The sequence below is a fragment of the Pseudomonas sp. Tn43 genome (assembly GCF_014192635.1).
Taxonomy (GTDB): domain Bacteria; phylum Pseudomonadota; class Gammaproteobacteria; order Pseudomonadales; family Pseudomonadaceae; genus Aquipseudomonas.
In genome coordinates this window covers 78393-193735 of sequence record NZ_JACHYG010000006.1, presented here as the reverse complement: position 1 = coordinate 193735, position 115343 = coordinate 78393, and the positions used below count along the sequence as shown (strand labels likewise).

The 115343-nt window shown below is 58.0% G+C and carries 93 protein-coding genes, 1 tRNA gene and 3 pseudogenes; 39 read left to right on the top strand and 58 right to left on the bottom strand.

Annotated elements, in window-relative coordinates; translation table 11 throughout:
- Window positions 1–259 precede the first annotated feature (259 nt).
- A complete protein-coding gene (locus FHW68_RS17420; RefSeq protein WP_183681742.1) occupies window positions 260–1471 on the top strand; it encodes a hypothetical protein in 1212 nt (403 codons plus the stop codon).
- Between the two features lie 416 nt (window positions 1472–1887).
- Here FHW68_RS17420 and FHW68_RS17415 read toward each other — a convergent pair whose 3' ends face one another.
- Window positions 1888–2391, bottom strand: a complete 504-nt coding sequence (locus FHW68_RS17415) for a hypothetical protein (protein ID WP_183681739.1) — start codon at window positions 2389–2391, stop codon at window positions 1888–1890.
- 224 nt (window positions 2392–2615) lie between these two features.
- On the opposite strand from FHW68_RS17415, the gene FHW68_RS17410 reads away from it, so the two are divergent.
- Together FHW68_RS17410 and FHW68_RS17405 are read left to right on the top strand one after the other, a co-directional pair.
- A complete protein-coding gene (locus FHW68_RS17410; protein WP_183681736.1) occupies window positions 2616–3008 on the top strand; it encodes a PilZ domain-containing protein in 393 nt (130 codons plus the stop codon).
- A 212-nt stretch (window positions 3009–3220) separates the two neighbouring features.
- Entirely contained in the window at window positions 3221–3631 is a 411-nt protein-coding gene (locus FHW68_RS17405; RefSeq protein WP_183681733.1) for a response regulator, read from the top strand.
- 20 nt (window positions 3632–3651) lie between these two features.
- Here the strand turns inward: FHW68_RS17405 and FHW68_RS17400 are convergent, their stop codons facing one another.
- Window positions 3652–3924: a DUF1652 domain-containing protein gene (locus tag FHW68_RS17400; protein ID WP_183681730.1), complete on the bottom strand. Its 273-nt coding sequence runs from the start codon at window positions 3922–3924 to the stop codon at window positions 3652–3654.
- Between the two features lie 1102 nt (window positions 3925–5026).
- Window positions 5027–5389 carry a hypothetical protein gene (locus FHW68_RS17395; protein ID WP_183681727.1) on the bottom strand — a complete coding sequence of 121 codons (363 nt, stop codon included), beginning with the start codon at window positions 5387–5389 and terminating at the stop codon, window positions 5027–5029.
- A 182-nt stretch (window positions 5390–5571) separates the two neighbouring features.
- Between FHW68_RS17395 and FHW68_RS17390 the strand changes: the two are divergent.
- From FHW68_RS17390 to FHW68_RS17375, 4 genes and pseudogenes are all read left to right on the top strand, one after another.
- A pseudogene (locus FHW68_RS17390) lies at window positions 5572–6814 on the top strand (recombinase family protein); the annotation flags it as partial.
- A complete protein-coding gene (locus FHW68_RS17385) occupies window positions 6814–7539 on the top strand; it encodes a plasmid partitioning protein RepB C-terminal domain-containing protein (protein WP_183681725.1) in 726 nt (241 codons plus the stop codon). The pseudogene FHW68_RS17390 and the gene FHW68_RS17385, both read left to right, overlap by 1 nt.
- On the top strand, window positions 7539–8441 hold the full coding sequence (locus tag FHW68_RS17380) for a plasmid partitioning protein RepB C-terminal domain-containing protein (RefSeq protein WP_183681722.1): 903 nt from the start codon (window positions 7539–7541) through the stop codon (window positions 8439–8441). The genes FHW68_RS17385 and FHW68_RS17380 overlap by 1 nt, the downstream gene beginning before the upstream one ends.
- A 41-nt stretch (window positions 8442–8482) precedes the next feature.
- Window positions 8483–8692, top strand: coding sequence for a hypothetical protein (locus tag FHW68_RS17375; protein WP_183681718.1), 210 nt, complete (start codon window positions 8483–8485; stop codon window positions 8690–8692).
- A gap of 267 nt (window positions 8693–8959) precedes the next feature.
- On the opposite strand, the gene FHW68_RS17370 is transcribed toward FHW68_RS17375, so the two are convergent.
- Window positions 8960–9835 carry a LysR family transcriptional regulator gene (locus FHW68_RS17370; RefSeq protein WP_183681715.1) on the bottom strand — a complete coding sequence of 292 codons (876 nt, stop codon included), beginning with the start codon at window positions 9833–9835 and terminating at the stop codon, window positions 8960–8962.
- Window positions 9836–9958: 123 nt separating this feature from the next.
- On the opposite strand from FHW68_RS17370, the gene FHW68_RS17365 reads away from it, so the two are divergent.
- A complete protein-coding gene (locus tag FHW68_RS17365) occupies window positions 9959–11065 on the top strand; it encodes an NADH:flavin oxidoreductase (RefSeq protein WP_183681712.1) in 1107 nt (368 codons plus the stop codon).
- 94 nt (window positions 11066–11159) lie between these two features.
- On the opposite strand, the gene FHW68_RS17360 is transcribed toward FHW68_RS17365, so the two are convergent.
- Window positions 11160–12392 (bottom strand): OprD family porin, encoded by a 1233-nt coding sequence (locus FHW68_RS17360; RefSeq protein ID WP_260296661.1) that lies wholly within the window; start codon window positions 12390–12392, stop codon window positions 11160–11162.
- 752 nt (window positions 12393–13144) lie between these two features.
- Between FHW68_RS17360 and FHW68_RS17355 the strand changes: the two genes are divergently transcribed.
- Window positions 13145–14128 carry an LLM class oxidoreductase gene (locus tag FHW68_RS17355; protein WP_150636612.1) on the top strand — a complete coding sequence of 328 codons (984 nt, stop codon included), beginning with the start codon at window positions 13145–13147 and terminating at the stop codon, window positions 14126–14128.
- 109 nt (window positions 14129–14237) lie between these two features.
- On the opposite strand, the gene FHW68_RS17350 is transcribed toward FHW68_RS17355, so the two are convergent.
- A complete protein-coding gene (locus FHW68_RS17350) occupies window positions 14238–15245 on the bottom strand; it encodes a zinc-binding alcohol dehydrogenase family protein (protein WP_183681708.1) in 1008 nt (335 codons plus the stop codon).
- A gap of 109 nt (window positions 15246–15354) precedes the next feature.
- On the opposite strand from FHW68_RS17350, the gene FHW68_RS17345 reads away from it, so the two are divergent.
- Complete coding sequence (locus tag FHW68_RS17345; protein WP_183681704.1) at window positions 15355–16263, top strand: LysR family transcriptional regulator; 909 nt, start codon at window positions 15355–15357, stop codon at window positions 16261–16263.
- Between the two features lie 3 nt (window positions 16264–16266).
- On the opposite strand, the gene FHW68_RS17340 is transcribed toward FHW68_RS17345, so the two are convergent.
- On the bottom strand, window positions 16267–18048 hold the full coding sequence (locus FHW68_RS17340; protein ID WP_183681702.1) for a monovalent cation:proton antiporter-2 (CPA2) family protein: 1782 nt from the start codon (window positions 18046–18048) through the stop codon (window positions 16267–16269).
- 586 nt (window positions 18049–18634) lie between these two features.
- Between FHW68_RS17340 and FHW68_RS17335 the strand changes: the two genes are divergently transcribed.
- On the top strand, window positions 18635–19378 hold the full coding sequence (locus FHW68_RS17335; RefSeq protein ID WP_183681698.1) for an SPOR domain-containing protein: 744 nt from the start codon (window positions 18635–18637) through the stop codon (window positions 19376–19378).
- A 69-nt stretch (window positions 19379–19447) separates the two neighbouring features.
- Entirely contained in the window at window positions 19448–19738 is a 291-nt protein-coding gene (locus FHW68_RS17330; protein WP_183681695.1) for a DUF6388 family protein, read from the top strand.
- Between the two features lie 103 nt (window positions 19739–19841).
- Here the strand turns inward: FHW68_RS17330 and FHW68_RS17325 are convergent, their stop codons facing one another.
- Entirely contained in the window at window positions 19842–20696 is an 855-nt protein-coding gene (locus FHW68_RS17325) for an AraC family transcriptional regulator (RefSeq protein ID WP_150636601.1), read from the bottom strand.
- Window positions 20697–20884: 188 nt separating this feature from the next.
- The gene (locus FHW68_RS17320; RefSeq protein WP_183681692.1) at window positions 20885–21856 is read right to left on the bottom strand and encodes an XdhC family protein; all 972 of its coding nucleotides are present in this window, start codon (window positions 21854–21856) and stop codon (window positions 20885–20887) included.
- Between the two features lie 90 nt (window positions 21857–21946).
- Here FHW68_RS17320 and FHW68_RS17315 point away from each other — a divergent pair, with 90 nt between their 5' ends.
- Entirely contained in the window at window positions 21947–22732 is a 786-nt protein-coding gene (locus FHW68_RS17315; protein ID WP_183681689.1) for an alpha/beta fold hydrolase, read from the top strand.
- Here FHW68_RS17315 and FHW68_RS17310 read toward each other — a convergent pair.
- The 7 genes from FHW68_RS17310 to FHW68_RS17280 all read right to left on the bottom strand — a co-directional run bounded on the left by FHW68_RS17310 (window position 22725) and on the right by FHW68_RS17280 (window position 33305).
- A complete protein-coding gene (locus FHW68_RS17310) occupies window positions 22725–24077 on the bottom strand; it encodes an MFS transporter (RefSeq protein WP_102615845.1) in 1353 nt (450 codons plus the stop codon). The two genes, FHW68_RS17315 and FHW68_RS17310, sit on opposite strands and share 8 nt — an antisense overlap.
- 181 nt (window positions 24078–24258) lie before the next feature.
- Window positions 24259–25062, bottom strand: coding sequence for an enoyl-CoA hydratase/isomerase family protein (locus tag FHW68_RS17305; protein ID WP_102615846.1), 804 nt, complete (start codon window positions 25060–25062; stop codon window positions 24259–24261).
- A 19-nt stretch (window positions 25063–25081) separates the two neighbouring features.
- Entirely contained in the window at window positions 25082–26620 is a 1539-nt protein-coding gene (locus FHW68_RS17300; protein WP_183681686.1) for an AMP-binding protein, read from the bottom strand.
- A 5-nt stretch (window positions 26621–26625) separates the two neighbouring features.
- Window positions 26626–27126, bottom strand: coding sequence for a (2Fe-2S)-binding protein (locus tag FHW68_RS17295; RefSeq protein ID WP_064596717.1), 501 nt, complete (start codon window positions 27124–27126; stop codon window positions 26626–26628).
- Between the two features lie 2 nt (window positions 27127–27128).
- Window positions 27129–27935, bottom strand: a complete 807-nt coding sequence (locus tag FHW68_RS17290) for a xanthine dehydrogenase family protein subunit M (protein WP_102615848.1) — start codon at window positions 27933–27935, stop codon at window positions 27129–27131.
- Window positions 27932–30931, bottom strand: coding sequence for a molybdopterin cofactor-binding domain-containing protein (locus FHW68_RS17285; protein WP_183681682.1), 3000 nt, complete (start codon window positions 30929–30931; stop codon window positions 27932–27934). The genes FHW68_RS17290 and FHW68_RS17285 overlap by 4 nt, the downstream gene beginning before the upstream one ends.
- Before the next feature lie 163 nt (window positions 30932–31094).
- Window positions 31095–33305: a bifunctional diguanylate cyclase/phosphodiesterase gene (locus tag FHW68_RS17280; protein ID WP_183681679.1), complete on the bottom strand. Its 2211-nt coding sequence runs from the start codon at window positions 33303–33305 to the stop codon at window positions 31095–31097.
- A 710-nt stretch (window positions 33306–34015) separates the two neighbouring features.
- On the opposite strand from FHW68_RS17280, the gene FHW68_RS17275 reads away from it, so the two are divergent.
- From FHW68_RS17275 to FHW68_RS17235, 9 genes are all read left to right on the top strand, one after another.
- Complete coding sequence (locus FHW68_RS17275; RefSeq protein WP_183681677.1) at window positions 34016–34696, top strand: DUF3313 domain-containing protein; 681 nt, start codon at window positions 34016–34018, stop codon at window positions 34694–34696.
- A 162-nt stretch (window positions 34697–34858) separates the two neighbouring features.
- On the top strand, window positions 34859–35320 hold the full coding sequence (locus FHW68_RS17270; protein ID WP_095630491.1) for a hypothetical protein: 462 nt from the start codon (window positions 34859–34861) through the stop codon (window positions 35318–35320).
- Between the two features lie 20 nt (window positions 35321–35340).
- Window positions 35341–35682: a hypothetical protein gene (locus FHW68_RS17265; protein WP_183681675.1), complete on the top strand. Its 342-nt coding sequence runs from the start codon at window positions 35341–35343 to the stop codon at window positions 35680–35682.
- A 377-nt stretch (window positions 35683–36059) separates the two neighbouring features.
- Window positions 36060–36884, top strand: coding sequence for a winged helix-turn-helix domain-containing protein (locus FHW68_RS17260; RefSeq protein ID WP_183681672.1), 825 nt, complete (start codon window positions 36060–36062; stop codon window positions 36882–36884).
- Window positions 36881–37363: a hypothetical protein gene (locus FHW68_RS17255; protein ID WP_095630488.1), complete on the top strand. Its 483-nt coding sequence runs from the start codon at window positions 36881–36883 to the stop codon at window positions 37361–37363. Before FHW68_RS17260 ends, FHW68_RS17255 begins: the two co-directional genes overlap by 4 nt.
- 281 nt (window positions 37364–37644) lie before the next feature.
- Window positions 37645–37971, top strand: coding sequence for a hypothetical protein (locus FHW68_RS17250; RefSeq protein WP_095630487.1), 327 nt, complete (start codon window positions 37645–37647; stop codon window positions 37969–37971).
- Window positions 37972–38028: 57 nt separating this feature from the next.
- Complete coding sequence (locus FHW68_RS17245) at window positions 38029–38991, top strand: helix-turn-helix domain-containing protein (protein ID WP_095630486.1); 963 nt, start codon at window positions 38029–38031, stop codon at window positions 38989–38991.
- 241 nt (window positions 38992–39232) lie between these two features.
- The gene (locus FHW68_RS17240; RefSeq protein ID WP_260296656.1) at window positions 39233–40033 is read left to right on the top strand and encodes an EAL domain-containing protein; all 801 of its coding nucleotides are present in this window, start codon (window positions 39233–39235) and stop codon (window positions 40031–40033) included.
- A 108-nt stretch (window positions 40034–40141) separates the two neighbouring features.
- Window positions 40142–40642 carry an outer membrane beta-barrel protein gene (locus FHW68_RS17235; RefSeq protein ID WP_095630484.1) on the top strand — a complete coding sequence of 167 codons (501 nt, stop codon included), beginning with the start codon at window positions 40142–40144 and terminating at the stop codon, window positions 40640–40642.
- A gap of 79 nt (window positions 40643–40721) precedes the next feature.
- Here FHW68_RS17235 and FHW68_RS17230 read toward each other — a convergent pair whose 3' ends face one another.
- Window positions 40722–41363, bottom strand: a complete 642-nt coding sequence (locus tag FHW68_RS17230; protein WP_183681666.1) for a dTMP kinase — start codon at window positions 41361–41363, stop codon at window positions 40722–40724.
- A gap of 459 nt (window positions 41364–41822) precedes the next feature.
- On the opposite strand from FHW68_RS17230, the gene FHW68_RS17225 reads away from it, so the two are divergent.
- The gene (locus FHW68_RS17225) at window positions 41823–45875 is read left to right on the top strand and encodes a glycosyl hydrolase family 28-related protein (protein ID WP_183681662.1); all 4053 of its coding nucleotides are present in this window, start codon (window positions 41823–41825) and stop codon (window positions 45873–45875) included.
- Window positions 45876–45936: 61 nt separating this feature from the next.
- Here the strand turns inward: FHW68_RS17225 and FHW68_RS17220 are convergent, their stop codons facing one another.
- From FHW68_RS17220 to FHW68_RS17200, 5 genes and pseudogenes are all read right to left on the bottom strand, one after another.
- A complete protein-coding gene (locus FHW68_RS17220; RefSeq protein ID WP_095630481.1) occupies window positions 45937–46836 on the bottom strand; it encodes a DUF2950 domain-containing protein in 900 nt (299 codons plus the stop codon).
- A gap of 14 nt (window positions 46837–46850) precedes the next feature.
- Window positions 46851–48320, bottom strand: coding sequence for a DUF3300 domain-containing protein (locus FHW68_RS17215; RefSeq protein ID WP_183681659.1), 1470 nt, complete (start codon window positions 48318–48320; stop codon window positions 46851–46853).
- A 28-nt stretch (window positions 48321–48348) separates the two neighbouring features.
- Window positions 48349–48423 (bottom strand): annotated as a pseudogene (locus tag FHW68_RS17210) (hypothetical protein); the annotation flags it as partial.
- A gap of 18 nt (window positions 48424–48441) precedes the next feature.
- Window positions 48442–48897 carry a YMGG-like glycine zipper-containing protein gene (locus FHW68_RS17205; protein WP_183681657.1) on the bottom strand — a complete coding sequence of 152 codons (456 nt, stop codon included), beginning with the start codon at window positions 48895–48897 and terminating at the stop codon, window positions 48442–48444.
- Between the two features lie 166 nt (window positions 48898–49063).
- The gene (locus FHW68_RS17200) at window positions 49064–50827 is read right to left on the bottom strand and encodes an alpha/beta fold hydrolase (RefSeq protein WP_183681654.1); all 1764 of its coding nucleotides are present in this window, start codon (window positions 50825–50827) and stop codon (window positions 49064–49066) included.
- 178 nt (window positions 50828–51005) lie between these two features.
- On the opposite strand from FHW68_RS17200, the gene FHW68_RS17195 reads away from it, so the two are divergent.
- Window positions 51006–52010, top strand: a complete 1005-nt coding sequence (locus tag FHW68_RS17195) for an AraC family transcriptional regulator (protein WP_095630477.1) — start codon at window positions 51006–51008, stop codon at window positions 52008–52010.
- Between the two features lie 86 nt (window positions 52011–52096).
- The gene (locus tag FHW68_RS17190; RefSeq protein ID WP_260296652.1) at window positions 52097–52774 is read left to right on the top strand and encodes an MliC family protein; all 678 of its coding nucleotides are present in this window, start codon (window positions 52097–52099) and stop codon (window positions 52772–52774) included.
- Here FHW68_RS17190 and FHW68_RS27305 read toward each other — a convergent pair.
- From FHW68_RS27305 to FHW68_RS17180, 3 genes and pseudogenes are all read right to left on the bottom strand, one after another.
- Window positions 52710–52934 (bottom strand): annotated as a pseudogene (locus FHW68_RS27305) (patatin family protein); the annotation flags it as partial. The gene FHW68_RS17190 and the pseudogene FHW68_RS27305 overlap by 65 nt on opposite strands.
- Window positions 52935–53112: 178 nt before the next feature.
- A complete protein-coding gene (locus tag FHW68_RS17185) occupies window positions 53113–53748 on the bottom strand; it encodes a response regulator transcription factor (protein ID WP_095630475.1) in 636 nt (211 codons plus the stop codon).
- 4 nt (window positions 53749–53752) lie between these two features.
- Window positions 53753–56029: a PAS domain S-box protein gene (locus FHW68_RS17180; RefSeq protein WP_183681651.1), complete on the bottom strand. Its 2277-nt coding sequence runs from the start codon at window positions 56027–56029 to the stop codon at window positions 53753–53755.
- 231 nt (window positions 56030–56260) lie between these two features.
- Between FHW68_RS17180 and FHW68_RS17175 the strand changes: the two genes are divergently transcribed.
- The 5 genes from FHW68_RS17175 (at window position 56261) to FHW68_RS17155 (ending at window position 63236) form a co-directional block, all read left to right on the top strand.
- Window positions 56261–57883 carry an acyl-CoA synthetase gene (locus FHW68_RS17175; protein ID WP_095630473.1) on the top strand — a complete coding sequence of 541 codons (1623 nt, stop codon included), beginning with the start codon at window positions 56261–56263 and terminating at the stop codon, window positions 57881–57883.
- Window positions 57884–58005: 122 nt separating this feature from the next.
- Window positions 58006–58332, top strand: a complete 327-nt coding sequence (locus FHW68_RS17170; protein WP_183681648.1) for a DUF485 domain-containing protein — start codon at window positions 58006–58008, stop codon at window positions 58330–58332.
- Entirely contained in the window at window positions 58332–60002 is a 1671-nt protein-coding gene (locus tag FHW68_RS17165; RefSeq protein ID WP_183681645.1) for a cation acetate symporter, read from the top strand. The genes FHW68_RS17170 and FHW68_RS17165 overlap by 1 nt, the downstream gene beginning before the upstream one ends.
- A gap of 64 nt (window positions 60003–60066) precedes the next feature.
- Entirely contained in the window at window positions 60067–61839 is a 1773-nt protein-coding gene (locus tag FHW68_RS17160) for an acyl-CoA dehydrogenase C-terminal domain-containing protein (protein ID WP_183681642.1), read from the top strand.
- Window positions 61840–61967: 128 nt separating this feature from the next.
- Complete coding sequence (locus tag FHW68_RS17155; RefSeq protein ID WP_183681639.1) at window positions 61968–63236, top strand: OprD family porin; 1269 nt, start codon at window positions 61968–61970, stop codon at window positions 63234–63236.
- 374 nt (window positions 63237–63610) lie between these two features.
- Here FHW68_RS17155 and FHW68_RS17150 read toward each other — a convergent pair whose 3' ends face one another.
- Together FHW68_RS17150 and FHW68_RS17145 are read right to left on the bottom strand one after the other, a co-directional pair.
- A complete protein-coding gene (locus FHW68_RS17150; RefSeq protein ID WP_183681636.1) occupies window positions 63611–63952 on the bottom strand; it encodes a hypothetical protein in 342 nt (113 codons plus the stop codon).
- Between the two features lie 216 nt (window positions 63953–64168).
- Window positions 64169–64483 carry a KGG domain-containing protein gene (locus tag FHW68_RS17145; RefSeq protein ID WP_095632551.1) on the bottom strand — a complete coding sequence of 105 codons (315 nt, stop codon included), beginning with the start codon at window positions 64481–64483 and terminating at the stop codon, window positions 64169–64171.
- Between the two features lie 271 nt (window positions 64484–64754).
- Here FHW68_RS17145 and FHW68_RS17140 point away from each other — a divergent pair, with 271 nt between their 5' ends.
- On the top strand, window positions 64755–65312 hold the full coding sequence (locus FHW68_RS17140) for an ATP-dependent Clp protease proteolytic subunit (RefSeq protein WP_007900348.1): 558 nt from the start codon (window positions 64755–64757) through the stop codon (window positions 65310–65312).
- A 27-nt stretch (window positions 65313–65339) separates the two neighbouring features.
- On the opposite strand, the gene FHW68_RS17135 is transcribed toward FHW68_RS17140, so the two are convergent.
- The 4 genes from FHW68_RS17135 to FHW68_RS17120 form a co-directional block, all read right to left on the bottom strand.
- Entirely contained in the window at window positions 65340–65624 is a 285-nt protein-coding gene (locus FHW68_RS17135; protein ID WP_183681633.1) for a hypothetical protein, read from the bottom strand.
- 111 nt (window positions 65625–65735) lie between these two features.
- On the bottom strand, window positions 65736–66566 hold the full coding sequence (locus FHW68_RS17130; protein WP_183681630.1) for a DUF3618 domain-containing protein: 831 nt from the start codon (window positions 66564–66566) through the stop codon (window positions 65736–65738).
- Window positions 66563–67006 carry a phage holin family protein gene (locus tag FHW68_RS17125; protein WP_095632554.1) on the bottom strand — a complete coding sequence of 148 codons (444 nt, stop codon included), beginning with the start codon at window positions 67004–67006 and terminating at the stop codon, window positions 66563–66565. Before FHW68_RS17125 ends, FHW68_RS17130 begins: the two co-directional genes overlap by 4 nt.
- Entirely contained in the window at window positions 67006–67644 is a 639-nt protein-coding gene (locus tag FHW68_RS17120; RefSeq protein WP_095632555.1) for a hypothetical protein, read from the bottom strand. Before FHW68_RS17120 ends, FHW68_RS17125 begins: the two co-directional genes overlap by 1 nt.
- 263 nt (window positions 67645–67907) lie before the next feature.
- Here FHW68_RS17120 and FHW68_RS17115 point away from each other — a divergent pair, with 263 nt between their 5' ends.
- Window positions 67908–68306, top strand: a complete 399-nt coding sequence (locus FHW68_RS17115; protein ID WP_183681627.1) for a nuclear transport factor 2 family protein — start codon at window positions 67908–67910, stop codon at window positions 68304–68306.
- A 181-nt stretch (window positions 68307–68487) separates the two neighbouring features.
- Here FHW68_RS17115 and FHW68_RS17110 read toward each other — a convergent pair whose 3' ends face one another.
- The 6 genes from FHW68_RS17110 to selA all read right to left on the bottom strand — a co-directional run bounded on the left by FHW68_RS17110 (window position 68488) and on the right by selA (window position 75290).
- A complete protein-coding gene (locus tag FHW68_RS17110) occupies window positions 68488–69996 on the bottom strand; it encodes a tripartite tricarboxylate transporter permease (RefSeq protein WP_095632557.1) in 1509 nt (502 codons plus the stop codon).
- A gap of 25 nt (window positions 69997–70021) precedes the next feature.
- Entirely contained in the window at window positions 70022–70513 is a 492-nt protein-coding gene (locus tag FHW68_RS17105; protein WP_095632558.1) for a tripartite tricarboxylate transporter TctB family protein, read from the bottom strand.
- A 1-nt stretch (window position 70514) separates the two neighbouring features.
- Window positions 70515–71480, bottom strand: a complete 966-nt coding sequence (locus FHW68_RS17100; protein ID WP_095632559.1) for a tripartite tricarboxylate transporter substrate binding protein — start codon at window positions 71478–71480, stop codon at window positions 70515–70517.
- A 343-nt stretch (window positions 71481–71823) separates the two neighbouring features.
- A tRNA-Sec gene (locus FHW68_RS17095) sits at window positions 71824–71919 on the bottom strand.
- A gap of 6 nt (window positions 71920–71925) precedes the next feature.
- Window positions 71926–73845, bottom strand: coding sequence for a selenocysteine-specific translation elongation factor (gene selB / locus FHW68_RS17090; RefSeq protein ID WP_183681623.1), 1920 nt, complete (start codon window positions 73843–73845; stop codon window positions 71926–71928).
- Window positions 73842–75290 carry an L-seryl-tRNA(Sec) selenium transferase gene (gene selA / locus FHW68_RS17085; RefSeq protein ID WP_183681621.1) on the bottom strand — a complete coding sequence of 483 codons (1449 nt, stop codon included), beginning with the start codon at window positions 75288–75290 and terminating at the stop codon, window positions 73842–73844. The genes selB and selA overlap by 4 nt, the downstream gene beginning before the upstream one ends.
- 572 nt (window positions 75291–75862) lie before the next feature.
- Here selA and FHW68_RS17080 point away from each other — a divergent pair.
- A complete protein-coding gene (locus tag FHW68_RS17080) occupies window positions 75863–76225 on the top strand; it encodes a DUF6124 family protein (RefSeq protein ID WP_183681618.1) in 363 nt (120 codons plus the stop codon).
- A 116-nt stretch (window positions 76226–76341) separates the two neighbouring features.
- Here the strand turns inward: FHW68_RS17080 and fdhE are convergent, their stop codons facing one another.
- Genes fdhE through fdnG form a run of 4 tightly spaced genes read right to left on the bottom strand, consistent with a single transcriptional unit; the run spans window position 76342 to window position 81933 of the window.
- Window positions 76342–77268 (bottom strand): formate dehydrogenase accessory protein FdhE, encoded by a 927-nt coding sequence (gene fdhE / locus FHW68_RS17075; protein ID WP_183681615.1) that lies wholly within the window; start codon window positions 77266–77268, stop codon window positions 76342–76344.
- A 4-nt stretch (window positions 77269–77272) separates the two neighbouring features.
- Window positions 77273–77926 carry a formate dehydrogenase subunit gamma gene (locus tag FHW68_RS17070; RefSeq protein ID WP_095632565.1) on the bottom strand — a complete coding sequence of 218 codons (654 nt, stop codon included), beginning with the start codon at window positions 77924–77926 and terminating at the stop codon, window positions 77273–77275.
- Window positions 77923–78867 (bottom strand): formate dehydrogenase subunit beta, encoded by a 945-nt coding sequence (gene fdxH / locus FHW68_RS17065; RefSeq protein ID WP_095632566.1) that lies wholly within the window; start codon window positions 78865–78867, stop codon window positions 77923–77925. The genes FHW68_RS17070 and fdxH overlap by 4 nt, the downstream gene beginning before the upstream one ends.
- The gene (fdnG, locus tag FHW68_RS17060; protein WP_183681612.1) at window positions 78868–81933 is read right to left on the bottom strand and encodes a formate dehydrogenase-N subunit alpha; all 3066 of its coding nucleotides are present in this window, start codon (window positions 81931–81933) and stop codon (window positions 78868–78870) included.
- A gap of 223 nt (window positions 81934–82156) precedes the next feature.
- Between fdnG and FHW68_RS17055 the strand changes: the two genes are divergently transcribed.
- Together FHW68_RS17055 and FHW68_RS17050 are read left to right on the top strand one after the other, a co-directional pair.
- The gene (locus FHW68_RS17055; RefSeq protein WP_183681609.1) at window positions 82157–83305 is read left to right on the top strand and encodes a MalY/PatB family protein; all 1149 of its coding nucleotides are present in this window, start codon (window positions 82157–82159) and stop codon (window positions 83303–83305) included.
- A gap of 284 nt (window positions 83306–83589) precedes the next feature.
- Window positions 83590–84447, top strand: coding sequence for an SDR family oxidoreductase (locus FHW68_RS17050; RefSeq protein ID WP_095632571.1), 858 nt, complete (start codon window positions 83590–83592; stop codon window positions 84445–84447).
- Between the two features lie 129 nt (window positions 84448–84576).
- Here FHW68_RS17050 and FHW68_RS17045 read toward each other — a convergent pair whose 3' ends face one another.
- From FHW68_RS17045 to FHW68_RS17035, 3 genes are read right to left on the bottom strand one after another with little or no spacing between them, the layout of a single operon-like run.
- Window positions 84577–85023 (bottom strand): DUF421 domain-containing protein, encoded by a 447-nt coding sequence (locus tag FHW68_RS17045; protein ID WP_183681605.1) that lies wholly within the window; start codon window positions 85021–85023, stop codon window positions 84577–84579.
- Between the two features lie 7 nt (window positions 85024–85030).
- Window positions 85031–85549 (bottom strand): hypothetical protein, encoded by a 519-nt coding sequence (locus FHW68_RS17040; RefSeq protein ID WP_183681602.1) that lies wholly within the window; start codon window positions 85547–85549, stop codon window positions 85031–85033.
- The gene (locus FHW68_RS17035; protein WP_183681600.1) at window positions 85546–86070 is read right to left on the bottom strand and encodes a CinA family protein; all 525 of its coding nucleotides are present in this window, start codon (window positions 86068–86070) and stop codon (window positions 85546–85548) included. Before FHW68_RS17035 ends, FHW68_RS17040 begins: the two co-directional genes overlap by 4 nt.
- A 170-nt stretch (window positions 86071–86240) precedes the next feature.
- Here FHW68_RS17035 and FHW68_RS17030 point away from each other — a divergent pair, with 170 nt between their 5' ends.
- The 3 genes from FHW68_RS17030 to FHW68_RS17020 all read left to right on the top strand — a co-directional run bounded on the left by FHW68_RS17030 (window position 86241) and on the right by FHW68_RS17020 (window position 88953).
- Window positions 86241–86852, top strand: coding sequence for a Yip1 family protein (locus tag FHW68_RS17030; protein WP_095632575.1), 612 nt, complete (start codon window positions 86241–86243; stop codon window positions 86850–86852).
- A gap of 55 nt (window positions 86853–86907) precedes the next feature.
- Entirely contained in the window at window positions 86908–88254 is a 1347-nt protein-coding gene (locus FHW68_RS17025) for a sodium:proton antiporter (protein WP_183681597.1), read from the top strand.
- 222 nt (window positions 88255–88476) lie between these two features.
- Window positions 88477–88953 carry a hemerythrin domain-containing protein gene (locus tag FHW68_RS17020; RefSeq protein WP_095632577.1) on the top strand — a complete coding sequence of 159 codons (477 nt, stop codon included), beginning with the start codon at window positions 88477–88479 and terminating at the stop codon, window positions 88951–88953.
- A gap of 292 nt (window positions 88954–89245) precedes the next feature.
- Here the strand turns inward: FHW68_RS17020 and FHW68_RS17015 are convergent, their stop codons facing one another.
- From FHW68_RS17015 to FHW68_RS17005, 3 genes are all read right to left on the bottom strand, one after another.
- Window positions 89246–91168 carry a PAS domain-containing sensor histidine kinase gene (locus tag FHW68_RS17015; RefSeq protein WP_095632578.1) on the bottom strand — a complete coding sequence of 641 codons (1923 nt, stop codon included), beginning with the start codon at window positions 91166–91168 and terminating at the stop codon, window positions 89246–89248.
- Window positions 91169–91312: 144 nt separating this feature from the next.
- Window positions 91313–93589 carry an ATP-dependent DNA helicase gene (locus FHW68_RS17010; RefSeq protein ID WP_183681594.1) on the bottom strand — a complete coding sequence of 759 codons (2277 nt, stop codon included), beginning with the start codon at window positions 93587–93589 and terminating at the stop codon, window positions 91313–91315.
- Window positions 93586–95253 (bottom strand): VRR-NUC domain-containing protein, encoded by a 1668-nt coding sequence (locus FHW68_RS17005; RefSeq protein ID WP_183681590.1) that lies wholly within the window; start codon window positions 95251–95253, stop codon window positions 93586–93588. The genes FHW68_RS17010 and FHW68_RS17005 overlap by 4 nt, the downstream gene beginning before the upstream one ends.
- Window positions 95254–95459: 206 nt before the next feature.
- Between FHW68_RS17005 and FHW68_RS17000 the strand changes: the two genes are divergently transcribed.
- Window positions 95460–95684, top strand: coding sequence for a YgdI/YgdR family lipoprotein (locus FHW68_RS17000; protein ID WP_095632581.1), 225 nt, complete (start codon window positions 95460–95462; stop codon window positions 95682–95684).
- A gap of 126 nt (window positions 95685–95810) precedes the next feature.
- Here the strand turns inward: FHW68_RS17000 and FHW68_RS16995 are convergent, their stop codons facing one another.
- The 11 genes from FHW68_RS16995 to FHW68_RS16945 all read right to left on the bottom strand — a co-directional run bounded on the left by FHW68_RS16995 (window position 95811) and on the right by FHW68_RS16945 (window position 114600).
- A complete protein-coding gene (locus tag FHW68_RS16995) occupies window positions 95811–97016 on the bottom strand; it encodes a DUF1624 domain-containing protein (protein WP_095632582.1) in 1206 nt (401 codons plus the stop codon).
- A 73-nt stretch (window positions 97017–97089) separates the two neighbouring features.
- On the bottom strand, window positions 97090–97464 hold the full coding sequence (locus FHW68_RS16990) for a hypothetical protein (RefSeq protein ID WP_095632583.1): 375 nt from the start codon (window positions 97462–97464) through the stop codon (window positions 97090–97092).
- 278 nt (window positions 97465–97742) lie between these two features.
- Window positions 97743–99596, bottom strand: a complete 1854-nt coding sequence (locus FHW68_RS16985; RefSeq protein WP_183681587.1) for a polyurethanase — start codon at window positions 99594–99596, stop codon at window positions 97743–97745.
- A 97-nt stretch (window positions 99597–99693) separates the two neighbouring features.
- Complete coding sequence (locus FHW68_RS16980) at window positions 99694–101394, bottom strand: polyurethanase (protein ID WP_183681582.1); 1701 nt, start codon at window positions 101392–101394, stop codon at window positions 99694–99696.
- Between the two features lie 23 nt (window positions 101395–101417).
- Complete coding sequence (locus tag FHW68_RS16975; protein ID WP_183681579.1) at window positions 101418–104465, bottom strand: autotransporter domain-containing protein; 3048 nt, start codon at window positions 104463–104465, stop codon at window positions 101418–101420.
- Between the two features lie 265 nt (window positions 104466–104730).
- Entirely contained in the window at window positions 104731–107688 is a 2958-nt protein-coding gene (locus tag FHW68_RS16970; protein WP_183682094.1) for an autotransporter serine protease, read from the bottom strand.
- A 225-nt stretch (window positions 107689–107913) separates the two neighbouring features.
- Entirely contained in the window at window positions 107914–109284 is a 1371-nt protein-coding gene (locus FHW68_RS16965; RefSeq protein WP_183681576.1) for a TolC family outer membrane protein, read from the bottom strand.
- Window positions 109285–109286: 2 nt separating this feature from the next.
- The gene (locus FHW68_RS16960) at window positions 109287–110636 is read right to left on the bottom strand and encodes an HlyD family type I secretion periplasmic adaptor subunit (protein WP_183681573.1); all 1350 of its coding nucleotides are present in this window, start codon (window positions 110634–110636) and stop codon (window positions 109287–109289) included.
- A complete protein-coding gene (locus tag FHW68_RS16955; RefSeq protein ID WP_183681569.1) occupies window positions 110633–112420 on the bottom strand; it encodes a type I secretion system permease/ATPase in 1788 nt (595 codons plus the stop codon). Before FHW68_RS16955 ends, FHW68_RS16960 begins: the two co-directional genes overlap by 4 nt.
- Window positions 112421–112631: 211 nt before the next feature.
- Window positions 112632–113054, bottom strand: a complete 423-nt coding sequence (locus FHW68_RS16950) for an AprI/Inh family metalloprotease inhibitor (protein WP_095632590.1) — start codon at window positions 113052–113054, stop codon at window positions 112632–112634.
- Window positions 113055–113142: 88 nt separating this feature from the next.
- Window positions 113143–114600 (bottom strand): serralysin family metalloprotease, encoded by a 1458-nt coding sequence (locus tag FHW68_RS16945; RefSeq protein WP_183681566.1) that lies wholly within the window; start codon window positions 114598–114600, stop codon window positions 113143–113145.
- Between the last annotated feature and the right edge of the window lie 743 nt (window positions 114601–115343).

Here is a 115343-nt window from a genome sequence, read left to right as displayed (position 1 = left end):
GATTCAGATCTAAAAACCGTTTCGTGATAAATCAATGCGTTGCGAGGTAAGGTTTCGCTGCTCCTTCAGAATGTCCCCGTACGAAGCTTGCTTCCTTCAGACCTAAAAACCGGACTGCTAGCTACCCTGACTTGGTGCGCTCGCATCGATATAGCAACGACCTCGTAACTGATGTTGCCCTGCGTTGATAATCACGCCTGTTCCGCTCAACCTAGGCCATAATTTCTCCCATACAGTCTAGTACGTTCTGGAACAGCCAATGTCTATTTTGCATCAGCCTGTCCCAATGTTGGCCCCGACCGGCTGGGGAGCCAGCATTAACACCGGATTACCTACCAATGCGCATCTTAGGGCGAAACTAGAATCCCTCGATAATTCCTGCAACGCCCTGGAATGCTACGACGCGGCCTCGATGTTTCTACTTCACAAAGTGGTTTCCTTCGACGGCGCGTCTGAAAGGCATCTTCGGAAATACTCGGTATCTCTGGAACGGGCTTTAAATTGGAGTTTCATTGTCGCCAGAAAATCGGTATTTGACTGGGATCAGGTGGATATACAAAGATACCTGGACTTCGTTGAAATCCCAGACTCTTCATGGGTGTGCTCCAGCAGTTTTAGTCGGTTTGTAAGCAATAAGAATGAGCCTTATGAGAAATGGGCGATAAATGAACATTGGAGGCCTTTCAAGCGTAAATTTTCAGATGGTGCGGTGATGCCGCCATATTGGGGGGAGCTTGATAAAGAGCGGACGTTGATCCTGGATTTTTTTCTTTACTTATCCCAAAAGGCTTCATATCCCCTCACCTACCTCGATGCGAATATTGTGGAAAAGCTTCGTCGTGAAATTCCTACCAAACGGCCTCCTCGCAGTTTACGAAGGGAGCACAGAAAACTACTCTTTAAGATGAGTTCGTTTGAATTAGACTGGGTATTTGAAAAGGCCACTGAATTCAGTAAGGGTAAATGGCAATATGAGCTTGTTCTATTCGCAATGGCGATTGCGCGGTACTCCAATTTGCCAATCAAGCCGTTATGTCGCGCGTCTAACTCCACAGGACTTTTGAGCCAGTTTTACCGTCAAAGTGGCGAGTGGTATTTCGTAACTGATTCAGGCGCGCCCACGGAGCGTATTTATAAGCTTGACGCACAAATAGATCCATATATTCAGCGTTATCTCAGATATCTTGGTCTCGCATGGGATCAGCCTTTGTCAGATACGCATATATTTAGGCGTCCAGAAAAAGAGCAAGGGTTCGGATATGACTATCTTGCAGAAATGATGGAAAGCTTGCGTCATGAACTCTATCAATTAGTTGAAAATCACAGCAGTGATGATCTCAACATATCTCAGGAAATACCGCAAAAATTCTCTTTGTGGGTAATTCGGAGATCACGTCCTATGCCTAAGCGAGAACCGAAGAGGCGTGGTAGTCCGCATAAGACTCAGCTTCCGAGAGCTTCGCTCGATTAATGGGATGCAGAAGGAATCGAAGGCGTTGAAGGCCGAATTTCTGTAACAGCAGGCACAGTGACAGGATCTTTTATAAACTATACGGAGTTTTTTAAATGCGGACGGTTCAGATTCAATGGTTTAAGTGACTATCGACAAACTCCATCCCTCACCAACGTTTTCTGATTCTGGACTTTGAATCTCGAGACTATCTCCGCGACGATGGATTACTTTACATCTCTCGTTGTTACGCACTTCAACGCTACCTAGGTAGGCCCCACCCCAAGTATGTCTCCCCTTCATCTACACCGGATTGTGGTTATACGGTGCAGCAAGTAGCTGACGACAAGGCGCCAACTACCCTTTGGGGAAAATTTAACTTGCTCAGCCCTACTGCTTTGAATGCTGAGCGCATGAGCACCTTCAACACTATCTAACTAACTCCGCGGGAACCGGTGACCGCGCTGACGCCACAGTTCACCAAACGGAGGATTTTTAGGCAATGGTCGGGAATATCGGTGGGGGGACTGTGACTGGGTCACAAATATGTCTGCCACTGTGTGATCAATTTCAATCGTTCCAACTACTTTGTTATACCCGGCTTGCTTTGGTTGCAAAGCAAGCTCTTTCATTGCTTTAACATAGCTGGCATTACTTAACTCGGGCGAACTGTCAACGCGGAAGTAGCCTGGGTTGCCAGCAAAGTGGCGTGCCATTGCATTCCGAATGTAGTTGACAAGCATGGTTTTCAGTTGACAATTATAAATCTGAATGTTTTGTGTGATCGGTGTTTCCAGAATTGAGAAGCCGATAATACTTTGAGTTAATTTATCGACCGCGAGTGTGATAGTGGGCTTGTACGGGAGCTGATTGAGCTTGTACGGGATTTTATTTAGATGTATGCCACCGTTTAGTGAGCTGGGTTGTTTTTTCTCATTCATTTGTGAATTCCTCTAGTGCTCGAATTAAATTTTTTAATCCAGATCACTAGCCTAGGATTTTTTCCTGAAGAGTCAAGGTGCAGATCTTCACTTCATGAGCTTAGTGGAAGTGCGAAAAAATTAAATCACGTTTCCAGCGCGTAACATGGGGAGATTTCGCCCGTCCGTAGTTTTTTCCAATCGGCGCGCTGTCAATTTATATAAATTATTTGCCCCACGTAGTAATGTATTTTCAGCGCCGCGACGCTTTCCGAGCGACGCTCAGATCGGCACAACGGATCGAAGTCTTCCTGGACGGCGATAAGCTACGGCGCAGCGGCGCTCTGCGCGGGCGACTACTCGAAATTTCGGCCACGGGTTGCAGTGTAAGCTTCGATGGAAATCTTGAAGACCAGCTTCGAATCGGATGTATTTACGAACGTATGTCTGCCAGCGCTCCGCTGGACGTGAAGCTGACGATGCTTGAGATACGCCACCTTCGCTACGAAGCGCGTATCGACAGAACCTTCGCAGGTATGCGCTTCCATAACCTCAGTGGCCTGATGCAACGCAAAGTCCAGAGCTTCGTGAACCAGCTTCAACGTGAAGCGCGGCGAGCGGACAAGGATGAGGTTTGAGGGAGTAGCAACACGATGACCCTGACTCTAGGCGCACTGACGTCGGAGCCATCGAAGGCCTCTACATTTGTCTCTGATCAAGCCTCGCAGGCCCGCCAGATGGTGCTGGAAGAATGAAATTATTTCAGTGCCATGTAAATCGAAATCGAGATTAGACTCAGAACTCAACTTTAGAGATTTCGGCGCGGTCTGCCCGGTTAAGGAATCGATGAGTGAACGTAAATTGGAAAGGGCTATTGCCGATACACGGCGAGATTATCGTCATCGAGGACGACCCTACATTGCGTTCGCTGATGGAAGATATCGTGGCGGAGATCGGCGCAAAAGTAGTAGCGTTCGACACTGCTGATGACGCATTAACCTATCTGCTTGAAGCGCATGATCAATGCCGATTGGTGATCGCAGACCACGGTGTTCCGGGGCAGATACAAGGTACCGAGTTCATTGAAATGGTCAGGGGTCGATGGCCGTCTATCGCTGCAATCCTGACGTCCGGATACCAGATAGATCCTGTAACGGTGCCACCAGCAGCCATTTATCTGCACAAGCCGTGGTCACTGGACGATCTGGTAATCGCGGTGGCGTCGCTCTTACAACCTAATCACCCTATCCGAAAAATTTGAGTCGGCGTGACCTGTTGACTCTAAGCTTCGAGTCCAGCCTTAGCCGATGCACTCACCGCACAGATCGTTTTGCGCGCCGACATTTCAATTCTCAGGTCGCTGATCAAATTCGAGATCGCCCGACTGGACGTGAGATCCGCTGCCAGCACCCCGGGGACAAAGAGTTCCACAGCGCCCGAAGATGGTTCAACCATCTTGATCAAAAGCGCTCCTTTCGGGTTCACTGAGCAGGTGCAGGAGCGAGGTAATAAACCGCTTTCAATAATGTGTCTGAGCTCCAAAGCGGAAATCATCGGCCTACGTCTTAATGAGAAATTTCATCTGAGTCTTGTGCATGAAACCTAGGAGTCAAGGAACGCGCCGATGCAAAATTCACGACGAAATGTTTCGCCTGCTGTGGGAATGAACAACGCAAACCAGGCGAAGCACCAATCCGACTGAGTTTGGATTCAATATTGGTTGCTTGGAAGGCTTCAATCCCTATGACTTGGAAAACGTTTCAGTAGCCGATGGAGGTCAATGGGCGAGCCTGCAGACCAGCACGCGTAACGGAAGTTTGCGCGGGTAGCCGGGCCCATTGGCCCGAAATAGCGACTTCCCCATTTACATCGCACCACAGCTTAGCTTGGTGCAATCGATGACTCGCACATAATGATTTGGACACAACCTCCCTCCCGCGAAGCCTCTGTCCTCACGCAGAGAATCATTGCGCTCTCTGTCATAAATTGTCTCAGCTCAGTTCTGCATAATGGTTGAAATCATGGAGTCATACCGGTACTCCTAAAGCACCAGTTTCAGCAGGGAACGCACCATGCATTCAAGATTCAGGGTCATCGAAACAACCAGAATGGATAATGGCATCAAGCAGTATCGGGTTGTGGATCTCGTCGAGGGAGGATCTGCTAGCAAGCACGGTGTGTTCAAGGCCAGGGTCGAAGCGGAGGCTGTTTGCTCGCTCCTGAATGCCCTGCATCCACGTCAGAGTGGTGCAGCTCGCATGCCCTTGAGTATCTGATCCACTCGATGCGGAAGGCCAGGCACTGGATACCTTTTTGAGGGTGATGAATGCCGAGAGCGCAGTCGTGGATTCTCATTTGCAAAGTGCGTTTTAAAGGCGCGCCAGGTTCAATCGCTGACACTCCTGCTCCGCTACTTCTCGGGCTTGATAGGTAGTCGCTAGACGTTGTTTCTCTTCGTTGTCATAGATGTCGAAACCTATGGGCGCATTCTTGCAGAAGCTCATCCCGAGGCGCATTGATCCCGTTTCTTTCGGGATTGCTGGGACAACAACAAATCTCGAAATCATCTTCACACCCTCTCCTCGAACCTCATAACTATTAGCGGCTATATGCCACCACAGCAAATGGACGGCGCCAGTTTCCGACGACAAGCACATCATCGATCAGAACCTGCCCCTTCCCCTTCACAAAGGTATGAATCAATTCCCTCAATCAGCACTTGAAGCTTCTGCCTGAGCGTCGGTAGTTCGGAAGCAGTCAGTGCATGCGGCCTGTCGGCCATGCCAAGAAACGCTGCCAGCGCCAGATCTGAGTGTTTGATCAATGCCACCAGATGCTCACCTCGCGGGCCGCTACTTCCCGCCATCCAGTTCTTGACTGTCCTCTCATTTGCGTTCGTCCAGCGCATCAGCGTTTTGGTGGCTTGGTGTGTGTCTCCAAGTTCTAAATGCAGTGCTCGTGAGATGCCGGCTGCGTACTGTTTTTGAGCCAGAAAAGAATTGCCCGTTTTCGTGAACATTTTTCCCTCCCCGATCTTCTACCTTCTTTAGAGCTATATCGAAAAACGCGGTATCCGATGACGGCTCTGACGACCCCTTGGTGGGCGCGAGAAAGTTGAGGATGTTGTCGATGCAAAATCTCATTGGTGTGGGTAATACACTCAACGAACCGAGTGCGGCCTTGGCAGCGGCGTACGTTCGGATGTCCACTGAGCATCAGCAATATTCGACTGAGAATCAGCTCGATACCATTCGCCTCTACGCTGTTACCCACGATCTTGAGATCAACAAGGTGTATACCGACGCGGGTAAAAGCGGCCTGCGCCTGGAGGGTCGTGATGCCCTAAAGCAGCTGTTCTTCGATGTGGAAAACGGACGAGCTGACTACACCACCGTCCTGGTCTATGACGTTAGCCGCTGGGGGCGCTTCCAGGATCCGGACGTCAGCGCTAGCTACGAGGTTCGCTGCCGGCAAGCGGGGGGTTTCCGTTCAATACTGTGCAGAGCAATTTACCAACGACGGGTCGCCGGTCTCCAACATCGTCAAAAGCGTGAAGCGGATGATGGCAGGCGAGTACAGCCGCGAATTGTCAGTGAAAGTCTTTGCGGGGCAGTCTCGACTTATCGAGTTGGGGTACCGCCAAGGTGGCCCAGCAGGGTTTGGGCTTCGACGGCAGTTGGTAGATAGTCACGGCTCACCCAAAAATGAGCTGCAGATGGGCGAACACAAAAGCATCCAGACAGACCGAGTGATACTGGTGCCGGGCCCACCGGGCGAAGTCGAAATGGTGCAGTACATCTATCGTTTGTTCGTCGAGGAAGGCAGAAGTGAACGTGAGATTGCCGACTGGTTGAATGCCCGGGGAGTACTCAACGATCGCGCAAGATCGTGGTCTCGAGGCACTGTGCACCAGGTGTTGATCAATGAAAAATACGTCGGCAACAACGTCTGGAACCACAACTCCTTCAAGCTAAAACAGACGCATGTAGTGAACCCACCTGAGGAGTGGATTCGGGCGAATGGCGCCTTCCGCCCTATCGTGAATTCGATCTTGTTCAAGGCCGCTCAATCGATCATTGAAACGCGCTCCTATCGGATGCCCGATGAGGAAATGTTGCAAGTACTCAAGACCATCTACCAACGCAGCGGATACCTATCGGGCCTGGTGATTGACGAAGCTGAAGGTTGTCCCTCTAGCAGTGCCTATCAGCATCGGTTTGGAAGCCTGCTTCGCTGTTACTCCCTTATTGGGTACACGCCTGCTCGCGACTACCAATACATCGAAGCCAACAAGCGCCTGCGGCAGATGCACCCGCTGCTCCTTCAGCAAACCACGTCGAAAATTGCCGAGGTCGGTGGAAAGGTTTCGATCGACCCTCGCACTGATCTGATGCTAGTCAACGAAGAGGTCACCATCTCACTCGTACTCAGCCGGTGCCAAATATGGGCGGTACCGAGCCCTATGAAATCGTCTGTGGCCAAGGCCGCTTCGAAGCTTTGCAGGCGCTGGGAGAGAAAAAAATTCCCTGCATCGTGGTGAGCGCCAGCGAGGCGGATCGATACCTGATCGGTTTAGTTGAAAATCTTGCACGACGAAAACATTCAAACCGCGAGCTTTTGACATCAATCCAGATCCTTTCAGATCGTGGTTACACCTGCCACCAGATAGCCGAAAAAACCTGTTTGGATTCAGGTTACGTACACGGAATTCTGGTGCTACTGCGTCAGGGTGAAGAACGACTGATCGCAGCCGTGGAGAAGGGCTGGTTATCTATAAAGTTGGCGATGGAAATTGCTCGTTCGAAGGATGTCGATCTCCAGCAAGCCATGATCGAAGCCTACGAAAGTGGTGTACTCAAGGGCGATCAACTGATGAGGGTGCGCCGCCTCGTTGATAAACGCAAAACCTTTGGCAAACGTTATGGCCAACAACCACCTCGTACTGAGAAACATACGCCCCAAAAGCTTCTTCACGCTTATCAAATAGAGGTTCGGCGCCAGAAGGTCATGATCAAAAAGTCAGACATCAGTGAACAGCGGCTACTGATCATCGTCACGGCGATGCGTAAATTGCTGGCTGATGACTACTTCAAGACGCTGCTTCGGAACGAAGATATTCCGGACATGCCCAAGCCGCTGGCCGACCGGATCTTTGGAGAGACGCCGTAATGTCAGAGGTCAAGCAGGCATTCGAGAGTCGTGTTATTTCCGTTCCATTAGAGCGCATCCTTCCCTCGCGGAAGGTCGATCAACTGATAACTGGCAGCAAAAAGTACGCAAGTATTTTGAGCTCAATTCGAGAACTGGGAGTCGTTGAGCCGTTGGTGGTTCATCCCAAGCCCCTGATCGCAGGTGGAGTAGCTTCGTTCATGCTTTTGGATGGGCACTTTCGCTTAGAGGCACTCAAGGCGTTGGGCGCGGTTGAGGCGCTGTGCCTGATTTCCACCGATGATGAGGGCTTTACCTACAACCGACAAATCAACCGACTGACACCGATTCAAGAACATAAAATGGTCGTTACCGCCCTGAAGAAAGGTATTGAAGCATCGCGGATTGCATCCGTACTGGGGATCAACGTGGATCGAGTCCACGAAAGAGAAAACCTGTTGAAAGGTATAGCGCCTGAGGTAGCGGAGATGCTGAAGGTTCGCATGGTATCGCAGGATGTGTTTCGTGCCCTTCGACTCATGAAACCCATCCGCCAAATCGAAACTGTTGAAATGATGATTTCAGCCAACTGTTTCACGCGAAACTATGCGCGAATGGTCTTGGCGGCATCACGCCCGGAGATGCTGGTTGAGACGAAGAAAAAACAGAGTGACGTCAGTGCAGTCGACATTGCGCGCATGGAACGGGAGATGGAAAATCTTCAGCATGACTACAAGCTGGTAGAGGATACCCTGGGTGAAACAATGCTCGTTTTGGTTGTGGCCAAAGGTTATCTCGTGCGCCTTCTGCGCAATGAAGCTATTGCAGGCTATCTCACTCGCTACTATGCGGAGCTGCTCGAGGAGCTGGTGTCCATCATGGAAGCAGTAACCTCCGATGCGAGGCAGCTTGAACGGGAATAGCGATCACCTGCTAGGCTGTCCTCTTCCACGGAGGAAACATTATGTCCAATGCAGACCTGCTCCCTTCCCTGCTGTTCAAGATTAATCAGAATCAATTGGCTCTCGAAGCCGCGATCATGGAGCTTACGCTTTGGGTCGAGCAGCGCGGCTCGGGTGAGGTTGGAGGCAATGTACGCAGTGCGCTGGCAACGGTCACCAAGAACGAAGAGTTCATCAATATGACGTTGGCGGTGCTCATGACGCCTGAGTGAGAAACTCTCAAGCTTGTAGATCAGCCGGGCCCACCGGGCCGAAGGATTGAGCTCCTCGTTGACGCCACTTCATATCGCAGCTTAGCTATGGGCTCGCGATGACTCACACACGATGATTTGAACACAACCTCCCCTATCACCGCCCACGAGGTCTGCCTAATACTGACGGAAGTCGCGCTCGGCAAACGCATCATGATTCGAAGCTCCAACAGTCATGGAATAAGATCTATCACGGCCTCATGTCAGTGGAGACCGGTGGATGGCAACTCACGCTTTGAGCAACGCCTCCAAGCGCTGAAGGAACACTCCTACTCTATGCGGCACGTGCTGACGAGTGGGCAATAACGCGGTGATGAAGAGTTGTTCCGGGTCAACATCCTCCAATTCAATTAAACAAAGGCTTCCAGCAGCCAGATCATCACGGATGTCCCAGTACGTGAGCATCGCCATCCCCAAGCCTTGCCTGCTCGCCGTGCGCACCGCCTCGACACTGTTGGCCGAAAAAACGCCCTCTGCCCGCATGGAAACCGCTTCACCGTCACGCATGAACGGCCAGAAAGGCATCCCATGCAACGCAATGCGGCGGTGGCTTAATAGTGCGTCCATCGTAGCGGGTATGCCGTGACGCTCCAGATACATCGGACTGGCGCACAGCACTCTAGGGTTCGGTGCGAGGGGGCGCGCGATTAAAGCCGAGTCTCGCGGGGTTGCGATGCGAACCGCGACATCGATCCCAAGACCGACAATATCCACAATGCTGTCTGATAATGTCAGATCAACCCGCAGCGCCGGGTGCTCTGCCAAGAGGGCGGGAATCAGCGGCATGATCACTGCCTGTCCGAACACTGTGGGGGCAGTTACTTTCAAGACTCCACTGGCAGCTCCGGCATTGGATTTCAAACTGACCCTCGCTCCCTCACTGGCTTCCAACAGCGTCGTTGCAAAGGGGAGAAATGTTTCGCCTTCGGCTGTCAGTGATACGGAGCGAGTTGTCCGATGAAACAGCCGAACACCTAGTTCACCCTCAAGCGATGCAAGCCTGCGAGATACTGTCATTGGTGCCACGCCGAGTCGTCGAGCGGCTGCCGAAAGACTGCCGCTTTCGGCAATGGTGCTGAACACTTCTACATCTGGAATCTGCATCATTACATCCAATTTTGATAAAGCGGCTTATCGTTTTTGCTGGCTTCTCAGCGGTTCAAGCCAAGTTTATTGTCCTCTAAATCGCTATCCAACAGCATCATTGAAAAAATGAGGGCAGACCCCATGATTGATTACAATCAACAGATTTTAACTGAGTATGATATTGGCCGCCTCAGATTGAGAAATCGTCTTGCAGTAGCCCCCATGACGCGTGTCAGTGCTACGGAGGCAGGCCTGGCTACCGCTGAGATGGCGCGTTACTACGCGCGATTCGCCAAAGGCGGATTCGGTCTGGTCATTACCGAAGGGCTATACACCGATCAGAGGTATGCTCAGGGTTACCCCTTTCAACCGGGGCTCAGCGATGTCGAGCAGGCCCAGGCCTGGCGTAGTGTGACCGATCTTGTTCATGCCCACCATGGCACGGTATTCGCTCAACTCATGCACGCTGGAGCGCTGACCCAGGGCAACCGCTTTAAAACTGCTACCGCTGCACCCTCGTCCGTTCGACCGAAAGGAACGCAGATGAAGTTCTATTACGGTGAGGGGCAGTATCCGCTACCTCAAGCGATGAGTGATGAGGACATCGCCGATGCCATCGCCGGATTCGCACAAGCGGCCGTGCTGGCAACTCGTGCCGCTGACTTCGACGGTGTTGAAATCCATGGGGCGAACGGCTATCTGCTTGATCAATTCCTGACCGATTACACCAATCAAAGAGACGACCGCTGGGGCGGTAATGTCGCAGGACGGATCGCTCTGATACTTGAGATCATCAAGGCAGTCAGAGCCGCTATCGGCACGCTTGCTCCCATCGGTGTACGCATTTCCCAGAGCAAGGTGAATGACTACGAACACAAATGGCCTGAAGGCGAAGCAGCAGCGGAGGTCATCTTTGGCTCGCTCAACGACGCTGGCGTAGACTTCATCCATGTGACGGAGCTTGAGGCTTGGAAACCGGCGTTCGTAAATGGAAATGCAAGTCTGGTTGAGCTGGCCCGCCGGTATGCGCCGCAGGTGGCGATCATCGCCAATGGTGGTCTGGATGTATCGCAACGCGCTGAGCAGGTGTTACGAGATGGCGCCGATATGATCGCGCTGGGCAAGGCAGCTCTGGCCAACCCCGATCTTCCCCGCCGCCTGGCAACCCACGCCACGCTAGACGAATTCGACGCTTCGATCCTGGGGCCGATTGCGAATATCAAAGACAGTGAATTGACGTTGGCGTGACACCAACAGGAAAGGGTCGAGCGAACACTATAGATTTGCGTTTACGCTCACAGCTGCCTAGGCCATCGACCGCTTCACGCCCTGAAGAAGTCAGTCAACCTAGATCGAGGTTCTTGAGGAGCGGTGAACCACCCTTCCTCAAGGCATCCAAGTAGGTGGTTTCATCATAGGGCGTCCTTGTCTGCGAGCACTGGTACAGAATCCGAATCCACTTATACGCGAGTGCGCGTACGGCAGCTTGGTAGGTACTCCCTTTGGCGGCGAAGTCGTAAGCATACTGACCGAAAGCTGTGCGCTCGCCTGCACGGGTGAAAGTTTGGATCAGGCGGTCTGTATACAGATACAGGCTTGCTCCACCGGCGCCCTTGTCTGTCAGGCTACCCTGACTGAGTTGAGTGAAGTTGCTGCCATCTGACACACTTTGGTACCCCGCAGTAATCGCGTGACCACCCAGTGTGTAAATCAACGCGGCACTCCAGGTACGGTTGTCGATCTCTCCACTACCGTTTTTGGTGTAGCCACTCATTCTGTAGCCTGACGTCCCGGAGCTATTTGCCCCTGACGAGTCAGTTTTGAAATAGCGCAGGTCGGTTTTAAGGGACTGATTGTCCGAGAGGGCAAGGGTGTGAATTAATCCCATAAAATGCTGCATATAGTAGTTGTCGAGGCTGGCGTAGTAGTACTGAGCTGTCAGATCCTTGGTGACGTTCCAATCGCCCCCGGCGAAGTCAAACTGATTGCTTTCCCGCGTACCACCAGCAACGGCCAACCCCGTCTGATCGCTCGAACCACGTCCTGTTGCATGTTCGATCCGACCTCCAGTCAAGGTCAGCCCCTTGAACTCGCTCGAGGTGATTTGACCGCCCTCGAAGGTTTGTGGAAGCACGCGCCCATCGTTGGCGACCAGAATTGGGAGTTTCGGAATCAAAGTGCCGTAGCGAAGTTCAGTTTTCGACATTTTGACTTTTACGGTCAGCCCGAGCCGGCTCCACTCGTCGACGGCACGGTTGTCACTGTCAGAAGGCATCATGCTGCTACCGACATGCCGTCCTTTGCCACTGTCCAAGGTAACTCCCAGCAACCCCAGGCCATCGACACCAAAGCCAACCATTCCATCGGTATAGCCCGATTTGAAGTCCAGCATGAAACCCTGCGCCCATTCTTCGGTTTTGGAAGGTGCGGCAACGCCATCGCGGTTGTCGTTATTGAAGTAGAAGTTTCTCATTCCCAAGGTGGCTTTGCTATCACTCAGGAAGTCAGCATGCACCTGGGCACTCAGGGTGATACTAAGAAACACCGAACTTGCAGTTATTGTTTTTCCACTCATTTATATAGCGCTCCATTTGTTATTTTAAAGTGATAGAAGCAACGCAAAATTTTCAGGTGTGCGTTTTTTATTATTCTTAATACCCTGCTGAAAACGAGAAATCGACGATACCTCGCCCCTCCTGCATCAAGTTAATATTGTTAATGCAAGTTCCAAAGTCGCTCATCGCACCTGTTTCTGTTATGCAGCGCGATAGCGTTAGAGCGGATTGTGTGAGAAAGGCGCAGGGAGTGCCTTGCCTGGGGAAATGGAGTTCTGCGTTGCGGTCTGAAAATTTATCTTATCGTCTGAATTTCAGGACTGGGGCCGGACACAATTGTCGGTCGAGTACCCAAAGGCTCAGCGGGCTGACCTGACGACTGTCCTCTATAGCAACCCGCGGCGCGCCGATCACGACGCCCAAGGCCTAGACTGCGGTGTAACCAATCTGCGTCAGGTACCGGGACGGACGACGAACATGGCGGTTCCCCGCAACGCCGCCTATTCTTGCTGGATGGTCTCCCTGCTTTTGCTCAGGCGATGTATCGGGCCGGAACGATCTAATTTATTTTGACCGTCCGTTCATCGCCAATCCGGGCCTGCCCACGCGTTTTGCCAGCAGCTGTCCCCTCACCCGGTCGACCCGACCAGCATGTATGGCGCAACGGATAAAGGCTGCACGCACTACCCACCTGTCGTTCCCAAGCGACCGATGCCGCAGCACTTCTTAAACAGGGGCGCTGTTCACGTTTCTCCCATTGAGGAAGATGAGTATGTATCGGCCGAGCACGATTCCTTATCAGCAGCATCGAGGGTTCAGCCGAACCTTCACTCAGGGTCATTTGAGCCTTGGATTGTTCTTTCCTTTGGAGGCCTTCGATGGGGACACTCCGAGCATGCTCAACCAAGTCGCATTGGCCAAACGAGCAGAGGCGCTGGGCTTCTGCGCGCTCTGGTTTCGCGACGTGCCTCTTCGCGACCCTGGTTTCGGCGATGTCGGCCAAGTCTTCGACCCCTGGGTTTACCTGGGATATATAGCCGCTCATACGTCAGAGATAGCGCTTGGCACCGCATCCATTGCCATCCCGTTACACCATCCGCTGCACACGGCCAAGGCATCGGCCAGCGTCGATCAGTTGAGCGCAGGTCGCTTGATTCTGGGGGTAGCTTCCGGCGATCGCCCTGTGGAGTTTTCGGCTTTTGGCGTCGATGCCGAAAGGCGCGGAGACATTTTTCGAGAGTACTACGAGGTGATTCGCAGAGCCCACAGCACCAGCTTTGAACCCATCCGCTGGAGCGGTGGTGAGATGCAGGGCGCAGACCTCATTCCGAAACCTACGACCCAAGTTATTCCAATGCTCGTGACCGGGAATAGTCGCCAGTCACTGGATTGGATCGCGCGCGAAAGCACCGGATGGATCAACTATCCACGCCAACCGAAAATGCAGCGACTGATCGTGGAAGATTGGCGGCTGGAGGTCATGAAGCAATGTGGTTCCGTCTATAAGCCCTTCGCTCAGTCGCTATACATCGACCTCGCTGAGAACCCGTCAACGCCGCCCACTCGTATTCATTTGGGGTTCAGGCTTGGACGCGACCACCTCCGGGGTTTGCTGGAGGTGCTTCAGGAAATCGGGGTGGACCACGTTATCCTGAATCTCAAATACGGTAAGCGCCCTGCTGCGCAAGTTATTGAGGAGCTGGGCACTCACATCGTTCCGCAATTCGGAGTACAGCCTCGTTCCGAAGCGAACTGAAACCAATACGTTACTGGACGGATTCATCGTCAACTCTGCGACATAAAGAATGGCAGTGATGCCGCAGGCGGTTCAGAGGCCCGCAAGCGAGCCCGCCCGAGGAGTGAAGTCAGAAACCTTCTAGAACGATCTTGCCCCGGGCCTTGCCGCTCTCGACCAGCGCATGGGCACGACGCATGTTTGCCGCATTGATCGCACCGAAGTGCTCGCCCACAGTGGTTTGCAGAACACCTTGGTCAATCAGAGCGCTGACCCGATTGAGCAGATGATGCTGGTTGATCATGTCCGGGGTTTCATACAGCGAGCGGGTGAACATCAGCTCCCAATGCAACGACAGCGACTTGCGCTTGAGCGGCATCACATCGAGGCTGTCGGGGTCGTCAATCACACCCAGACGCCCTTGCGGCTTGAGCACGTCGATCAGTTGTGCAAAGTGCTGTTCGGTGTGAGTCAGGCTGGCGACATAGTCGATCTCCGGCACGCCGAGCGCTTGCAACTGTGCGAGCAGTGGCTGGCTGTGATCGATCACGTGATGCGCGCCCAACTGCCGCACCCAATCAGCGGTTTCCTGGCGTGAGGCAGTTCCGATGACGGTAAGGCGGGTCAACTGTCGGGCCAGTTGCACCAGCATCGAACCGACGCCCCCAGCCGCTCCGGTGATCAACAGGTACTTGCCCTCCCCCGAACCCTCGACGACACCAAGCCGGTCAAACAACAATTCCCAGGCAGTGATCGAGGTCAACGGCAACGCTGCCGCATCGGCGGCACTCAATGACCGAGGCTTGTGCCCGACGATCCGCTCATCGACCAGATGGAATTCGCTGTAGCTGCCGGTGCGGGCAATCGAGCCGGCATAGAACACTTCATCGCCCGGCTGAAACAGCGTCACTTCAGAGCCGATCTCGCGGACAATGCCTGTGGCATCCCAGCCGAGGATTTTCGGTTCTTTTGTGAAAGTTCCGGCGCGCACCTTGGTATCGACCGGATTTACTGACACCGCGCGAACTTCGACCAGCAGATCCCGTGGACCAGGCGTGGGCACCGGGAGGTTGATGTCGATCAATGCGTGTGGATTGTCGATGGGCAAAGCGTGTTCGGTAAAGGTGATGGCTTTCATGGACACTCGCTGTCTGAAGGGTGATGCACTCGTTTGCAGCCATCTTCGACTTCCCAAGTACAAAGAAAAACAAGCAGAATGCGCCAACACTTTCACTGCAGGAGTGAAAATGATCCGCATCGATGATCTTGGTTTATTCATCCGCAGCGCCGCGCTGGGCAGTTTCACCGCAGCGGCGCTGGAGGCTGATCTATTGCCTGGTCAGGTCGCCGCCGCCATCAAACGTCTGGAGCGCGAGCTGGACGTACGCCTGTTCGCCCGCACCACTCGCAGCCTGCGATTGACTGCCGAGGGCGAGCAATATCTGCCCACCGCCCACTCAGTGCTTGAGACCCTGAAGCAAGGCAAGGAAAACCTGCGTGGTGAGAACGCCACGCTGCGGGGCGTACTGCAAGTGACTGCGCCGTCCGATCTGGGGCGCAACATACTGCTGCCGTGGCTGACGCTGTTCCGCCGTCAGCATCCAGAATTGACGTTGCGTTTTTTCCTGTCGGACCAGATGGCCAATCTGTTTCGCGACCCGGTGGACGTGGCGATTCGATACGGCCCGAATGAAGACGCCAACTACGTGGCACTGCCGCTTGCACCGTGGAACCAGCGGGTGCTTGTTGCCTCGCCGGAGTATGTGCAACGCTGCGGTTCTCCCCAAACGCCGGATGACTTGAGCAAGCATCACTGCCTGCTCTATCTGCAAAATGGCCGGGTCTACGACAAGTGGAACCTGGGCGGGCAAACCGTGCAGGTTTCGGGGCCACTGTTCAGCGATGACGCCGATGTCGTGCGACGCTGGTCGTTGGACGGTGAAGGTATCGCCTACAAATCTTGGCTGGATGTCAGTGCCGATATCGCCGCTGAGCGCCTGCTTGTGCAGCTGCCAGATTATCCTGGCGAAGCTTCGCCGTTGAGTCTGGTGTGCCCGCATCGCAAGCAGATCAGCCCTGCCGTTTCCCAGCTTTATACGTGGCTGAGTGATCAGTTTTCTGCGCTGGAGCGCCGTGAACCGAATGACTGCGATTGATGCTCACTGAGCATCCCGCGCTTCATTGTTCGGCGGATCAATGCGCTCAATATTCCCCAACACCAACGCTCGTCCGGCAAACAGGCCGCCCGCTGTTTCCAAGGCAAAACGTTCGGCATCGCGTTTGCGCACTTCGTCGATCACCGCGTCGGCTTCGTGCTCAGACGCACCCAGCGTCACCACGGCCTGACGGCCGAGCAGCAGTGCGGCCTCAAAGGTCTCCCGCACTATGTAGTCGGCGTCGTGTTCGACCAGTTCCAGCGCGTGTTCGCGGTCAAAAGCGCGCACCAGCACTTTCACCTGCGGGCAGTAGTGCCGCGTACTTTCGACAATGCGTGTCGCGGCTTTTTTATCATCCACACAAATAATGATGGCGCGGGCGTGATGGGCACCGGCAGCGTGCAATATTTCATGGCGGGCGCCGTCGCCGTAATAGACCTTGAAACCGTAGGGTGTCACGGCGCGGATGACCTCCGGATTTATATCAATGATTGAAATTTTTGCTCCCTGAGCGAGCGGCACCTGGCAGGCAATCTGCCCCACACGGCCAAAACCGATGATGAGTACATTGCATTGCAGATTGTGTGCGGCTTCCACACCGTCCATGGACACGGGCTGTGGGCGAGTAAACCGTTTGCACAGCAATAAGGTCACCGGTGTAAACGCCATGGAGAGCACCACGATAGCCGTCATGTTGGCGTTGACGTCAGGACCGATGACCCTGAGTTTGAGCGCTTCGGCAAACAGCACAAAAGCAAATTCGCCACCCTGCGCCATCAGCACGGCGCGATCCAGCGCGTCGCGATGACCGCTTTTCGCCAGACGCGCAACTGCATAAATACACAGGGCCTTGACCAGCATCAGCGCCAGCACACCAGAGATGATGAGCCTCCACGCGTTGACCATCATTTGCAGATCCAGCGACATGCCGACGCCGAGGAAAAACAGCCCCAGCAGCAGGCCACGAAACGGTTCTATGTCGGCCTCCAACTGGTGGCGAAATGTGGATTCCGACAGCAGCACACCGGCAACGAAAGCACCCATCGCCATTGAAAGACCGCCGATTTCCATCAGCAGCGCTGCTCCCAACACAACCAGCAGCGCAGCGGCAGTCATTACCTCGCGCGCTTTGGCATGGGCCAATACTCGAAACAGGGGATCGAGCAGCCACAATCCGATGGCCACCAATGCACCCAGGGACAGCGCTGCGGTACCTATGCGTTGCCAAAGGGGAGACGTGGGTCCATTCGCCAACTCAGTGGGCGCCAGAAATGCCACCACCGCCAGCAAAGGGGCTATCAACAGGTCTTCAAACAGCAAAATGGACACGACGTGCTGCCCTCTCGGCTCGGTAATGTCACCGCGTTCCGAGAGAACTTGCATAACCAGGGCCGTGGAGGTGAGTACAAAACCCGCTGCGCAGACAAATGACACCTGCCAAGGGAATCCAAAAGACATGCCGACAAAAGTGAGCAGAACAGCACAGACCACCACCTGCAGGCTGCCCAGCCCAAAGATCTGCCGACGCAGATCCCATAGGTGCGAGGGTTTCATCTCCAGTCCAATCACAAAAAGAAACATCGCCACACCCAGCTCGGCCACCTCAATGATGGTGTGGGGGTTATTGATCAGTTGCAGTCCGAAGGGGCCAATGATCAGCCCCGCCGCCAGGTAACCGACCACTGAGCCGAGCCCGATGCGTTTGAGCAGCGGCACTGCCACCACGGCGGCGGCAAGCAAAGTGACGACAGCAAATAATTGACCTGCATTGCCTTCAACAGCCATGGCATTGACCCTCATCCCACATCAGGACCGGTAATGCGTCCACGGCCAGGCGTGTCGAGTAGAGCTTTAAAGCTCAGCGCTCAGTCCCGCAATTTTTTCAGGACCAAGCACAATATCTGGAGGGTTCACCAGGATCTCTCCAGGGTAGGAATGACACCTGAAGTGTAGTGCAGACACTGGCATCGTTTGAAAGGGAGACAAAAAATTCAGTAGCTTCTCCCTGTCCGTACCGGAAAGGGCTGGCTAACAATCCTTTCATTTATACCAAGCGAGTAGGCATGGCTTGAATCTTGAACAAGGCAACTTTGGCCACGATATTCACCTTGAATACAAGTAATTAATGGATCGCTCTGCAATCCATCTGATACGGTTTTTTTTCGATCACCTGAGCCTTTTTCGTCTACCAACAGTCTATAAAGTGCAAGCCCGATGTTCTTTCAACAACAATAAAGCAGCCAACTAGTTTTGGCGCTTGAGCACACTGACGCGCTCAAGAATTTAGACAATCCCAGGATCAACAAAAGAACCATGTTTATCAGAAATAAACGGGGCAAATAACTATTCACTTGCTTTGGAGACGGCCGCTGTGCGAAAGCTTGGCTTGGGCTTCCTGTTAACTGGCGTTTTTGGGCAACTATCAGCACTTCTATGGACCTACTCGTCCACAGGACCCATTTGTCAAAATAACGTCGACAATTCATACATCCAGCAAAAAGTGACAAAGTTCGAACAACTACTCGATGACACCGCTAATAAAGTTGCGACAGAGCTCGGTACGATACATTCTGACGAGCTCGCACACCTTACGAAAAACGAATCCCGCATACCCGACTCAACGGAGGCTGACGCCGTACAGTTTTTGCTCGAAAAGCCAGGCGAAACACCCGTACTTACGCTGACTTCATTGCCCACACAGGCACACAAATGGACAATTATTCTCAGCGGTCTGATTACTTTTATCGGCCTGCTCCTGGCACTCTTCGCCCGCAAAAAAACCATTGATCCGCAATGGCATGCCTTTCGCACAGTACCAGGCTCGCTGATCACGCTGGAACGCCCGTGCTTGACATGTGGCGGCTACATTTTCCACACTAAAAAAGAAGCTTCAATCACGCCTTCATCCGGCCTATGGGTGGTCGAAATTGCATTGAATACACCTAGCCGCCATCGCGCAGTAAAAGCCATTCAGCAGTTGGAGTTGCCGGTAGCGCGTAAAGAAAACAACTTTGTCGTCATTGGCCCGTATAAACAAAAGCAGGACGCGGCTCGAGTCGTGAAAGAGTTGAGTGAAAGTCATGGTGTTAGAGGATGGATGATGGCGGGAAATTGACATAATCCTGTGTAGCGCTACTGATCTCGAAAAAAATATCTACCTGTTTTATGACACGAGAGTGTATTCATGATCGCAAAAGAACTTAGAGCCGAACTCGCCCTGAAGAAATTCCTGGACGCCAACTTATGGATCCAGCTTGAACTCAGCGAGCTGAACTACAACCTCGCTGAAAACTGCGGGCTTTCGCCAGAAGAATATCGCCTGAAATTTCTACAAGAAGCATTTGAAGCAGAAGCGGATGCTCACGACTGCGATTGCTGGGACTTCATTCTGCAGTGGGTGGCTGAAACTAAGGAAGAGCTTGAGTTGATGCGTGAAGAACGCATGAAAGAGATTTATGATTTTCTGGACGATTAGTAGACCCTACAACTTTCGTAGCCTATACAAGCCGCCAGTTTCAAGATAAAAGACTAACTTCATCGGCGGGAGTATTGCCCAATACCCCCGCCCTCCTCTCGATTCAAACCGCCGCGTAACTATCCACTACACGCCGATACTGGCTGGGCGAAGCTCCGATGTGCTGACGGAAAAACCGTGTGAAATGACCTTGCTCGGAGAACCCGAGGTTCTCCGACAAAAGACCCAGCGTTCCACTGCGCTCACGCTCAAGCCAGGCAAAAGCGCGGCGCATGCGCGCGTCGTTCAGCAAAAGGGTCGGCGTCATGCCGGTGTCTTTCTTGAACAGCGCAAAGAAGTGTGCCCGAGACAGACCACAAGCCCGCGCGGCGTTGTCGATCGGGTTCGGATCATCGAGGTGCTCAAGCAACCAGGCGGTGCCACGGCGCACGCGCGCGTCCCGAAACTCATTTGAGTTCGGCGCACCCAGCAGCGACAAATGCCGCCAGCTGGAAAAGTCCTCGATCAGTTCGATCAGGAAGTCGAACAGCATGAACTCCAAGCGCTCTTTCGGCACGATCCCACAACCATGCGCTTCGGCGACCAGGATGTCGGCCAGGGTGCGATTTCGACTCGACAGCTCGATGCATGATTGGGCAAAAAAGTCCGGCCGACCGCTGAGCGCCAGCGACTGCTGGGCAGTGGCCAGCCAGGCGGGCTCGATGTAGAGCGCCAGGATGACGGTGGCACCCGCACCCGGCTGCGGATCGTAGAAATGCGGCTCCCAGGCGTTGACCAGCACCGCCGTGCGATCACTGAGCGGAACCCGCCGACCGTTAACGTTGAAGTAAGTGTCCTCGCCGGACACTTTGACCAGCACATGGCATTCGGAATGGGTATGGGTGACCAGCGAATGATCCATATTCAGCAAGGCGACCCGGCCAAACCTGCCGTGGAAAACCCGTTGGGCAATCGACATCAGATTCCTCCGCTCGCTTGAAGCGATATCGTTATCGGCCTCAATGCATATCATCGGGGCGCTTATCTATTTCACAAGCCCGTCGATCGGTCCATGGTTCAGCAACACTTGGCTGGCCACTATCGCGCGCGAATGACCGAGCGTCTACCTCGACTTTCGCAGCCCCCACGTTCGTCGGAAAAACCGCCTTACAAGGCATGGCGTTCTTTGCCGTGATAAACGCGCAGGATATCGGCCACCACCGCCAGAGCGATTTCCGCCGGGGCCTTGCTGCCCAGATCGAGGCCGATGGGCATGTGTAAACGGGCGATCTGTTCATCCGTCAGACCACCGATGCGTTTCAGCCGCTCAGCGCGCTTGGCCGACGTTGCCTGAGATCCCATGGCGCCGATGTAAAACGCCGGAGTGTGCACCGCTTCCATCAGCGCCAGGTCATCGATTCGCGGATCGTGAGTCAGCGCCACCACCGCGGTCGCCGCGTGGCAACCTCCGGCGGCAATGAACATCGAGGGCAGCACGCGTTGCATCTCCACACCTTCGAGTTGTACTTGCAGCATCTCTTCCCGGGGATCGCAGGCGATGACTTCGCAGCCGATAGCGCGGGCAAAACTGGCGCAGAATTCGGCGACCGGCGAGAGCCCCGCCAGAATCAGTCGTAACGCCGGGCCGACGCTGATGCGCACGCTTTCGTCGACGACTTGCACCCGCTCGCAGCCGTGTCCGGTGTCCGGGTCCAGGCGCAAGGCACCACTGCTCAGTTCGACGTGACGCAGCAGACGACGCTGACCCAGCAACGCTGCTTGCAGACTCTCCAGGTGGGCGATCCATTCGAGACTGGCAGCGCGGTGCTCGACCAGCACGATCAGCACACCACCACAGGGCAATCGTAGACGGTGGCGTTGCTCGACGCTGTCGCCATAACTGACGATCTGCGCCGGTTCGCGTAATTCACCGCGCGTCAGGCTTTCGAGAAACTCCTCCTCGACGCAGCCACCCGACAGCGAGCCGACGTGTTCGCCCGTGCCATTGGTCACCAGCATCGCACCCGGCGCACGCGGTGCCGAGCCATAGGTGGAGAGCACCGTGCACAGCCACTGGGCCTGCCCGGCGCGAGCCCATTGCAGTGCCTGGTCGATCACCTGAACATCGAGATGGCGCATGTTTTCTATACCTCAAGCAAAGCGTGGTACTGCATGCTGGGTTACGTTTACGGTAACCTGCGAGCAATCCTGTTCAATCGTTGATTCAACATGTCGCCACAACAGTTTTTGCAACTCGGGGCGCTGCGCCTGGAACATCGCCAACTGCCTCCGGCTGACCCATCGCGACCGACACTGGTGCTGTTGCACGAAGGCCTCGGCAGCGCCGACCAATGGAAAGACTTCCCCCTGCGCCTGGCCCAGGCCAGCGGTTACGGTGTGGTCACTTACAGCCGTCAGGGTTATGGGCAATCGAGCCCGGTAACCCTGCCGCGTCCGCTGAACTACCTGAGCAGCGACGGCCCTCGGGAACTGCGGCAATTGCTCGATGCCTTGCAACTGCCGCAAGTGGTCTTGCTCGGTCACAGTGACGGCGCATCCATCGTCCTTGCCTATGCCGCCACCAACGATCCACGCGTGTTGGGCAGCATCGCACTGGCGCCTCACGTGATTGTCGAGGCCGAGAGCCTCGATGGCATTCGCCACACCACCGAGGCCTGGCATCAGGGCGAGTTGCGCGAGCGCCTGGCACGCCACCATGGGACAAATGTCGATGGCGCTTTTCACGGTTGGAGCGACAGTTGGTTGCACCCGGACTTTTCCTTGGATGATCTCGAAGCGCAGTTGGCTTATATCGAAAAGCCGTTGCTGGTCATTCAGGGTCGCGAAGACCACTACGCCACGCCCGAGCAACTGGTGGTCATCCAGCGACAGGTCGCTGGACCGTGCCGCTGTGTGTTGCTGGATAACTGTCGGCACTTTCCCCAGACCGAAGCGACCGAGCAGACCTTGCAGCTGATCTGCGAATTCCTGAAGCGCCTCCCCGCCTTTACTTGAAATTGCCTTGGGTTTCTGGAATCACCACGCTGCCGATCAGGTAGATCACCGACAGACCGACGGCGAACATCGCCAACACCATGGGGATCTGCGCCGGGCTGCCGCTGACCAGGGACACAAAGGTCGGCATGGTTCCGCCGAGGGCGAAACCGATGTTCCAGGACAATCCGGTGCCGCTGGCTCGCAGCTCGGTGGCAAAGCGTTCGTTGAGGAAGATCAGAATCGGCGCGATGATCGCCCCACCTATGAAGCCTATACCCACGCAATACAGCGCAGTACGGGTCAGCGAACCCGATTCGGCGACACCCAGAAACATCATCGGCAGGCTCACCAGGTTGATCACACCCAGCAGCATGAAGGTCTTCTTGCGACCGATCAGGTCGCTCAGGTAACCGAAGGCCAGTGCTCCGACAATGGTTGCCACCGACCCGTACATGAGCATCTGCGAAGTCTGCGCATGAGGCACTTTGGCGACCACGTTGAGCAACGTCGGCAGATAACCGCAGGCCAGGTAATACGTGGCACCGCCTCCGAACGTAATCAGCAGGTTGACCAGCATCACGCCGCGGTACTCGCGACCGAACAGACGCTTGAGCGGCGACACGACAACTACCGCCGGTCCCTTGGTTTTGCGCGCTTGTTGCAGTTGCTGCCAGACCGGGGTCTCTTCCAGGTAACGGAACATCACCAGACCGAAAAACGTGCTTAGCAGGCCGCAGAAGAACATGAAGCGCCAGCCCCAGACGTCAAATTCTTCCCCGGGAAAGATCTCCGACAACACCAGATAAGTGAATGACGCCAACAGCGCGCCCATACCGGCGCCGGCACCACCGATCAACCCGGACATCAAGCCGCGATAGCGCGGCGAGATGGATTCGGTGCCGATGGTGTGAGTGGAGGCAACGATGCCGCCCACGAAAATGCCCTGTATCACCCGCAAGACCAAAAACAGTATCGGGGCCAATATGCCGACCTGATGAATGGTCGGCAACGCGCCAAACAGTGCCGTGGAAATACCGACGCCGACCATCGACACCATCAACGCACGCTTGCGGCCGTGTTTATCGGCATACGCGCCGAAGATCGCCGAGCCCAGCGGACGCACCAGCAAGGCCACGGCGAACGAGGCATATACCGCGGCCAGCGACAGGGTCGGGGTGTCCGAGGGGAAGAACAGGCGGCCGATGATGGGCGCCACGTAGAGCAGAATGAACAGGTCGAACAAATCCAGCGCCCAGCCGAATGTCGAGGCAAATGCCGCGAGCAAGGCCTTGCCCGGTGGAATCTGTGGTGTATCGCAAGCGGCGCTGGAGGGTGATGCAGTTATTGTTGTTGTCGTAGTCATGGTTGCCTCACACAAACGGTGATCGAACGTTCTGCATCCCGGTGCACGGGTTGCGAGTAATCAGCAGGTCAGCGGTGAAACCTTGATGTGCCCTTTCAGTTGCATTGAAGGGGCGGCAGGCCCTGCTCCGTAAGGCGTACGCTGTTACCAACATACTCCCGGGCCCGCTCGCCAGTACGATTTACTCGCCGATAAACACGGCCGTACGCTTGCTGTGAAACGCTTCAACGCCTTCCTTGAAGTCCTTGGAGCTACGCAGACGGCTATAGCAGTGACCTTCCATTTCGATCGCGACGGTCAGCGGCGCATCTTCGTTATCGTTGATCAGTTTTTTCGCCGTGCGCTGAGCCAACGGCGAGAAGCGCCGCAGTTCATCGACCAACGCGTCGACGGTGCTTTCCAGTTCGGTATCCGGCACGACCTCGGTCGCGATACCCCAGGCGTAGGCCTGGTCGCCGGTAATGCGTTTGGCGCGCATCACCATGTGCTTGGTGCGGGTGATGCCGATGATTTTCTGCAGGCGTGCGGAGCCACCCGAGCCCGGGATCTGACCCAGGTTCTGCTCAGGCAAGGCGTAGCGAGTGGTTTGTGAAGCAATGCGGAAATCGCAGGCCAGGGACAGTTCGAAACCGACGCCGAAGGTGTAGCCACGGTTGGCAACGATCACCGGTTTTTCGCAACGTGCCGGTGCCGCGACATTCCAGGCCAGCTTCGAAACGTGCTCCGGCGATGCTTCGAGAAAGCCCTTGATGTCGCCGCCGCTGGAGAAGTGTTCACCCACCGAGCGCAGCACGATGACGCGCACGTCTTTGTGTGCATCGAGGGCTTCGAAGACCAGGCGCAATTGATCGCGCTGCCCCATGGAAATGACGTTCAACGGTGCCCTGTTGAGGATGATGTCGGCGCGCTCGCGGGACACATCGACTTCAACCTGGAAGCCATCGAACTGAGTGTCGAGAAATTGCTGGATCGCTTGTTGTTGCATGAGAGTGTCCTCTGGATGATTAGCTGATGGCCTTCAAGGCCTGTTCCTGGAATTGGGCCAGCAGCACGCGCCGCAGAACCTTGCCGACTGGAGATTTTGGAATCTGATCGATGAACTGGTAACGCCGTGGCCGCTTGAATTTGGCCAGGCCCGAAGCGATGCAATGGGCATCGAGGTCGTCTTCCGAGACCTCGGCGCGCAGCTTGATAAACGCGGCAATGATCTTGCCCCACTGCTCGTCGGGCAGACCGACCACCACCACTTCTTCCACTGCCGGGTGCAGAGAGAGCATGTTTTCGATTTCCGCCGGGCTGACGTTTTCGCCGCCGGTGATGATCAAGTCATCGACACGCCCCGTGACGAACAGATCACCCTCCAGATCGAAGTAGCCGATGTCACCGGTGAAATACCATCCATCACGCAAGGCCTTGGCGGTCGCTTCGGGGCGGTTCAGGTAGCCTTCGAACGCCTCGTCACTCGCCAGGTCGGCGATGATCTGGCCCTCCTCCATTGGGTTGACCTGCACGTCCGGCGTTTCAGCATCGATCGGCACCACGCGCACGCGCTGGTTCATTGCACTGCGCCCTGACGAACCGGGTTTGCGGCTGGCTTGCTGGTCGATGGTGAAGGTGTAGATCTCCGAGCTGCCGTAATGATTGACGAATAACTGCGGCTGGAACGCCTGCTCGACGCGACGCATCAAGCCGTCGCTCATCGGCGCACCCGCAAAGCCGATTTTCTCCACACTGGCGACTCGCTCGCGGGCAAAGGCCGGGTGCTCGATAAGCATGTGGTAGAGCGTCGGCACCAGGTACAGGTTGCTGACCTTTTCCCGTTCGATGGCCTGCAGCGTGGCTTCCACGTCGAACTTCGGCACACAGACGAAATGTCCGTCGATCAGCGCCATGGAGAGCAACGAACGCACGCCCATGGTGTGGTAAAGCGGCATGACCCCCAGCGTACATTCGCTCTGGCGGTAGAGGTTTTGCGCGACGTGGGCCACCGCCGCGGCACGTTCGCAACGGTGCCGACGGGGCACGCCCTTGGGCTTGCTGGTGGTTCCGGAGGTGTACAGCAGCAGTGAAAAATCTTCGGCGTCGGCCTGCAAAATGATGCCGGAGGGGGTCTGCGAACACAGTTCCTCGAAACTCAGGTCGGTGTTGGCAGCACGCAGACCGGTGGCGATCCGTGGCAGCCTTGTGGCGGCACTGCAACCGGCCACGGCGGTCACGGTAGCATCGTCGTAAGCCACTGCACGGATTTGCGCATCTTCGATGCAGTAGCCCAGTTCATCGGCGGTCGAACGCCAGTTCAACGGGGTCATGACGATGCCCGCAAACTGACAGGCCCAATGCAGGGTTGCCATCTGCCAGCGGTTTTGCATCGCTACCAGCAGTCGATCACCGCGTTGCAGCCCAAGGCATTGCAAGCCACAAGCGGCACTCTGGATATCGACGAACCAGTCTTCATAGGTTTTCTTCAACGCACCGTCACTGACCGCCACGGCGTGCGGCCGGCGTTCAACGGCAGCGAGGAAACTGCGTCCGAGATCGAACATTGTTGTTATACCCCTTCGTTCGTTTGGCGCTGGGCAGCGACTTCGAGCACGGCTTGGACGATGCCGGTGTAGCCCGTGCAGCGACATAGATGCCCCGAAAGCATGTCGCGTACCTGGGTCTCGTCCGGGTTGGGTACCCGTTCCAGGAAATCCACGCAGGACATGAGAATGCCCGCAGTGCAAAAGCCGCACTGCAAGGCGTGATGACGGCGAAAGGCTTGTTGCAGGTCGCTCAGTGTGTCGTCGTCGGCCAAGGACTCGACGGTCTCGATACGCCGCTCGTGCCCCTGTACCGCGAGCATCAGGCAGGAACGCATCGCGACTCCGTCCACCAGCACCGTGCAGGCACCGCAGACACCGTGTTCGCATCCGACATGGACACCGGTGGCACCGAGGTCGTGGCGCAGGAAGTCGCAGAGTTGGGTTCGCGGTTCAGCCAGGGCTTCGCGGGAGCGGCCATTGAGTTCCAGGCGAATCGGAAAGGTTTGGTCGGCAGTTACACGCATGTTCAGACTCCTTCGATCAGCTGATGACCCAGCTCGCGAATTAGTTGGCGGCGATAGGCAGCGCTGGCCTGCACATCGTCTTGTGCGTCGAGCGACCAGGCGGTTTGATTGAGCGCGTCTGGCAGCGCGGCACCACGAGGCAGGCTACGACGTTGTGGACGGTCGGCGACCCCGCCGATGCCAAGCTCGACCTGATCCGCGCCGATGGCCGCGGCCAGGGAGACAATGGCAAAGTCGCCGTGGCGCATGGCGATTTCGCGGAAGCGATAGGTGATGCCTTCGCGCTTGAGCGGAAAACGCACCTCGACGACCAGTTCATCCGCACGCTTGTCGGTGGTGAGAATGCCTTGGAAGAAGTCGGCAGCCTTGACGATGCGCTTGCCTTTTTTCGACTCGAGAACGATCTCGCCGCCCAGCGTCACCAGGCACAGTGGCAACTCGGCGCTGGGGTCGGCGTGAGCCACCGAACCGCAGACGGTGCCGCGATTACGCGTCTGGAAGTGACCGATCCAGGGCATCGCCAGTGCCAATAAAGGCACCTCGTCCATCAGGGTCGAACGCGCCAGCAACTGCGCCTGTCGTACCCCGGCACCTACCGCCAGGCAATCCTTGCGCAGTTCGATATAGGCCAGTTCAGCCACATGATTGATATCGATCAGTAACTTGGGTTGAGCCAGGCGCATGTTCAGCACCGCCATCAGCGATTGGCCACCGGCGATGATGCGAGCTTCCTGGCCGTACTCGGCGAGCAACTCAACCACCTGACGACGGGTGTCAGCCCGAACGTAATCGAAAGCAGCCGGTTTCATTGCGCACCTCCCTTGCCAAACAGCGCGCCAAGCGAGGCCCGCAGTCGCGCCCACCAGCCGGTGGAGATGGCTTGGCCGCTGACCCGTTGCGACAGGCGAGTAAAGATTTGTCCGATGATCACTTTCGAGGCCCCTTGCAACATTCGGCCGCCGACCGCGGCGACTTTGCCGCTGACCGCCACTTGGTATTGGTATTCCAGACGTGTGTGGCCATTTTCCAGTTGGACGAAACGCACCTTGGCCTGACCCTGGGCCGAACCCATCGAGCTGCTGCCGGAACCGGACAGACGCAATGAATGCGGCGGGTCCAGATCACTCAGGGCAACCTTGGCCTCGAAGCGCGCACGGATCATGCCGACGCCGACGGTGACGTCTGCGCGGTAACGGTTTTCGCCTTCAAGCACGAGGTCGTGGCAACCGGGAATGATCGCCGCTAGCGTCTGCGGGTCGAGCAAGGTATCGAAGACCTGTTGCGGCGAAGCAGGAATCACCACCGAGTCGTTGGCCCGCAGTGCCGGTCCACCGGCAGGTGCTGCGTCCAGGTTTTCATCGGACTCCATACCGGCGGGCCGTGGCGGCTCGTCGATCCCGATGAGCGTGCGTACTTTCGATGGCGTCAGTGGCAGACGGATGTCCGAGCGACCGAGGGCGTCGGCCACCGCGTTGGCGATGCACACCGGCGTGCTCATATTGTTGCCCTCGCCCACACCCTTGGCGCCCAGCGGGGTGAAGGGCGATGGCGTTTCCATGTGCAGGATCACCGGTTCGATCACTTCCGGTGCGGTCGGCACCAGATAATCGGCGAAGGTCCCGGAGAGGAAACTGCCGTCCTCGCCATAGGCGAATTCTTCCATCAGCGCCGCGCCGAGGCCTTGGGTGAAGCCACCACGAATCTGGCCATCGACCAGCGCCGGGTTGAGCAGGCGGCCGGCGTCATGGCAGGTGACGTAGCGATCGATGTGGATCTCGCCGGTCATGCGGTCGATTTCCAGACCACAGATGTCGAAGACAAAGCCGTAGCACAGCGAGCTGTTGACCTGATCCTGGTCGTCCGGAGCCACCAATTGCGGCGGGCTCCAGAACGCGGTTTCGCGCAGACCGCCACTTTCACCTTCCGGCAGCAGGCCTGGCGACCAGTGGGTCGCACCAGCAATCCGATGGAATGGCGCCACCGCCCCGCCATTGACCACAAAAATCTTGCCGCCCGCGAAACGAATATCTTCGGGGCTGGCCTGCAGTTGCTCGGCGGCAATCGCGGCGAGTCGATCGCGGATCTTTAGCGCCGCCTTGTAGACGGCACCGGCCACAGCACCGGCGAAGCGGCTGGAATAGTTGCCCGAGGCAATCGACCAAGCGTCCTTCTGGGTATCCAGTTCGACGTTGACCACGATGGACTCCAGCGCAACTCCAAGCACTTCGGCGACGACCTGAGCCACAGTGGTTTGATGGCCCTGCCCTTGCGGTGCCGAGGACACATGCACACTGACGTCACCCAACGGGCCGACGTTGATGGTTGCGGTTGCGACAGCACCGTTTTTCGGACCGGCCTTGCGCCGCTCTTCGGGTGTCATCGCGGTGGTGATGTAGCCCATGTTGGAAATCGAAGGCTCGATGACGGCGGCATAACCGATGCCGTAGATCCGGCCTTCGGCACGCGCCTGATCACGACGTTGGAGCAACTCGTCGAGTCCACCGTCAGCCGCCGCCAGGGCAATGCCTGCCTGGTAATTGCCGGAATCGAGCAACGCACCGGCGGCCGCGCGATAAGGAAAGGCATCGGCCGGCACCAGGTTACGGCGGATCACGTCCAACGGATCAAGCTTCAACTGCACGGCGATGTGTTGCAACAGCCGCTCAAGGGCGAAATACACCTGCGGGCCACCAAAACCACGGTTCAGGCCGGAAGGGGTTTTGTTGGTCAGCACCACTCGGTTGCGCACTTGCAAATTGCGGATCGCGTAGGCCCCCGTCAGGTTGCCGTGCATGCGGTAGAACGTCGCCGGTTCAGGCGCTCTCAGGTAGGCACCACAATCGTCGATCTGGTCATAACGCAAAGCGGTGATGCGGCCATCCGCTTCTACCGCCGCTTCAATTTCGGTCACCCGATTGGTCGCCGAAGAAGCCCCCTGAAGATGTTCCAGACGGTCCTCGACCCACTTCACTGGGGCACCGACCTTGCGTGACGCCAGGCCCATCATCACCACGTAAGGGAAAACCCCTTGCTTGATGCCAAAGCTGCCGCCGGAATCTTTCGGTGTGCGCAAACGCAAGCGGTTGCCGGGCACATTCAGTGCCCGGGCCATGACCGTGTGCAACGCGTAGGGGCCCTGAAAATTGGCCAGCACGTCATAAATGCCGGTGGCGCGCTCGTACTGAGCCAGCACCACATAGCATTCGATGGGTGTGCAGGAACTGCGCGGAAACTTCACTTTGAGCGAGACCTTGTGCGGCGCCTGCTCGAACGCCTGCTCCGGCTCGCCATAACGAAAGTGCCGTTCGTTGACCACGTTGCTGCCGACTGCTTCGTGCAGGATCGGCGCCTGTTCGGCGGTGGCCAGTTCGGGATCGATGATCGGGGGCAGCGGCTCGTAATCAACGCGCACACCTTCGATGGCGTCCTCGGCCAGATAGCGGCTCTCAGCGATCACCACGGCCACCGGCTCTCCGACATAGCGCACCTTGTCCACAGCGACGCACCAGTGCTCCATCGGCTGCCGCACACCCACCGGAAACGGCAGCGCCCAGCGTTTGACGTCTTCGCCAACCAGCACGCCGTGCACGCCTTTCATCAGCAGCGCTTTGGAAAAATCCACCGAGGTGATCCGCGCATGAGCGTGGGGTGAACGGATGATCGCCGCGTGTAGCGTACCCGGAGGGATCGCAGCGTCATCGGCATAGCAGCCGAGGCCGCGCAACAATGCGGCGTCCTCGACACGGGTCTGACGGGCGCCGATGTGGCCGGTCTGGCTTTCGGTAGCAGGTTGGAAACTAGTCATTTTTTTCGCGGCTCTTGTTGTTTTGCAGCGCGATAGCGTTAGAGCCGAGTGTGTGAGAAAGGCGCAGGGAGCGCCTTGCCTGGGGAGAGGGAGTTCTGCGCTGGGGTCTGAAAATTTGCCTTAGCGTCTGATTTTCAGGTCTGGGACCAGACAGAATTGCCGGTCAGGGATGGGACGCGGGAAGCCTCAGGAAAGCTTCGACTTCTGCATAGGGCATCGGTTTGGCAAAGAAATACCCCTGAAAAATATCGCAGCAACTGCCCTTCAGGAAATCCACCTGAAACGCTGTTTCCACGCCTTCGGCGACCACCGTAAGGCTGAGGTGATGGGCCATGGAAATAATGCCTTGGGTGATCGCTGCATCGTGATGGTCGGTGGCGATTTCCTGGATGAACGAGCGGTCGATCTTGATCTTGTCGATGGGCAAACGCTTGAGGTAGCTGAGGCTGGAAAAACCGGTGCCGAAATCATCGAGCGCAATGCGCACACCCAACGCCTTGAGCCGGCACAACGTGTCGATCGCCTGTTCAGCGTTATGCAACAGAAGCGACTCGGTGATCTCCAGATCCAGCTGCTCACCACGCAGACCGTGTTTCTCCAGGGTGGCCTGGACACACTGGACGAAATGGCCACGCTGAAAATGCATTGGCGAAATATTCACCGCCATCGAGATGCCGGTTACGCCCTGCTCGCCTAGCTGGCGCAAGTGCGCGCAGGCCGTATCGAGAACCCAAAGGCTCAGCGGGATGATCTGACCACTGTCCTCTGCCACTGGCACAAACACCGCTGGTGAGATGAATCCTTTTTCCGGATGCTCCCAGCGCAGCAACGCTTCGATCCCGACCACCCGACCCGTGCGCGCGTCTATCTGCGGTTGATAATGCAGCTTGAACGACTGAGTTTCGATAGCCTTTTGCAGGTCATTGCGCAGGCTCGCGTGCTCGCAAACGCGCTGATTAAGATCGCTGGTGTACCACTGAAAATTGTTGCGCCCTTGCTGCTTGGCTTTGTACATGGCCATGTCAGCCTGCTGGATCAGTTGCATCGGCTGCTCGATGTGACCATCGCTCAGGGTGATGCCGATACTTGCACTCACGTGCAGGTCAATGCCCTGGATGCAGTAGGCTCTGGCAATGCTGGCCATCAAGCGCTCGACCACCGGTACAACGTCCTCATCACGAAGCAGGTCCGGCAGCAGCACGATAAATTCGTCACCGCCCATGCGCACGATGGTATCGCCGGGACGAACCTGCCGGATCATACGCTGCGCCACCTCAATCAGCACCTGATCGCCGAAGTAGTGCCCGATCGAATCGTTGATGGATTTGAATCCATCCAGATCAATGCACATCACCGCCAGACGACGCTTACGCCGACGACTGATGTGACAATCCAGAACAAGCCGGTCTTCAAGCGAAACACGGTTAAGCAAACCGGTCAGCCGGTCATGGCTGGCATTGAAGCTCAATTGGCGCTCGAAATGCTTCTGCTCGCTGATGTCTCGGGCTATGCCAAATACCCCGACGATCTCTCCGTTGACCATGATCGGCAGGTTGGAAATGTCCATGGTCAGCAATTTATCACTCTCGTCGAGAAGCCGTGCCTCGAAGCGTTGAGGCTCTCCAGCGCGGGCTGCGGAAAAATGCTGACTGACCCGTTCCAGGTCTTCTTCGAGCAACAGGCGGGAAAAGTGATGACCGAGGAAATCGGTTGCGGTGTGCGGTTTCAGCTTCAGGCCTGCCGGATTCACACTCTGGATGTTGCCGGCCAGATCGAGGGCGAACACCGGGTTGGGGTTGTAGGTGAACAATGATCGAAAACGTTGTTCGCTTTCCTCCAGACGTTGGCCGTCACGTTCGCGGCGGATCGCAATGACTGCCAGTTGGGCTGCAAAGGCCAATCGTTGAATCTGCGCCTCGTCCGGCGCATGGGCGCGGTTCTGGTACAGGGCAAATGTACCCAACACGTTTCCTTGATGGGAGAGCAACGGCACCGACCAGCAGGAACGCAGGTTATGCCCCAGCGCCAGGCTGCGGAAACGCTCCCAGTTTGGGTCCTGGGCGATGTCTTCGGTGACCACAAGCTCGCGCCGGAATGCTGCGGTGCCGCAGGTTCCTTCCTGTGGACCAATGGCCATTCCATGAATCGCCTCGCTGTACTCGGCCGGCAGCCCGGGCGCCGCCCCGCTTAGCAAGTGTTTGCCCTCGGCATCAGTGAGCAGGATAGAGCAGAAGGTTTCGGGGGTCTGTGCGTCGTGCATCTGACAGATGGCGCAGAGTATGTCGCCCAGATGATGGTCGGTCGCGATCATGCCGAGAATGTCACGTTGCGACTCGGGGAAGGTCTTGCTGTGAAAGCTCGGACGAGTATTCATGGTGGTTCCTGAAGACTCTCGAGGTCGTCCGGTCTTCAGAGAGCCTGAAACAGTGGGCGGCCGATCACTGTCCACTAGTGCGTCGGACGCGCACTCTATAGAGCACCGACCCGCAAAAAAAAGGCTCAGATCCAACATAAAAAACGGTATCAGATTGCCGCCGTTTGGCTGGAATGGTCGGGGTGCTCCGTTCTGCTGGGCCGGACAGTTCGGAAGCTGCAGCCCGGTTTCCATGAACTTGGACCCATGAACATTTCCATGCCATTAGCCTTCGGACGTGCCGCAGAACATAGTAACGGCCTGCCTATGAACATATGACATGGCCCACTTGTTAAATGATGTGTCAGAGCGGAACTTCTACCAAAGGTTCTTTCTTGCGACTCCAGAAAAATGCTCTGTCAACGGGCCATCCGTGTTCATGGCGAGTCATTGAATGAAGTGGCTGCTGCCAGCTGGTAATGCGGCGCCGTTGCCCCTACTCATTCCATTCATCTACGTTCAACTCAAACTCAGGCTCCGCGCTTACAACACTGCTGCGGCACCCACAGTGACGCTTTTAATAGTTTTTGAGGGTTATTGATTCGGATTATCCGGCCCTTACCGGGCAGTATCCGCCCCGTATCGACCGACGTGCAGGCGCCAGCCATGCGTCGCTCAGTACTGGGGGCAGAAATCTGAACAGCAACTTTCATTACTTGAGAACAGAACACATGAGCATGTCGAATAAATGGATTGTGGGGATTGCCTTGAGCTGCGTGTTTCAAGTCGGGTGTGTCTCGAAGGTGGCGCAACAAGAACAATATTCGGGCTTTCTGCCCAATTATCAGGGACTGGAAGAACACACGACGCAGAGTGAACAGAAGGTGATGCGCTGGGTCGCGCCAGGGTTTGATCCCCATGCCTATTCCACTGTCGTGTTCACGGAGGTTGAGTTGTATCCAGCGCCCATACCCACTGCGCGCGTCAACCTGAAAACCCTGGAAGATGTACAGATCATGGCCAGCGACAGTGTCCGAAACGCCTTGGTCCCCGCCTATACGATTGTCTCGAATGTGCAGCAAGCACCGGCCGACTCACGGACATTGATCCTGCAGGCGGCGATCACTCACGTCAGCGCCAACAACGAGGGCATGCATTGGTATGAGGCCGTACCGATCGCAGCTGTCGTCGGGGCCACGCAAGCAGCCACCGGCCATCGTGATCAAACTGCCGAGTTGTATCTCGAAATGGACCTGATCGATGCCAAAACCGGTTTGCCGGTCGTCAAGGTGGTTCGCAAGGTGTTCGGCGAGACATTGAAAAATGCCAGTCAGCCAATAGGCGCCAATGACTTCAAAGTCGCACTCAAAACCGTGACGACCGACATGCAGGCCATGCTTTCCAAACAGTAGCTGACACGGGATACCCCATGGCAACGTTGACTTGCCTGCCATCCATTGTCTTGGTTTCGCACTGCGAGCAAACGGGCATGGGGTTTCGGAACGGCGGTCACGCTGCGTATCTCTGAACAATCTGTCAGGCCCCATGATGTCGCCTGGCGAGAGTCCGACTTGATGAAAATATCGACCCTTACCTTATCGGCCTGCCTGTTGCTCGCCAGTTCTGGTGCCTTGGCGGTAACGCTGGTTCCACTCAAAAACCAGACCTCCCAGAGCATTCAGCAAGACACCAGTGCCTGCCAGGCACAAGCCAATGCTCAATTTCCGACACAGAACACAGTGCCGTCCGGAGGTCGGATAAAAGGCGCTACCACAGCCGCGATCGCCGGCGCCACTGCCGCGCAGGTTCGCGGCCGGCAACATGACGACGTTTATGACCAGATCGACGACGATATCAAGCAGGACTATCGCCAGAACCGTGCGCGCAGTGCCGCTGCGGCCGGCGTGGTGGTCGGCGCCTCAAGACAACGTCAGGAGCGCAGACAGAATCTTGCCGCCACCGAGCAAAACATCACCGCCAACAACTCCGTGTACAGCAGTTGCCTGCAACAGCGCGGCTACAACGTTTTGCCTTGATCCACTTGAGGTCTCTACCGATGCATGTCTTTTTTGTACCCGTGGTTACCTTTGCTTCCTTGCTATTGACCGGTTGTTCTTTCTCCCCGAACACCCCGACTTCAACCCTGCAAACAGACAAGTCACCGGAACAATATGTCGATTGCGTCGAACCGAAATTGAAAGACAACAAACTCAATCCGACCGTATCTCGCAACAATCGCAGCTACACGATCGTGATGTCGAGCCAAGTAGCAGTCGACAACGTGCTGGCGGCTTACAAGGCAGAAAATGGTACCAAGGTGTATCTATACGAGCGCCCACTGACAGCCTCGACCTTTCTAGTATCCAGTCTTGAGCGTGCGGCGCTGGAATGCCTGTAGACTCGCCCTCCCCTGAAGTCATTTCACTCCCCTTCCTTTCCATCCTGCCCTGACCTTGTCGTGAGAACATGTTCAGGGACGCCCTGCCTCTTGATATTTGCAAGGCATGCATGGCTCTGCCTTGCAGTTTTCGGATAGCGCGAGATACTCATACCAAGCATCATGACCGCCCCCGATTGAAACCCCGTGGATTACCCTTGCTTGACGCCAGTGACATTTCCGAGAGCTATTCCAGCATTGTCTGCAAGACCTGATTGCCCCTTCCGCGCTTGTCCGCAAATAGTCGTTCATCTCCCCCGACAAGCACGTATTGCGTCTAACTCAGCCTCTCAATCCGTCTCTATACTCAGCCAGAACCAACTGAACGGAGGATTCCCATGCGCTACGCCTTCAAGTTGAAAAATGGTGCCATGGCCCTTTTCGACCCAGATACCGCCTTGCTTTCCATCACGACACTCTATGGCGATGTTCAAACCTCCACGATAGGTAGAGCTGAATCACGTCTACTGGATCTGCTGCTTATGGAGCCCGGTCAGACCAAAAGCCGTGAGGAGATTACCGACTACGCCTGGAATGACCGCGTCGTTGCCTCCGGCAGTTTGAACCAGGCCGTTTTTTCACTTAGAAACATTCTTAACGACAGTCGAGATCACGAAATCCTGATGACGGTTCCTCGAAGAGGATATTGCTTCAATCGTCAATATGTAGTCGATGCCCAGGCAGCGTTGCCGATGCCAGCAGATGAAGCGGTGCAGCCGTGCGCGCCCGTCATTGAAGAACTACCGCCAAGCGGGCGTGATGATGATCTTCCGCGACTTTCAGAAAAGACCAAAAAATCAAATTACATAACAAAAGCCCATTTGATCGGTTATTTCCTGACCTTGGGAGTTTGCGTTTACACAGGGTTCCATTCTGGCTTCGACACACCAAAAATAGAAGTTTCCAGCCTGAAACAGAACGACCTGTTCATCCATGCTGTAGGCCACTCGGTCGCTGAGGCTCAATCACTGAGGGATCTTTCGGCCAAACAGATCCAACAGTCCTCGCCCCATTTAAAAGGTCAGGTCTGGCTGAATCTCTATAAAACAAATTATTCCGTTTCGTGCGTCCGCCCGGATTCAAGCACAGCAAACTTACAATTAAATAGCGCTCAAAAAGACCTCGCACTGATGATCCGGCAATGTCTTGAGGCAACCCTATGAAACTGACAACACCTTCAATGACTCACTGGATAGTGCTTGGAATCATCAACGCCGCTTGCATTTTCTCTTTGCTTTATTCGCCATCTTATTACATGGAAAACATCAGTTATCAGACCATAACCCGACAATGGCTCGAAGACTTGAATCAGCTCAACACTGAGGAGTATCTGACTATCGGGCACGGCCGACTAACACAAACCTCTCTGGAAAACCTGAACGGAAAAATTCGTAACGCCACCATCACTGCAAATGTTATCCGGGAAAGCAATCATCACGTCCAGATAAAAATCAACAACGTTAAGCTGAGCCAGGACAACGAGTTATTCGCCATTGAAAAGACCCCCGATCTATTTTTCAGGCGCCAGTATGTCTTGCAGGAAGGCGCCGTTCTAAACTATGAGCTCATACCTGTCACCGATGACAACGCCGTATGTTTTTATGTACACGAAACCGGCCGCTTGCGTTGCATGAGTCACTAAACCATCATTCAGACAATAAAAATAATAATTACTGATTTGAATCAAATCCCCCTCCCCCTTAAAAATCCTCCCGTTTTGGTGATTTTCCTGGCTGCTTTGCCTTCACGACCAGTAAAGGCGCTTCTCGCGCCTTAAGCAAATCAAGCCGATTGATGATTGAAAATATGAGTTTTTGACTTTGACAAGCCCCTCGGGGGCGAGACTATTCACAGGCCGAGCCGTGACAGTCATGCGGCGGGCACTTTGCTCTTATTGAAAAATCATCAACAAGGAAGCTCGTCATGCGGCTAAAAAACTTTGCCACCGTATCATTTGGTGTATTGCTTTCACTTAAGGCCATGGCTGGATACAAGGAGCTTTACAGCGTCGACCTGGCGTCTATTGAAAGCAACAAAAAGAAGCTTGACGATGAAAGTTCCAGTTACAGGATTTGCACAAGCTATCGTATCAATGATTATTTTGCCTTTGATGCAGCGGCCATCGGCGCTCAACAAACGGCAATCTTTGGTTCGAAAATAGCGCCGTGCAAACTTCAAAGCCTGTTGGATCTACCATTGAGCGATGCCTATGTTTTTTCAGCGGCGCTGGAACTCACGCCGACTCATTGACATAGAAGTCTGAACAATGGCTTGGCACTACTTATTAGCTGAAGAGCGTTAAACTCCATGAGCACAATAATTCCTGACGAAGTTTTTCATGTAAAGCCCATTGCCGCAAATGAACCCGATAGAATTATCGGCCAGTGGACAGTCAGCCTGATTTCGGCAGAGCATGAGGCAAGTATTCGACAGTTTAAGCTCGTTGAGAGTCTGACTCTCCAGTGCAGCCGGCTGGACTTCGATTCAGTTGTCACCCTGGACAGCTCTGTTCCTTCAGGCTTTATAACCATTGCCATTTCGCAGGCGCCCATTGGCCGACCCTCTGTCAATAATCATGAACTGCGGCCTAATGAAGTCGTCGTGCTGTATAGCGGCGAGCCCGTACAGTACACCTGCGAACCGAATGAAACTCTTTATACGCTGACCACGACACTGGAGCACTATGCACAATGCATCGATAAGCACTCAATTATCGATGTGCTCGCCCATCGAAAGAACCAGCGCTTCCAGGTTACAAACTTCAAATTAATGCAGTCTGCCATTCAGGTCGTCAACGCTTGTTTTACAGACATCAATGGCACCACCGAAAAACAGCGCAGGCGCTCGGAAGTATCAGACTTTGAAAGCGTGTTATTGATTTCACTCCTGCACGCGTTGACACCCGTTGGTCGCGCCAGACTTAAAACCCCGTCAAGAAGAATAGTTGCGACGGAAGCGATAGATTACATCCATGAAAACATTAACAAAGCGCTGAGCATGAAGTCATTGGTAAAACAGCTTGAAACCACAGCTCGCAGCTTACATCTTGGTTTCGTCGAAACGTTCGGAACCTCACCCATTGCTTACATTAGAAATCTCAGACTCGCCAACGCACGCCGAGATTTGATCCGTCACACTTGGCCTACGGTTACCGAAACTGCCATGTATTGGAATTTTCACCATTTAGGCCGGTTTTCCAAGGCCTATCAGAGTGCCTATGGAGAAATACCTTCGGAAACCGCAAAACGCAACGCAGAAAAACCGGTTTAAAAATCAAACTTAAAAAATAACAATTAATGTTTCTAATTTTCCACGTTAATGGCCTACATTGCTTGCTAAATAGCCAGGAGAACAAACATGCGCTATCGATTAAATTCATTGCCACTCAAGCATAAAATCTTCTTTTGCATTGTCGCCTATTTGGGCGGTGTCGCATTGGCCTGGCTGATGAACAGTTAAAAATTCGCCTCTCTCCAGCCCGCCTAATCAAATCATGTTTTCCGGAGTTTTTATGATTGCCGCGTATAGAGCCTTACTTAAAACTTACCCATCAGCTTTATGCGCAACGGCTACAGTGGCTTTAATTGCATGGTTTCTTGCCGATCATTACGCAGACAGACTTTTTGGGCAGAGTTTGAGTAAAACCCATGAGTTGAATGACTTGAAATGGACGCTATTCATTGCCCTGGCTTTCCTGTTGGAAGCACTGCTTTACCTTTCATGGAGGATACTCAGGTATTACACCTCGACCGTCGTTCAGCTTCGCAAGGCCATTAGGGCGGACAAACTGGACGTGCACTACCAACCTATCGTTGATTCGAGGAAGGGATATCTGGTCGGTGCCGAATCACATTCTCGCTGGCACCCTAAAGGCGCTGCCATTGCGGCAGATGCGTTCATCTCAACGGCAGAGAAGTCCGAACTGATCTGCGAACTCACGCGCTCGGTCATGCGCCGTGTTGCGGAGGATTACAGCACCTATCTCTGGGCATGCAAGGATTTCTTCATCACCATCAATCTTACCGCCCACGACCTGCTCGACCAGACCTTTCCCGATTTTGTGGCCGGCATCATGACGACATACAACATACCGCCGTCCGCCATCGTTTTTGAAATCAACGATAGTGCCTTGTTAAATCACAAGGATGCAGCGACTCAATTGCACAGGCTTAGAGTGTATGGACATCGTATTGCTATGGGTCACGTTGGCACCGGTTCTTTCAGACACGCTTTCACCGAACCGGCACTCCCTGTACATGCCTTGGCCAGGCGGTATTTTCAATGTCCGGCGAACATCAGATGCTTACAGTGACTGAATACTACTCATCAATATCAATCAATGACTTCTATTAATCCTCGCAACTACGCACATTCGGCAAACATCTCACAATCGACAACCTGTAGAAGGACAACACTTCTTATGCTACTTCGAAACCTAGGCTTCGTTTCCCTACTTTCATTGCTATCCTTTCAGGCACTTGCGGATGACAAAGGTTTGTATCTTGGTGCTGGCGTCAGCAATATTGAAACCGACGAATCAAATCTGAGCGATGAAGACTCCAGTTATAAGGTTTTTGCAGGCTATCGTCTTAACGGCTATCTGGCCTTCGAGGGCGCCTTCGTTGATCTTGGCCAATTCGAGGACAAGAATCTTGATTTCGATGGAAAATCGGTGCAAGCCAGTGCGCATGTCGGCTTCCCACTGGGAGAGCGGGTGCGCATTTTCGGTAGTGTCGGTGCTCATGCCTGGGATGCTGACGGCAACGCCAGCGATGATGACACCGGCGTGGACTTGACCTATGGGGCGGGTGTTGAAGTGGATGTGTTTCGCAATATCGGCGTCCGCGCTGAATATGAAATATTGGAGGTCGGCAACATCAACCTGAATCAAACAACGGCCTCTGCATTCATTCTTTGGTAACGCTTGCTTCAATTGAGCGGCCTTAAAGGTCGCTCAACGCGCCCCTTGAAGCATCACCGGTTCAGCCACCCGTGCACCTTCAATCAACGCCAGACAACGGCGCAGCCAACTTCGCCTGGACGCTATAAATCTCAGAAACCACCTGCATCGTTGCCTCTTCGATCGTTCCTTCATTGCGGCATAAAACCCAGCCGTGATCTTCGATCGCTCGCTCGAACGCCTTGGTACAAGCGACCTGTTCTTCCAGCTTATGGATCACCGTACTGCTCAGCCCACGCCCTCGTGCCGCTGCCCTCGCCCATGAAATTTCAGCTGTGGTGACAACCCCGACATGCAGGTCTGGTACTTGCACGTTTCGATCCATGTTCAACTTTAGAATCTCTGCAAACGGGACTATCCGGCGAAACGCGGCGTCAGACGGGTACCAGCGATCGATCAAGATGATGCTGCCTGGTGGCTGTTCAGCCAGTACGTGCCGGGAAATCCAGGTGCGGCTATCAGCAAAACGCGCACAAACTTCCAGCTCCAAATCCCGGGTGGGATTTCTGACGAGTCTGTTCACCAGGGCCATTGTTTCACCCCTATAGGGATCGCTTTTTTTCTCGCAAAGTCGGATCACCTTTTTGTTGTCTGCCCTCAGTACTTTCGTAACGGCCTCCAACAGCGTGGTTTTGCCGGCGCCCTTGGGCCCATCCAGAGAAACAAACAGCGAACGATTCATTCTTCACATAACAGTTGGTATACGGTTTTTGTTGCCCTGTTCACTCGCTGCAATCGCTTGGCGCGACTATGCCGAATCGAGTGGAGGGTCCTTATGAACAGACATTGCTGAACACTCTAACCTTGTTTGGCTGACGGGTCTCAAAATCCAGGGTTACCGCTGCTTACATTGGATCAGTTGGCCCCTCGCAAGCGCCCTCTCCGCCATCTCAACGTGCCTGAGCCACCCTCTCCGCGTACCAGCTGCCACAGGCAGATCACTCGCCAGGCACGCGTCAACAGAACGTTATTTTTTCTAAACACCTAAAAACCATTCGCAACCGCTAATCAGTTAGTCCGGTTTTTTGACGCCCCTCCGATGCGCGGTCACAACTTTTGCTCTCCGCTGGGTCATAACACGGTGGCTGTCGATGGAATATTGGCATTCAACGAGGTTCTCGCCTGATACGGAGATAAGCTCATGATTTTCAATGTACAAAATTTTGGCGCCAAAGGAGATGGCATCACTGACGACACAGCGGCGATACAAAGTGCGATTGATGCAGCGGCCGCCGCAGGCGGTGGGCAGGTGTATCTGCCGACTGGAACTTATATCGTTTCGGGAGGTGAAGAACCCTCCGACGGCTGCCTGATGCTCAAGAGCAACGTCTACCTGTACGGCGACGGCATGGGCGCAACCACCGTCAAGGTGGCTGACGGTTCCGACACCAAGATCACGGGGGTCATCCGCTCTGCCTATGGCGAGGAAACCCATGACTTCGGCGTGAGTAATCTCACCATTGATGGCAACCGCGACAGCACCACGGGCAAGATCGACGGTTGGTTCAATGGCTACATTCCCGGCGAAGCAGGCTACGACTCCAACGTCACCCTCGACAGCGTCGAGATCAAGGATTGCTCCGGATACGGTTTCGACCCCCATGAGCAGACCGTCAACATGGTCATCAAGAACAGCGTGTCCCATGGCAATGGCCTGGACGGCTTCGTGGCTGACTTCCTCAGCGACAGCACCTTCGAAAACAACATCGCCTACGACAACGACCGCCACGGTTTCAACATCGTTACCAGCACCCACGACTTCACGCTCACCAATAACATTGCCTACAACAATGGCGGCAATGGCATCGTGGTGCAGCGCGGCAGCGAGGACATCCCCTCCCCCAACAACATCACCATCACCGGTGGCGAGGTGTATGGCAACGGCGCCGAAGGGGTGCTGATCAAAATGTCCAGCGAGGTGACGGTCAGCGGCGTCGATATTCACGACAACGCCAGCGCCGGGATACGCATTTATGGCAGTAACCACGTCCAAATCATCGACAACACACTGACTAATAATTCCCTGGGCGGTCCCGTACCGGAAATCATCATCCAGTCCTACAACGACACCTTGGGCGTGTCCGGCAAATACTTCAACGGCAGCGACAACACCATCCAGGGCAACATCATCATCGGCAGCGACCTGTCGACTTACGGCGTCGCCGAACGCAACGAAGACGGAACCGATCGCAATGCCATGATCGGCAACACCATCAGTCACACCAGCAAGGGGACCACGCTGGTCTATGGTGACGGCAGTTACGTCAGCGCCACGGTGCCGATGACGATCGTACAAGGCACGGCTGGTAACGACACCTTGCTGGGCAGCACCGCCAGCGAAATCTTCTATGGTGGTGCCGGCAACGACACCCTCAATGGCGGGGCCGGTGGCGACATTCTGGTGGGTGGTGCCGGTATCGACAAACTCACCGGAGGCACCGGCGCCGATACGTTCCGTTTCGCCGCTCAGTCCGACAGTTACCGCAATGCAACCACAAGTTTCGATGACACCATCACCGACTTCGACGTCACCCAGGACAAAATCGATCTCGCCGGCCTCGGTTTCACCGGCCTGGGCGATGGCCGTGGCGGCACCTTGCAGGTCAGCTACAGCGCCACCAGCAACCGCACCTACATCAAGGATTACGATGCCGACGCCAGCGGTAATCGCTTCGAGCTGATTCTCTCGGGTAACCTGACCAGTACGCTGACGGCGAATCACTTCATCTTCAACCGGGTCATCACCGGCACCAGCGGCAGCGACTCACTGTCGGGCAGCGATTCGGCCGATACACTGCTCGGCCTCGCGGGTAACGACAACCTCAGTGGTGGCGCGGGCGATGACAAGCTCGAGGGCGGTGCCGGACGCGATTCGCTGTACGGCGGCGACGGTGCCGACATCTTCCGCTATACCAACGTGCTCGACAGCTACCGCGACTATGACACTGGTGGTGTGACGGCCACCGACACGATTTATGACTTCACCACTGGCGTGGACAAGATCGATGTTTCGAGCCTGAGCTTTGCAGGCCTCGGCAATGGCAGCAACGGCACGTTGTACATCACTCTCAACGCGGCCGGCGACAAAACCTACATCAAGTCCACCGAAGCGGATGCCGATGGCAACCGTTTTGAAATCGCCCTCAACGGCAATTACCTCAACACCCTGACCGCCAACGACTTCGTATTCGCCAAGAGCACTCAGCAGGACATCCTCTACCTGCCCACCCTCGGCCAATCCAATGCGCGTCTGCTGCGCATGACGGAGGACGACAATCAGTCCGGTACCTCGATGCTGGTCAGCGACCTGGACCGCTATACCCCCTATGACGTGCGCAGCCAATTCACCGATGCCAATGGAAACAACATCGACATTGCAGTGGGCGGTAGCACGGTTACCGGCCTGTCGACCCTCAGCGCCGAGGAACTCAAGTTGTGCTGGTGGCTGACCGATACCAACCAACCTGGCGCTGCGCTGTTGCGCGCCGTGACGCTGCTGCGCGACCAGCTCACCGAACTGCAATCCATCGGTAACGTCACCATGGGCATCATTTGGGGTCAGGGCGAGGAAGCCGCCCAGGAGATCGGCCGCGCCACGGACAAAGCAGCGGCAGCAGCGGCCTACAAGGCCGCGACCCTGAAGGTGTTCGATTACCTGCATGCCCAGTTCGGCAACTTCAGCGTTTACTTGATGGAAACCGGTCACTACGAACAGGACGCGGCGCGTGCCCGTGGTTATTCAGAAGAAAAAATTGCCTCCATCGTCGAGGGGGTTGGCTATGTCCGCGCTGCCCAGGAAGCCATCGCCGCCGAGCGCGCCGACGTCAAGCTGGCGGTGGATTACACCGACCTGCCCTTGCGCCACGAAGTCGATCCGCTGGCGTATCCCGACGACGTCTGGCACCTGCACGAGGAGTCGGCCGAGATCGTCGGCCAGCGCCTGGCCGACTACATTGCCAATGACCTTGGCTCGCAAGGCAACCCCAATGACAACAACAGCGTGCAGGCTATTTTCGACAACGCTCAGAACATGATTTCCGGTACCGACCAGGCGGATACCCTGACGGGCACCTCGGGCAACGACCTGCTGAATGGTGGCCTGGGCGCCGACACCCTGACCGGTGGCAATGGCAATGACGTTTATGTGGTCGATAACGCATTCGATCGCGTGGTGGAAACCAACACCTCGACTTCGCAGATCGATACGGTGCAGGCCTCGCTCAGCTGGACCCTGGGAGCCAATCTGGAGAACCTGATGCTCACCGGCGTGTCGGCCATCAACGGCACCGGCAATGAGCGGCCCAACTTCATCACCGGCAATGCCGCCAATAACGTGCTCGATGGTGCCGCAGGGGCCGACAGCATGAGCGGCGGCGATGGCAATGACACCTACCATCTCGACAACGCCAACGACACCGTGATCGAGATCAACAGCAATGCGGTGTCGGGAGGTATCGACCGTGTGCACAGCAACCTCGCGGCCTATACCCTCGGCAACAACGTCGAGCATCTGTATGTCGATAGCACTGGCGCCGCCAATGGCACGGGCAACGCGCTGGACAATACGCTGTTCGCCGGTGCCGGCAACAACGTGCTGGACGGGCGCGATGGCAATGACACGGTGTCTTATGAACGCGCCCTGTCCGGCGTCACCGTCAATCTCTCCACGTCAGCGCAACAAAATACCGTGAGTTCGGGGCTCGACACCTTGAAGTCCTTCGAAAACCTGACGGGAAGTGCCTACGCCGACACGCTGTCGGGCAACAGCGCCGCGAACATTCTGAACGGTGGTGCGGGCAACGATGCGCTGGTGGGCGGCTCGGGCAATGACCGGCTGATCGGCGGTGCAGGCACCGACAACCTCACCGCTGGCACTGGCGCGGATAGCTACGCGTTTGGTGCGCTGTCAGACATGGGTATCGGGGCTTTGCGTGATGTGCTCAACGGCTTCAAGAGCACCGAGGGCGATCTTCTGGATTTCACCGGCCTGGACGCCAATCCGCTGACCACCGCTGTCGACGCTTTTACCTTTGTCGGCAGCAACGCCTTCGACCCTGCCAATGCCACCGGCCAACTGCGCTTTGCCGATGGCATTCTTTACGGCAGTGTCGATGCCGACGCCACGCCGGAGTTCGAAATCCAGCTGGTGGGTGTCCAGGCGTTGCACGCCAGCGATTTCACCGCCTTGGGTTAGGCTCACATCTTTGGGAGCGGGGCTTGCCCGCTCCCGGAGGGATTTGCGCTCCCAGGCTGATCTACTCTTGACCCACCGTCACCTCCTTCCAGCTGTCATCGGGATCAAAGCGCTTCATCGACTGCGCCAACTGGTCCCCACCGGGGCCCAAGTCTTTTTCGAACACCTGCCCTTCATGACTGATCATGAAACTCATCACCCCGGTGTCCGCGTATTTCGCCGGCCAGGCGATCAGTGCAAAACCACGGCTCATCTTGTCACCGATGAGGTAGCTATAGGCGCCGCCCGGTGCCGAAGGACCTTGGCCATCAAGGATGCGAAAGTGATAACCCTGCCAGTCTTCACCGGCAATGGTTTTACCGAACAACGGACCCAACGGGCTGATCTGACCGCTATCATCGTCTTCCCAATAAAGTCCGTCATGTTTGCCGGCGGTGCTGAAGATTTTTTGCGCGTAGGCGAGTGCGCCATCACCGTCACGATCCACGGATGCATACTCCATCTGGACATCGTGATAAGTCAGCACTGATTGCAACGCGGCGAGTTCGTTGCGGCCAATTCGACGTGCACGGACTTCGGCGCTACCGGCGTCGATGTCGAACCGCCAACCGTCCGCGCCTTTGACCATGGGTATAGGCAACGTCCAGTGGTCACGGCCAACCGACAGGACCGCCTTGCGATCGCTGGGTTTTTCAATGGCATGTTGTTCGCGGTATTGCTTCAAAAACGCATCCACATCACTGCGCTGCACGCCTTCGCGCGGGATGAAACTGCGCCATTCATTACCCAGCAACTCGGTCAGGCGTGCCTGATCGGCGTATTTCGTCCCCAGTGCCTCGACGAACGCCTGGGCGGCCATTTCCGGCGTCGGAAATGCCTGCTGGGCCGTCGCCATGCACGACCACATCAAACCGGCAGCGATCGCCAGGACATGAAAGCGCAAGCCCGTGAGAGCCTTCATTCGAGCATTGTTTTTCAACGACGGCTCCCCCTTTGACGCGCGGGTGGACTGGACGGCCGACTGACCTGATGGCCGGCTGGGCGCGAAGCACTGGGGCGCCGGGCGGATGCCTGGCTGGCTTGGCCACGACTGGCTTGTGCGTTGGCCTGGGACGGTGAACGCACGCCGGCGAATGCATTATTGCGGGCACTGCCCGTGCTGGAAGCCGGCCGTTGTTGCGCAGTTTGGCGCCCTTGCAAATCGCCCTGCCCGCGCTGGTTTACCTGAGCGGTCTGTTTCCTGGGTGGCTGACTCTCCCGGGTATTTCTGGCAGTGCCCTGGCTCCTGTCAGACGCCCTCGGTCTGTCTGTACCTGCTTGCATCCGATTGCCGGGCGAGGTTGCCGACTGGGTTTTGCGCGCCGAATCGCGGGCTTCGAGGTTGCTGGTGGCAGGTCGCTCGATACCGTGCCTGTCCATTGAACCACGGGCTTTTTCACGCGCCTGGGCTCGCTTGGCATCATCCCCTCGATAGGCTTCACGCTGACGGGCACCGTCCAGTTGGCGGCCATACTGTTCCCGGCTCTTACTGTCTCGATAGGGGACGCCATCGCGATGAACAGCGTTGTGCTGCCACTGGTTCTGATTCCGAGTGATCTGGTTGTTGCGGTTGATGTTGTTGTAGCGGTCGACGTCAATGTCGATGTCGTTGTTGTCCCAGTCACATTCACCCCATAACGAGCCGATGATAGCCACGCCGGTGCCAAAGGCCAGCCCGGCCAACAATGCCGAGCCGGGGTAATAGGCTGGCGGCGGTGGATAGTACACGGGAGGCGATGCCGGATAGGGCCAGGTGCCGTAGGTTGTCGTCGGGTTATAACTGGGTACGTAAACCACCTGCGGATCGGAAGGCTGAATGATGATTGTGGAGGTGCTGCTGGCCGGAGCCGGAGCCGGAGCTGCCGGTGCCGGTGCCGGCGCCGCCTGAACCGTCACGTTCTGATATTGGTTGCTCTGCAGGTTGCCTGCTGCCTGGGCCTGATGACGCAAGCGTTGCACGCCCCCCATGACATCGTCGGGCTGCGCCAAAAAGGCATCCCCCAGGCGTTGTACCCAGACCGGATCCTGCCCCAGCATGACCATGACTTGGGGGAAGGCCACCAGTGCCTGCACGCTCGGATCCCAAGGCTGATTCGCCACTTGTTTGACCGCATCGTCGCCCTTGGCGTCCGGGTGTGCTTTAGACCAGGTGACCGCTTCGGCGATTTCCCCGGGGTACGTGGTGGCCATCAACACCTGGGCCAGCAGTGGGTCCGGATATAGCGCAACAGGAGCCAGCATTTGATCCAGCTGCTCCTGGGTAAACACGGCATCTTTGGCCACCGCGGCGACGGGCGCTGTATCGACAGCGCTTGTGGTCGCGCTCGCGTCCAATGGCTGCGCCAGGCAGGAAGATCCGCTCAAAAACAATACAGCTGACACCGCATAGAACAATGGAATGCGCATTGCACCCCCTCTGTGGTCAGGCAGGCTTGAGCGCCTTGATCGTTCCGCCCTTCCCTGCACCGTCGCGCCCGTCAAAGACGATACAGAGCTTGATGCTCCTGGCTTTTTTCAGTCTTCAAATTCACGGGGTTACCTGATAGCCCCGCTGCTGCATGCAACTGGTGTAGGCCGAAGCAGTGGCCGCCGGTTCTGCCCGGCGATCCTGACGACGATCCTGACGTTGCCGGGATCCACCTACAACCGCACCTGCGACAGCAGCATCCTTGGCGTTGTTCTGTCGATATTCCTGTTTGACATCGTCGTCCACCTTGTCATAAATCTCGTCATGCTGACGACCGCGCGCGCCGGCAACCGCCGCACCGGCTACTGCGCCCGTAGCGGCACCGCGGGCACGTCCACCTGATTGAGACGTCGTGCTGCTGCTTGCCGCATTCCCGGCTTGAGCCTGGCATGCGCTTATGTCCTGCTGAATCATTTCGGGGGACTGCCCTTTGAGCGGCGTGACCGTCTCGGCTGAAGCGCAAAGGCAGAATACCGAGACAAGGGTAGCCAAACAGGGGGGGATGGACTTTCTCATAAAGCCTCCGCTGTTATCAGTCTGCTTTGGATCTTTGAGTCTAGCTCACGTTTGGCGACTAACTCTGAGAAGGGTGCAACGTCCAATTCCTTTTGTACGTTGCCCCTCGAACGGGTGTGGAAAGTATTGACTGACACCGCAATCAGCCAATGCGCGCCAGATAGTCTCAATGCTCCAGTACGTAATGGCCCGGGGCTGCGTACAACGGCGGATATTTGCGTGAGCCCAGTTTGCGCGGTGCTGGCCGGCTAGCGCCCGACCGTTGTTCAATCCACTGCCGCCAATGCGGCCACCAGCTGCCGGTGTGGCTCTCGCCTGCGTCTTGCAGCCAGCTTTCTGGATCCAAGGCGGTGGCAGCGGCGGCGTAGAAATACGACTTCGGGTTGCCCGGCGGATTGATCAAGCTTTGTAGATGGCCGGCATTGGAGAGAACGAAGGTGCTGTCCTCGCCGAACAATCGGGCGGTACCGTAGCAGCCCTGCCAGGGTGTGATGTGATCGGTGGTGCCGCCGATCACATAGGCACCGACCTTAACCTTGCTCATGTCGATAGGCTCGCCGGCAATCTGCAAGACCCCCGGGTTGCGGTAGGGATTGTGCTGGGCCAGATCGAGGTAGTCGGCATGCAGTTTTGCCGGCAGACGCGTGGAGTCGTTGTTCCAGGCCAGGATGTCGAACGCTGGCGGCTTGTTACCCAGCAGGTAGTTGTTGACCCAATAATTCCAGATCAGGTCGTTGGGGCGCATCCAGGCGAACATACGCGAAATGTCCTGACCACTGAGTGTTCCCTTGCACTGCGAGCTGGTCTTCGCCGCGCGCAGTACCGCCGGCGTGGCAAAAAGGCCGATAGCAGTGTCACCAAAGAGCGCAGGCATATCGAGCACGCATACCGCCCAACTGGTGTTCGCCACCTTGGCGCCTTCACCGCGTGCCGCCAGCCAGCCGAGATAGGCCGCGAGCGTCAGGCCTCCCGAGCACGAACCCCACATGTTCACATCCGCGCTACCGGTGATTTGCCGCGCGACATCCACCGCCTGGTCGAGGCACAGCGCGTATTCGGACAAGCCCCAGTCGCGGTGCATGCTGGTCGGATTGCGCCAGCTGATGACGAACAATTGTATGCCGCTGTCCTGTATCCATTTGATCAGGCTCTTGTCTGGCGACAAGTCAATGGCGTAGTACTTGTTGATCTGCGGCGGGGACATGACTAACGGCCGGGCATGGACATTTTTCGTGGTGGGGGCGAACTGCAACAGTTCGAACATCTCGGTGCGTAACACCACCTCGCCCTTCGCCGTGGCGATGTTTTCTCCCACCTTGAATGGCCTGCTGTCCACCTGCATCGGCATCCCGCCGTTGTGGCGCAGGTCCCGGGAGAACTGCCCGACCCCTTTGACCAAACTCATGCCGCCCGTATCGAGCAACTTGCGCAACGCTGTCGGGTTGGTCAGCAACAGATTGCTCGGCGCCAATGCATCAAACAGCTGTGAGGCAATGAACCGGGCACGACCCTTTTCCCTGGCATCGAGATGGGCTCCATCGATAAAACGGCTCAGCTCGTCATTACCAGCCAGGTAGCTTTGCAACAGGCCGCGCAGCAAGGCATTGGATTGCCAGGCCGGATCGGAAAAACGCTTATCCTTGGGATTCGGTGCCACGCTGGAACTGCCGGCGGCAATATTGCCCAACTCCTTGAGGTAACTGCCCACATGCCGTGCAGCCTTGACGGGCGTCTTGCCCACAGCCTTGAACAAAGCCCCGGAGGCGCTCAGCAAATCGACCGGGCGCACCCTGAGCAATGGCGTGGCAACCTGTGCGGTGTTAACCGCCAACTCCTGTTTCTGCTGCTCTTGAGGCGTTTTTTTTGGCGCTGCGCGACGACGCTTGGCAGGCGTATCCGTTGATCGAGTGATTCGAGGTGTTTTATTCATAGCCATTCTCTTGTTTTTGTACGCAAGCCTTGAGGGCAACGAGCATTCCTTTCCGTGCGATGCAGGCACGATGGAAAGTGACGCAGTGTCGCGTAGCTGCCGACGTTCACCTTGACCTGTCGGGACATTCACCTGCTAAGCTGATAAATCGCTGTCCCGGATTGAGAAATCATCATTCATGAGCGGCCTTGTTCGCAGTGCCAGCTTGACGAACTACGCTGAAATAGCCCGATTGCTACACGTTGATTACCTGCAGCAATTGCGCCTTGTCGGCCTCGATCCCCGATGCCTGCTTCACCCGGACTTGAAGATTCCCAACGAAGCTGTAGCACGTCTGCTCGAAAATTCGGCGCGTGAAGCGGGGGTAGACGATTTTGGCTTGCGCATGGCCGAAACACGCAAGCTCTCCAATCTGGGGCCTCTGGCGCTGTTGTGGCGTGACGAACCGACGATCCGTTCGGCCATGGAAGCGTTCCGCGACTTCCTTTTCCTCCACAATCAGGGGCTGGTGTTGAATATCGAGGAAAGTGGCGGCGTGGTGGTGTTGCGCATGGAACAGGTCACCATGGGAAACCTGCCGGTGCGTCAGGCAATGGAACTGTCAGTGGGGGTGACCTACCGCCTGCTGAAAAACTTGCTGGGCAATCACTGGCATCCTTCAATGGTTTGCTTCCGTCACGCCGCGCCGATGGACGACAGTCGACACCGCCGCCTATTCGCCACCTCAGTGAAATTCAATAGCCTGATGGACGGTATCGTCTGCCGCAGTACCGACCTGGACAAGGCACTGCCCAGTGCCGATCCGGACATGGCCCGTTATGTTCATCAGTATCTGGACAGTATCCGCGAAGAATCCAAAACGGCTTTACTTGAACAAGTGCGCCAGATGATCTGGACGGCGCTGCCCACGGGCCAGTGCTCGGTGGAACAAGTGGCGGCCAATTTGGGATGGGACAGGCGAACACTGCATCGCAAGCTTGCCCAGGAGGGTGAAACATTTTCTTCGTTGCTGGATCAGGTGCGTGCGGAGCTGGCAATGCGTCACCTGGCACATTCCAATCAACGGTTGAGTGAGATCGCCGGGGCGCTGGGGTTTTCCGAACTGAGTGCCTTCTCCCGCTGGTTCAGCCGGCACTTCGATTGCAGTCCATCCACCTGGCGAGCGCGCCAGTCCAAACTGTAATACAGCCTTTTATTGCGATACACCCAATGCGAACAAATGACTGTTCAACGGATCAATAGATCCACAAGCAATCCGGGTATCAGGTAATGACTCAACCCAACATGAAAACGCTCACCCGCCTGTTCGCTGTCAGCGTGTGCGCAGCGACGAGCACTTGTGCAAATGCTTCGCCCATTTTCCACACCAGTTTCGACTGCGCGACAGCAAGGGCGTCCGTCGAAAAGCTGATTTGTCGCGACTCACAACTGCTGCAGATGGACATCGAACTGACGCGTCTTTATCGCCTGGCGATCACCGACAATCATTCAGTACCGCGACCAGACAAAATCATGATCGACCAGCAGTTCTGGATCGACGCCCGCAATCAGTGTGCCTCCGACCCTGCGCCCAAGGCGTGTACGGTCCGACAGTATGCCGAACGCGCGCACCAACTGCGTCAAGGCTCGGTCATTGCGAGAACCAAGGATCCAGACAGGCTCACCGAAGGCCCGCTGGCGTTTCGGTGTACAGGAATTAATGAGCAGCTGGCCGCCACCTTTTTTAACACTCAGCCTGGTGTCGTGTACCTGAAGTGGGCGAACTCCTCGATCACCCTTAGTCAGGTGCAGAATGATTCGGGAACCCAATACACGGGCAAGGATGCCCGGGGCAGCTACAGCTTTTGGCAAGACGGCAACGCGGTGCTTTTCCAGAAACCAGGCTCAGGGGAAATGAGTTGTACGGCCGAGCCGATCGGGGGTTGGCCAGGCTCACATCCCGAATGAATGGTGTCAGGTTCTGGTCCAGCCAGTAGCGAGCATCTGGAATACCCGGGATCAGCGCTTTTTCCGTTAACGTTGACGGCACCGCATCACGGCGTTGCAGGCATGCTTGACGCAACATGTTCAGGGTTGAGGCGCCAGGTCTGAGCGGGAATGGTTTCAACACGCCTCCTCCGGCCCCGCAATTGACAGAGCCCACACCCATGACCAGCCTCTCAATGTCGAGTGGCCTGAACATCTTTCATGCTAGCGCAAGCAAAGGCAGTCATGAGGTTGGCGGGACGTCCGGTCTGTCCTGCGACTGATCCTCCCCCCTGGACGATCATTAGAAACGCCAGCAATCAGCGCAGCTTCAGCGGATCGACCAGTTCAGCGGCGATGGCCATGCCCACCAGGTCCGGCAAGGTATTGGCCTGCATGCGTTTCATCACCCGCGAACGATACAGATCGACGGTTTTCGCACTGACGCCCAGTTGCTCGGCGATCTCGCGGGTGGTGTAACCCTGGACCAGTGGCAGCAAGACATCGCGCTCCCGTGGGGTCAGTGTCAGCAAGCGCGCCTGCAAGGCTTCGTGCCCCTGATTGCCCGAGCGGTTTGCCGCGCAGTTGCTGAGCGCCTGTTGCACGCTGTCCAGCAGCAATTGTTCGTTGTAGGGTTTCTCGATGAAGTCATGGGCGCCCGCCTTGAAGGCGCGAACCACGATCGGCACATCTGCGTGCCCGCTGACGAAAATGATCGGCAGGTTCAGCTCACGTGCACGCATTTCTTCCTGCACGTTCAAACCGCCCATGCCGGGCATACGAACATCGAGCAGCACGCAGGCATCAAGTCTGGCATCACAGGCATTGAGAAACTCCACGCCACTGGTAAACGGCAAGGCTTTGAGCCCTACCGACTCCAACAACCAGACGGTTGAATCGAGCATGCCTTGGTCATCGTCGACCACATACACCACGTGCTCCGTCACACCTGCCATTACGTTATTCCTGTTGTTGTTTTGTTGGGCCGGCCAGCGGCAAACGGCAGCACATCAGCAGCCCGACAGGTTGGCGTCGAGCCTGCAATTCGCCACCAAAACCTTCGATGATGCTGCGGCTCATGGACAAACCGAGCCCCAGGCCATCGGCCTTGCTGGTATAGAACGGGGTAAATATCTGCTCCAGTTCGGGCTCGCTGACGCCCGGGCCCTGGTCTTGCACACTGACTTCCACGGTTGCACCACCGCCCTGCCCCGCAGCCATCACGATCAGCGAGGGTTGCCCCGGATGCTGTTCGCGGTTGGCATCGATGGCATTTCGCAAGAGATTGAGCAGGACCTGCTCCAGCAGCACCCGGTCGGCATAAATCGGCGGCAGATTATCCGGTAGGCGATCCTCGATTGTCACTTGGCAATTGCTCGCCTCCCAGGCGCATAAACGCACGGCTTCGCGGGCGACGTCGGTGAAATTCAAGGCCTGCATCCGGCGTTGCCCCTTACGCAGAAACGCCCGCAAACGTCTGATCACTTCTGAAGCATGCGTGGCGTGATGGGTAATGCGCTCCAGGCCTTGCGCCACTCGGGCGGCAGCCTGGGGATTGGAATCCAGTGTCTGTAGATAGCGCTGGCTGGCATTGGCGTAATTGACCACCGCCGCCAATGGCTGGTTGATTTCGTGTGCGATGCCCGAGGCCAATTCACCCAGGGTGACCAACCGCGCGGTGTGCGCCAGTTCGTCCTGATGGCGGCGCTGTTGCACTTCACGCAGTTCACGCTCGGTCATGTCCCGCGCCACCAACGAGTAATAGCGCTCGCCGCCGGCCGAACGGTGCGCCAGCAGCACCAGCGATACCGGCACTGAAGTGCCGCCTGCCGGTGGCTGCAATCGCGCATCGGTGCTCCAGACACCGTCGCGCTCGGCACTGCTCCAGCCATCACGCTGCAGACGTGCCAGGTCGCTGCTGGCGAACAACGTTGCCAGGGCTGGCATCGGTTGTTGCTCATCGATTCCCAGGATGCGCCGCGCCGCTGGATTGAGGTAAGTGACTTGCCCCTGGGGGTCGATGAACAACACCGGATCGGTGTTGGCCTCGACGACTTCCGCCAGGCGTCGTTTGTTCTCCTCGGCGTGCACCCGGGCGGTAATGTCCCGGGACACGCTGACCACTTCCACCACTGTCCCGGTATAGGTCTCGCGAATCGCCCGGCTGGCGGTTTCAAACCACAGGTAATGCCCATCCCGATGGCGAATCCGATACGTCATCGTGTGATAACCGTCCTGCTCCAGGGCATCCCGCGCGCGCTGTACCAGGCTGGCCAGGTCCTGACCATGGAACAAGCCTTGGGCCATTTGCCCGCGCAACTCCTCCGGCCAGTAGCCGAGCAATGTCCAGGACGCCGGCGAGGCATCGAGAAAGCGCCCGTCCGGTGTATGCCTGGAAATCAGGTCAGTGGTGTTTTCAATGATCAGCCGGTACAGCCGCCGCGCCGTGGCCGCTTCACGCTCGGCCAGCACTTGTGCCGTGGCATCGCGGCAACGGGCGAGCACACGGTTGTCCTGGGGATCGGGGATAAATGTCCAGATCAGGATCTGCGCTTCGAATTGGGCTTCGACCCCTTCGATGGCGCGTTGCTGGTCCAGGCAGGCGCGTACCAGCACCCGGTGATTCACCGGCAAAAAACCCAGCACATCGGTCAGCGGCTTTTCGGCGAGCAGTGCCAGCAGCGCGGCATTGAACTCCAGCGGTCGGCCCTGGGCATCGAGCAACAGACTGGGCTGTGGATCGTGCCCCAACAGCGGTGAGCCGCGCAGCATGCCATTGACGCTGCTCAGTAGCGTCGTCAGCAAGTCCTGCACCCAACCCAGCCAATCAAGACTCACGCCCTCGCACACTTCCACCAGCAACAAACCCGCCTGCCCCGGTTGCAACGCCAGATCAAACACCTGGCCATGGCTGATAGCGGCCCGGCGCAGTCGCCCGGCCAACCAGCAATCGAGTTGACGTACTTGAGCCAGATCCAGCCGCCCCGCTTCGGCCAGCCGATCAAACAGCTGCTGATCGCTGGCCAGCGAAGGGTCGCCCAGCCCCGGTGGAAAATGCTGGGCGGCGCCCTCGTGGCTGTAAATTCGCGCATTGGGTTGCCAACTCAGATAAACCGCCCGGCGCACCTCGGGGCAATCCTGCAGCGCACGGCACAACGCATCGGCCCGGGCGGCCAGGGACACACCCTCGCGCTGCAGGCGCAACCAGCTGTGCAATCGAACGGGGGTCAGGGTCATCACAGGTCCGCTTCGTTGGGGAAGCCAAGGATATACCGGCCTTGGCGGTGTGACTGTATTGATTTAGATCCATAAGAATCAAATATAGTACATATCCTATATGACGTAGGTTGTACTTCCATACCAGCAGCTGAATGTTATATAAAGCAAACCGGACATAAAAGGTGCCCTCAGCGGCAACGCTGGAAGGGTCACCTATAGAGCTAACAATCAGCCACCGAGTACCCGTACATGTCGATCTATGAACAAGGGCTAGGCCCTGCGGCTGTCAACCATATTGCCTTGTCTCCGCTCAGCTTCATCGAGCGCACCGCCAGCGTTTACCCACACTATCCCGCCGTCATCCATGGCTCGATCCGCCGCACCTGGGCGCAGACCTACACCCGCTGCCGCCGTCTGGCCTCGGCGCTGGCCGGTCGCGGCATCGGCAAGAACGACACGGTAGCGGTGATGTTGCCCAACATTCCCGAGATGCTCGAAGTGCATTTCGGCGTGCCGATGATCGGCGCGGTGCTCAACCCGCTCAACGTGCGTCTGGATGCTGAAGCCATCGCCTTCATGCTGCAACATGGCGAAGCCAAGGTGCTGATTACCGACCGTGAGTTCCATGATGTGATTCACGCGGCGATCGGCATGCTGGATCACCCGCCATTGGTCATCGACGTTAATGATCTGGAGTACGGCGAAGGCCAGGCGGTCAGCGACCTGGACTATGAAGCACTGTTGGCCGAAGGCGACCCTGCTTTCGCCTGGCAGTGGCCCGATGATGAATGGCAAGCCATCTCGCTGAATTACACTTCCGGCACCACCGGCAACCCCAAAGGCGTGGTTTACCACCATCGGGGTGCTTACCTGAACTCATTGGGCAACCAGATGACCTGGGCCATGGGTAACCATCCGGTGTACCTCTGGACCTTGCCGATGTTCCATTGCAACGGTTGGTGCTACCCGTGGATCATCACCGCCATGGCCGGTGTGCATGTGTTTCTGCGCCGCGTCGATCCACAGAAAATCCTCACGCTGATCCGCGAGCATCAGGTCACCCATCTGTGCGCTGCGCCGATTGTGCTCAATGCCTTGGTCAACATGCCGGAATCAGCTAAAGCGGCGATCGATCACCCGGTCAACGCGATGGTCGCCGGTGCCGCACCGCCGGCCAAGGTGATCGGCGCCGTGGAGCAAATGGGCATCAAGGTCACCCACGTCTATGGCCTGACCGAAACCTATGGCCCGGTGACGCTCTGCGCCTGGCATGCCGAATGGGATGAGTTGCCGCTGGACGAACGGGCGCAAATCAAATCCCGTCAGGGCGTGCGATACCCGACGCTCGAAGGCGTGATGGTTGGCGATTCGAAGACGCTGGAGCCGACCCCGCGAGACGGTCAGACCATCGGTGAGATCTTCATGCGTGGCAACACCGTGATGAAGGGCTACTTGAAGAACCCGACCGCCACAGCCGAAGCGTTCGACGGCGGCTGGTTCCACACCGGCGACCTGGCGGTGTGTCATCCCAACGGTTACGTCGAAATCAAGGACCGACTCAAGGACATCATCATTTCCGGCGGTGAGAACATTTCCACCATCGAACTGGAAGGTGTGCTCTATCGCCATCCGGCCGTCATGGAAGCGGCCGTCGTCGCCCGTCCCGATGAGAAATGGGGTGAAACGCCCTGTGCCTTTATTACATTGAAGGCTGATCACCAGGACGTTCGCGAGGCCGACATCATCAGTTTCTGCCGCGAACACCTGGCCGGTTTCAAAGTCCCGCGCACAGTGATTTTCACCCTGTTGCCGAAGACTTCAACCGGCAAGATCCAGAAGTACGTTCTGCGCGACAGGGCCAAAGCGCTCTAACCGAATCAACGTCGTACCCACCAGGTGGCAGGTGTTTTATCTGCCGCTTCGGGCTCGTGCAGGCTGAATTTGGCCCTGCCCCTGACCTACACACTGATAACAAAAACAATGTGGAGCCACCCATGATCGACATCCATTCAACCGATACCCAACGCTGTGAACGCATTCGGTCCAACCCGAAATTCCTTCAATTGGTGAACAGCCGTTCGCGCCTGGCCTGGTCGCTGAGTGCTGCAGTGCTGGGCACTTACTATACGTTCATGCTGGTGGTGGCGTTTGCCCCGCAGTGGCTGCATGCACCGCTCGCCGAACATCGGATGTTGACCCTGGGCATGCCGGTTGGCGCGGCGATCATCATTTTTTCCTGGCTACTGACCGGTTGGTACGTCTACAGCGCCAACACCCGCTTCGACGCACTGGGCGCGGCCATTCTCGAGGAGAGCAAGTAATGAACCTGCTGCGTAAAGTTCTCCTCGCCACTGCCGGGCTGTTGCCGGCCTCCGTCGTGTTGGCTGCACCTGCGCTGGGTGCGGTGGAAAAACAACCGCTCAACCTGCATGCGATCGGCATGTTCTTCGTCTTCGTGCTGGGCACATTGGCCATCACCTGGTGGGCCGCGCGGCAAACCAAATCTACGTCGGACTTCTACACCGCGGGCGGTGGCATCACCGGGTTCCAGAACGGTCTGGCAATTGCCGGTGACTACATGTCCGCCGCCACGCTGCTGGGGCTGTCCAGCCTGGTGTTCGCCAAGGGCTACGATGGCTTCATCTATACCATCGGCTTCTTTGTTGGCTGGCCGATCATCACCTTCCTGATGGCTGAGCGCCTGCGCAACCTGGGGCGCTACACCTTTGCCGACATCGTGTCCTATCGCCTGGACCAGAACAAAGTGCGGATCTTCGCCGCGTTTGGTTCGTTGACAGTGGTGTGCTGCTACCTGATCGTGCAGATGGTCGGTGCCGGTCAATTGATCAAGTTGCTGTTCGGTCTCGACTACCCGGTAGCCGTGATGATCGTCGGCGCGCTGATGCTGGTGTATGTGATTTTCGGCGGCATGATCGCCACCACTTGGGTGCAGATCATCAAGGCTGTGTTGTTGCTGGCTGGCGGCACGACCCTGGCGTTGATGGCCATGTCGCAATTCGGCTTCAGCTACGAAACCCTGGCCAGCAAAGCCGTCGAAGCCCATGCCAGCGGCTGGAACATCATGGGCCCCGGCTCAATGCTCGCCGACCCGATCAACACCGCTTCGATGTCGCTGGGCCTGGTGTTCGGGATTGCCGGCCTGCCGCACATTCTGATGCGTTTCTTTACCGTGCCTAACGCCAAGGAAGCGCGAAAATCAGTGTTCTTCGCCACCGGTTTCATCGGCTTCTTCTTCCTGGTGGTATGCACCCTGGGCTTCGCCGCGATGGTGATCATTGGCACCGACCCGCAGTACTACGTCAATGGCGAAGTCGGCGGCACCTTGATTGGTGGCGGCAACATGGTCGCCATGCACCTGGCCAAAGCGGTCGGTGGCAATCTGTTCTTCGGTTTCCTCTCGGCCGTGGCCTTCGCCACCATCCTTGCGGTGGTTTCCGGGCTGGCCCTGGCCGGTGCTTCGGCGATTTCCCACGACCTCTACGCCGCGGTGTTCAAGAAGGGCAAAGCCAGCGAGAAACAGGAAATGCGCGTGACCCGCATGGCCACCGTGGGCCTTGGCATCATCGCGATTCTGCTGGGCATTCTGTTCGAGAAGATGAACGTCGCGTTCCTGGTGGGCCTGACCTTCGGCATCGCCGCGTCGACCAACTTCCCGGTGCTGATCATGGCCATGTACTGGAAAGGCTTGACCACCAAAGGCGCAATCATCGGCGGTTTCGCCGGGCTGATCTGCGCGCTGGTCCTGGTGATCCTCTCGCCAGCGGTCTGGGTCACCGTGCTCGGCCATGCGCAGGCGATCTTCCCGTACGACCACCCGGCGCTGTTCTCGATGCCACTGGCGTTCTTCGTGATCGTCGTGGTGTCGAAACTCGACCGCAGCGTGCGGGCCGACAAGGAGCGTGACGCTTACGCCGACCAGTTCGTTCGCGCCCAGACCGGCCTCGGTGCCGCCAGCGCTTGCGCTCATTGATTGAAAGGGCACGGCCTGCTCCAGCGGTGCCGTGCCCATCGCACACCCTTTTGAGGTTCACGTTATGCCCGAATTCAACGCCCCGCTGCGCGACATGCGCTTTGTCTTGCATGAAGTGTTCGACGCCCCGACCCTGTGGGCACGCTTGCCGGCCCTGGCCGACAGTGTCGACGCCGCCACCGCTGACGCCATTCTTGAGGAGGCGGCCAAAGTCACCTCGCACCTGATTGCGCCATTGAATCGCAGCGGCGACGAAGAAGGCGCCCAGTGGGTCGATGGCCAGGTGAGCACGCCGATCGGTTTCAAACAGGCTTATGCCACCTACATCGAAGGCGGCTGGGTGGGCCTTTCCGGTAACGCCGATTTCGGCGGCATGGGCATGCCGAAGATGCTCGCCGTGCAGTTCGAAGAAATGCTCTATGGCGCCAACGCAAGCTTCGCGCTGTATTCGGCGTTGAGTTCCGGTGCCTGCCTGGCGCTGGATGCCCACGCCAGTGACACCCTGAAAAACCTCTACCTGCCGCCAATGTACGAAGGCCGCTGGGCCGGTTCCATGTGCCTGACCGAAGCCCACGCCGGCACCGATCTGGGGATTATCCGCACCCGCGCCGAACCCCAGGCCGACGGCAGCTTCAGCATCACCGGCAGCAAGATCTTCATCACCGGAGGTGATCAGGACCTGACCGAAAACATTGTCCATCTAGTGCTGGCCAAACTGCCGGACGCACCGGCGGGGCCGAAAGGCATCTCACTGTTCGTCGTGCCTAAAGTGCTGGTCAATGCCGACGGTTCCCTCGGCGATGCCAACGCGGTGAGTTGCGGTTCGATCGAACACAAGATGGGCATCAAGGCCTCGGCCACCTGCGTGATGAACTTCGACGGCGCCAGCGGCTGGCTGGTCGGCGAAGCCAACAAAGGTTTGGCGGCGATGTTCACCATGATGAATTACGAACGCCTGTCCATCGGCATTCAGGGCATTGGCTGCGCCGAAGCGTCCTATCAGAGCGCCGTCGCCTATGCACGTGAACGTGTTCAGAGTCGCGCGCCGACCGGTGCCATAGCTCCGGACAAAGTGGCCGACCCGATCATCGTCCACCCTGATGTGCGCCGCATGCTGCTGAGCATGAAAGCCATGACCGAGGGCGGCCGTGCGTTCGCCAGTTATGTCGGCCAGCAACTCGATCTGGCGAAGTTTTCCGATGACGTCCAGGAACGGGACAACGCGCAATCTCTGGTTGCGCTGCTGACGCCAGTGGCCAAGGCGTTCTTCACCGACACGGGGCTGGAAAGCTGCATCAACGGCCAGCAAGTGTTCGGCGGCCATGGCTACATCCGCGAATGGGGCCAGGAACAATTGGTCCGTGACGTGCGCATCGCGCAGATCTACGAAGGCACCAACGGCATTCAGGCCCTGGACTTGCTTGGACGCAAAGTGCTCGCCGACAAGGGCTCCGCGCTGCGCCAGTTCACCGGCCAGATCCGTCATTTCGCCCATCAGCCCGACGCGCCCTACTGCGCTCAACTGTTCGATGCCGTGCAGCGTCTGGAAGACCTGAGCGACTGGCTGCAGGATCAGGCCGCGACCAATCGCAACGAAGTCGGCGCTGCTTCGGTGGAGTATTTGCACCTGTTCGGTTACGTCGCCTATGCCTGGCTCTGGGCGCGAATGGCGCAGGTTGCCAAGCAAAAGCTGCCCGAGGATGCAGGGTTTTATGGCGCGAAAATCGCCACCGCGGACTTCTACATTCACCGCTTGCTGCCGCGCATTTTGAGCCTAGAGCAATCCATCCGCGCGGGCAGTGCCTCGTTGTTTGGCCTGAGTGCCGAACAGTTCTAACGATTGAACCGCACGCGGCGCCACGCTCCTCTCTTTTTGGCGTTCGCGTTTTTTATTGATAAGCCCTCGCCCACCTGGCGAGGGCTGCGGGACCTGTCTTTCCATAATAAAAACAAAGGGGCTTCACCATGGACCGCAACACCCGCATCCTCGCTACCCGATTATTGCTGGCAGGCGGTGTCATCAGCCTCTCGGCCCCCGCCGCTGCTGACTTTGTCAAAGACAGCAAGGCCAGCCTGGAGTTGCGCAACTTCTATTTCAATCGCGACTATCGCCAGGACAACGCCGCCCAATCCAAACAAGAGGAATGGGCCCAGGGTTTCCTGCTGCGTTATGAATCGGGATTCACCGAAGGTTTGATCGGTGTCGGCTTCGATGCCATCGGTCTGCTTGGCGTCAAGCTCGATTCCAGCCCTGATCGCGCAGGCTCCGGCCTGCTCAAACGTCACCGCGATACGAGCAAAGGCGCGCAGGACGAGTACGGCGAACTGGGCCTGACCGCCAAAATGCGGGCCTCGAAAAGCACGCTGAAACTGGGCACGCTGTTGCCGAAACTGCCGACGGTACTGGCCAACGACTCACGGCTGTTGCCACAAACCTTCAAGGGCGGTCAGTTGACGTCGCTGGAACTCGAAGGCCTGACGGTGGATGCCGGGCGACTGACGCAAGTCAATCAGCGCGACTCCTCGGACTACGAGGACATGGGCATCACCCGCACCGGCGCCAAGGGCATCACCACGCGTCATGTCGATAGCGACAGCTTCGATTTCGCCAGCCTGAACTACAAATGGACCAGCAACCTTGCCACCGGTTACAGCTACGGCCACCTCGACAACTTCTACAGCCAGCACCTGGTCAACCTGACCTACGTGTTGCCAGTCACCACCGGCCAGTCGCTGAAGACGGATCTGCGCTTTGCCCGTTCCACGGATGATGGCGGCAGCAATATTGATAACAATGCGATTGGCGCGATGTTCACCTACAGCCTCGGCAGCCATGCGCTGGGCCTGGGTTACCAAGACATGAGCGGCGACACCGGCTACGCCTACGTCAACGGCACCGATGCGTACCTGGTGAACTTCGTGCAGATCGGCGACTTCGCCAGCAAGGACGAAAAGTCCTGGCAGGCGCGCTACGACTACAACTTCGCGGCCATTGGCGTACCGGGCCTGACCTTCATGACCCGCTACCTCACCGGTGACAACATCGATCTGGGCGGCAATCGCCCGGAAGGCAAGGAATGGGAACGGGATACCGACATTGGCTATGTCGTGCAGAGCGGGCCGTTGAAGAATGTCGGGGTGAAATGGCGCAATGCGACAGTGCGCTCGACCCACTTCGGCAGCGACCTGGATGAAAACCGCCTGATCGTCAGCTACACCTTGCCGATCTGGTAAGTCGATTCAATTTCTCTGAGGGGGCACGCTACCGGCGGGCTCCCCTTTTTTACGACTCGGGAGTCTTCGGTGTGCTGGAGGGCCTCATCGCGGGCAAGCCCGCTCCCACAGAGTTCTGCTGTAAATGCAGTATTTGTGAACAACAGAGATCACTGAACTGCCCCCCAAAAGTCAGGATCGGTGTCCAACTTTTGGGGGGCAGTTCATCACTCTGAGTAAGTAGCAGCTGCCGAGCCCGCGAGGCAGCTGCTACGGAGAACATTTACGGCTTAACTATCTACACGCAAAAAAAGTCCCGTGACCAAATGAGGCACGGGACAAAAAATTGGTTGGTTGCGGCCAACCAAAGGAGCATTTTTAAGAGCGGTTGCCAGTTACAGGCATTCCTGGGCGGCTCGTTCGAAACTCGAAGGCATAAAGTTCGATGCCAACAAGTGGCGTTCATACAAAAACACCTTGCCGCCATTCGGGGCCTTGTAGGCTTCGAGAACGTTATCGGCCGCGACTTTGCTCGGTACCACGATCCGGTAGCTGCGCTGGGTTTGCGAGACCGTCGGCTTCAGTGCGCTGCCCTTCAACTTCGGTATTACGCAGTCGGCGTACTCGGCAGGCGTTTTTTTCGTCTGGAAGGTCAGCGTCGGGTCATTCGGTGCGGAAACGCAACCGGCCAGCAGTAAGGAGGCGAAAGCCATGACGGGGACAAATAAAGGGCGCATCGGTGAAGTCCTGAAATAAAAAGTCTGGTTCATTGAGCAGCGTCTTCGATGGGGGCGATTCTCCGCCTTTGCCCAACAAACCAGAACTTGCGTTTCTTGATGGTCACTATTACTTGAACCGATAGTTGCACCGCGCTATCGCGAGTCGAGGACAAAAGTCCGACCTGGATAAAACCAAGCCCCGCCAAAGCGGGGCTTGATGTATTTCACCTGGCATCAGGGTCTACGTCCGCCGCCAGGGTTTTGCCCTCCACCTTGATTTTGTCCTCCTTTTTTACCTGCTTCAGACGCTCTTTCCCTGTCGTCGGCAAAGTTGCCCGAGCGGCCTCCTCCCTGTTCGCTGCCGGAGCGGTTGGTCTCGCTGGATTGACGGCCCCCTGAGGCCTGTCCACCTTTTTTGCCGGCATCGGAGGAGCGTTGCGGATCGTTCATCATACCGCCGCCCGACTCCCCGCCTTTTCTACCGGCTTCGGAGGCTTTTCCAGGGTCATTGGCAAAATTGCCAGGGTTCTTGTTACCGGTGTTAGCCATTTTCGTTCTCCTCATGGTTACGAACGAACCTTTGTCGGCTCGTCTTATTCCGAGGTTTTGCGGGATTGAAAGTTTGAACTGATGCGGCATTCTTGCGACAAGCGGATTGGAGTTATTAGTTCCAGAAAACTCCGGCTACGGCGACTAATGGATGTGATTAAAACGAGTATAAAAGCGGGTTGTGCTTATATAATTTGATGAAAGAAAAGAGCGTTGAGGTCTGGCATTATTCGTCTTCGACTCTCTATTTATCCCGTATGGAGGGACGTCGATGACAGAGCACATCGTCCACTTTCATTGTCAGATCGATCAGGGCACCATGGAGCGCTTCAGAGACTGCTGCCTCGACGCCATCGACCAGGGCGCTTCTTCCTTGCTGCTGAATCTATCCACCAGCGGTGGCAGCACCAACTTCGGCTTTGCCCTCTACACCTTCCTCAAATCCCTGCCGGTGCCGCTGTGCGCGATCAATGCCGGCAACATCGAGTCAATGGGCATCATCATGTACCTGGCCGCCGGTCGACGGATCACCGCGCCCCATTCGCGGTTTCTGATTCATCCCATGAATTGGTACTTCAGCCAAAGCTCGGTCGACCACCAGCGGCTGCGCGAATACCTCTCGAGCCTGGATAACGACCTTGCACGTTATGTGCAAATCTTTGCCCTGGAAACCGCACACGCCGATACCAAACTGGACATTTTTCATTGCCTTTCAGCGGAAGAAAAGGTCATTGCGGCGCATGAATCCCTGGCTTACGGCATCGCCCACGAAATGCATCAGATGGTGTTTGCCGATAACGTCAAGCACTGGAAAATCAGTGGCGGCTGACGTACGTTCGAGAGGGCCTGATACCGGTCAGGTGCCCGGAATGGGGTGAATATCCAGGGTCATTCCGTCACTCAATATGAGTTTCAAATCCTTGACAGTGCCGGCCACACGGTCCTTGAAAACCGGCTCGCCTTCGGGATCAAGTACATCGTAGATAAAGCGATTGCCCTCAATCCAGCCGACGGGCGTTTCCAGTTCGGGCGTGAGGTAATAGTTGCCGTCCAGAAAAAAACCGGCAAACGGTTCTACCCTTTCGCGGTTCTCGATTTCGTAGCGCACACCGGGGGTCATGCCTGTGGATTCATCAATCATGATGCGTACCTCGTCATGCGTCTGATCTTGGCGTCCGGCCTGTTTCAGGGCTCGACAAACAGGGCTCGACGGGACGTCTGCGTCTGACCTCCCGTCTTGCCCTGACACTCGTCAAGAAGTCCCCAGCCCACGCGACAGATCGGCCGAGGTTTCGGACGCAGTCTTGCGCATCGAGCCCGTTTCTCCAGCGGTTGTCTCGTGGGGTTCTGTGGTTTCCATCACCTTTTCGCGCACGGCCTCATAGCCCTCCCGTGCTTGCTGTTTGACCTTGCCGGTGAGGCTGGCGCTGGTCCTGCCCAGATAACGGCGCTCCGTTGCGGTAGTGGGTAAAGCCGCCCCCAGCAACGCGCCCACCGCGATACCCATCGCCGCCATCAGCAGGGGTTGCTCCTTGAGCAGATGACTGAACTGGTCGCCCATTTCATGGGTCCTGCGCGCCAGGCGATCACTGGTGTCATGGACGGTGTGACTGAGCTGATCGGTCTTGGCATGCAGGCTATCGCTCAGATGTGCGGCCTTGCCCTTGACGGCCTGATAGCTGTTCTTGAGCGAATCGGTGGTTTGGTGCAGACGCTCCCGGGCGCTGTCGATGCCATCGGTGAGCCCTTCGCCCACATCATCGGTCCAGTCGATATCCAGCTCAGTCTCAACCCGATATTCCCTGGGCATTGGCGGGCGATTCTGGCTCATTATCAGCCACATCAGGCCGACCGAGGTCAGCACCGCGGGCATGGGATTGTTGCGCACACTGGTGCCCAGATTGTGCAGGAAAGTCGAGCCGTTGCTCTGCATCATCAGCAGCGCCTGATCGAACATCTGGCCAGGGGTGAACTTGCTTTCCAGAGCGTCGACGATATGCCCGATGTTTTCCCGTTGCGCATCGATTTCACGCTCGATGGTTTCCGGACTCTTGGCCGCTTCGGTGTCTATTTCTCGCTTCATGACACTTTCCTCCGCAGGGCTTCCTGGTCTTTGTTCAGCGCGTCCAGGGTGCGATCAGGCTTGAAGTGGGAAGGCTCGAATTGTTTTTTGCCTGCCTGCAGCATCACGAAGCCGATGACCATCACCACGACGCCGACAATCAGCGCGGCCAGCCAGGGCGCCATCACCAGGCTCAAGGCATAGACCACCGCCATCAGCACAATGATGAACCCGGCGAGCAGCACAATGGCGCCGCCGGCGACCCCGGCAATCCCTGCTTTCAATGTCGTCAGGCTGGCCTGTAGTTCCGCCTTGGCCAACGCCAGCTCTTTGGTGAACAACGCCGGAACTTCCCGAGATAACTGCCGCAATAAACCGACCACGGAAGCATCATATTCAGTCGTCGTGAACGACGGGTTGACGGGCTGTGTGCGTTGCAGTTCTGGATCGTCTCTGTTCATTACCGTTCTCCTGTGAAGGGGCTGGACCCCGGCATTGAAGAAGTATCGCCACGATGGTCAGGCGCGTTCGGCGAGGACGGCGTGATGCCAGTGGCCAATCCGGGCGACAAATCGCCTGCCGATGGCATCGACGTTTCATAAAATTCCTGCGAGCCATCGCCACTGAACGAGGATGTGCTGCTCTGGTCCGTGAACTCATGGTCGGTTGTTGGCGAGGCCGCCGTACCCGCTTTCAGGAATCGCGACAGACCAAACCCGACCGCTATGCTGCCGACAATGAATAACCCTGGGTTGTCGCGCGCCAGATCAGCGCCATCGTGCAGCAGCTCTTCGGCACTTTTGCTGCGCAGTTTTCCCGCCAGGCTGCTCATGCTGTCTGCCATGTTCGCCAGGTAGTCGGACATCCCAAACGTATCGTTCGTCCTGATCTCGGAAACGACTGACTGGGCGCCTCTGGCCAATGCTTCAATCTGGTCCGCTGCGGTATCGCGGTACTGGCCGAACTGCTCATCGGCCTGATGCCGGGCACCGCCTATCGCTTCGGTAACCTCCTCCTTTATATGTTGAAAGTTTTGTTCGGAGCCCGCTGAATCCCGAGGGCCATCCGGTTGTCCGGTTCTGCTGTCTGGAATAGTCATGTCATCCATCGCCTTCGTAATGAATACGTGAGGAAGTGGCCGCGGGTGTGGCCGCGGTGGTGCTTCATTGCAAATGACGGAGGGGGCTGGCAGGGAGTTCCACGCAGATGATGAAGTGATAAAAAGCGCACCGATGGTACTCACAGGTTCCGGTGGGTATTTGTTGGATGCATCTCGCATTAAAAATCTGCTACGTTGTACGATGACAGACGAGTAAACCCTTTCTCTCGTCTGCCACTCAATAACAACAAGGAAAAACACCCATGAAAAAAACGAAATTGCTTATCGGTTTCTTGTGCCTCTTCAGCGGCTATGTGATGGCAGCCCCCTTCTCGGGCGAAAAGGATGTTGCCTTAGCGGTAGACCATCTGACTCAAGCGATGCTGCACAAGAACATTCCCCAACTGAACGCGCTCACCGCTGAAAACCTTACCTACGGCCACTCCAGCGGGAAAATCCAGGACAAGAAAGCGTTCATCGCTGACATCGAAACCGGTAAAAGCGCTTTCAAGACACTTGAAATGAAAGGCCAGACCATCACGCTGTCGGGTGATGTGGCGCTGGTCCGGCATCATTTTTCGGCACAAGCCATCAAGGGTGAAGAGATCGTTCCCACGGAAATCGAGAACTTCCAGATCTGGCAGAAACAGAAAGGCAAATAGCTACTGGTCGGACGACAAGCGTTTCGTTTCTGAAATTGAGGGTGTCGATCATCGTTCCCACGCTCTGCGTGGGGATGCAGCCCAGGACGCTCCGCGTCCCTTCAGGAGCCGAACGCGGAGCGTCCGTTGAGGCATTCCCAACGATCCACTGGGGCGGATCATCAAACCGGCTCGCGAAGCTTCAATCATCCTCGTGCAATTTGATGCCGCGTTTATGCAGCACATACGGAACCAGCAGCACCAACAGCGTCAGCACCAGGAGCGAGGCCGCGATCGGTTGTGTCACAAACACCATCCAGTCGCCCTGGCTGATGGACAAGGCATTGCGCAGTTGTTTTTCCGCCATCGGGCCCAGCAGCATGCCGACGATCACCGGCGCGACGGGGAAGTCGAAACGCCGCATCAACACCCCGGCCCAACCGATGGCCAACATCAGAAACAGGTCGAACGTCGAGTGACGCATGCCGTATACGCCGATGGTGGCGAATACCAGAATGCCGGCGTTCAGGTACGGTCGTGGAATCTGCAAGAGTTTGACCCACAGGCCCACCAACGGCAGGTTCAGCACCAGCAGGATGGCGTTGCCGATGTACAGCGAGGCCACCAGCGTCCAGACCAGTTCGCCCGAGGTCTGGAACAGCAGCGGCCCCGGTTGCAGGTTGTAGTTCTGGAATGCGGCCAACAAGATCGCCGCCGTGGCAGAGGTCGGAATGCCCAAGGTCAGCAACGGCACTAGCGAACCGGTGGCGCTGGCATTATTGGCCGCCTCGGGGCCAGCGACGCCTTCGATGGCGCCCTCGCCTTTGCTGGCCGCGAACTCTTTCGGGTACTTGCTGAGTTTGCGCTCGGTCGAGTACGACAGAAACGTCGGAATTTCCGCGCCACCGGCCGGAATCGACCCGAAGGGAAAACCGATCAGCGTGCCCCGTAGCCATGCGGGAATCGAGCGCTTCCAGTCGGCGCGGGTCATCCACAACGAGGTCAAGCGGTGTCGGCCGGCGGTTTCTTCCTTTTGGTAGAGCACGCTGTACAAGGCCTCACCGACGGCAAACAAGCCCACCGCGACGAGCACCACTTCAATGCCATCGACCAACTCGGGCACCGCCAGGGTGTAGCGGGCAATGCCCGAGGTCGAGTCCAGGCCGATCAAGCCGATGGTCAGCCCGATCCCCAACGAGGCAAAGCCGCGCAGCATCGACGCACCGAGTACCGCCGACACCGTGGTGAAGGCCAGCACCAGAATCGCGAAATACTCGGCCGGCCCGAACTTCAGCGCCAATATCGCGACAAGGGGCGCGAACAGGGTCAGCAAGATCGTCGCGATGGTGCCGGCCACGAATGAGCCTATCGCAGCCGTCGCCAACGCCGGACCTGCCCGCCCGTTGCGCGCCATGAGGTTGCCTTCCAGGGCCGTGACCATGGAGGACGATTCCCCTGGCGTGTTGAGCAGAATCGAGGTAGTGGAGCCGCCAAACTGAGCACCGTAATAGATGCCGGCGAACATGATCAGCGCGCCGGTAGGATCGACTTTGGCGGTAATCGGCAGCAGCAGTGCCACCGTCAGCGCCGGCCCGATTCCCGGCAAAACACCGATCGCGGTGCCCAGCAGACAGCCAATGAAGCCCCACATCAGATTGATCGGCGCCAACGCGGCACCGAAGCCGGTTGCCAGACTCGAGAGAATGTCCACCTTGTCGACCTCCTTGGGGCCCGGATCAGATCCAGGCGTTGACCAGGGGCGGCAGGGAAACCCCTAGCCCGGCGGTGAAAAGCCAGTAAATCGGCAGCGTCAGGGCGATGCCGATGGCCAGGTCCCGCACCGGGCTGCGACTGCCAAAACCCCGTGCCGAACAGGCAAACAGCAATGAGGCGGCCAATACGAAGCCGATGTAGGTAATGAGCAACGCAACGCCCATCAGCCCCGCCGTGACCCAGGTTGCGCCGAGCTTGCCGCCGGGCTGAGGCCGGGTGGTCTCATGATCGTCAGTAAGGTTGCGAAAACCACCGGTGAGCGCCTGATAGCACATCAACAGACCGACGACGCCCAGAAACGCCGCGACGGCGTAGGGATACACGTACGCCGCCATGATCACGAAGCCCATCTCGGGAGGAAACCGCGAGGCGCCGATCGCCAATACCGCGCTGATGGCGACGACACCTAAACCCATCGCCAGTTGGGCCGGCATGACTCTCCAGCGTCCGGCCATCTCAGAGCAGCCCGACCTTGACCAGCATCGCGCGCAGGCGCCCATGCTCTTCTTCGACGAATTTGCCGAAGTCATCCCCGGTCAGAATGCTCGGTGACCATGCATTGGTTTTTACGTTGTCTTGCCAGACCGTGCTTTTGGTGGCGGTCAGGACGGCTTCAGTCAGTTCTTTGCGCTGTTCAGGCGTCAGGCCAGCGGCGCCATAAACACCCCGCCAGTTGCCGATCGTTACGTCATAGCCACTTTCCTTGAGGGTCGGTGCATCGATGCCTTCTACGCGTGTGGGCGCACCGATGGCGAGTAAGCGGAATTGTTTGGACTGTACGTATTTGGCAAGCTCGGCATAGCCGCCGGTGATCACCGTGATGTGGCCCCCCAGCGTCGCGGCGACGACTTCGCCGCCACCGGCGAAGGCAACGTAATTGACCTTGTTGACGGGGACGTCCATTTTGCTCGCCAGTTCGGCGATGCCGATGTGGTCGATCGACCCTTTGGAGCCACCGCCCCATTTGATGCTGGACGGGTTGGCTTTGAAGTCTTTGAGCAAGTCGTCCAGGGTTTTGTAGGGCGAATCGTCACGCACGGCAATCACGTTGTATTCGGTAAACAGCCGGGCAATCGGCGTCACGTCTTTCAAGGTGATTTGCGGTTTGTTCTGCTCGATGGCTGCGACCATGATCGCGCCGACCACGATCAGGGCATTGGCATCCCCCTTGGTGCCGTTGGCAAATTGCGCCAACCCCAGGGTCCCACCGGCGCCACCCTTGTTCTCGAAGGTTGTGGACTTTGCCGTTTTCGCCTCGACCATGGCTTTGCCCAGGACGCGTGCGGTCTGGTCATAACCACCACCGACTGAACCCGGGGCCATGAACTTGACGGTATCGAGCGCAAAAGCCGGTGAGGCGAGCGCGGCGGCGGTAAGGAAAACGGCAAGGTTGCTGCTGAATCGACGGGCCAATGCAAACATGAGTCGTCTCCGGATAGCTGTTCTTGTTGTTGTCGATCAGGGAAGAGCCCCTGTGAACATGCGTCTGGAATAAGCGTAGGTCATAGTTGTGTTTATTGGCGGGCTTTCAATGGGGTTCCTAACGCAAGTCAATTATGAATGCAGAACCTGTGGGAGCTGGCCCTGTGGCGAGGGGGCTTGCCCCCGTTCGGCTGCGAAGCAGTCGCGAATTCGGTGCATGCGGCGTGCCTGGCTTAAGGAGGTAGCAGTTTTGGGACTGCTTCGCAGTCCAACGGGGGCAAGCCCCCTCGCCACAGGGCCTGCTCCCACAGGGATTGCAATGTCTGTACCTATGTTGACCAAATGGCGGAAGGCAGCCGGAGTCGAACCTGCCCGGGAACGGATGCCGTCCCCAACCGGGTTTGAAGCCCGGCCGCGCCACCGGGCGCGATTGCCTTCCTTGAACTCAGTTTGTTGTCGGTTGAGCCAGTGCATTGTCGAGCCGAATGTGGCGCCGGTCGCCAACACGTCGGGTCAGGCCGATCCGGTCGAAGTACTCCAGAATCTGAACGCTGCGCTTGCGCCCCAGGCCCACAGCATCGCGAAACGCGGTGACCTGAATCACCGGGTCATCGCTGGCCAGTTGCACCAGCATAGCCGCCAATCGGCGCACCAGCGTCTCGGTATAAAACAAATCACGAACCACTTGATGCACCAGCCCCAGCCGCGCCATCTTGCGCATCAGCAGGCGCACGGCGGCCTCTTCACGGCCCGTCGCTTTAGCCAGATCACGCACCCACGGCGCATCGAAACCCGCCTGTTCGAACAACGGCTGTAATTGTTGCCACAGGGTTTCGTCATCCTCACTCAAACGCACTTGATGGTCCGGCAAATGCAGCCACGGGCCGCTGGCGATGATCGATCCGCTGGCCAGCAATTCGTCGAGCAGGCTGATAAAAGTCGGTCGCTCCAGCGCGGTGCCGGCGAAGCGACGCAGGCGATCCCTGTCCGGTCCCATTTGATCCGGTTCCAGTTGATGAAAGCGTGCGAGGTGTTCCAGCAGCGGCGCTTTCAGTGCTTCCCAGCGCACCGCGCTGAACAGCAAGGGTCCCTGCCGCGTATCGATCAAGCGCACGTCATCGGGCAACACCCACGTGTGGCGCGGACGGTTGAACTGGCGTTCCAGACGCAGCGGATCGAGCCCGGTGTCGCTGTTGGCCAGCAGCGCCGGCAGTGCTGCTTCCAGGCTGTTGGTGGTGGCCAGCGTTTGTAGCTGCGCTAATCGCTCGGGGCTGCGACGGTGTCGGGCCGGGGCGAACGGGTCAAGCACCTTGCCACCGCCGAGGGTGCGCTGAGCGCTTTGGTCGCGCAGGATCAAGCGATCGCCCTTCATCGCCAGCACCGGTGCATTCACCAGCAACTGCGCGAACATCCGCTCTCCCGGTACCAGGCTGTCGCCCTCCAGCAACGCCACTCGCCCGGTCACGTCCTGAGTGCCAAGGTGCACGTGCACGGGCTGAAAGTGCTCGAAGCTTCGCGCCTCGCTGGCCAGCAAGGTCATCTCGATATCCAGACGCTGGGTCGGCGCGTGCAGCCATTCTGCCAGCAGCCAGTGGCCCCGGTGAATCTGTTCCAGGGCTAGACGATCGGCACTCAGGTTCAGTGCGACGCGCTGCCCGGCCATGGCGCTGTCAGCCGTCTGATTCTGCGCATGCAGGCCTCGCACCCGCACGGGTTTGCCCTGCGGACTCAACACCAGCGTATCGCCCACGGCCACGTGGCCAGACAACGCGGTGCCGGTCACCACGATCCCGACGCCGGCCACGCTGAACGCCCGGTCAATCGCCAGGCGAAAACCGCCGCCGGCGCTGCGTTGAAGCACCTCATGTTGCGCATCCAGCAAGGCCTGACGCAGCGCCTCGACACCCTCACCGGTCACACTCGATAGCGTAATTTGTGGCGCATCGGCATAAGGTCCGGGTGCGAGCAATGCTTCAATCTGTTCCCTGACGGCTTGCACACGAGCAGGATCGACGCGGTCGCATTTGGTGATTGCAATCAGTGCCCGTGGGATGCCCAGCAACTCGACGATCGCCACATGTTCGCGGGTCTGCGGCATGACGCCGTCATCGGCAGCCACCACCAACAACACCAGATCAATGCCCTGAGCCCCGGCCAGCATGTTGTGGGTGAAGCGCTCATGACCGGGCACATCGATAAAACCGGTCAGCGCGGCGCCCGGTTCCAGCGCCGCGTAGATATAGCCGAGGTCGATGGTCATGCCGCGTTCGCGCTCTTCCCGGCGACGGTCGCCAGCCTGACCGGTCAATGCCTGGAGCAAGGAGGTCTTGCCGTGATCGATGTGCCCCGCCGTGCCGACAATCACCTGTCCCGGCCCTCCTCCTGCAACTGATCGAATTGCGCCAGCTGATTGAGCTGCGCCAGCCACGCGGCTTCGTCATCCAGTTGGCGCAGGTCCAGCCAAAGCGCATCAGCATCGATGCGCCCCAAAACGGGAATCGGCAACTGACGAAACGCGGCCTCCAGCCCCAGCAATCGCCGTCCGCGCAGACGTTTGGAAACGTTGGGCCGCAGGCATAACGCGGCGCTCGGTAAACGAGCCACCGGTTGGCTGCCGCTGCCGATCATGCCCAGCGCCGGCACCGCGCTGACGCTCCAGCCATCACCCAACACCTGCGCCAATGAGGGTTGCAGGCGTTCTGCCTGGGCGAAGATGTCGGTTTGAGGGCGGGTCAGCAGACGCAGACTCGGCAGGCGCTCGGCCAGTCGATCCGGATCGCGGTACAGCATCAACACCGCTTCGAGCGCCGCGAGGGTCAGTTTGTCGACCCGCAATGCACGCTTGAGCGGGTTCTTCTTGATCTTGTCGATCAGGTCTTTGCGCCCGACGATCAACCCGGCCTGGGGACCGCCGAGTAATTTATCGCCGCTGAAAGTGACGATGTCCGCACCCTCGAGCAGCGCTTGGCGCACTGTCGGCTCGGCGGGCAGGCCCCAGCGAGTCAGGTCCAGCAGGCTGCCGCTACCGAGGTCTTCCAGCAGCGGCAGCCCGTGACGGTGAGCCAGCTGCGCCAATTCAGCCGTTGGTACCTGGGCGGTGAAACCCTCAATGGAATAATTGCTCGCGTGTACGCGCATCACCAAGCCAGTGCGCGGACCGATGGCGGCCTCGTAATCCCGGGCATGGGTGCGATTGGTCGTGCCCACTTCGTGCAGCCGTACTCCGGCGCGGGCCATGATGTCGGGGATGCGGAAAGCACCACCGATTTCGATCAGTTCACCACGGGAAATGATGCCTTCCTTGCGCGCGCCCAGGCTGTTGAGCGTCAGTAACACGGCAGCGGCATTGTTGTTGACCACGGTCACCGCTTCGGCGCCGGTCAGCTCGCGGATCAGGCCTTCGATCAAGTCATCGCGGTCGCCGCGCTTGCCGCTGTGCAGGTCGAATTCCAGATTGAGCGGATAGCGGGCAGCCAGTTGAACGGCTTCGACAGCCGCCTCCGGCAACAACGCGCGTCCCAGATTGGTATGCAGTACGGTGCCGGTGAGGTTGAACACCCGCCGCACCTGGCTGCGATGCTGGATCGCCAGACGCTCACCCGCCCTGCCCGCCAAGACATCGGGGGCAATTTCAATGGCATTGAGTTCGCCCTTGAGCACCGGTTCGCGCAAGTCATCGAGCAGTTGCCGCAAACCGGCCAGCAGCGCATCACGCCCGTAACGCTCGGCCAGTGGTTGGCAGGCGGGATGGCGCAGCAAGCTGTCGATGGAGGGCAGCCGCAAGGCTTGGCTGGCGGAGGTTGCAGACATCAGAGGCTCCCGGAAGCGAATGACCGTCGCGTCTGAGTGTAGCCGCTGAGCTTTAAGGGCATGCTCTCTGCCCACTATCACCATCACCGCGCAATGATCTCGCTGATGGCGAGTGCCCCACTGCAACACCCTGCCAAACGCCGCGCTCCCAGCGACTACTACTAAAAAACTGTCAGAGGTTTCCTCATTTTTTTTGAGGCGCATCCACTCATTGCAGGGGGGCGTGTTTAATGACACTCGGTGTTACGTCCTAAAGGCTACAACGCCTTGCGTCGTTGCCTACGCGTGCGCCAGACTCCGCTGGCTTGTGCGGCTGTGGGGCGGGCTATATCGTTTCCCTGTCACTGAAAAACAGTGATCGGGTTTGGTAGCCCGCCTTTAAGTAGTCGTATGGCGACACCTTATGCAGTCTCTTTTTGGGGGCTCGGCTTTATATGGTGGTCATGCGTGGGGCTCCATTGTGAGCGCCGGGTTTCCTACTTAGACCGGTCTACCAACCCGCGTATGGCCGCCACTCTTCGTTTGGTAGCGAGGGTGATGGCTACTAAATATTCTAAGTAGGAGTTTCATCTATGTTCAAAATAACACCCAATCCGCCGACCACAGATCCGGCATCCCCGTACGAATCACTCGATTCAAAAGAACTCAACGAAGCCGCCGAGCGCGCCCTCGATTATTACCTCAATCCGAGTGCCCATGTCATGGCCACGCCGTATAAACCCAGCCAAATGTTCATCATCAACCCAGAGATCGGCACCGAATCTCTGCTGGCCCACGCTTGCGAGTCACTGGCTTCGGCCAGCGTCATGCTCAACGATGTTGCAGCGCTGCTACAGGGGCCACACCGCCATACCATTCTAGGCATCGCGCAAGTCATCATGCAGGGCGAGTTGGCGGTGAACCGAGCGCTGGACAAACACGAACCACCTAAGTAATCACAAGCGTCCTGTCGCTAGGGGCTTGCCCCCGTTCGGCTGCGCAGCCGTCGTAAAACCGGTAATCGCGGTAAGGCTGACCTACCACAGGCACCGGTTTTGCGATCGCTTTACGCTCAGTCACCTCCCGGTGCCAGCATCAGATTGGGCGACAGGCGCTGGTAGCCTTCCTGCTCCAGGCGCATGTCCAGCATCAGGCTGGACAGGTCTGCCGAAAGTGCTTCGGCTTCGGCGTCGTTTTCCAGGTAGATCAGTTTCAGGTAGCTCTTGCAGCCGGGGCAGACTTCCGCCCGCAACGGTGCCTGATTGGCGGCGTGACGGTCATCCTCGAAACTGATGTATTCAAGCCCCTTGCTCTGTTCGCAGTACACGCATTTGACCCGCACCGCATTCCACTCGCAGGCACACAACGAGCACACCAGATAACGCAAACCGTTGTATTTGCCCCGATGACGAATCACCCCGGCCATCGCCGGCGAACCGCAGGCCGGGCATTGGCTGAGGCAGTCGCCGCGCTTGAGCTCAAGGTTGGCTAAACCCAACAGCCAATGGCTCCAGGCCGCTTGCAGCGCTGCACCGAGAAACGGCACCAACTCCGCTGGCAGCATTGAATACTGGCCGCTGACCAAGGCAATCGCCCAGGCTTTGAGCAGCCCGGGGTTGGCGCTGCGCAACGTGGTCACGGCGTTTTCTACCGCCGTTTGTGGCGGTGGCTGATAGCGTTGCAACAGCGCTTCGAGATACGGCAGCCAAACGTTTTCACGCACCAGGCTGTCGGCGGCTAACGGTGGCAAGCCATGTTCCATGCACACCCGCAGACGTTCGGGATCGGGCATGGCGGCCACGGGCGGATCGTCCATCAGGTTTTGTTGAACGTGACACAGTCCGGCAACCAAGCGCAGGTAGTCCGCTAATGGATGCCCGTCGGCCAGGCGCTCCAGGCGCAGCGCGCGCAAGGTGAACAGGTTGTGCGGTGGCAGATACAGAAACGGCGGTGAACTCGCCGCCGCTTCTATCTGCCCAGGCTCGAGGATCGTGGCCAAGGGGTCATCCTTTTTTGCTGATCGGCGGCTCCGGCGTCTCGTCTCGGGTCATTTCCCGGTACCAGAGTTCATGGTGTCTTCTCGCCCAGGCGCGACTGACCCGGCCGCGCACCATGGCGTGGACCGAGCCGCGAATCCAGATACCGGCATAGACGTGGATGATGATGCTCAGCACCAGGATGAACCCCGCCAGCGCATGCAACAGCATCGCCCAGCGAATACTGGTGATGCCGAAGTAAGCGCTGAACCAGGCACGCCAGATCACCAGGCCGCTGAACAACAGCACCAGCATGCAGATCAGCAACACCCAGAACAGCAGCTTCTGTGCCGGGTTGTATTTGCCGATCGGCGGCACGCCCTCCTCTTCATTACGCATGACCGTCCCGACACGCCTGAGCCACAACCGGTCGTTGGCGCTGAAATAATTCGCCCGCCAGAAACTGAACACCAGGCCCAGGAACAGCACAAACATCGCCACGCCCATGTACGGATGCAGAATGCGCGTCCACGAACCACCGCCAAACAGGTTGCTCAGCCAGAACAGTCCCGGGTGGAACAAGGCCAGCCCCGACAGCGCGGCCGCGAGAAACAGAATCGCCACCAGCCAGTGATTGGTGCGCTGGTTGGCGGTGTAGCGCAGGATCGGTTTGTCGTTCATGGCCTGTCCCCCCCGCCGGGTTTCGTCGGATCAAAGGTGTGCACCGATGGATCGAACTCATGCACCGCCGGGTCGAGGGTGACGGGATGTTCGTCCTCCTCGACCAGCTGTGGACCGACACGCACGTAATGGAAGAACCCGGCCAGCACCGCCGCGCCCATGGCCAGCAACGCCAGGGGTTTGCTCAGGCCTTTCCACAAGTCCACCAGCGGACTGATCGCCGGGTGATCCGGCAATCCGGCGTACAACCTGGGCGTGTCGGCATGGTGCAGCACATACATGACGTGGGTACCGCCGACGCCAGCGGGGTCATACAAACCGGCGTTTTCGAAACCGCGGCTCTTGAGGTCGACGATACGTTCGGCGGCATGCTCCTTCATGTCTTCCTTGCTGCCGAAAACGATGGCGCCGGTCGGGCAGGTTTTTACGCAAGCCGGTTCCAGCCCCACCGCCACCCGGTCCGAGCACAGCGTGCATTTATAAGCCTTGTGGTCCTTTTGCGAGATGCGCGGAATGTTGAACGGGCAACCGGTGATGCAATAGCCGCAGCCGATGCAGTGGTCCTGATCGAAATCGACGATGCCGTTGGCGTGCTTGATGATCGCGCCGGGGCTGGGGCACGCCGCCAGGCAGCCGGGTTCGGCGCAGTGCAGGCAACCGTCCTTGCGAATCAGCCATTCGAGGTTGCCGGCGTCGGTTTCATGCTCGGTGAAGCGCATCAAGGTCCAGGTGTCTGCGCTGAGGTCTTGAGGGTTATCGTAAGTGCCGAGGTTGTGACCGACATCGTCGCGCAACTCGTTCCATTCCGAGCAAGCCACCTGGCAAGCCTTGCAGCCGATGCACTTGGTGGTGTCGATCAGCTTGGCCACTTCATCTTGGGTGCGCACCGAGGGCGGCCTGGTGGTGGTGGCCGAACGGGCGATGATGTCTTGGCTGGCCATTTAGACTTTCTCCACGTTGACCAGGAATGACTTGGATTCCGGGGTTTGTGTGTTGCCATCGCCGAGGAACGGCACCAGGGTGTTGGTCAGGTAACCGTGACGGGTGGCGCCGGTGAACCCCCAGTGCAACGGGATACCGATCTGGTGCACCACTTGATTGTTGACCTGCAGCGGACGAATCCGCTTGGTCACCACCGCCACCGCTTCGATATGCCCGCGCTTGGAGCTGACCCGGACCCGGTCACCGGCCGCAATGCCTTTCTCCCTGGCCAGCACTTCGCCGATTTCGACGAACTGCTCAGGCTGGGTCACGGCGTTGATCGGGCAATGCTTGGACCAGAAGTGAAAGTGTTCGGTCAGCCGGTAGCTGGTGGCCGCATAAGGGAAGTCCTTGGCCTGCCCGAGGGTGTCCCAGACGGACTCGAAGACCCGTCCGGCCGGATTGCTGGTCGCCTGCTTGTTGTTAGGGTGCATCGGGTTGATGCCGATGGGCGTCTCGAACGGTTCATAGTGTTCCGGGAATGGCCCTTCGTTCATCTTGTCGAGGGCGAAGAAACGCGCAACGCCTTCGGGGTTCATGATGAACGGGTTCATCCCGGCTTCCGGCGGCACATCGGCCTTGTAGTCGGGCACGTCGGTGCCGGTCCAGACCTTGCCGTTCCACCACACCAGCCGTTTGTTGGCGTCCCATGGTTTGCCTTGGGTGTCGCACGAGGCGCGGTTGTAGAGAATCCGTCGATTCGCCGGCCAGGCCCAGGCCCAACCCAGGTTCTGCTTCATGCCGAAAGGGTCGCTGTTGTCGCGCCGGGCCATGTTGTTGCCCTGCTCGGTCCAGCTGCCGCAGAAGATCCAGCATCCAGACGCCGTGCTGCCATCGTCCTTGAGCTGGCCGAAGCCGGACAGTTGCTGGCCGGTCTTGATCATCGCGCCCGAAGCGTCGGTGACATCGGAGACGGCGTAGCCGTTGAATTCCCGGGCCAGTTCTTCCGGCGTCGGATCATCCGGCACTTTGTACGGCCAGTCGAGCTTGAGGATCGGCTCGGCCCAGGCACCGCCGTTGGCCTGGTAACGCTGGCGCAGGCGCAAAAACAGCTCGGCCATGATCTTCACGTCGGTGCGCGCCTGGCCCGGGCCATCGGCCCCCTTCCAATGCCATTGCAGCCAGCGGCCGCTGTTGACCAGCGAGCCGTTTTCTTCGGCGAAACAGGTGGTGGGCAGGCGAATGACTTCGGTCTGGATCTCGGCCGTTTGCACATCGTTGTAAGGCCCGGCATTGCGCCAGAATTCCGAGGTTTCGGTGGCCAACGGGTCCATGACCACCAGCCATTTGAGTTTGGCCAGCGCCTTCATCACCCGGTTCTTGTCCGGCAAGGCGGCGATCGGGTTGAAGCCCTGGCACATGTAGCCATTGACCTCGCCCCTGCCCATCATGTCGAACATTTTCAGGATGTCGTAGCCGGGAATGTCCAGCTTGGGCAGCCAGTCGTAGCCCCAGTTGTTCTCGGCGGTGGCATTGGCGCCGTACCAGGCTTTCATCAGGCTGACATGAAACTTGCCGTAGTTCTGCCAGTAGGACATCTGCCCGGGACGCAGCGGCTTGAGTGCGCGCTTGGCAATGTAGGCGTTGTAGTCCTGTTCGGTCTCGGCCGGCAGGGTCAGGTAACCGGGCAGCAGGTTGGACAGCAAGCCCAGGTCGGTCAGGCCCTGGATGTTGGAGTGACCGCGCAGGGCATTGACGCCCCCGCCCGGCATGCCGACGTTACCCAGCAGCAGTTGCACCATGGCCGCGCTGCGGATCATCTGCGAACCGGTCGAATGCTGGGTCCAGCCCAATGCGTAGAGAATCGTCATGGTTTTGCCCGGCTGCGAGCAGGTGGCGATCTCTTCCCAGATTTTCTTCATTGCGTCCACGGGCATACCGCAAACCTGACTGGCCAGCTCCAGGGTGTAGCGGCTGTAATGCTGCTTCATCAATTGGTAAACGCAACGTGGGTCTTGCAAGGTCGGGTCGACTTTGGCGAAACCGTCCTCGCCGATTTCGTAGCCCCAGCCAGACTTGTCGGTATAGATGCGCTTGCCCGCGTCGTAACCGCTGAACAAGCCGTCCTCGAAACCGTAGTTGGCCTTGACGATGAACGACACGTCCGTATAGGCGCGCACGTATTCGTGCTGGATCTTGTCTTCGGTCAGCAGGTAATTGATCAGCCCGCCCATGAAGGCGATGTCGGTGCCGGTGCGGATCGGCGCGTAATAGTCGGCTACCGAGGCGGTACGGGTGAAACGCGGATCGACCACAATCAGCCGCGCCTTGTTATGGGCTTTGGCTTCGGTCACCCATTTGAAACCGCAAGGGTGCGCTTCGGCGGCATTGCCACCCATCACCAGAACCAGATTCGCGTTGGCGATATCGGTCCAGTGGTTGGTCATGGCACCACGGCCATACGTCGGGGCAAGACTTGCCACCGTCGGGCCATGTCAGACACGTGCCTGGTTATCGAACCCCAGCATGCCGAGACTGCGAATCACCTTGTGGGTGATGTAACCCGCTTCGTTGGACGATGCCGACGCCGCGAGGAAACCGGTGCTCAGCCAGCGGTTCACCGTTTGCCCCTGGGCGTTCTTCTCGACGAAGTGGGCATCGCGATCGGCCTTCATCAAGTCGGCGACGCGATCCAGTGCTTCATCCCAGGAGATACGCGTCCACTCCGTAGCGCCGGGCTTGCGCACCTGCGGGTACTGGAGACGGCTGGGGCTGTGAATGAAATCGAGCAGGCCTGCGCCTTTGGGGCAGAGGGTGCCGCGATTGACCGGGTGGTCGGCATCGCCTTCGATGTGGATGATGCTCTGGGCCACGTTCTTTGCGTTGTCGCCCTGGCTGTACATGATCAAGCCGCAACCGACCGAGCAGTACGGGCAGGTGTTGCGGGTTTCATGGGTATGGGCGAGCTTGAAATGACGCACTTGTTCGGCAAAAGCAGGCGCCGGGGCCATCCCCAGCGCACCGAGGCTTGAGCCCGCAAGGCCGAGACCAGCGACCTTGAAGAATTGACGACGGTTGAGGTCCATCGTGCACTCCTGATCAGGTGGAAACCCGGTGCATTGGCCGGGTTTTTCTGGACGATCACGGTGACGGCAACGGAACTACCGCCACTTTAAACTGTAGACAATGCTGTTTTGTGCGGTGTGAAAACCGACAGTCGGGTAATCCCCGAGCCACAGGTAGCTCCCACAGAGGTTGGCGCTTATCATGACCACCGGATTAATCCCCACGCCTTTTATGAGACTGAGCATGACTTTCGATTTTGATCAGGTGTTCGACCGCCATGGCACCGGCAGTACCAAATGGAGCCGCTACCCGGCCGACGTATTGCCAATGTGGGTCGCCGACATGGACTTTGCCGCACCGCCCGCGATCATCCAGGCGCTGCAAAAACGCCTGGAACACCCGATGCTCGGTTACAGCGTGGCCCAGGATGACTTGCGAGAAGCCATCGTCGCCGACCTGTGGAACAAGTACGCCTGGCGCGTGCAGCCTCAAGAGCTGGTCTTCCTGCCGGGTATCGAGTCGGGGTTCAACATGGCCCTGCATGCGCTGGTTCAACCGCAGCAGAACGTGGTGGTACAAACGCCAAACTACCCGCCGCTGCGCCATGCGCCGGGCCACTGGCAGCTGAACAAAGTCGAACTGGATTTCGACGCATTGGCCGATGGCACCTATGCCACGCCACTCGATGCCTTGCGCCAGTCCCTGCAGGGCGGCGGCGCGCTGCTGCTGAGCAACCCGCATAACCCGCTGGGCAAGGTCTTCCCACGCGAGGAACTGCAAGCGGTCGCCGACATTTGCCTGGCACAGGACGCCTGGATCATCTCCGACGAGATCCACTCCGAACTGTGCTTCGACGGGCGCGTACACATTCCGACCGCCTCGCTCAGCCCGCAGATCGCCCAGCGCACCATCACCCTGATGTCAGCGAGCAAGGCCTACAACATCGCCGGTTTAAAGACGGCGTTCATGATCATTCAGGACGCGGCACTGCGTCATCGGGTCAACAGCGCTCGCTGCGGCATGGTCGACAGCGTCAACCCGCTGGGCCTGGAAGCCACCCGCGTCGCCTACAACGAAGGCGGCCCGTGGCTGACCGAACTCATGGCCTACCTGCAAGGCAATCGGGATTATCTGGTGGAGGCGGTTCGTACGCGGCTGCCGGGTGTGAGCATGAACATTCCTCAGGGCACTTACCTGGCATGGCTCGACTGCACGGCGCTGGGGCTGGATAACCCGCAGCAGTTCTTCCTTGAGCAAGCCAAGGTCGGGCTGAGCGCAGGGCTGGATTTCGGCGATCACGCCCGGCAGTTCGTGCGCTTGAACTTCGGCTGCCCACGGGCGCTGCTGGAAGAAGGAATCGCGCGGATGGAGCGTAGTTTGCGTAACCGCTGATTCTTACGGGCAACGAGGATCAAATGTAGGAGCTGGCGCAGCCTGCGATCTTTTGATTTTGATGTCAGCGCAAGCAAGATCAAAAGATCGCAGCCTGCGGCAGCTCCTACAGGGTGTACACCGTTCAAATGTGATCAGTCATCGCGAGCAGGCTTGCACAAGGGATTTTCGGGTTGCAGAAGTCCATCGAAATCCAACCGAACTCAAGACAAAAGACCGGGGTCAACCCTCAACGAGCGCTGGTGGCGCTCGGATCTTTTGCCTTGAACAGAGGAGATTTCCCGATGACTGACTATCCAAAACCACCCTTCCCGAAACAAAGCCAGCCAGTCCCCGGAGCCCAGATGAAAATGGACCCTTATCCGGATTGTGGCGAGCAGAGCTACAAAGGTTCGGGTCGGCTGGAGGGCAAGATTGCCCTGATCACCGGTGCCGACAGCGGCATCGGCCGTGCGGTGGCGATTGCTTTCGCCCGGGAAGGCGCGGATGTGGTGGTGGCCTATCTGAATGAGCAGGAAGATGCGCAGGAAACCGCACGCTGGGTCGAACAGGCCGGTCGCCAATGCCTGCTGCTGCCTGGCGATGTGGGGCAGAAAGCGCACTGCCAGGCGCTGGTGGACAAAACGGTGGAGCGCTTTGGTCGAATCGACATTCTGGTCAACAACGCCGCATTTCAGATGACCCACGAAAACATCGAAGACATCCCGGACGAAGAATGGGTAATGACTTTCGATGTGAACATCACGGCCATGTTCCGGCTCTGTCAGGCCGCGTTAAAACACATGAAGCCTGGCAGTTCGATCATCAACACCAGTTCGATCAACTCCGACATGCCCAAGCCGACATTGCTGGCCTACGCGACCACGAAGGGCGCGATTGCCAACTTCACCGCCGGCCTGGCGCAGATGCTGGGGCCAAAGAATATTCGGGTAAACAGCGTGGCGCCGGGGCCGATCTGGACGCCGTTGATCGTCTCGACCATGCCCGAGGAAGACGTGCAGAACTTCGGTTCGCAAACCCCGCTCGGTCGCCCTGGCCAACCGGCGGAAGTCGCGCCGATCTATGTGCTGCTGGCCTCGGATGAAGCCAGCTACATCACCGGGCAACGCTATGGTGTCACGGGCGGCAAGCCGATGCTTTGACGCAACCGGCATGGCCTGCGATCGCCCCCGTAGGAGCTGCCGAAGGCTGCGATCTTTTGATCTTGCTTTTGCTGACATCAAAGTCAAAAGATCGCAGCCTTCGGCAGCTCCTACGGGGATCGCGGTGAATCAGGGCTCTTGGGCAATCACCGATATCTTGCCATTGCGCTCGATGATGGCGAATTTGATCTGCTCAAGGGTTTCAATGCCCTGGCTCGAACGCGCGGCTTCCATGATATCTGCTTCGACCAGTCGCGTATTGCGCAGGCGCTGATGCAGGATCTTGCCGTTTTCGACAATGATCGTCGGCCCGCCATCGATCAGCCGCTGCACCCATTGCGAGCGCTGTTTGAGCAGTGAAAGGCCAACGTCAAGGGCAATCAGCGTGATGATCACCAGCATCGAATTGGTCAGTGAAAAATCATTGCCCACCAGCGCTTGTTGGGTCGCCTCGCCGATGATCATCAGCAGCACGAAATCAAACGTCGTCAGTTCGGCCAGCGAGCGCCGACCGGCGATCTTGAACAGCACCATCAATGCCAGGTACATCACGACTGCGCGCACTACCGAATCCATAAGTCACCTAAGGGAAAATGAATTGATCCACCTTGACGGGGGCTGCACCGGGCGAGGCGATATGGCTGCGAAACAGGCCCAGCCCCTCGCCACGCAAAGTCAGGTAAAGACTGGCCTGCCCTTGCGCGTCCGTTCGTACCCACAGTTTCATGCCCTGCTCGCCACTGAGTGCACGCACAGGTTCCGGTTGCAGGGTTTCGATTTCGAAGCCCTCCAGCAGTTTACCGGTCAGTTCCAGCTCAACCGTGGTATCCGGCCGGCCCATCACACTGACCTTCATCGGATTGGTCGAACCATGACGGTGGAACATCTCGTACTCCACCCGCACCTTGCCATCGCTGCCCAGAACGTCCCGGGAACTGAGCGGGCCACGGGAAAACAAGCCAAGCAATGCCAACACCACCAGCAGCACCATCACGTACCAGCCCCAGCGTTCGAATCGCCAGACCTTGACCTGATAGGCCATATCTTCGCGCACCGGAAAATCGCGGCTGTCGTATTCGGTACGGCGGGAATGCTCGTTCATTTGCTTACCCGATCTTGTTCACCGGTCTTGTCACCGGCCAGGGCGCGTTTGTGAAAAAACGAGATCCGCTTCAAGGCATGTTCGGCGGCCAGCAACTGAACCTTGCTGCGGGAGCCGTAAAAGCGATGCTGTTGAGTGAATACCCACTTTCCTTTCCTGGTCTGATAAGCCCAGGCAAAACAGACGGTACCTGCCGGAATTCCGTCGACATCCTCCGGCCCCAGGATACCGGTGGTGGCCACGGCGACGTTGGCGGTGCTGTCGAGCAAGGCACCCAGAGCCATTTCGCGAGCGACTTCGCAACTGGTCAGGTTGAAGGCTTCGATCGTATGGGGGCTGACGTTCAGTAACCGCTGTTTGGCTTCAGAAGAATAGACCACGTAGCCACTCTCGATCAGGTCCCCGCTGCCTGGCACTTCGGCCAGTAAAGTCACGATCTTTCCGGCGGTACAGGACTCGGCAGTGGTCAGTCGCAGGTCGTGGTGGCGCAAATATTCGACGACGGTATGGCTGACGTTCATGGCAGGGCCTCCAGGCAAGAGGAACTGCTCGGTTGACCTTTGACGCTTGCAAACATTCCCTCGGGCAGACCGTCCATGCCCCCCGATAAAAAATGAACCCCCGGCGCTGGATGCACCTCAATACTGTTAGGGAGCCCCTTTGAAGGGCTGCTTGTTATCTGGAGGTCGATATGTCCGCACCTTTTGTCAGGCTCTTCACTCAGCCCAATTTCGTCTGGACAGATATCCGCAAAGAAGAAGAAGCGAATCCGCGCCATTACCTCGCTCATCTCCTGCTGCTGGCGTTGATTCCCGCCGTGTGCCTGTTTATCGGGACCACCTACGTCGGCTGGAGCCTGGTCGAAAACGAAACGGTCAAACTCAGTGCCGCCAGCGCCCTGCAACTCTGTGGGCTGCTGTACCTGAGCATCATTGTCGGCGTGGTGCTGATGGGGCTGTTCATCCGCTGGATGTCGCGCACCTTCGACTCACGCCCCACCGTCAATCAGTGCATCGGTTTTGCTGCCTACACGGTTACTCCGTTTTTCCTCGCAGGTATCGCCGGGCTCTATCCGAGTCGCTGGCTGGCGATCACCGTGCTGGGAGCGGCCTCCCTCTATTCGACGTTTCTGCTGTTCGTCGGTTTGCCGATCTTCATGCACGAGCGCAAGGAGCAAGGCCTGCTGTATGCGGCGAGCGTGTGGGGCGTCGGGCTATTGGTACTGGTAACCATTTTGGTGGAGATGATTCTGCTCTGGTTCAACTACCTGGGGCCTGAATACCTGCGCGTGTCCGGCGTTTGATTGTGCTGAGTCCGCCAACCGCCAACGGTCGGCGGTACACCTCCGAGAACCGGCCATGAGCTTCATTGTATGGGTGGCGGTGTTGGGTGCGGTACTGCTGACCCTGGCACTGACCTCATCCTATCTTCGCTGGATGCCGGTGACCACTTCGGCGGTGTGCCTGGCACTGGGCGTGGCGATCGGGCCGGGTGGCCTGGGCTTGTTGAAGCTGGACATCAAGGACACGGCGATCTGGATGGAGCATCTGACGGAAGTCGCGGTGCTTTTTTCGCTGTTTGTCTGCGGGCTTAAATTGCGCCTGCCGCTGAAGGATCTTCGATGGCGAGTGGCGTTCGGGCTGGCGGGACCGGTGATGATTATGACCATCACTGGCATCTGCCTGTTACTGCATTACGGCTTTGCCCTGGGGTGGGGGCCGTCGCTGCTGATCGGGGCGATTCTGGCCCCCACCGATCCGGTACTGGCCTCGCTGTTGCAGGTCAACGACGCCAGGGATTACGACTCGGTGCGTTTCGGGCTCACCGGGGAGGCAGGCCTGAATGACGGCATCGCCTTCCCTTTCGTGATCCTCGGCTTACTCTTCGTGCAGCAGGGCGGCAATAGCGACGCCTGGCTCAGTGGCTGGGCATTGAAAAGTGTGCTGTGGGCCGTGCCTGCCGGTTTGTTTATCGGTTACTGGATGGGCCACGGCATCGGTCGCTTGACCTTGTCGATGCGCATCCGCAATGCCGACAGCACCATCTCCCCCAACGATTACCTGACCCTGGCCCTGATCGCCCTCGCTTACGTCGCGGCCGAGGTGATCCATGGCTATGGTTTTCTGTCGGTGTTCGCCGCCGGCCTGGGGTTGCGGCAAGCCGAAGTCAAATCCACCGGCGACGCGCGAATCCCTGCCGAACATCTGGTGCAACCGGTCGTCGGTCACCAGAACGTCGAACCTGAGGCTGCCGTCCACGGCGACGTGGCGAATCTGCCAGAAACCCAGGTCGCGGCGGGCATCATGATGGGCGACATGCTGGCATTCGGCAGCTTGGTGGAACGGGCCATGGAGGTGTTTTTGGTCACTCTGCTGGGCGTGGTGCTGGTGGGCCATTGGGACTGGCGAGCGTTGGTGATTGCGCTGGTGTTGTTCTGTGCCATTCGCCCCTTGTGCGTATGGCTCATGCCATGGGGACGCTTGCTGGATGGTCGCCAGAAGCTGTTGATCGGCTGGTTCGGGATTCGCGGGATCGGGAGTTTTTATTACCTGTTCTACGCCTTGAACCACGACCTCGGTCCGGCGGCAGCGACGCTGTGCACCGACCTGACGTTGTCGGTGGTGGCACTGAGCATTCTGGCGCATGGCATCAGTACTCAACCGATGCTGGCCCGTTATGAACGGCGCCGTGAACCGGACGCCTGACACCTTCTCGGGCGAGGCAATCGTTCGTTCAACCTGCATTGAACAGCAGCGGTTATTCTTGCAGGTTGCACGACAAACGCCGCCCTATTTTGATTCTAACCCACTGTTTTAAATGAATTTTTAAAAAATATCGAAACAGGCACGGGAAATGCTCCAGCTCTATGAGCGACAACGGCAGGAAGACCGTTTGCGCTTGTCCCAAATGAAACAAGAGGTTTGACCATGAACGCCATTGACCTGTTGAAAGCCGACCATGAACGCGTGAAAGGCATCCTGGCCCAGTTGAGCGAGTCCACCGAACGTGGGGTGAAAAAGCGCACCGAACTGCTGGCCAAACTGGAAATGGAAATCACGATCCATACCCGTCTGGAAGAGGAAGTCTTGTATCCGGCGTACAAAAAAGCCGGAGGCAAGGAACAGGACGTGATGTATTACGAAGCCAAGGAAGAACATCGCGCCGTCGATACGCTGGTGCTTCCGGACCTGAAATCCACTGACCCCTCCACCGTCGAATTTGCCGGTCGCGTGAAAGTGGTCAAGGAACTGCTGGAACATCACATTGAAGAAGAGGAAACGGAAATGTTTCCTCAGGCAAAAAAATTGCTGGGCAAAACGACACTCGACGAATTGGGTACGGAAATGGAAAGCCTGAAAGCCCGCTACAAAAAAGAACTGGGCGCGCCGATTCTCGCTGCTTGAGAGGTTGGCGAACAGCAAAGGCCCGGCGCATGACGGGCCTTTGATTAACGCCAGTCATAAGCGTGCCAGCGAAAGTCTGTTGGCTGCATTCGCCTGTAGCAGCTGTCGAGCCCCAGCGAGGCTGCGTTCGCCTGTAGCAGCTGTCGAGCCCAGCGAGGCTGCGTTCGGATGCGAAGCAGTCGTAATATCATAGATTGCGGTATGTCAGGCAGAACGAGTTAGCTAGGTTCACGACTGCTTCGCAGCCGAACGCAGCCTCGCTGGAGCTCGACAGCTGCTACTGACTTGAGCATCACTTCATCGCCAAGGCTATGACTTCCACCAGATTGACCTGGGTAAAAGGCTTGGACAGGCGCGGCAGCCTGGACTCGAAGCCCTCCAGGCGTTCGGCGTAACCGGTGGCGAGAATGATCGGCAGGTGCGGCCTGATGAGCCGAATAGCCTGCGCCAGTTGCGCACCATTCATCTTGGGCATGACCATATCCGTAATGACCAGGTCAAAATCCTGCTCGCTGTCGAACAACGCCAGTGCCTGGGCGCCGGACGCGGCACTGATCACTTGATGACCCAAGTCCTCAAGCAACAAGCTGGTACTGGTCAATACCAGGCTGTCGTCATCCACGACCAATACACGCAAACGCGGCACACGCGACACGGCCGTATCCTCGCTGACGACTGCGGCAGTCGAGCCGGCGATTGCGACGGGTAACCAGAGTTCGGCAATCGTGCCGACATTCTTCTGGCTTTTCAGAATGAGTCGCCCACCCAATTGTTCTGTAAACCCGTGAACCATCGACAACCCCAGGCCAGTGCCTTTGCCGACACCTTTTGTCGTGAAGAAAGGGTCCATTGCTGACGCCAGGGTAGCGTCATCCATGCCTTCCCCTTTATCCGTGACACTCAGGCAGACATAGCGGCCTGGTGCCAGGGACAATTTCGATTGATTGGGGACGTCTTCCGTTTGCGCGCTGATGACAAGTTTTCCTCCCTCTGGCATGGCATCGCGGGCATTGGTCGCCAGGTTCAATATCGCCAGTTCGAGCTGATTGACGTCGGCCATGACTGGCACAAGTCCAGGCAGAAAACGGGTTTCTATGCTGACCGTAGGTTCCAGAGCGCTGCGTAACAGCCCGGTAATCCCTTGTATCAATGCCGGTATCTCGACCGATTCGGTCTTGAGTTCCTGACGCCTGGCAAACGCCAACATGCGCTGGGTCAGGGACACGCCGCGCAAAGCACCTTGAGTGGCGTTGTCGAGCAAACGGGTGATTCTCGGGTCGTCCGCCGAACGTTTGCGAACGACTTCCAGATTGCCCAGGATGACCGTCAGCAAATTATTGAAGTCGTGGGCTATCCCGCCGCTGAGTTGACCGATGGCCTGCATTTTCTGCGCCTGAAACAACGCTTCGCGGGTTTGCTCAAGCGCTTGTTGGGCTTGGGTGACCTCGGTGATGTCCCGAGTGATCTTGGCAAACCCCAGCAACGTGCCGGTGTCGCCCCAAATCGGGTCGACCACCACATGCGCAAAAAACCGCGTGCCATCCTTGCGCACGCGCCAGGCGTTGTTTTCAAATCGCCCTTCGCGCGTAGCCATTTCCAGCGCCCGTTGTGGTTCACCGGCTTCGCGATCTTCAGGGGTATAAAACATCGAGAAATGCTGGCCGATCACTTCTTCGGGCAGGTAGCCCTTGATGCGCTGAGCCCCTGGATTCCAGTTGGTCAGACATCCATCCGGGGCGAGCATGTAGATGGCGTAGTCGGTGACGCTTTGCACCAGCAGCCGGAACTGCTGTTCACTTTGCTTGAGGGTTTCCTCGGCCATTTTGCGGTCGGTCAAATCCCGGGTGATCTTGGCAAAACCCAACAACTTGCCCGACGGATCGAGAATGGGATCGATGACCACATGGGACCAGAAAAGCGTGCCATCCTTGCGAACCCGCCAGCCTTCGCCTTCGAAACGCCCTTCGTCAATGGCGGTATCAAGAGCACGTTGAGGCAGGCCGGCATGGCGATCTTCTTCGGTATAAAAACGCGAGAAATGCTGGCCGAGAATTTCTGCTTCCTCATACCCTTTGAAACGCTTGGCCCCAGCGTTCCAACTGGTGATGATGCCATCGGGGTCAATCATGTAGATCGCGTAGTCGATCACAGCATCGATCAGCAGACGACAGCGCATCTCATCGATGGCATTAATCTTGGTCCGGGCAGCTCTCATGACATCTCACCCATCCATTGTTTCTCTGGAGTATGCGACAAACCAGGGAATAAGACAGTTCCGAAAAAGGCACTTCGATCCGATCGCAAGGGGCGTGCGCCACTGACCCTTGTTCCAGATACCCTGAACGCTCAATGAATAGTTTTACTGCACTGCCTCAAGGGCAGTTTCGACCGACCACCAACGCGGCAATAACTGCTTGACCTTGCTTTCGCCAAACCGGTCATCGATCAGCATCACCACCCCTTGATCCTGCTGAGTGCGGATCACCCGCCCCGCTGCTTGCACGACTTTCTGCACGCCAGGAAACAGGTAGGTGTAGTCATACCCGGCCCCGAAAATCGCCGCCATGCGCTGTTTCATTTGTTCGTTGACCGGATTGAGTTGCGCCAGCCCCAAGGTAGCAATAAATGCACCAATCAATCGCGCGCCGGGCAGATCGATGCCTTCGCCGAATGCGCCACCCAGCACCGCAAAACCGACGCCCTGACCATGGACGGTGAATTGCTCGAGAAAGGCCTGACGCGGCCCTTCCCCCATTCCCCGAGACTGCGACCACAGCGTGATGTGTGGATGCCGCTCGGCCAACAATTGCGCCACTTGCTGCAAGTAATCGAAGCTGCTGAAAAACGCCAGGTAATTTCCGGGGCGTTGGGCGAACTGTCTGGCGATCAGTTCGACGATGGGTTCAAGGGATGCCTTGCGGTGGATAAAGCGGGTCGAAATCTGGCTGACGATGTGCACTTGCAACTGTTCGGCGCTGAACGGCGACTCCACATCAATCCAGACGGTATTCGCCGGTGTACCCAGCAAGTCGGCGTAATAATGCCGAGGGCTCAAGGTAGCGGAAAACAGCACAGCGCTACGCGCAGCAGTCAGGCGCGGGCGAATGAAACCGGCGGGCACCACATTGCGCAGGCACAGTTGCGACAGGTTGCGCTTGCGCTCGAGATCGCGCTTGCTGATATCAAACAGAAAATGCTCATCGAAGAGTTCAGCCACGCGGCCGAATTGCAGCATGTCGAAGTAAAAATTCTGCAAGCCGCTGTCCAGGCCCTGAGGGTAATCGTTCAGGTAGTCGCCAATGCTCGCGCAGCACAAGGACAGCGCCTGAAGCAGTTTTTCCGGGGCTTTGTCGTAGGCCTGATAGGGACTGAGTTGCTGGTCATGCAGGGCATTCCATTCGCGATTGACCCGCTGCAAGGATCTCTTCAGTGGCTCGGGCGCATTTTTTCGCACGCTGTTCAATGTCGCCTGATCGAGGCTGGCGCTGTACATCTGCCGGCCGCGCTCCACCAGATTGTGGGCTTCGTCCACCAGCACCGCGACTTTCCAGTTATTGGCCTGGGCCAGCCCGAACAGCAACGCGCTGAAGTCGAAATAGTAGTTGTAGTCGGCGACTACCACGTCTGCCCAGCGGGCCATTTCCTGGCTCAGGTAGTAGGGGCAAATCTCATGCTGCAGGGCTACCTCGCGCAAGGCATTCTGGTTCAGCAAGCTCAGTTGGCTGGCGGCCTGACGCGCGGCCGGCAGACGATCATAAAAACCCTGGGCCAACGGGCACGACTCACCATGGCAGGCCTTGTCCGGGTGCTCGCAAGCCTTGTCCCGGGCGATCATCTCAAGGACTCGCAAGGGCGGAGCATCGGCGTTGTCGAGGATGACCTGAGCGGCGTCCAGCGCCAACTTGCGACCCGGGGTTTTCGCCGTGAGGAAAAACACCTTGTCCAGTTGTTGCGGCGCCAGCGCCTTGAGCATCGGGAACAGCGTGCCAACGGTCTTGCCGATTCCGGTCGGAGCCTGGGCCATCAGGCAGCGACCGGTGCTGACCGCCTTGAACACCGACTCGGCCAGATGCCGTTGCCCGGGACGAAAATCGGCATGGGGAAATGCCAACTGTTGCGCCGCCAGATTGCGCCCTTCGCGATGGGCCATTTCCTGTTCGGCCCAGTGCAGGAACAACCCGCAATGGTGTTCGAAGAACAGCTGCAGTTCGTCGGCGCTGAAGGCCTCGACCAGACAGGTTTCCTTTTCGCTGACGATATCGAAGTACACCAGCGCCAGATTAATCTGCTCCAGCTGCAATTTCTGGCACATCAACGCGCCATAGATCTTCGCCTGCGCCCAGTGCAACTGCCGATGATTGGCCGGTTGCTTGCTCAGGTCGCCACGGTAGGTTTTGACTTCTTCAAGGCAGTTTTGCGCCGGATCGTAACCGTCCGCCCGGCCCCTCACCGTCAAGGTCTGATACTGGCCCTCCAGCGCGACTTCATTCTGGTAACCCTCGCTGCGCCGTGACGCCACGGTGCGATGACCAACGATGCCTTCCAGTGCGGTTGGCGAGGGGGTAAAGCGCAGGTCCAGATCGCCGACCTTGGCGGTGAATTCACACAGCGCCCGCACCGCAATGCTGTAGCTCACGCGCCCTGCTCCGCCCATTGCACGTAGCACACGGCGATCGGCATCTGGTGCTCGTGACAGAATTCCAGCCAGCGCAATTGATTGTCTTGCAACCGATCGCCGGGGCCTTTGACTTCGATCATCCGGTAGGTTTTGTCTTGCGGCCAAAACTGAATCAGGTCCGGCATGCCGGCGCGGTTGGCCTTGACGTCGAGCAGCAGTCGATTGAACCAGTGCTTGAGGTGTTCGGCGGGCAGACAGTCGAGCGCCTGTTCCAGCAGTTCCTCACTCAGCGCGCCCCAGAATACGAACGGTGACTGCACGCCCCACTTGGCGCTGTAACGCTCGCGCACCGTTTGCACATAACGCCCGTCATCGAGTTCGGCGAGGCAGGCCTGGAACAGATCCGCGCGCCGCGCATGAAAATCTTCGTTGAGCAGGTCCACCGGCCCGCGCTGGAACGGGTGAAAAAACGCCCCCGGCAACGGCGCGAAGATCGCCGGCCAGCACAGCAGCCCGAACAGCGAGTTGATCAGGCTGTTCTCGACGTAATGCACCGGCGCCGAATCGTCCGCCAGGTGCGCCTGAACGTAAGACTCCACCGACAATGCCGGATCGTGCCGGGGCAGTTGCAGGTCCAGACGCTGCATGGCTCGAGGGGCCGGCCGCTTGATCGGCGGACCACCCAGTTTGCGCCGCAGCCTGGGCAACACACGCAAGAGGTGCTGATGCTCGGCGGCGCTTTCAGGGGCTTGCTCGGCGTGGGTGGCCAGGTCCATGGCCAGTTGATATTCAGCACAGCGCTCCAACACCCGAATCAGCCGCAGACGCGCGCCGGGGTAGGCACATTGGCGGTAGAGGTTCAGGGCAGTGGAAAAATCCGCGACGCGCTCGCAATGCTGGCCGATCTGGAACAGCAGTTTGCCGCGACGTTTTTGCAGCCAGGGATTGTCGAGTTGCAGCCCGTTGATCTGCTCGACAATGTCCGCCACGTCCTCACCGGCCTCGAAACGCTGCTGGCAGCTGTGCAGGAACAGGCAGGCATCGACGTCCTCGCGACTGCGCAAGCCACGGGATTCGGCGCAGAACTCAACCTTCTCGTAGGTAAAGATGCCCAGGTCGGCCAGCACGAATTCCGACCAGTCCTGATAAAGATTGCCGAAGAACATCAGCCGCAATCGGTCGCACAGGCCCATGACGGTCAGGCTGAACAACCGGTCATTCAGGGCCGGACACCATTGGGCAAAACTGTGTGCGTGGGGAAACTGCTCGCTCAGGACCGGCAGCCAATCGGTCTTCTTTCCTTTGGGCTGATCGATGACGCTGCCAAAGCATTGGAGAATCTCGGCCTTGAGCAACACCTCGAACACGTCCTCGATGTGCAACGGCGATTGTTCATCGAGCCAGCCCGATGCCAGTAGCGGCGTCGCGGCGCTGTCGATGTCGCCGATTTCGACGTAACTCAGTTTGCCGGCCCTGAAATGCACGCCCTTGCGCATCACCAGCCTGACCAGCAGGGCCTGGGACTCACGAGGTAGAAGATTGAAGTCGCGGATGAAAGCCTGTTCCTCGATGCTCAATACATCGGCATAACGATGTTCAAGCCAATCAAGCACTTGCATGAAGTTGTTCAAGTAATAGAACGGGTCATCGAGTGGTTTTACAATCACGGGCAATAGGGCCATGGCTACGAGTACTGGTTATGCGTACAGATACCAGCTATGCCCCGCCCGGTGCAAACGGAAAAGGATCAGTGGCGACGCTATTCGGCAATTTTCGGGTGACCATCGAACTTTCTGCCATTCCATCGCACCAACCGCGTTAGAGGCACAGTGATGATTGACCTCAAGCGAGGCGTTCGCGCTGTTTTTATTGCGTAGGAGAAGTGTGTATGAATATCAAGACTCTGGGTTTGCCCTTGGCGGTAGCGGCCTTTCTGGCCCTGGCCGGTTGCTCGACGCCAACGGTGGTTACCCTGCAGAACGGCACTCAGTATTTGACCAAGGACATGCCGGATACCAAGACTGAGGACGGTTTCTTTGAGTTTGAAGATATTTCCGGGGCAAAAGTGAAAGTCAGGGCCGATGAAGTGGCCACGGTTCGCAAGGAAGACTGACCACGTTAAACGCAAAACCTGTAGGAGCGAGGCTTGCCCGCGAAGAATGCATCGCGGTTATTCAGGTATCACGCGTCATCGTTCTTCGCGGGCAAGCCTCGCTCCTACAGGACTTTCATCGCTTGATCAGAGGTATTTGAGAATCGCGATGTCGCGACGGCGCTGTTTGAGGTTGGCGAACCAGCGCGTCGGGAAGAACAGCACCACCCCGAGGACCACGCTCCATAGCCAGACCATGGGCAGGTTGTCGAAGCCGTAATAAGTCCCCTGATTGGTGCCCCAAACGGCGACGGCCACCAGGTACATCGCCTTGAGCACGTACAGGTGCAGCAAATAGAAAAACATTGGTGCACCGCCGTAGATCGCCAAGGTCGCGGTAGACCAGCGCTCCTGGGCTTTTTCGAACAACGCCAAAAGAATCAACCCCAAACCAAGTGTCGGCATCAGGAACATCAGCGATGGCGGGTACTTCTTCGCGCTCAGGAAACTCATGAACGTGCGCAGCGACTCACCGGTTTGCACCCAAGGCTTCTCGCCATAGACATTCAAGTAGCGGATGAACACGAAGGCCACCAGCAGGCCGCCGCCGACTTTCAGCAACCGCGAGATCCGCGCCGCCGGTTCCATGTCCTTGCCGAACCATGGCCCTATGGCCCAGCCCAGCAGAATCACCCCGATCCATGGCAACACCGGATACGTCGTGCGAGCGCGGGTGAACTCGGTGATGTCGATAAACACCCGCTGATGCAGGATCGACCATGGCACGTAGAACGGCGACTCCGGCCCCACGGTCACGCCATCGAGCACGTTATGCCCGGCGACAATCGCCACCCCGAGCACGATCAACCAACCGCGTTTGAAGTGCAGCAACCCGGCGAGCACGATCATGCAGATGCCGATGCACCAGATCACTTGCAGCCACAGCGTCTTGGGCGGGAACTCGGCGTTCCAGGCAAAGCACACGAACGTGAGCTCCAGAAACACCAGGAACAGCCCGCGCTTGAGCAGGAACACCGACGTCTCGTTGGCCGTGTGTTTCTGGCTGTATAGCCAGGCCGACAAACCGGTGAGGAAGATGAACACCGGGGCGCAAAGGGTGCTCAGCAATCGGGTGAAGAACAGGTCCGGGGTCACGCTCAAGGCGTCGATCGGGTCGGTCACCTGGCGGTGCAGCAAAAAGGTTTCCCGCACATGGTCGACCAGCATGCAGAGCATGACAAAGCCGCGCAGGGCGTCGATGGCGAGCATCCGGGTATTGGTTTTTGCAGCGCTGCAGGCAAGCGCAGAAGAAACACTTCCCGCCTGCCCCGCCACGCTTGTGGATAGGGTCATATCAGTCACTCATGTCATGGTCAGTGGGCTCAGGCTTGTTGCTTGAGCCTGGCAACTCTGTTGCGGTTATTGCTCATTGAATCCCTGGAATGCTGGTATCGCAGGAGAGCGGCTGCCCTCCTTGCCGGATCAGTTGTTCCTGCATCCGCTGACAACGCTCCCGTTCTTGCTGCATCGAGCGATCGATGCTGATGTTGCCGGTCTTCTCCGGTTGTTTGCCGTCGCCCAGGCGCACTGTCACCCAGGGCTGTTCCGGCTGGATTTGAAAGCGGGTTTTTTCTTCGATGGGTTTGGCAGGTTTGGCGGTTTCGATCGTGGCCGGTTTCGGCAGTTGATCGGAGGTGACCCCGTAACGGGTCAGAATCGAGCTTTGAGGCAGTTCTGCGGCGGCGGTTGCCGATATAAAGGCCAGCGCCAGGCCGAAGGTGTACCTCTTGCTGTAACTCACGTTGCACAATCTCCTGTACTCGAATGGCGGCATCATTGCCTGCGTTATAGTATAACGTGCGTATGGGCTGATTGTTTAGTGCCAGATTTCTGTTGGTGCAGGTATTGGAGTAAAAGAGTGGCCAGTGAGTCAGGGGGCAGGCAGGTTTACCGCGTTATCGTTCATCGCGAGCAGGCTCGCTCCCACAGGGATTTGATGCGGACACAGATTTTGTGAACATCACCAACCACTGTGTGCGAGCCTGCTCGCGATGGGCCCTTACCGGCGCCCCATCACCCTCAGGCGATCACAATCCCGCTACCGGACAAACTGTCCAGTCCAACTCCGACCAGGGTCACCGAATCACCGCCAAACGTCAGCAACGTATCCTGCCCCACCGCCGTGGCATGGGCCCGGTAGTCATCGTTCGGCGCAACGCCCTGAACCCCGAGGAACACCAGTTTGTCGTTGGCTTGATAACCCACCACCCGATCCTGGCCAAACACGCCGCTGAACAGGAACGTGTCGACCCCGCCGCCCGACTCCATCAGGTCATTACCCGCCCCGCCGACAAACACGTCGTTGCCGCTGCTGCCGAGCAAATGGTCGTTGCCATCGAAGCCAAACATCCAGTCGCCGGTTGCGTGCGCGTTGAGGGTGTCGGCGCCGGTCGTGCCCTTCACGCTTGAAGCGTACTGAGTCAGGTTACTGCCAGTCGCAAGACCATTGGCGGTGACGCTGTGGGTCACGTCATCCTTGAACACCCCCCAGAGAAAACCCGGCTCCTTGGTGACGATGCTGCCAATGTCGCGGGTGATGCTGATGCCGCCATTGGCATCGCGCACATACAGGTTGCCAGCACCGTCATTGGCGAAGACGAAGTTCTTCACCGACTCCTGCAAGTCCAGCACGTTGCTGCCCTTGCCGCCCAACAGGATGTTGTAACCACCGCCATCGCGGAAAGTGTCGTTGCCGTCGCGGCCTTCCAGGTAATCGCTGCCTTTGCCACCCTGGATCAGGTCATTGCCGTCGCTGCCGATGATGAAGGTGCTGCCCTTGTGGGTTTCGGCGTTGCGGTTCAAGTCCTGGACCCAAGTGTTGCTGCGCGCCGGGTCCGAGAGGTTGGCGACGATGATGGTCGAGTCTTTGCTGGTCAGGTCATAGAACTGCGACTCCAGCACGCGGGTCATGCCATCGCCGTAACCGGTAGGCAAGTGTGAAATCCAGGTGGGGATGTTGAGGATCGAATATGGCAGCACGTTCCATGCCGTCGAGGCGTAATGGTCGTTGAAGCTGACGATGTTATCGGTCGTCGAATCCTTGGCGGCATCGTGCACGCCTACCGAGGACAGGTTGAACGTCGAGCCATCGAGGGCGCGGAACACCGGGTCGTTTTCATAACCGATGTTCAGTACTTTGTCGCTGCTGCTTTGGGTCGGCGAGGCGTAGGCGATGTAGTTGGAATCCTGGTAAAAACCGGACCACTTCTCGCTGCTCAAATCCGCCAGGCTATTGACCGCCAACCCGCCGAGGCTGTGGCCGCTGACCAGCACGTCCTTGCCCGACAGGCCGTTGGCCTGGGCAAATGCTGCAACGTCACCGAGTAGATTGCCGAAGGCTTCGCCCGCGTAGTTTTTCGCATAATCCTCAGGCCCCAACGCCGCCAGCAGATCGTTGATCACGTCGCCGATGGAGTCACCGATCTGGATTTCTCGCGGGCCGCTGGTCCCGCGAAATGCGATGCCGATTTCGGTGAGATGCCCCTGGGCATCGTACTTGCCCAGAATCTCCACTTGGGCGCTGGTGTAACCGGCCTTCTCGCCGAAGAAGGTTCCGCGAGCGTCGGTCTTGCCGTCATAGCCCAATTGCGCGGCGGTGATCGGCGTCCAGCCGGCTTCTTGCACGGCCTCGAGTGCGGCCTTTTCCGAATCGGGGTTCCAGGGAATGCCGGGAATGACGCCCTGGGAATCGGTGCCGCCGATCAGTGCGGTCACCAGGGTTGCCGGCAAGCCCAGGCCGAAGCCGTTCTGCTGGTAACCGGTGGCGAAACCGTTGTCGAGGTTGTGATAGGAATACAGCGTGATCGCCATGGCGTCGCTGAACAAAGCCTTGGAGTCTGCTGTACCGAAGTTTTTGTAGTCGTACACACCCATTGGTATTGCCTCTCTTTTTGTTGAAATTGTCAGAGATAGCTCACAACCAGGACGCCTCACTGACGAGGCGTCCCGGAGCCTTTAGTGCATGCAGCTGTTACGCGAAGGTAATTCCCGAAGCCGAGAGATTATCCAGACCCACGCCCACCAGCGTTACGGCGTAATCGCCAATCTTGAGCACAGTGTCGTTGCCGGCCTGGGTCGCGTGCTGGGTGTAGTCATACCCCTGCCCCGCGCCCTGGACGCCCATGAACACCAGTTTGTCGCTGCCCTGATAGCCATTGATCGCGTCGAAACCGAAAGCGCCGCTGAACAGGAAGGTGTTGTTGCCGCCCCCCAACGCCTGCATCACGTCATTGCCCGCGCCACCGACGAAGGTCACGTGGCTCTTGTCGCTGCGCAGCAGATCGTCGCCAGCGTTGCCGAATAGCCAATCGCCCTCCAGCGTCGCCACTAGCGTGTTGCCGTAGCCATCGCCGTTGAGCGAGTGGTTGTAGTGGGTCAGTTCCGTGCCATTGAGCAAGCCCTTGGCGGTGACGTTGTAGGTCACCTCCTTGCTGCCCCACCACGAACCCGACTCCTTGCTCACCAGCGCGCCGATGTCGCGGGTCATGCTGATGCCGCCGTAGGCGTCGCGCACGTACAGCGTGCCGTCGCCATCGTTGGCAAAGCTGAAGTTCTGCAACGGCTTCTGCAGCTCGAAGGTGTTGCTGCCCTTGCCGCCCAGCAGCAGGTTGTAGCCACCGTCATCGCGGAACCGGTCGTTACCGTCGCGGCCTTCGATGAAGTCATTGCCCGCGCCGCCCTTGAGCCAGTCATTGCTGTCGGTGCCGATGATGAACGTGCTGCCGGTGTGCGGCTCGCCGCTGCGGCCCAGGTCCTCGACCCAGGTGCTGCCTCGGGACGATTCCGACAGATTGGACACGATCAGCGTCGAGTCTTTGTCGGTGAGGTCGTAGAAGCGCGAGTCAATCACCCGGTTCAAGCCGTCGGCATAGCCCAACGAACCGTGGGCCGACCAGTTCAGCGGGTTGAGAATGCTGAATGGCACCAGGTTCTGCGCGGTGGAAGCGTACTGGTCATTGAAGTTGACGATGTTGTTGGTCGCCGACTCCTGATGACCGTCGTGCTTGCCCAGCGAGCCACTGCTGAACGTGGTGCCGTCGAGCACTCGAAACACCGGGTCATTCTCATAGCCGATGTTCAGCACGTTGTTGCCGGTGGCGCTTTGGGTTGGCGAGGCGAAGGCGATGTAGTTGGCGTCCGTAAAAAAGCCGCCCCAGTTATTGCCACTCAGCTCCGCCAGGCTGTTGACCCCCAATCCGCCGAGGCTGTGCCCGCTGACCAGTACGTCCTTGGCAGTCAGGCCGTGGGCGATGGCGAACGCAGCGATGTCCTTGAGCAACGTGTCGAAGGCGTTTTTCGCGTAGTTCGTCGCGTAATCCACCGGGCCGACCGCGGCCAGCAGATTATTTTTCATGTCGCCGAAGGTGTCGCTGTAACCCAGGCCGCCAGTGCCACGGAAAGCGATACCGATGCCGATCAGCTTGCCTGCCCCGTCGTATTTACCGAGCACTTCGGCTTCGGCGCTGGTGAAGCCGTCCTTCTCGCCATAGAAAGTGCCTTGCGCCCCGACGTTGCCCTGATAGCCCAACGCTGCCGCGCCAATCGGCGCCCAAGCGGTCGCCGGCAATGGCTGGCCAGTGGGCGTGTAGGCGTAGAGCGTCAGCTCGATCGCGTCGCAGTACAGCGCTTTGCCGGCCTCACTGCCGGCATTTTTGTAATCAAACAGTCCCATGTGCTTGCTTCCTTTGCGTCAAATCAGAACTGCCAGTCCAGGGTCAGGCCCACGCCGTGGTCTTTTTCCCGGGAGCCGAGCAGCCCGTTGTAATCCAGGCTCAAACGGGTATCGCTGCCCAGCGCCAATCCGGCACGGGCACCGACTACAGCGGCATCGCGGTCCATGGACACGCTTTGCACGCTGAACGCGGTGTTGCCGTTAACGAAGGCCAAGTGGTCTTCGGAACGGGTGTTGCTCAGGTTGTGCTGCCAGCCGAGCGTGCCGGACAGTTCCAGCTGTTGCTGGTCGGACAACGCAATGGCTTTGCTCGCCCGCACGCCAAGGGTCGAAAGCACCACATCGCGGTTGTTTTCCCCGCCCTTGAGCGCGGCGGCATCACCTTTTTCGCTGAAACTTTCAGTGTTCAAGTGCACGTAAGCCAGATTGGCAAAGGGCTCCAGAGCGACCGGTTGCAGGTCCAGCCGATACGCCGCTTCGGTGAACAGTTGCGCGGAGGTCGCATCGCGTTTGGATTTCTGCTTGCCGCTGACGCCGTTAAATTGCAGGTCACGTTTGACGTCAATGCGATGCCAGCTGTAAGCGCCGCCGACGCTCAGGCGCAACGCGTCGATTTCATGGCCCAGGTACGCACCCAAGTGGTAGCTGTCGACCGAGGCTGACGAGTGCGTGCCATCGCCCATGCTCAACGAGCTGTCGCTATAACCGGTGACGAAACCCAGTCGGGTATCTTCAGTGATCAAGCCATCGACACCGGCCAGCAGCCCGCCAATGGAGCTGTTGGAACTGGCGTTGTCATGTCCGCCATCGCTCTTGCCCCAGGCGCCGAGCACTTTGAGCCAGGCGTTGCTGCGGTCATCGGTGGGTGCCCCGGCGTCGAACAGATCATGCTCACGCAGACGCTCGCCAACGGCATCACGCAGGTAGCGGCTGTCGTTGATCAGCAGCGTGCCGATGGCCGGATGAATCTCGCCGGAAAGTTGCTGGAATGCTTGTTGTGCCACGGCTGCCGTCGGCGACAGCAGCAGCGTTTCGTAGAGTGGATTGCCTGCGCCCAGTTGCTCGGCGGCAGCGGCCACAGAGCGTTGGTTCGGGGTTTGGCCAACGCTGGTGAAGGACGTCGCGTTGCGCACCACCGCCAGTTGAATGCCGTTAGCCGAGTAGTCGAGGGTGCCGCCGAGGAACAGGTAGTCCGGCACCACCGCGCCAAAGCGCCCTTCGATTCCGCCGGCCGCTTGCAGAATGTTGTACTGATTGCCGAGCAGGGATTTCGCTTCGCTGGTGGTCAGCAATGTCGGGCTGTTTTCCAGGGACAGGCTGACGGTTGCACCCTCGATGATCGCCTTGCCGCCGGCAATGATCTGGTCACTGCTGGTGGGCGACAGCTCTACCGCGTAGGTCGAGCCAGGCTCGAAAGTCACATCGCCCGCTACCTGCAAGGTGCCGATGGAATTGCCGGGCGCCACGGTGCCGCCGCTTTTCGCGGTCAACGCCGCGATGCTGCCGTTACCGCCGAGGATCCCGCTGTCATTGACGGTGACGGCCGACAGCAGCGAACCATTGATCGCCAATCGGCCCTGATTGACCAGGGTCGGGCCGGCGTAGGTATTGGCGCCTGTCAGCACCAGCGTGCCGATGCCTTGCTTGGTCAGGCCGCCATGGCCGGAAATGTCGTTGCGCCACACGTCGAGCCCGCACTGCACGTCATTGCACACACGCTCGGTGGGTTTGCCGGCGTCGATGATCGCGCCGATGCCCGGCAAGTCCGCGACAAACTGGCTGGAGCCGTAGGCGCCGTCGATGCGGAACTCCTCGGGAATGTCCTGCTCGGTGACGAACATCGCCGGGCCATCGATGCCTTTGCGCAGGTTGATCATGCCCCAGCCGTACAGCGAGTCGACGCCGGGTGCGCCGAGGTCGGTGGCGGTGGTGCGCAGCACGCTGGCGACTTGCGCGCCGGTCATATACGGGAAGCGTTCCATCAACACCGCCACCGCGCCTGCAGCGTGCGGCGCCGCCATGGAGGTGCCGTTGTAATTGGCGTAGCCGGTGGTCAGGTCATTGGTGTTGGTGCCGCTGATGATCGAGCTGTAGATGCGGCTGCCCGGTGCCGACACGCAGAAACTCGCGGTGTAGCCGCAGCGTGACGAGAAGATGCTGATGTTGTAAGGGTCGGGGCTGCCGGTGTCCGGATTCCTCTGCAATGCGGCGACGGTCATCCAGTTCGGCGCGATCTCAGGCACGAAATAACCGAGACCGGCGATGGCGTCCGGGTTGTTGAGGTTGTAGTCGTTGCCGGCGGCGAAGATCGTCACGATGCCGCTGCGGGCCGCCGCGATGGCGCCGTCGTAGGCACCGCCGGGTTTGGTCCCGAGCAAGGTCTGGATCTCGTTGAACTGCAATTGCGCGTCCTGCACGGTGAAGTGCGGGTACGCCGGGTCCCGGCCACCGAGGTCGAAGCGGTCAGTGATGCCGATGCCCCAACTGTTGTTGATGATCCGCGCACCGCTGGCGATCAGCGCATCCCAACCGGCCTTGTACACCGCACCGTCGTTGCCGCGAATGATCCCGTCTTCCGGGCCCGGGTCGCCGTTGTCGGCACTGATGATTTGCGCGCCAAAAGCGACACCGTGCATCGGCCCGCCATCGCGACTGCCCGCGGCGATCCCGCCAACGTGAGTGCCGTGGGCACCCAGTTTGCCGTTGGAGCCCACCGAGGGCGAACCGTCATAGAGAAAGGCATCCCCGGCTTTGACCGGTATGTAGGGGTCGGTGTATTCGCGGATGCCACGGGTGACCAGCGTGATCACTTTATTGGCCCCGGAAAACTCCGGGTGCAAGGCGTAAACCGGTTGATCGAAAATCCCCAGCTTCACGCCTTTGCCGGTGTAGCCGGCGGCGTAGGCCTGCTGAGCGTTGATCGCCCCCAGGCCCCAGTCGGCATTGAACTCTGTGCTGCGCCAGCTATCGGGATCGCCTGTCCTGCCGTTTTCCACGTAGGGTGCCGCGTGTGCGGTACCCAAAGTGGCCAATGCGCAGAGCAAGGCTAGGTTGTTGTACTTGTTATTCATCGAACTACCGTCCTTAGTTGTGTTGCAAAAATCCTTGTGGCCTTCAAAGGCGTGCCTTGTTCTGCTGATACACCACGCGCTAACGCGATCTGTAGCAGCTGCCGAGCTGCGCGAGGCTGCGTTCGGCGGCGCAGCCGTCGCAAACCCTGCCTGCAAGGTCTTCCTGACACACCGCGACAGCCCACTTCACGACTGCTTCGCAGCCGAACGCAGCCTCGCAGGCTCGGCAGCTGCTACAGACGAACGCAGGGTTCGGCAGCCGCTACTAAAACTGCCAATTGAGACTCAGCCCGACACCGTGGCTCTTCTCGCGGCTGGCCAGTTGGCCGGTGTAATCGAGGTTCAGCCGAACATCCCGGCTCAAGGCCAGGCTGGCATGGGCGCCCACCAGCGCCGCATCGCGAACCCGTGGCGAGCTTTGCACCATGAACGCAGTGCCACCGCTGGCGAACGCCAGGTGTTTCTCGGAATCGGTGTTGCTCAGGTTGTGCTGCCAAGCGAGACTGCCGCTCAAGTCCAGCTGTTGCTGACCGGAGAGCGTCAGCGTTTTCAGCGCGCGTACGCCCAGGGTGCTGAGTACCGCGTCACGCCGGTCGCCACTGCTTTTGAGTGCGGCGGCGTCACCTTTCTCGGTGAAGCCCTCGGTGTCGAAGTGTACGTAAGCGAGGTTGGCGAACGGCTCCAGGGCCAGTGTTTGCAGGTTCAAACGATAGGCCGCTTCGCCGAACACCTGGGTGGTCCCGGCGTCGACCTTGGCTTTCTGTTTGGCACTGACGTCGCCGTATTGCAGGTCACGTTTGATGTCAGCCCGATGCCAGCTGTAAGCACCACCGGCACTCAGACGCCAGGCGCCCAGTTCATGGCCGGCATAGGCGCCCAGGTGATAACTGTCGACCTGCGCTGAGGAATGAGTTCCGGAGCCCATGCTGACCGAGCTGTCGCTGTAACCGGCGACCAGGCCGACACGGGTTTCGTCATCCACTGCGCCATCGACACCGGCCAGCAAACCGCCAATCGACGTGGTGTAGCCGGCGGTGTCGTGGCTGTCATCGGTCTTGCCCCAGGCGCCCAGTGCTTTGATCCAGCCGGTGCTTGGGGAACCGTTGGCTTCGTTGAGACGCTCACCGACCGCATCGCGCAGATAACGGCTGTCATTGATCAACACCGAGCCCAGCGCCGGGTAGATTTCCCCCGACAACTGCTGGAAGGCTTGTTGCGCCGAGTTCGTGGTCGGCGACAGCAGCAGGCTTTCGTAGACGGCGTTACCCGCGCCAAGCCCTTCCACTGCCGCCGCGACGGAACGCTGATTCGGCGTTTGGCCGACGCTGGCGAAGGTCGTGGCGTTGCGCTCAATACTCAGTTGAATGCCGGTCGCGGCGTAATCGAGGCTGCCGCCGATGAACACGTAGTTGGGTAGCACCGCGCCGAACTGGCCTTGAATGCCGCCCGCCGCTTGCAGAATGTTGTATTGATGGCCCAGCAGGCTTTGCACTTGTTGGGTGCTGAGCAAGGTCGGGCTGTTTTCCAGGGACAGGCTCACGGTGGCGCCGCTGATCGTGGCCGTTCCGCCGGCAATAATCTGGTCGCTGCTGGTGGGTGACAGTTCGACGGCATAAGTCGAACCCGGCACAAAGGTCACATCGCCGCTGACGTGCAACGTACCGATGGAGTTACCGGGCGCCACGGTGCCACCGGCATTGGCAGTCAAGGCAGCGATTCGTCCGTTACCGCCGAGGGTGCCGCTGTCATTGACGGTCACCGCCGATGTCAGCGAGCCGTTCACCGCCAGCAAACCGCCGTTGACCGTGGTTGGGCCGCGATACGTGTTGTCGCCGGTCAGCATCAACCGCCCGGCACCGGACTTGATCAGGCTGCCTTCGTAGATTCGATGGGCCGCGGCGGAATCGCGTGCTGTGCCCACCGCATAATCAGTCTGATCCTGCTGACTGGCGCCAGCCGAGACACCGTTCTGCCAACCCTTGTCCTTCAATGTCTGTTGCCAGGTGCTACGTTCGGCGGCGTCTTCGGCCTGGCGCTGAATCAGCGCCTTGTCCGAAATGTCATTGCTCCAGACATCGCTCTGCCCTGCCCCCAGATTGGCATCGAACACTCCGAGCAATTGCCCCGGCCCGCGCATCGCCCGTTCGAGGTTGGCCACGCCCCAACCGATGCGCGTACTCGGCGCGTCGGTGATCGAGCCGTCGAGCTGGGTCGCGGTGGTCAGCAGCACCTCCAGCGCCTGCTGGTTGTTCATGTACGGATAGCGTTCCATCACCAGCGCCAATGCCCCGGTGGCATGGGGCGCAGCCATGGAGGTGCCGGACTTGATCGCGTAACCGCCACCGGGAATGGTGCTGTCGACCTTCGCGCCCGGCGTGGTGATGCACCAATACTTGGCGATCCCGCACTGGTTGTATTTCTGTTGGTTGCTCTGATCCAGGCCCGACACTGCCAGCCAGTGGCCTTCCAGATCTGGCTGAAAATACGGCAAGGCAGAACGCACGCTGGCATTCGGGTAACCACTGTTGCCGGCGCTGAACACGTTGATCACGCCGCGCCGCGAAACGTCGGCAGCGGCGTCAAGCCAGGTGCCTTTGTTCCAGTGCTGGGCGTAGGCGGCATGCAAGTCGCCGAGGGTTCGGTAGCTGACGTCCGGCGGCTGGCTGCCCCAGCTGTTGTTGATCGCGCGTACGCCAGCATCCGCCAGGGCGTTATAGACCGCTGTGAAGTAGCGCGAGTCGGGTTTGGGGCCGAACAGGAAACTGTCGTTCTTGTTGGTGTTGCCGACGTAGATTTGCGCGTTGTACGCCACGCCGTGCATGCCGGTGCCATCCCGGGAAGCGCCCATGGTGCCGGTGACGTGGGTGCCGTGGGAGTCGTTGTTGGGGTTGAGCGTGCCGTCGACGTTGAACGCCGAGCCGTCGACGTAGCTGCCGCTGGCGGTCACTGCGTGATAACGATCGGCGGCAAATTCGGGATGGCTGGAATCGAAACCGGAATCCAGCGCGCCGATTTTTACGCCCTTGCCGGTGATGCCGGCGGCATAGGCTTGATCGGCCTGCATGCGCGCCAGTCCCCAATCGCGCTGGAACTCTGCCGAGCGCCAACTGGCCGCGTCGCCAGGTTTGCCGGATTCCAGATAAAGCGCCTGGGCTGGGCCTGGTACTGATGAAATCACGAGCAATAGCGTGCCGACCGACATCGGCTTGATCTGTACATCCATGTGCATGACTCTCGCTTTCTTGGCGTTTTTAGAGTTGTAGTTCCCCGGTCCAGGGGAATATCGCGTTACTGACTGTGTCCCAGTTCTCTGTGGCGAGGGGGCTTGCCCCCGTTCGGCTGCGAAGCAGTCGTAAGTCCTGAAAATGCGATATGTCGGTTGAATCACCGATTCCGGTTTTGGGACGGCTTCGCCGTCCAACGGGGGCAAGCCCCCTCGCCACAGGGGTTATTGGGTCTTCGTTGGCCTGCCCGGGCCAAAGGCTTCATCCACCTTGGCCAGGTCCTGCTCGCTCAAGGTGCCGGCGTAGTAATGCAACTTGGTCCAGGCCATCAAATAGTCGTAACGCGCCTGGGCCAGATCCCGGCGGGTGGTAAACAGTTGTTGTTCGGCGTTCAGCGCATCGAGGTTGACCCGTTCGCCGCCCAAAATGCTTTGTTTGGTCGAAATCACCAATGCTTCAGCCGACACCAATGCCTTCTGATAAGCGCGCAATTTATTAACCCCCGACAGGCAGGCACTGAACTGACGGCGCAGCTGGATCAAGGTTTCCCGGGTCTTGCCGTCCAGCTCGTACTCGGCCTGTTCCATGGTGCGGCTGGCCTGCCGGGTGGAGGCCGAAACCCCGCCACCGGCATACAGCGGCACGTTGACTTCGATACCGATGGTGTTGGTGTCGTAGCGCTGGTTATAGGTATTGCCGCTTTCCGACTCGTTCTGGCGCACCGAGGCGTAGGCGCTGACTTTTGGCAGGTGGCCGGCGCGGTTGCGTTCGACCTCGTAGCGCGCCACTTCCACCGCCTGGCGTTGGGAGGCCAGGTTCGGGTTATTGGCCACCGCCATCTCGTGCCAGGTGTCGTAATTGGCCGGTTGCAGGGTGAAGGTCTGGAAGTTCTGATCCAGTGGCGTCAGGTCGGCAATGTCGATGGCCGGCACGCCAATCAGCGCGCCCAGCTCACGCAGGGCCGCATCCTGTTCATCGTGCGCCTCGATCTCCTCGGCGGTCGCCAGTTCATAACGTGACTCGGCTTCGAGGATGTCGGTGCGCGTGCCTTCGCCTTGGCGGAACATCTGCTCGTTCTGCTGAAACTGCTGCTCGAAGGCTTTCTTCTTGGCTCGTGCGATATCGATCTGATCCTGAGCGAACAGCGCCTTGGTGTAGTTCTCCAGCACCCGAACCAACAGTTCCTGGCTCTTGCCGCGGAAGTTTTCGTCAGCGAACAGCGATTGCGCCACGCCTTTGCGATACGCCGCATAGGCCTCGTAGTCGAGCAGCGGCTGTTGCAGGGTCAAGGTCGAGCCGTAACTGCTGTAATTGCGGTCATCACTTTGGCGGTTCCCGCGATCGTTGAGGTAGGTGACCTTGGAGTCGTTACGCCCCTTGTTGTAGTTGTAACCGAGCCTGGGCAGCAGCCCGGCGCGGCCGATGGCGCGGTTTTCAAGGCCTGCATCACGTTCCTTGATGGCGCCGAGAAATACCGGATCATTGCGTAGCGCTTGCTCATAAATGTCGAACGGCCCCAGGGCCATCGCGCTGTTGCATGTCAGCAACGCCAATGTCGCTGCCAGCAGGGAAAGCTTATTCATACAGCCGAACATCCTTATTCCTCGGTCAACGCGGAGCCTGCCCGGTCGAGCAGCGGTTTGAACAAATAGTTGAGGAGTGAACGTTCACCGGTACGCACGAACATTTCCGCCGGCATGCCAGGCTTGATCACCAGGCCGTTGAGTTGTTCCATCGCCTGGTCACTGACACTGCTGCGCAGCACGTAGTACGGCACGCCGGTTTTCTCATCGACCATCTGGTCGGCGGAGATCAGGCTGACTTCGCCAGGGACTCGCGGGGTACGGCTCTGGTTGAACGCGGTAAACAGAATGTCCACCGGCAATTGCGTGCCGACCTTGTCGATCAGGTTGATCGGCAAGTGCCCTTCCACTTCCAGGCGGGCACCTTGCGGGACGATCTCCAGCAGCGTGTCGCCCTGACGCACCACCGCGCCTTCGGTGTGAACTCCAAGGTTGACGGCGATGCCATCGGCGGTGGCGATGATTTCGCTGTGTTGCAGGTCGAAGCCGGCGGAAGTCAATTGCTCTTCCAGGGTCACGCTTTTGAGTTGCGCCTCGGCCAGTTGGCTGCGGACTTCCTTCTGGTATTCCTCGCGGTGCTGTTGCAGTTTCAGGCGCGATTCCAGGATGCCCTGCTCCACCCGACCGCTTTCACCGGTGTTTTCGGCCAGCTGTTGCTGCACTTGTGACAACTGACGCTGGTAATCCATCAAGCGGTTGCGCGGGATGTAGCCGTTGTCCGCCAAGGGCTGAAGATTGCTCAACTGTTGTTGCAGGGAACTGGCCTGGGCCGTCAGGTCGGTGCGCGCACGGCGCATGCCGGCCAGTTGCGCGCTGGCGCCTTCTATGTTGGCGCGCAGGGCGGCTTGCTCGCGGGAAAACGCTTCGCGACGGCTGCTGAACAATTGCCGTTGGCCTTCGAGCACCAGGGCCAGGCGCGGGTCAGGATCGTTGCTCAGTTCGGCGGGGAAATCCACTTGCTTGAGGTTGTCCCGTTCGCTCTGCCACCGTGCCAGGCTGGCCCACGCCATGCGGTATTGCGCTTGCAGCGATTGCACATCGGCCGCGACCTGGGTCTGGTCGAGGCGAAACAGTGGCTGGCCCTGCTTCACCACTTGGCCTTCGCGCACCAGAATCTGGCTGACCACACCGCTGCTCATTGATTGCACGGCTTTGCGCTTGCCGGAAACCACCACGGTCCCTTGCACCGGAATGCCTTGATCGAGCGGCGCGAGGCTCGCCCACGTGAAAAAACTGCCGGCACCGACAATCGCCAGAATCCAGCCCATGCGGGCGAAGAAACGCGCGTCGCGCTCAGGGCGTTCGGCGATGTAGTCGTGTTCCATCGTCGCTTCGCTGTCGTCGTTCATGCGTGTGCTGCTCATACACCCGAATTCCTTGTCGTGGGCTGATATTGCCGGCTCATGCTGAGCCCGCCCGGTGCCTGCGCAGTTTTTTCACGTTGCTGTTCCTGGGCGCCTGACGAGTTACCGGCCAGCGCCTTGAGCACTTCCTGGCTTGGGCCGAAGGCCTGCAAGCGACCTTCGTTGAGCACCAGTAACTTGTCGGCCTGGGCCAGGGCCGAAGAACGATGGGTCACCAGAATCACGCTGGTGCCCTGGGCTTTCATTTGCGCGATGGCGCCGGCCAGTGCCGCTTCGCCGACGGTGTCGAGGTTGGAGTTCGGTTCATCCAGCACCACCAGGCTCGGGTTGCCGTACAACGCGCGAGCCAGGGCCACACGTTGTTTCTGGCCTCCGGACAAACCGCTGCCGTCCTCGCCCAGCACGGTGTCGTAGCCCTGCGGCATGCGCAGAATCAGTTCATGAACGCCGGCCTGTTGCGCGGCTTCGACGACTTTTTGCGGATCCGTCTCACGGAAGCGGGCGATGTTTTCGGCGATGCTGCCGCTGAACAGTTCGATGTCCTGGGGCAGATAACCGATGTAAGGGCCCAGATCGTTGCGGTTCCAGCGATGAATATCCGCGCCATCGAGACGCACCGTGCCACCCAGCGTCGGCCAGACGCCGACCAGCACCCGCGCCAGGGTCGATTTGCCGGAGCCGGAAGCCCCGAGCACGCCCAGCACTTCCCCGGCGCCGAGGTTGAAATTGACCATGTGCAAGGTCGCGGCCCGTTGCCCGGGTGGGCCGGCGCTGACTTGCTCGAACGTAATCTGGCCTTTCGGCGCCGGCAGCGCCATGGCCTCGTCAGTCGGCGGATAGGCTTGCAGCAAGGCGTCGAGACGGCGATAAGCGAGTTTGGCGCCGCTCCACTGTTTCCACACGGCGATCAACTGATCGATGGGGCTCAGTACCCGACCCATCAGGATAGAACCTGCGATCATCATCCCGGCGGTCATATCCCCTTTGATCACCAGCAAGGCGCCCAGCCCCAGCACCAGGGATTGCAGGCACAAGCGCAGGGTTTTGCTCAGGGAGCTGATAACCGCACCGGTGTCGCTGGCCTGATTCTGCAAGCCGAGAAAACGCGAATGCACCTCAAACCAGCGCTTGCGCAAGACACCGAGCATGCCCATGGCCTGAATGGTCTCGGCGTTATGCAGGTGACTGGTGGCCAGTTGGCCGGATTTCTGGGAAAAACCCGCGGCTTCGCCCAAGGGCTTTTTGGTCATCATCTCGTTGAGGCAGGCCAGCCCGATCAGCAGTACCGCGCCCGCGGTGGCCAATACACCGAGCCAGACGTTGAACAGAAAGATCACAAACAGATACACCGGAAACCAGGGTGCATCGAAGAAGGCAAACAGCGCCGGACCGGTGACGAATTGGCGAATATGGGTCAAGTCACCCAGGGATTGCCCCGCGTTGCCCTCGCCTTTGAACAGGTTGCGCTCGAAAGCGGCCTGATACACCCGCAGGTTGAAGCGGCGCTCCAGTTGGCTGCCGATACGGATGACAATGAAGCTGCGCACGATTTCCAGCAAACCGATAAAAACGAAGAACCCGACCACCATCAATGACAACATAGCCAGGGTGGTTTCGTTTTGCGAAGACAATACCCGGTCATAGACCTGCAGCATATAAATCGAGGGGACCAACATCAGCACATTAATCAGTGCGGTGAAACACCCGACGCTGATCAGGATGCTCTTATAGTCGCCCAGTGCCTTGAATAACGGTGCGGTGGCCGGGCTCTTCGCCATCTTCATTGGTTTTTCCTGAGGTATTAATCCTCGCCTTACTTGGCGAGGTTCCGATTAACTGTCCGCACACGGGTCGAGACATTCTTTTGCCGGTGATTGCTTGCACATTAATAACAACGCTTTGTGTTCTTCAAAGCGTTCCGGTTATTGATCGGCTGCTTGTATCGGCAATAACGAGCTTTATATCCAGACTTGGCGCCTGCCCGACATTTTTCACTTAATGCGCAATGCGCTCGAGCGTAATGATCAGACCTGACTTCAAGGTGCTTTTATAAAGCCCCTCACGCTGTCGGCTGAAAAATAGAATTCTTGAGCCTTCTTTACCCGTCACGGCAATACCGTCCGGTTCCGGGAACCAGCCAATCGCCGACTCGTTCAGCCAGGCGGCTAGGCAATCGGCCCCCTTGCCCAGGGTCTGGTCCGGTTTGAGCTCGACCGAGCAAACATTCGACGGTTTGTCCTGCAGCGCCTGGGACTCGGGGGAATCCTGCGCAGTGTTCAAAGTGGCTTGCCATGTTCCGGCGAGTTCCGACGGGTCGGCTAATTTCAGACTGCGTGCCATGGCTACCTCTCCCAGAAACATCATCAGCGTCGCCAACAGCCACGCGGTTGCTTTGCAGGTAAAAGCGTTGTGGATCATAGGGCGTTTTACTCATGGTTGTAGCTTACGCATTGCCGTTCAAGGGACAGAAAGCGGCGCGTCAAGCGCCGCTCCTTTTTGCCTTGAATCAGGCCACGATGTCCGAGTACGCCGCCTGGCCAACCGTGCTGACCAGGAAGTCAGCCACGCCGTGCCCGGAGAAATCCACCGACAACAGGCTGTTACCGCCCGAAGTGGTCAACACCGCATCGCCTGCTGCACCGGTGAACGCGTTCACGAAATGCAGGCCCGCGCCTTGGGTGATGCCGGTCAGGTCGATCTTGTCCAGGCCACTGACAAAATCGAGGATCTGGTCGACCGCACCTGGCTTGGAGTCGCTGCTGGCGGCGAACACAAAAGTGTCCGAACCCGAACCGCCCCACAGTTTGTCCGAACCGCCGGCGCCGAAGAGGATGTCGTTGCCGGCACCACCTTTCAGTTCATTGGCCACGCTATTGCCGATCAGCAGGTCGCTACCCGAACCGCCCATCGCGTTTTCGACGGTAACGCCCTTGGCAATGGACACGTTGCCTACCATGCCGCCAACATCGGAGAACGAGGCTTCATTGAGGTTGATCTTCTGGTTTTGGGTGAAACCGGAGAAATCCAGAGTGTCCCTGCCACCCGCATCCCAGACCGAGAACACCACTTTGTCCGATGACGAAAACGCGCTCAGGAAGTCGCGACCGGCGTTGGAGTTGAAGCCGTAGGTGGTATCACCGGTTCGGGTGGTGGTGTTGGCACCGTAGAGTTTCTGAATGGCGGCGATATCGTCCATCAGCGGGCCGGACGCATAGGCTTCCACACCATTTTTGCTGAAATTCTGGTCGGTGTTGCTCTCGCTCCAGTAACTCATGAGGCTGTAACCGCGAGTGTCTTCCCCGTAGGTCGCGTCGTTGTAGGTCGGCGCGCCTTCACCGGCGTTGTAGTCGCCAGGATGAGCCAGCCCAAGGGAATGACCGATTTCATGGGTCAGGGTCTGACGGCCGTAATTGTTCAGGTCCGGCGTCTTGTTGACGTTATAGCCACTGCCCGTCAGGTACCAGGAAGTCCCGTCATAACCCGCACCGGTGCCAGGCAGGTAGGCGAATGCTGCGGCCCCATCCTGACCACTACTGTAGTTACCGAAAGTCATGTGACCGTCGCCGCCAAAAGACTTTTCGGTAAAGGTGACATTGGCCACGTCGGCCCAGGATTGCATGGCAAGCACGGCCTGGGCTTTCTGTTGCGCGCTGAACTGACTGAACCCGCTGATGCCGTGCTTGTTCATGGTGCTCGACGACGCCGAGGTCAGGAACGTATAGGTGAGTTCGATTTTGCCGCTGCCGTCCTTGTCCTGGTAGGCCGCGCCGTCACGCAGCAGCTGGGTAGCGGCCTCGTCGACGGAGAAGGAGGGTTTGCCATTGACCGTGAGATTGCCACCCCGATCATACTGATGGCTGAAACTATCGATCTGGTTGTAGGCGGAACTGGGGGCGCCCAGCGCTTGCAATGGCGCAAAGCCCTGTTCAGCAAGATCAATAGCGTTGTCTTTTACTTTCGACATAAACACACTTCCTTGTTTAGCAATGGAACAGTTTTTGTCCGATACGACAATCTCTGGCGAGATCGTCCTATCACTCGCCCAATGAAGGCGTATAAAAACTGACACAATTCGAAATCAAACGTCTACATTTTTTTTGACGTCAAATTGAGTTGTTCCGGCGAGCTCCAGCAAACAATGCGCGCGATGCAGAAATAGAGTTTTTAGTTGAAGGTTTTAATTGGATTGTCCGACAATCTACTATCTAAATATTAAATAAGAGTAAGTTGTTTTCCTGTAGAGGAGTTCTCGTTTTTTCGGACTTCTTAGTGTCGGTGCCAGTGTAATGCTATCAACTCCAATTTTTATTGGGTGGCCACTTTCACGACTGCTGCGCAGCCGAACGCAGCCTTCGGCAGCTGCTACAGGTCTCGGTGCTCTAAGATTTTTGTAGTAGCTGACGTAGCCTGCGTTTGGCATGGCTATCACGTCGAGATGATCGATTCTCACGACTGCTGCGCAGCCGAACGCAGCCTTCGGCAGCTGCTACAGGTCTCGGTGCACTCCGATTTTTGTAGCAGCTGGCGTAGCCTGCGTTTGGCATGGCTGCCACGTCGAGATGATCGATTTTCACGACTGCTGCGCAGCCGAACGCAGCCTTCGGCAGCTGCTACAGGTCTCGGTGCACTCCGATTTTTGTAGCAGCTGGCGTAGCCTGCGTTTGGCATGGCTGCCACGTCGAGATGATCGATTTTCACGACTGCTGC

Bases quoted from the DNA above. Each gene is read 5' to 3' on its own strand.
- FHW68_RS17395 (WP_183681727.1), bottom strand. From the start codon at position 5,389: ATGTTCACGAAAACGGGCAATTCTTTTCTGGCTCAAAAACAGTACGCA.
- FHW68_RS17385 (WP_183681725.1), top strand. From the start codon at position 6,814: ATGGGCGGTACCGAGCCCTATGAAATCGTCTGTGGCCAAGGCCGCTTC.
- FHW68_RS17235 (WP_095630484.1), top strand. From the start codon at position 40,142: ATGCTACTTCGAAACCTAGGCTTCGTTTCCCTACTTTCATTGCTATCC.
- FHW68_RS17380 (WP_183681722.1), top strand. From the start codon at position 7,539: ATGTCAGAGGTCAAGCAGGCATTCGAGAGTCGTGTTATTTCCGTTCCA.
- FHW68_RS17325 (WP_150636601.1), bottom strand. From the start codon at position 20,696: ATGTCGATTGCCCAACGGGTTTTCCACGGCAGGTTTGGCCGGGTCGCC.
- FHW68_RS17295 (WP_064596717.1), bottom strand. From the start codon at position 27,126: ATGCGTGTAACTGCCGACCAAACCTTTCCGATTCGCCTGGAACTCAAT.
- FHW68_RS17155 (WP_183681639.1), top strand. From the start codon at position 61,968: ATGGACCGCAACACCCGCATCCTCGCTACCCGATTATTGCTGGCAGGC.
- FHW68_RS17120 (WP_095632555.1), bottom strand. From the start codon at position 67,644: ATGACTATTCCAGACAGCAGAACCGGACAACCGGATGGCCCTCGGGAT.
- FHW68_RS17040 (WP_183681602.1), bottom strand. From the start codon at position 85,549: ATGAACGAGCATTCCCGCCGTACCGAATACGACAGCCGCGATTTTCCG.
- FHW68_RS17080 (WP_183681618.1), top strand. From the start codon at position 75,863: ATGTTCAAAATAACACCCAATCCGCCGACCACAGATCCGGCATCCCCG.
- FHW68_RS17050 (WP_095632571.1), top strand. From the start codon at position 83,590: ATGACTGACTATCCAAAACCACCCTTCCCGAAACAAAGCCAGCCAGTC.
- FHW68_RS17200 (WP_183681654.1), bottom strand. From the start codon at position 50,827: ATGAATAAAACACCTCGAATCACTCGATCAACGGATACGCCTGCCAAG.
- FHW68_RS17360 (WP_260296661.1), bottom strand. From the start codon at position 12,392: ATGAGTGGAAAAACAATAACTGCAAGTTCGGTGTTTCTTAGTATCACC.
- FHW68_RS17145 (WP_095632551.1), bottom strand. From the start codon at position 64,483: ATGGCTAACACCGGTAACAAGAACCCTGGCAATTTTGCCAATGACCCT.
- FHW68_RS17030 (WP_095632575.1), top strand. From the start codon at position 86,241: ATGTCCGCACCTTTTGTCAGGCTCTTCACTCAGCCCAATTTCGTCTGG.
- FHW68_RS17225 (WP_183681662.1), top strand. From the start codon at position 41,823: ATGATTTTCAATGTACAAAATTTTGGCGCCAAAGGAGATGGCATCACT.
- FHW68_RS17055 (WP_183681609.1), top strand. From the start codon at position 82,157: ATGACTTTCGATTTTGATCAGGTGTTCGACCGCCATGGCACCGGCAGT.
- FHW68_RS17220 (WP_095630481.1), bottom strand. From the start codon at position 46,836: ATGAAGGCTCTCACGGGCTTGCGCTTTCATGTCCTGGCGATCGCTGCC.
- FHW68_RS17150 (WP_183681636.1), bottom strand. From the start codon at position 63,952: ATGCGCCCTTTATTTGTCCCCGTCATGGCTTTCGCCTCCTTACTGCTG.
- FHW68_RS16975 (WP_183681579.1), bottom strand. From the start codon at position 104,465: ATGAATAACAAGTACAACAACCTAGCCTTGCTCTGCGCATTGGCCACT.
- FHW68_RS17165 (WP_183681645.1), top strand. From the start codon at position 58,332: ATGAACCTGCTGCGTAAAGTTCTCCTCGCCACTGCCGGGCTGTTGCCG.
- FHW68_RS16950 (WP_095632590.1), bottom strand. From the start codon at position 113,054: ATGATCCACAACGCTTTTACCTGCAAAGCAACCGCGTGGCTGTTGGCG.
- FHW68_RS17105 (WP_095632558.1), bottom strand. From the start codon at position 70,513: ATGGCCGGACGCTGGAGAGTCATGCCGGCCCAACTGGCGATGGGTTTA.
- FHW68_RS17125 (WP_095632554.1), bottom strand. From the start codon at position 67,006: ATGAACAGAGACGATCCAGAACTGCAACGCACACAGCCCGTCAACCCG.
- FHW68_RS17230 (WP_183681666.1), bottom strand. From the start codon at position 41,363: ATGAATCGTTCGCTGTTTGTTTCTCTGGATGGGCCCAAGGGCGCCGGC.
- FHW68_RS17320 (WP_183681692.1), bottom strand. From the start codon at position 21,856: ATGCGCCATCTCGATGTTCAGGTGATCGACCAGGCACTGCAATGGGCT.
- FHW68_RS17260 (WP_183681672.1), top strand. From the start codon at position 36,060: ATGCGCTACGCCTTCAAGTTGAAAAATGGTGCCATGGCCCTTTTCGAC.
- FHW68_RS17345 (WP_183681704.1), top strand. From the start codon at position 15,355: ATGATCCGCATCGATGATCTTGGTTTATTCATCCGCAGCGCCGCGCTG.
- FHW68_RS16970 (WP_183682094.1), bottom strand. From the start codon at position 107,688: ATGGATGTACAGATCAAGCCGATGTCGGTCGGCACGCTATTGCTCGTG.
- FHW68_RS16995 (WP_095632582.1), bottom strand. From the start codon at position 97,016: ATGACCCTATCCACAAGCGTGGCGGGGCAGGCGGGAAGTGTTTCTTCT.
- FHW68_RS17135 (WP_183681633.1), bottom strand. From the start codon at position 65,624: ATGATTGATGAATCCACAGGCATGACCCCCGGTGTGCGCTACGAAATC.
- FHW68_RS17180 (WP_183681651.1), bottom strand. From the start codon at position 56,029: ATGACCCTGACCCCCGTTCGATTGCACAGCTGGTTGCGCCTGCAGCGC.
- FHW68_RS16955 (WP_183681569.1), bottom strand. From the start codon at position 112,420: ATGAAGATGGCGAAGAGCCCGGCCACCGCACCGTTATTCAAGGCACTG.
- FHW68_RS17290 (WP_102615848.1), bottom strand. From the start codon at position 27,935: ATGAAACCGGCTGCTTTCGATTACGTTCGGGCTGACACCCGTCGTCAG.
- FHW68_RS17410 (WP_183681736.1), top strand. From the start codon at position 2,616: ATGTATTTTCAGCGCCGCGACGCTTTCCGAGCGACGCTCAGATCGGCA.
- FHW68_RS17245 (WP_095630486.1), top strand. From the start codon at position 38,029: ATGAGCACAATAATTCCTGACGAAGTTTTTCATGTAAAGCCCATTGCC.
- FHW68_RS17355 (WP_150636612.1), top strand. From the start codon at position 13,145: ATGTATCGGCCGAGCACGATTCCTTATCAGCAGCATCGAGGGTTCAGC.
- FHW68_RS17190 (WP_260296652.1), top strand. From the start codon at position 52,097: ATGACTCAACCCAACATGAAAACGCTCACCCGCCTGTTCGCTGTCAGC.
- FHW68_RS17025 (WP_183681597.1), top strand. From the start codon at position 86,908: ATGAGCTTCATTGTATGGGTGGCGGTGTTGGGTGCGGTACTGCTGACC.
- FHW68_RS16960 (WP_183681573.1), bottom strand. From the start codon at position 110,636: ATGAGCAGCACACGCATGAACGACGACAGCGAAGCGACGATGGAACAC.
- FHW68_RS17370 (WP_183681715.1), bottom strand. From the start codon at position 9,835: ATGCAGATTCCAGATGTAGAAGTGTTCAGCACCATTGCCGAAAGCGGC.
- FHW68_RS17300 (WP_183681686.1), bottom strand. From the start codon at position 26,620: ATGTTCGATCTCGGACGCAGTTTCCTCGCTGCCGTTGAACGCCGGCCG.
- FHW68_RS17340 (WP_183681702.1), bottom strand. From the start codon at position 18,048: ATGGCTGTTGAAGGCAATGCAGGTCAATTATTTGCTGTCGTCACTTTG.
- FHW68_RS17140 (WP_007900348.1), top strand. From the start codon at position 64,755: ATGACAGAGCACATCGTCCACTTTCATTGTCAGATCGATCAGGGCACC.
- FHW68_RS17285 (WP_183681682.1), bottom strand. From the start codon at position 30,931: ATGACTAGTTTCCAACCTGCTACCGAAAGCCAGACCGGCCACATCGGC.
- FHW68_RS17315 (WP_183681689.1), top strand. From the start codon at position 21,947: ATGTCGCCACAACAGTTTTTGCAACTCGGGGCGCTGCGCCTGGAACAT.
- FHW68_RS17375 (WP_183681718.1), top strand. From the start codon at position 8,483: ATGTCCAATGCAGACCTGCTCCCTTCCCTGCTGTTCAAGATTAATCAG.
- FHW68_RS17280 (WP_183681679.1), bottom strand. From the start codon at position 33,305: ATGAATACTCGTCCGAGCTTTCACAGCAAGACCTTCCCCGAGTCGCAA.
- FHW68_RS17175 (WP_095630473.1), top strand. From the start codon at position 56,261: ATGTCGATCTATGAACAAGGGCTAGGCCCTGCGGCTGTCAACCATATT.
- FHW68_RS17005 (WP_183681590.1), bottom strand. From the start codon at position 95,253: ATGGCCCTATTGCCCGTGATTGTAAAACCACTCGATGACCCGTTCTAT.
- FHW68_RS17045 (WP_183681605.1), bottom strand. From the start codon at position 85,023: ATGGATTCGGTAGTGCGCGCAGTCGTGATGTACCTGGCATTGATGGTG.
- FHW68_RS17215 (WP_183681659.1), bottom strand. From the start codon at position 48,320: ATGCGCATTCCATTGTTCTATGCGGTGTCAGCTGTATTGTTTTTGAGC.
- FHW68_RS17275 (WP_183681677.1), top strand. From the start codon at position 34,016: ATGAGCATGTCGAATAAATGGATTGTGGGGATTGCCTTGAGCTGCGTG.
- FHW68_RS16945 (WP_183681566.1), bottom strand. From the start codon at position 114,600: ATGTCGAAAGTAAAAGACAACGCTATTGATCTTGCTGAACAGGGCTTT.
- fdxH (WP_095632566.1), bottom strand. From the start codon at position 78,867: ATGGCCAGCCAAGACATCATCGCCCGTTCGGCCACCACCACCAGGCCG.
- FHW68_RS17265 (WP_183681675.1), top strand. From the start codon at position 35,341: ATGCATGTCTTTTTTGTACCCGTGGTTACCTTTGCTTCCTTGCTATTG.
- FHW68_RS17250 (WP_095630487.1), top strand. From the start codon at position 37,645: ATGCGGCTAAAAAACTTTGCCACCGTATCATTTGGTGTATTGCTTTCA.
- FHW68_RS17270 (WP_095630491.1), top strand. From the start codon at position 34,859: ATGAAAATATCGACCCTTACCTTATCGGCCTGCCTGTTGCTCGCCAGT.
- FHW68_RS17195 (WP_095630477.1), top strand. From the start codon at position 51,006: ATGAGCGGCCTTGTTCGCAGTGCCAGCTTGACGAACTACGCTGAAATA.
- FHW68_RS17255 (WP_095630488.1), top strand. From the start codon at position 36,881: ATGAAACTGACAACACCTTCAATGACTCACTGGATAGTGCTTGGAATC.
- FHW68_RS17205 (WP_183681657.1), bottom strand. From the start codon at position 48,897: ATGAGAAAGTCCATCCCCCCCTGTTTGGCTACCCTTGTCTCGGTATTC.
- FHW68_RS17305 (WP_102615846.1), bottom strand. From the start codon at position 25,062: ATGCAACAACAAGCGATCCAGCAATTTCTCGACACTCAGTTCGATGGC.
- FHW68_RS17130 (WP_183681630.1), bottom strand. From the start codon at position 66,566: ATGAAGCGAGAAATAGACACCGAAGCGGCCAAGAGTCCGGAAACCATC.
- FHW68_RS17310 (WP_102615845.1), bottom strand. From the start codon at position 24,077: ATGACTACGACAACAACAATAACTGCATCACCCTCCAGCGCCGCTTGC.
- FHW68_RS17170 (WP_183681648.1), top strand. From the start codon at position 58,006: ATGATCGACATCCATTCAACCGATACCCAACGCTGTGAACGCATTCGG.
- FHW68_RS17035 (WP_183681600.1), bottom strand. From the start codon at position 86,070: ATGAACGTCAGCCATACCGTCGTCGAATATTTGCGCCACCACGACCTG.
- FHW68_RS16965 (WP_183681576.1), bottom strand. From the start codon at position 109,284: ATGTTCGGCTGTATGAATAAGCTTTCCCTGCTGGCAGCGACATTGGCG.
- FHW68_RS17330 (WP_183681695.1), top strand. From the start codon at position 19,448: ATGATCGCAAAAGAACTTAGAGCCGAACTCGCCCTGAAGAAATTCCTG.
- FHW68_RS17070 (WP_095632565.1), bottom strand. From the start codon at position 77,926: ATGAACGACAAACCGATCCTGCGCTACACCGCCAACCAGCGCACCAAT.
- FHW68_RS17420 (WP_183681742.1), top strand. From the start codon at position 260: ATGTCTATTTTGCATCAGCCTGTCCCAATGTTGGCCCCGACCGGCTGG.
- FHW68_RS17115 (WP_183681627.1), top strand. From the start codon at position 67,908: ATGAAAAAAACGAAATTGCTTATCGGTTTCTTGTGCCTCTTCAGCGGC.
- FHW68_RS17415 (WP_183681739.1), bottom strand. From the start codon at position 2,391: ATGAATGAGAAAAAACAACCCAGCTCACTAAACGGTGGCATACATCTA.
- FHW68_RS16980 (WP_183681582.1), bottom strand. From the start codon at position 101,394: ATGGGACTGTTTGATTACAAAAATGCCGGCAGTGAGGCCGGCAAAGCG.
- FHW68_RS17000 (WP_095632581.1), top strand. From the start codon at position 95,460: ATGAATATCAAGACTCTGGGTTTGCCCTTGGCGGTAGCGGCCTTTCTG.
- FHW68_RS17185 (WP_095630475.1), bottom strand. From the start codon at position 53,748: ATGGCAGGTGTGACGGAGCACGTGGTGTATGTGGTCGACGATGACCAA.
- FHW68_RS17350 (WP_183681708.1), bottom strand. From the start codon at position 15,245: ATGAAAGCCATCACCTTTACCGAACACGCTTTGCCCATCGACAATCCA.
- FHW68_RS17400 (WP_183681730.1), bottom strand. From the start codon at position 3,924: ATGATTTCCGCTTTGGAGCTCAGACACATTATTGAAAGCGGTTTATTA.
- FHW68_RS16985 (WP_183681587.1), bottom strand. From the start codon at position 99,596: ATGGGTGTGTACGACTACAAAAACTTCGGTACAGCAGACTCCAAGGCT.
- FHW68_RS17240 (WP_260296656.1), top strand. From the start codon at position 39,233: ATGATTGCCGCGTATAGAGCCTTACTTAAAACTTACCCATCAGCTTTA.
- selA (WP_183681621.1), bottom strand. From the start codon at position 75,290: ATGTCTGCAACCTCCGCCAGCCAAGCCTTGCGGCTGCCCTCCATCGAC.
- FHW68_RS17365 (WP_183681712.1), top strand. From the start codon at position 9,959: ATGATTGATTACAATCAACAGATTTTAACTGAGTATGATATTGGCCGC.
- FHW68_RS17020 (WP_095632577.1), top strand. From the start codon at position 88,477: ATGAACGCCATTGACCTGTTGAAAGCCGACCATGAACGCGTGAAAGGC.
- FHW68_RS17015 (WP_095632578.1), bottom strand. From the start codon at position 91,168: ATGAGAGCTGCCCGGACCAAGATTAATGCCATCGATGAGATGCGCTGT.
- FHW68_RS17160 (WP_183681642.1), top strand. From the start codon at position 60,067: ATGCCCGAATTCAACGCCCCGCTGCGCGACATGCGCTTTGTCTTGCAT.
- FHW68_RS17100 (WP_095632559.1), bottom strand. From the start codon at position 71,480: ATGTTTGCATTGGCCCGTCGATTCAGCAGCAACCTTGCCGTTTTCCTT.